This window comes from Herbaspirillum aquaticum (assembly GCF_002213425.1).
GTDB classification, from domain to species: Bacteria; Pseudomonadota; Gammaproteobacteria; order Burkholderiales; family Burkholderiaceae_D; genus Herbaspirillum; species Herbaspirillum aquaticum.
In genome coordinates this window covers 1-113,779 of the sequence record NZ_NJGV01000006.1, presented here as the reverse complement: position 1 = coordinate 113,779, position 113,779 = coordinate 1, and the positions used below count along the sequence as shown (strand labels likewise).

General features: G+C 63.6%; 106 protein-coding genes. 61 read left to right on the top strand and 45 right to left on the bottom strand.

What is annotated here, in order from left to right; all coding sequences use genetic code 11:
• Positions 1-86: 86 nt before the first annotated feature.
• The 13 genes from CEJ45_RS08020 to CEJ45_RS07965 all read left to right on the top strand — a co-directional run bounded on the left by CEJ45_RS08020 (position 87) and on the right by CEJ45_RS07965 (position 14,554).
• A complete protein-coding gene (locus tag CEJ45_RS08020) occupies positions 87-950 on the top strand; it encodes a LysR family transcriptional regulator (RefSeq protein ID WP_088754638.1) in 864 nt (287 codons plus the stop codon).
• 193 nt (positions 951-1,143) lie between these two features.
• Positions 1,144-2,484, top strand: a complete 1,341-nt coding sequence (miaB, locus tag CEJ45_RS08015; protein ID WP_088754637.1) for a tRNA (N6-isopentenyl adenosine(37)-C2)-methylthiotransferase MiaB — start codon at positions 1,144-1,146, stop codon at positions 2,482-2,484.
• 30 nt (positions 2,485-2,514) lie between these two features.
• The gene (locus CEJ45_RS08010; protein ID WP_088754636.1) at positions 2,515-3,645 is read left to right on the top strand and encodes a PhoH family protein; all 1,131 of its coding nucleotides are present in this window, start codon (positions 2,515-2,517) and stop codon (positions 3,643-3,645) included.
• Positions 3,632-4,087, top strand: coding sequence for an rRNA maturation RNase YbeY (ybeY, locus tag CEJ45_RS08005; RefSeq protein ID WP_008325707.1), 456 nt, complete (start codon positions 3,632-3,634; stop codon positions 4,085-4,087). The genes CEJ45_RS08010 and ybeY overlap by 14 nt, the downstream gene beginning before the upstream one ends.
• Positions 4,088-4,406: 319 nt before the next feature.
• Positions 4,407-4,703 (top strand): hypothetical protein, encoded by a 297-nt coding sequence (locus tag CEJ45_RS25340; protein WP_241517301.1) that lies wholly within the window; start codon positions 4,407-4,409, stop codon positions 4,701-4,703.
• Positions 4,691-6,043, top strand: coding sequence for a methyl-accepting chemotaxis protein (locus CEJ45_RS25280; protein WP_338152856.1), 1,353 nt, complete (start codon positions 4,691-4,693; stop codon positions 6,041-6,043). The genes CEJ45_RS25340 and CEJ45_RS25280 overlap by 13 nt, the downstream gene beginning before the upstream one ends.
• 210 nt (positions 6,044-6,253) lie before the next feature.
• Positions 6,254-7,132, top strand: a complete 879-nt coding sequence (locus CEJ45_RS07995) for an HlyC/CorC family transporter (RefSeq protein ID WP_034332131.1) — start codon at positions 6,254-6,256, stop codon at positions 7,130-7,132.
• A gap of 28 nt (positions 7,133-7,160) precedes the next feature.
• Positions 7,161-8,786, top strand: a complete 1,626-nt coding sequence (gene lnt, locus CEJ45_RS07990; RefSeq protein ID WP_088754635.1) for an apolipoprotein N-acyltransferase — start codon at positions 7,161-7,163, stop codon at positions 8,784-8,786.
• Positions 8,787-8,906: 120 nt separating this feature from the next.
• Positions 8,907-9,824 carry a glycine--tRNA ligase subunit alpha gene (gene glyQ / locus CEJ45_RS07985; protein ID WP_039790129.1) on the top strand — a complete coding sequence of 306 codons (918 nt, stop codon included), beginning with the start codon at positions 8,907-8,909 and terminating at the stop codon, positions 9,822-9,824.
• 74 nt (positions 9,825-9,898) lie between these two features.
• On the top strand, positions 9,899-12,019 hold the full coding sequence (gene glyS, locus CEJ45_RS07980; RefSeq protein WP_088754634.1) for a glycine--tRNA ligase subunit beta: 2,121 nt from the start codon (positions 9,899-9,901) through the stop codon (positions 12,017-12,019).
• A 91-nt stretch (positions 12,020-12,110) separates the two neighbouring features.
• Positions 12,111-12,668 (top strand): D-glycero-beta-D-manno-heptose 1,7-bisphosphate 7-phosphatase, encoded by a 558-nt coding sequence (gene gmhB, locus CEJ45_RS07975; protein ID WP_088754633.1) that lies wholly within the window; start codon positions 12,111-12,113, stop codon positions 12,666-12,668.
• A gap of 55 nt (positions 12,669-12,723) precedes the next feature.
• A complete protein-coding gene (locus CEJ45_RS07970; protein WP_008325691.1) occupies positions 12,724-13,509 on the top strand; it encodes a lysophospholipid acyltransferase family protein in 786 nt (261 codons plus the stop codon).
• Positions 13,510-13,561: 52 nt separating this feature from the next.
• The gene (locus tag CEJ45_RS07965) at positions 13,562-14,554 is read left to right on the top strand and encodes a M48 family metallopeptidase (protein ID WP_088754632.1); all 993 of its coding nucleotides are present in this window, start codon (positions 13,562-13,564) and stop codon (positions 14,552-14,554) included.
• 25 nt (positions 14,555-14,579) lie between these two features.
• Here the strand turns inward: CEJ45_RS07965 and CEJ45_RS07960 are convergent, their stop codons facing one another.
• From CEJ45_RS07960 to CEJ45_RS07920, 9 genes are all read right to left on the bottom strand, one after another.
• On the bottom strand, positions 14,580-16,703 hold the full coding sequence (locus tag CEJ45_RS07960) for a TonB-dependent receptor (RefSeq protein ID WP_088754631.1): 2,124 nt from the start codon (positions 16,701-16,703) through the stop codon (positions 14,580-14,582).
• Between the two features lie 203 nt (positions 16,704-16,906).
• Positions 16,907-18,190 carry a chloride channel protein gene (locus CEJ45_RS07955; RefSeq protein WP_088754630.1) on the bottom strand — a complete coding sequence of 428 codons (1,284 nt, stop codon included), beginning with the start codon at positions 18,188-18,190 and terminating at the stop codon, positions 16,907-16,909.
• 185 nt (positions 18,191-18,375) lie between these two features.
• A complete protein-coding gene (gloA, locus tag CEJ45_RS07950; protein ID WP_220406219.1) occupies positions 18,376-18,780 on the bottom strand; it encodes a lactoylglutathione lyase in 405 nt (134 codons plus the stop codon).
• Between the two features lie 108 nt (positions 18,781-18,888).
• Positions 18,889-20,484, bottom strand: a complete 1,596-nt coding sequence (locus CEJ45_RS07945; protein ID WP_088754628.1) for a sensor domain-containing phosphodiesterase — start codon at positions 20,482-20,484, stop codon at positions 18,889-18,891.
• Between the two features lie 308 nt (positions 20,485-20,792).
• Positions 20,793-21,161, bottom strand: a complete 369-nt coding sequence (locus CEJ45_RS07940) for a hypothetical protein (protein WP_088754627.1) — start codon at positions 21,159-21,161, stop codon at positions 20,793-20,795.
• Positions 21,162-21,324: 163 nt separating this feature from the next.
• On the bottom strand, positions 21,325-22,107 hold the full coding sequence (gene rsmA / locus CEJ45_RS07935) for a 16S rRNA (adenine(1518)-N(6)/adenine(1519)-N(6))-dimethyltransferase RsmA (protein WP_088754626.1): 783 nt from the start codon (positions 22,105-22,107) through the stop codon (positions 21,325-21,327).
• 26 nt (positions 22,108-22,133) lie between these two features.
• Positions 22,134-23,156 carry a 4-hydroxythreonine-4-phosphate dehydrogenase PdxA gene (gene pdxA, locus CEJ45_RS07930; RefSeq protein ID WP_088754625.1) on the bottom strand — a complete coding sequence of 341 codons (1,023 nt, stop codon included), beginning with the start codon at positions 23,154-23,156 and terminating at the stop codon, positions 22,134-22,136.
• A 123-nt stretch (positions 23,157-23,279) separates the two neighbouring features.
• Entirely contained in the window at positions 23,280-24,782 is a 1,503-nt protein-coding gene (locus CEJ45_RS07925; protein WP_088754624.1) for a peptidylprolyl isomerase, read from the bottom strand.
• Positions 24,783-24,807: 25 nt separating this feature from the next.
• A complete protein-coding gene (locus tag CEJ45_RS07920; RefSeq protein ID WP_088754623.1) occupies positions 24,808-27,090 on the bottom strand; it encodes an LPS-assembly protein LptD in 2,283 nt (760 codons plus the stop codon).
• Positions 27,091-27,187: 97 nt separating this feature from the next.
• On the opposite strand from CEJ45_RS07920, the gene CEJ45_RS07915 reads away from it, so the two are divergent.
• The 5 genes from CEJ45_RS07915 (at position 27,188) to upp (ending at position 32,303) form a co-directional block, all read left to right on the top strand.
• The gene (locus CEJ45_RS07915) at positions 27,188-28,219 is read left to right on the top strand and encodes an aminoglycoside phosphotransferase family protein (protein ID WP_088754622.1); all 1,032 of its coding nucleotides are present in this window, start codon (positions 27,188-27,190) and stop codon (positions 28,217-28,219) included.
• Positions 28,220-28,229: 10 nt separating this feature from the next.
• A complete protein-coding gene (gene murU, locus CEJ45_RS07910; RefSeq protein WP_088754621.1) occupies positions 28,230-28,946 on the top strand; it encodes an N-acetylmuramate alpha-1-phosphate uridylyltransferase MurU in 717 nt (238 codons plus the stop codon).
• Complete coding sequence (gene pepP, locus CEJ45_RS07905) at positions 28,943-30,289, top strand: Xaa-Pro aminopeptidase (RefSeq protein ID WP_088754620.1); 1,347 nt, start codon at positions 28,943-28,945, stop codon at positions 30,287-30,289. Before murU ends, pepP begins: the two co-directional genes overlap by 4 nt.
• 106 nt (positions 30,290-30,395) lie before the next feature.
• Entirely contained in the window at positions 30,396-31,544 is a 1,149-nt protein-coding gene (locus CEJ45_RS07900; protein ID WP_088754619.1) for an FAD-dependent monooxygenase, read from the top strand.
• Positions 31,545-31,655: 111 nt separating this feature from the next.
• Entirely contained in the window at positions 31,656-32,303 is a 648-nt protein-coding gene (upp, locus tag CEJ45_RS07895) for a uracil phosphoribosyltransferase (protein ID WP_088754618.1), read from the top strand.
• An 89-nt stretch (positions 32,304-32,392) separates the two neighbouring features.
• Here the strand turns inward: upp and CEJ45_RS07890 are convergent, their stop codons facing one another.
• The 4 genes from CEJ45_RS07890 to CEJ45_RS07875 form a co-directional block, all read right to left on the bottom strand.
• Positions 32,393-33,832: an NAD(P)(+) transhydrogenase (Re/Si-specific) subunit beta gene (locus tag CEJ45_RS07890; RefSeq protein ID WP_088754617.1), complete on the bottom strand. Its 1,440-nt coding sequence runs from the start codon at positions 33,830-33,832 to the stop codon at positions 32,393-32,395.
• Positions 33,829-34,143: an NAD(P) transhydrogenase subunit alpha part 2 gene (locus tag CEJ45_RS07885; protein WP_034335569.1), complete on the bottom strand. Its 315-nt coding sequence runs from the start codon at positions 34,141-34,143 to the stop codon at positions 33,829-33,831. The genes CEJ45_RS07890 and CEJ45_RS07885 overlap by 4 nt, the downstream gene beginning before the upstream one ends.
• Before the next feature lie 60 nt (positions 34,144-34,203).
• Positions 34,204-34,566 carry an aspartate 1-decarboxylase gene (gene panD, locus CEJ45_RS07880; RefSeq protein WP_008325650.1) on the bottom strand — a complete coding sequence of 121 codons (363 nt, stop codon included), beginning with the start codon at positions 34,564-34,566 and terminating at the stop codon, positions 34,204-34,206.
• Between the two features lie 85 nt (positions 34,567-34,651).
• Positions 34,652-35,767, bottom strand: a complete 1,116-nt coding sequence (locus tag CEJ45_RS07875) for a Re/Si-specific NAD(P)(+) transhydrogenase subunit alpha (RefSeq protein ID WP_088754616.1) — start codon at positions 35,765-35,767, stop codon at positions 34,652-34,654.
• Positions 35,768-35,934: 167 nt separating this feature from the next.
• Here CEJ45_RS07875 and CEJ45_RS07870 point away from each other — a divergent pair, with 167 nt between their 5' ends.
• The 9 genes from CEJ45_RS07870 to bfr all read left to right on the top strand — a co-directional run bounded on the left by CEJ45_RS07870 (position 35,935) and on the right by bfr (position 41,400).
• A complete protein-coding gene (locus CEJ45_RS07870) occupies positions 35,935-36,423 on the top strand; it encodes an NUDIX hydrolase (protein ID WP_088754615.1) in 489 nt (162 codons plus the stop codon).
• A gap of 57 nt (positions 36,424-36,480) precedes the next feature.
• Complete coding sequence (gene mnmA / locus CEJ45_RS07865) at positions 36,481-37,587, top strand: tRNA 2-thiouridine(34) synthase MnmA (RefSeq protein ID WP_088754614.1); 1,107 nt, start codon at positions 36,481-36,483, stop codon at positions 37,585-37,587.
• 219 nt (positions 37,588-37,806) lie between these two features.
• Complete coding sequence (gene hemP / locus CEJ45_RS07860) at positions 37,807-37,995, top strand: hemin uptake protein HemP (protein WP_008325641.1); 189 nt, start codon at positions 37,807-37,809, stop codon at positions 37,993-37,995.
• A 97-nt stretch (positions 37,996-38,092) separates the two neighbouring features.
• Positions 38,093-38,413, top strand: a complete 321-nt coding sequence (locus tag CEJ45_RS07855) for a hypothetical protein (protein ID WP_088754613.1) — start codon at positions 38,093-38,095, stop codon at positions 38,411-38,413.
• 46 nt (positions 38,414-38,459) lie between these two features.
• Positions 38,460-38,687, top strand: a complete 228-nt coding sequence (locus CEJ45_RS07850) for a (2Fe-2S)-binding protein (protein ID WP_088754612.1) — start codon at positions 38,460-38,462, stop codon at positions 38,685-38,687.
• Between the two features lie 9 nt (positions 38,688-38,696).
• Positions 38,697-39,395 (top strand): energy transducer TonB, encoded by a 699-nt coding sequence (locus CEJ45_RS07845; RefSeq protein WP_088754611.1) that lies wholly within the window; start codon positions 38,697-38,699, stop codon positions 39,393-39,395.
• Positions 39,396-39,490: 95 nt separating this feature from the next.
• Entirely contained in the window at positions 39,491-40,222 is a 732-nt protein-coding gene (locus tag CEJ45_RS07840; RefSeq protein WP_039786252.1) for a MotA/TolQ/ExbB proton channel family protein, read from the top strand.
• Positions 40,222-40,638, top strand: coding sequence for an ExbD/TolR family protein (locus tag CEJ45_RS07835; protein ID WP_034332017.1), 417 nt, complete (start codon positions 40,222-40,224; stop codon positions 40,636-40,638). Before CEJ45_RS07840 ends, CEJ45_RS07835 begins: the two co-directional genes overlap by 1 nt.
• Positions 40,639-40,920: 282 nt before the next feature.
• Complete coding sequence (gene bfr / locus CEJ45_RS07830; RefSeq protein WP_008325625.1) at positions 40,921-41,400, top strand: bacterioferritin; 480 nt, start codon at positions 40,921-40,923, stop codon at positions 41,398-41,400.
• A 113-nt stretch (positions 41,401-41,513) separates the two neighbouring features.
• Here the strand turns inward: bfr and CEJ45_RS07825 are convergent, their stop codons facing one another.
• Positions 41,514-42,128, bottom strand: a complete 615-nt coding sequence (locus CEJ45_RS07825; RefSeq protein WP_088754610.1) for a glutathione S-transferase family protein — start codon at positions 42,126-42,128, stop codon at positions 41,514-41,516.
• A 241-nt stretch (positions 42,129-42,369) separates the two neighbouring features.
• On the opposite strand from CEJ45_RS07825, the gene purB reads away from it, so the two are divergent.
• The 6 genes from purB (at position 42,370) to CEJ45_RS07795 (ending at position 48,009) form a co-directional block, all read left to right on the top strand.
• Positions 42,370-43,737, top strand: a complete 1,368-nt coding sequence (gene purB, locus CEJ45_RS07820) for an adenylosuccinate lyase (RefSeq protein ID WP_088754609.1) — start codon at positions 42,370-42,372, stop codon at positions 43,735-43,737.
• A gap of 305 nt (positions 43,738-44,042) precedes the next feature.
• On the top strand, positions 44,043-44,567 hold the full coding sequence (locus CEJ45_RS07815; RefSeq protein WP_088754608.1) for a cytochrome b: 525 nt from the start codon (positions 44,043-44,045) through the stop codon (positions 44,565-44,567).
• A gap of 62 nt (positions 44,568-44,629) precedes the next feature.
• Entirely contained in the window at positions 44,630-45,202 is a 573-nt protein-coding gene (locus CEJ45_RS07810) for a YceI family protein (RefSeq protein WP_088754607.1), read from the top strand.
• Between the two features lie 111 nt (positions 45,203-45,313).
• Entirely contained in the window at positions 45,314-45,886 is a 573-nt protein-coding gene (locus CEJ45_RS07805; protein ID WP_088754606.1) for a YceI family protein, read from the top strand.
• 220 nt (positions 45,887-46,106) lie between these two features.
• Positions 46,107-46,742, top strand: a complete 636-nt coding sequence (gene pdxH, locus CEJ45_RS07800; protein WP_088754605.1) for a pyridoxamine 5'-phosphate oxidase — start codon at positions 46,107-46,109, stop codon at positions 46,740-46,742.
• Between the two features lie 58 nt (positions 46,743-46,800).
• Complete coding sequence (locus CEJ45_RS07795; protein WP_088754789.1) at positions 46,801-48,009, top strand: SAM-dependent methyltransferase; 1,209 nt, start codon at positions 46,801-46,803, stop codon at positions 48,007-48,009.
• An 88-nt stretch (positions 48,010-48,097) separates the two neighbouring features.
• Here CEJ45_RS07795 and msrA read toward each other — a convergent pair whose 3' ends face one another.
• Complete coding sequence (gene msrA / locus CEJ45_RS07790; protein ID WP_088754604.1) at positions 48,098-48,631, bottom strand: peptide-methionine (S)-S-oxide reductase MsrA; 534 nt, start codon at positions 48,629-48,631, stop codon at positions 48,098-48,100.
• A gap of 205 nt (positions 48,632-48,836) precedes the next feature.
• Between msrA and CEJ45_RS07785 the strand changes: the two genes are divergently transcribed.
• Positions 48,837-49,346 (top strand): flavin reductase family protein, encoded by a 510-nt coding sequence (locus CEJ45_RS07785; RefSeq protein WP_088754603.1) that lies wholly within the window; start codon positions 48,837-48,839, stop codon positions 49,344-49,346.
• A 92-nt stretch (positions 49,347-49,438) separates the two neighbouring features.
• Here the strand turns inward: CEJ45_RS07785 and CEJ45_RS07780 are convergent, their stop codons facing one another.
• From CEJ45_RS07780 to CEJ45_RS07735, 10 genes are all read right to left on the bottom strand, one after another.
• Entirely contained in the window at positions 49,439-50,188 is a 750-nt protein-coding gene (locus CEJ45_RS07780) for an OmpW/AlkL family protein (protein WP_088754602.1), read from the bottom strand.
• A gap of 355 nt (positions 50,189-50,543) precedes the next feature.
• Entirely contained in the window at positions 50,544-51,599 is a 1,056-nt protein-coding gene (locus tag CEJ45_RS07775; protein ID WP_088754601.1) for an L-threonylcarbamoyladenylate synthase, read from the bottom strand.
• Between the two features lie 12 nt (positions 51,600-51,611).
• Positions 51,612-52,817: a 5-(carboxyamino)imidazole ribonucleotide synthase gene (locus tag CEJ45_RS07770; protein ID WP_088754600.1), complete on the bottom strand. Its 1,206-nt coding sequence runs from the start codon at positions 52,815-52,817 to the stop codon at positions 51,612-51,614.
• Positions 52,814-53,311 (bottom strand): 5-(carboxyamino)imidazole ribonucleotide mutase, encoded by a 498-nt coding sequence (gene purE, locus CEJ45_RS07765; protein ID WP_088754599.1) that lies wholly within the window; start codon positions 53,309-53,311, stop codon positions 52,814-52,816. The genes CEJ45_RS07770 and purE overlap by 4 nt, the downstream gene beginning before the upstream one ends.
• 12 nt (positions 53,312-53,323) lie before the next feature.
• Positions 53,324-54,220 (bottom strand): phosphoribosylaminoimidazolesuccinocarboxamide synthase, encoded by an 897-nt coding sequence (locus tag CEJ45_RS07760; RefSeq protein WP_034331811.1) that lies wholly within the window; start codon positions 54,218-54,220, stop codon positions 53,324-53,326.
• Positions 54,221-54,321: 101 nt separating this feature from the next.
• Complete coding sequence (gene fba, locus CEJ45_RS07755; protein ID WP_006461735.1) at positions 54,322-55,386, bottom strand: class II fructose-bisphosphate aldolase; 1,065 nt, start codon at positions 55,384-55,386, stop codon at positions 54,322-54,324.
• Positions 55,387-55,412: 26 nt separating this feature from the next.
• A complete protein-coding gene (gene pyk, locus CEJ45_RS07750; protein WP_088754598.1) occupies positions 55,413-56,846 on the bottom strand; it encodes a pyruvate kinase in 1,434 nt (477 codons plus the stop codon).
• A gap of 189 nt (positions 56,847-57,035) precedes the next feature.
• Positions 57,036-58,226 (bottom strand): phosphoglycerate kinase, encoded by a 1,191-nt coding sequence (locus CEJ45_RS07745; protein ID WP_088754597.1) that lies wholly within the window; start codon positions 58,224-58,226, stop codon positions 57,036-57,038.
• A 122-nt stretch (positions 58,227-58,348) separates the two neighbouring features.
• Entirely contained in the window at positions 58,349-58,672 is a 324-nt protein-coding gene (locus CEJ45_RS07740) for an AzlD domain-containing protein (RefSeq protein WP_034331816.1), read from the bottom strand.
• A complete protein-coding gene (locus tag CEJ45_RS07735; RefSeq protein WP_088754596.1) occupies positions 58,669-59,469 on the bottom strand; it encodes an AzlC family ABC transporter permease in 801 nt (266 codons plus the stop codon). The genes CEJ45_RS07740 and CEJ45_RS07735 overlap by 4 nt, the downstream gene beginning before the upstream one ends.
• Before the next feature lie 211 nt (positions 59,470-59,680).
• Here CEJ45_RS07735 and CEJ45_RS07730 point away from each other — a divergent pair, with 211 nt between their 5' ends.
• The 5 genes from CEJ45_RS07730 to CEJ45_RS07710 all read left to right on the top strand — a co-directional run bounded on the left by CEJ45_RS07730 (position 59,681) and on the right by CEJ45_RS07710 (position 63,021).
• Positions 59,681-60,601 (top strand): branched-chain amino acid transaminase, encoded by a 921-nt coding sequence (locus CEJ45_RS07730; protein WP_088754595.1) that lies wholly within the window; start codon positions 59,681-59,683, stop codon positions 60,599-60,601.
• 67 nt (positions 60,602-60,668) lie between these two features.
• Entirely contained in the window at positions 60,669-60,869 is a 201-nt protein-coding gene (locus CEJ45_RS07725; protein WP_008325571.1) for a zinc-finger domain-containing protein, read from the top strand.
• 68 nt (positions 60,870-60,937) lie between these two features.
• Positions 60,938-61,372, top strand: coding sequence for a YybH family protein (locus CEJ45_RS07720; RefSeq protein ID WP_088754594.1), 435 nt, complete (start codon positions 60,938-60,940; stop codon positions 61,370-61,372).
• 58 nt (positions 61,373-61,430) lie between these two features.
• Entirely contained in the window at positions 61,431-62,423 is a 993-nt protein-coding gene (locus CEJ45_RS07715) for a YheT family hydrolase (RefSeq protein ID WP_088754593.1), read from the top strand.
• Entirely contained in the window at positions 62,416-63,021 is a 606-nt protein-coding gene (locus tag CEJ45_RS07710) for a DUF2946 family protein (protein WP_088754592.1), read from the top strand. The genes CEJ45_RS07715 and CEJ45_RS07710 overlap by 8 nt, the downstream gene beginning before the upstream one ends.
• An 18-nt stretch (positions 63,022-63,039) precedes the next feature.
• Here the strand turns inward: CEJ45_RS07710 and CEJ45_RS07705 are convergent, their stop codons facing one another.
• The gene (locus CEJ45_RS07705; RefSeq protein ID WP_088754591.1) at positions 63,040-64,584 is read right to left on the bottom strand and encodes a M48 family metalloprotease; all 1,545 of its coding nucleotides are present in this window, start codon (positions 64,582-64,584) and stop codon (positions 63,040-63,042) included.
• A 147-nt stretch (positions 64,585-64,731) separates the two neighbouring features.
• Between CEJ45_RS07705 and moaC the strand changes: the two genes are divergently transcribed.
• On the top strand, positions 64,732-65,238 hold the full coding sequence (moaC, locus tag CEJ45_RS07700) for a cyclic pyranopterin monophosphate synthase MoaC (protein ID WP_088754590.1): 507 nt from the start codon (positions 64,732-64,734) through the stop codon (positions 65,236-65,238).
• Between the two features lie 129 nt (positions 65,239-65,367).
• Here moaC and CEJ45_RS07695 read toward each other — a convergent pair whose 3' ends face one another.
• From CEJ45_RS07695 to recA, 6 genes are all read right to left on the bottom strand, one after another.
• A complete protein-coding gene (locus CEJ45_RS07695; RefSeq protein WP_088754589.1) occupies positions 65,368-65,874 on the bottom strand; it encodes a pilin in 507 nt (168 codons plus the stop codon).
• 206 nt (positions 65,875-66,080) lie between these two features.
• Positions 66,081-66,815, bottom strand: coding sequence for a TerC family protein (locus tag CEJ45_RS07690; protein ID WP_088754588.1), 735 nt, complete (start codon positions 66,813-66,815; stop codon positions 66,081-66,083).
• A 196-nt stretch (positions 66,816-67,011) separates the two neighbouring features.
• A complete protein-coding gene (gene sucD, locus CEJ45_RS07685) occupies positions 67,012-67,893 on the bottom strand; it encodes a succinate--CoA ligase subunit alpha (protein ID WP_013232695.1) in 882 nt (293 codons plus the stop codon).
• Between the two features lie 100 nt (positions 67,894-67,993).
• Positions 67,994-69,154 carry an ADP-forming succinate--CoA ligase subunit beta gene (sucC, locus tag CEJ45_RS07680; protein WP_088754587.1) on the bottom strand — a complete coding sequence of 387 codons (1,161 nt, stop codon included), beginning with the start codon at positions 69,152-69,154 and terminating at the stop codon, positions 67,994-67,996.
• Between the two features lie 522 nt (positions 69,155-69,676).
• The gene (gene recX / locus CEJ45_RS07675) at positions 69,677-70,141 is read right to left on the bottom strand and encodes a recombination regulator RecX (RefSeq protein WP_088754586.1); all 465 of its coding nucleotides are present in this window, start codon (positions 70,139-70,141) and stop codon (positions 69,677-69,679) included.
• A gap of 148 nt (positions 70,142-70,289) precedes the next feature.
• Positions 70,290-71,339 carry a recombinase RecA gene (gene recA / locus CEJ45_RS07670; RefSeq protein WP_008325554.1) on the bottom strand — a complete coding sequence of 350 codons (1,050 nt, stop codon included), beginning with the start codon at positions 71,337-71,339 and terminating at the stop codon, positions 70,290-70,292.
• Between the two features lie 458 nt (positions 71,340-71,797).
• Here recA and CEJ45_RS07665 point away from each other — a divergent pair, with 458 nt between their 5' ends.
• From CEJ45_RS07665 to CEJ45_RS24910, 6 genes are all read left to right on the top strand, one after another.
• Positions 71,798-73,426 carry a response regulator gene (locus tag CEJ45_RS07665; RefSeq protein WP_088754585.1) on the top strand — a complete coding sequence of 543 codons (1,629 nt, stop codon included), beginning with the start codon at positions 71,798-71,800 and terminating at the stop codon, positions 73,424-73,426.
• Positions 73,427-73,428: 2 nt separating this feature from the next.
• A complete protein-coding gene (locus CEJ45_RS07660) occupies positions 73,429-74,034 on the top strand; it encodes a sensor histidine kinase (RefSeq protein WP_088754584.1) in 606 nt (201 codons plus the stop codon).
• 358 nt (positions 74,035-74,392) lie between these two features.
• Positions 74,393-75,379: an aliphatic sulfonate ABC transporter substrate-binding protein gene (locus CEJ45_RS07655; RefSeq protein ID WP_088754583.1), complete on the top strand. Its 987-nt coding sequence runs from the start codon at positions 74,393-74,395 to the stop codon at positions 75,377-75,379.
• 4 nt (positions 75,380-75,383) lie between these two features.
• Positions 75,384-76,313 (top strand): ABC transporter permease, encoded by a 930-nt coding sequence (locus tag CEJ45_RS07650; protein WP_206601737.1) that lies wholly within the window; start codon positions 75,384-75,386, stop codon positions 76,311-76,313.
• A 25-nt stretch (positions 76,314-76,338) separates the two neighbouring features.
• Complete coding sequence (locus CEJ45_RS07645; protein ID WP_088754582.1) at positions 76,339-77,322, top strand: aliphatic sulfonate ABC transporter substrate-binding protein; 984 nt, start codon at positions 76,339-76,341, stop codon at positions 77,320-77,322.
• 2 nt (positions 77,323-77,324) lie between these two features.
• Positions 77,325-77,486, top strand: a complete 162-nt coding sequence (locus CEJ45_RS24910; protein ID WP_167386287.1) for a hypothetical protein — start codon at positions 77,325-77,327, stop codon at positions 77,484-77,486.
• A gap of 258 nt (positions 77,487-77,744) precedes the next feature.
• Here CEJ45_RS24910 and CEJ45_RS07640 read toward each other — a convergent pair whose 3' ends face one another.
• Together CEJ45_RS07640 and CEJ45_RS07635 are read right to left on the bottom strand one after the other, a co-directional pair.
• A complete protein-coding gene (locus CEJ45_RS07640) occupies positions 77,745-78,707 on the bottom strand; it encodes a Tim44 domain-containing protein (RefSeq protein ID WP_088754581.1) in 963 nt (320 codons plus the stop codon).
• Positions 78,708-78,922: 215 nt separating this feature from the next.
• Complete coding sequence (locus CEJ45_RS07635) at positions 78,923-79,345, bottom strand: hypothetical protein (RefSeq protein ID WP_088754580.1); 423 nt, start codon at positions 79,343-79,345, stop codon at positions 78,923-78,925.
• Between the two features lie 299 nt (positions 79,346-79,644).
• On the opposite strand from CEJ45_RS07635, the gene CEJ45_RS07630 reads away from it, so the two are divergent.
• From CEJ45_RS07630 to CEJ45_RS07610, 5 genes are all read left to right on the top strand, one after another.
• A complete protein-coding gene (locus CEJ45_RS07630) occupies positions 79,645-80,355 on the top strand; it encodes a response regulator (RefSeq protein ID WP_088754579.1) in 711 nt (236 codons plus the stop codon).
• A 49-nt stretch (positions 80,356-80,404) separates the two neighbouring features.
• Positions 80,405-82,003: a sensor histidine kinase gene (locus CEJ45_RS07625; protein ID WP_088754578.1), complete on the top strand. Its 1,599-nt coding sequence runs from the start codon at positions 80,405-80,407 to the stop codon at positions 82,001-82,003.
• Position 82,004: 1 nt separating this feature from the next.
• Positions 82,005-82,289 carry a DUF4212 domain-containing protein gene (locus CEJ45_RS07620; RefSeq protein ID WP_088754577.1) on the top strand — a complete coding sequence of 95 codons (285 nt, stop codon included), beginning with the start codon at positions 82,005-82,007 and terminating at the stop codon, positions 82,287-82,289.
• Positions 82,279-84,330, top strand: a complete 2,052-nt coding sequence (locus CEJ45_RS07615) for a sodium:solute symporter family protein (protein WP_088754576.1) — start codon at positions 82,279-82,281, stop codon at positions 84,328-84,330. The genes CEJ45_RS07620 and CEJ45_RS07615 overlap by 11 nt, the downstream gene beginning before the upstream one ends.
• Positions 84,331-84,583: 253 nt before the next feature.
• On the top strand, positions 84,584-85,963 hold the full coding sequence (locus tag CEJ45_RS07610; RefSeq protein ID WP_088754575.1) for an MFS transporter: 1,380 nt from the start codon (positions 84,584-84,586) through the stop codon (positions 85,961-85,963).
• A 105-nt stretch (positions 85,964-86,068) separates the two neighbouring features.
• Here the strand turns inward: CEJ45_RS07610 and CEJ45_RS07605 are convergent, their stop codons facing one another.
• The 4 genes from CEJ45_RS07605 to CEJ45_RS07590 all read right to left on the bottom strand — a co-directional run bounded on the left by CEJ45_RS07605 (position 86,069) and on the right by CEJ45_RS07590 (position 94,482).
• A complete protein-coding gene (locus CEJ45_RS07605) occupies positions 86,069-87,004 on the bottom strand; it encodes a transglutaminase family protein (protein WP_088754574.1) in 936 nt (311 codons plus the stop codon).
• Between the two features lies 1 nt (position 87,005).
• Positions 87,006-89,507, bottom strand: coding sequence for a circularly permuted type 2 ATP-grasp protein (locus CEJ45_RS07600; protein WP_088754573.1), 2,502 nt, complete (start codon positions 89,505-89,507; stop codon positions 87,006-87,008).
• 93 nt (positions 89,508-89,600) lie between these two features.
• Positions 89,601-93,005, bottom strand: a complete 3,405-nt coding sequence (locus CEJ45_RS07595) for a transglutaminase family protein (RefSeq protein ID WP_088754572.1) — start codon at positions 93,003-93,005, stop codon at positions 89,601-89,603.
• Between the two features lie 250 nt (positions 93,006-93,255).
• A complete protein-coding gene (locus tag CEJ45_RS07590) occupies positions 93,256-94,482 on the bottom strand; it encodes a polyhydroxyalkanoate depolymerase (protein WP_088754571.1) in 1,227 nt (408 codons plus the stop codon).
• Between the two features lie 332 nt (positions 94,483-94,814).
• On the opposite strand from CEJ45_RS07590, the gene CEJ45_RS07585 reads away from it, so the two are divergent.
• The 5 genes from CEJ45_RS07585 to CEJ45_RS07565 all read left to right on the top strand — a co-directional run bounded on the left by CEJ45_RS07585 (position 94,815) and on the right by CEJ45_RS07565 (position 99,743).
• The gene (locus tag CEJ45_RS07585; RefSeq protein ID WP_088754570.1) at positions 94,815-95,471 is read left to right on the top strand and encodes a glutathione S-transferase family protein; all 657 of its coding nucleotides are present in this window, start codon (positions 94,815-94,817) and stop codon (positions 95,469-95,471) included.
• A 92-nt stretch (positions 95,472-95,563) separates the two neighbouring features.
• Positions 95,564-96,007: a cupin domain-containing protein gene (locus CEJ45_RS07580; RefSeq protein ID WP_088754569.1), complete on the top strand. Its 444-nt coding sequence runs from the start codon at positions 95,564-95,566 to the stop codon at positions 96,005-96,007.
• Positions 96,008-96,265: 258 nt separating this feature from the next.
• A complete protein-coding gene (locus tag CEJ45_RS07575) occupies positions 96,266-97,693 on the top strand; it encodes a circularly permuted type 2 ATP-grasp protein (RefSeq protein ID WP_034338355.1) in 1,428 nt (475 codons plus the stop codon).
• A 1-nt stretch (position 97,694) separates the two neighbouring features.
• Positions 97,695-98,693 (top strand): alpha-E domain-containing protein, encoded by a 999-nt coding sequence (locus CEJ45_RS07570; RefSeq protein WP_088754568.1) that lies wholly within the window; start codon positions 97,695-97,697, stop codon positions 98,691-98,693.
• Between the two features lie 171 nt (positions 98,694-98,864).
• Positions 98,865-99,743 (top strand): proteasome-type protease, encoded by an 879-nt coding sequence (locus CEJ45_RS07565; RefSeq protein WP_088754567.1) that lies wholly within the window; start codon positions 98,865-98,867, stop codon positions 99,741-99,743.
• 159 nt (positions 99,744-99,902) lie between these two features.
• Here CEJ45_RS07565 and purM read toward each other — a convergent pair whose 3' ends face one another.
• The gene (gene purM / locus CEJ45_RS07560; protein WP_088754566.1) at positions 99,903-100,946 is read right to left on the bottom strand and encodes a phosphoribosylformylglycinamidine cyclo-ligase; all 1,044 of its coding nucleotides are present in this window, start codon (positions 100,944-100,946) and stop codon (positions 99,903-99,905) included.
• A 104-nt stretch (positions 100,947-101,050) separates the two neighbouring features.
• Between purM and CEJ45_RS07555 the strand changes: the two genes are divergently transcribed.
• The 5 genes from CEJ45_RS07555 (at position 101,051) to folK (ending at position 105,760) form a co-directional block, all read left to right on the top strand.
• The gene (locus CEJ45_RS07555) at positions 101,051-102,133 is read left to right on the top strand and encodes an AI-2E family transporter (protein WP_088754565.1); all 1,083 of its coding nucleotides are present in this window, start codon (positions 101,051-101,053) and stop codon (positions 102,131-102,133) included.
• Positions 102,134-102,256: 123 nt separating this feature from the next.
• Entirely contained in the window at positions 102,257-102,973 is a 717-nt protein-coding gene (gene hda, locus CEJ45_RS07550) for a DnaA regulatory inactivator Hda (protein ID WP_034338369.1), read from the top strand.
• Entirely contained in the window at positions 102,970-103,653 is a 684-nt protein-coding gene (locus CEJ45_RS07545) for a histidinol-phosphatase (RefSeq protein WP_088754564.1), read from the top strand. Before hda ends, CEJ45_RS07545 begins: the two co-directional genes overlap by 4 nt.
• Positions 103,650-105,269, top strand: coding sequence for a polynucleotide adenylyltransferase PcnB (pcnB, locus tag CEJ45_RS07540; RefSeq protein ID WP_088754563.1), 1,620 nt, complete (start codon positions 103,650-103,652; stop codon positions 105,267-105,269). The genes CEJ45_RS07545 and pcnB overlap by 4 nt, the downstream gene beginning before the upstream one ends.
• Before the next feature lie 5 nt (positions 105,270-105,274).
• The gene (gene folK, locus CEJ45_RS07535; protein WP_088754562.1) at positions 105,275-105,760 is read left to right on the top strand and encodes a 2-amino-4-hydroxy-6-hydroxymethyldihydropteridine diphosphokinase; all 486 of its coding nucleotides are present in this window, start codon (positions 105,275-105,277) and stop codon (positions 105,758-105,760) included.
• A gap of 15 nt (positions 105,761-105,775) precedes the next feature.
• On the opposite strand, the gene CEJ45_RS07530 is transcribed toward folK, so the two are convergent.
• The 6 genes from CEJ45_RS07530 to CEJ45_RS07505 all read right to left on the bottom strand — a co-directional run bounded on the left by CEJ45_RS07530 (position 105,776) and on the right by CEJ45_RS07505 (position 113,680).
• The gene (locus tag CEJ45_RS07530; RefSeq protein ID WP_088754561.1) at positions 105,776-107,038 is read right to left on the bottom strand and encodes an EAL domain-containing response regulator; all 1,263 of its coding nucleotides are present in this window, start codon (positions 107,036-107,038) and stop codon (positions 105,776-105,778) included.
• Positions 107,016-108,209 carry a protein-glutamate methylesterase/protein-glutamine glutaminase gene (locus CEJ45_RS07525; RefSeq protein WP_088754560.1) on the bottom strand — a complete coding sequence of 398 codons (1,194 nt, stop codon included), beginning with the start codon at positions 108,207-108,209 and terminating at the stop codon, positions 107,016-107,018. Before CEJ45_RS07525 ends, CEJ45_RS07530 begins: the two co-directional genes overlap by 23 nt.
• Entirely contained in the window at positions 108,206-108,988 is a 783-nt protein-coding gene (locus tag CEJ45_RS07520) for a CheR family methyltransferase (protein WP_420913289.1), read from the bottom strand. The genes CEJ45_RS07525 and CEJ45_RS07520 overlap by 4 nt, the downstream gene beginning before the upstream one ends.
• Before the next feature lie 124 nt (positions 108,989-109,112).
• Positions 109,113-109,688, bottom strand: a complete 576-nt coding sequence (locus tag CEJ45_RS07515) for a chemotaxis protein CheW (protein ID WP_088754558.1) — start codon at positions 109,686-109,688, stop codon at positions 109,113-109,115.
• 105 nt (positions 109,689-109,793) lie between these two features.
• A complete protein-coding gene (locus tag CEJ45_RS07510) occupies positions 109,794-111,614 on the bottom strand; it encodes a methyl-accepting chemotaxis protein (protein ID WP_088754557.1) in 1,821 nt (606 codons plus the stop codon).
• A 41-nt stretch (positions 111,615-111,655) separates the two neighbouring features.
• The gene (locus CEJ45_RS07505; RefSeq protein WP_241517300.1) at positions 111,656-113,680 is read right to left on the bottom strand and encodes a chemotaxis protein CheA; all 2,025 of its coding nucleotides are present in this window, start codon (positions 113,678-113,680) and stop codon (positions 111,656-111,658) included.
• Between the last annotated feature and the right edge of the window lie 99 nt (positions 113,681-113,779).

The window sequence follows — 113,779 nt, the reverse complement described above, 5'->3', positions numbered from 1 at the left end:
GCACTGCCATTCACCGAAATCGCCAGCCACCTGTGAAAAAATTAACAGCCCGGAACAAGGCCCCACACCTGCCTTCCCATCAAGCCATGCATGCCGCCCTGGATGCCGACTGGGAAAGCCTGCGCAGCTTCGCCGCCTTCGTCGAAGCCGGCAGCCTCTCCGGCGCGGCGCGCGCGCTGGGCGTGACCCACGCCACCATCGGCCGCCGCCTGCAATTGCTGGAAGAGGCCCTGCAGGCCCCGCTCTACCTGCGCCGCGCCGAGGATGTGGAACTGACCCGCCTGGGCGAGAGCGTGCTGGCGGCTGCCCGCGCCATGCAGGAACAGACCCGGCAACTGGCACGCACCCTCGCGGGCGGGGACCTGCGGCTGGAAGGCAAGCTGCGTCTGGCCTGCACCGATGCCATCGGCACCCTGTTCCTGGCCCCGCGCCTGCCCGCGCTGCTGGCGCAATGGCCGGCGCTGGATGTGGAATTCGCCATGGGCCACCAGACCCTGAGCCTGGCGCGGCGCGAAGCCGACCTGGCCCTGCGCTTCGGCAAGCCCCAGGATGGCGAACTGATCGCCAGGCCGCTGGGCGCGGTACGTTTTTACCTGTGCGGCACTGCCGATAACGTCGCCCTGTGGCAGCAGGCGCCCAAGACGGCGCCCTTCGTGGCCTATGACGACGGCGTGCCGGACATTCCCGAGACACGCTGGATCGCCGACCATGCCGCCGGCAACCCGGTGCGTTTTCGCAGCACCAGCCTGGTGGCGCAGTGCATGGCCGCGCGCGCCGGGGTCGGGCTGGCCTTGCTGCCAAGCTATCTGCTGGCGCCGGAACTGCAGACTGTGGAGCCTGCGCCACAGCTGCAGCGCGAGCTGTGGGCGGTATTCCATCGCGACCTCAAGACCCTGCCCCGGCTGCGCGCCGTGCTGGCATGGCTGCAGGACTGCTGCGCGCAACTCTGAGAATTGCCTCATGGACAGGCCCGCCCGGCGCTGGCGGCGGCTGCACGGGGCCTGCGGTGCTATAATCGCGAACCTCCGGGGATGGGCTCCACCACCGCTGCAGCAGTAGATTCCAGCGGCCCGCCGCCCTCCTCCTCGCCGGCGCGCGCATGTTCCATGCGTCCTTCCTGCGCTCTTCGCCTGATAAAGATTTATGCAGAAAAAAGTATTCATCAAAACCTTCGGCTGCCAGATGAACGAGTACGACTCGGACAAGATGGCCGACGTGCTCCATGTCGCCGAAGGCCTCGTCAAGACCGACCGTCCGGAAGAGGCCGACGTGATCCTGCTGAACACCTGCTCGATTCGCGAGAAGGCGCAGGAGAAAGTCTTTTCCGACCTCGGCCGCCTGCGCGCGCTCAAGAAGGAAAAACCCGACCTGCTCATCGGCGTGGGCGGCTGCGTGGCCTCGCAGGAAGGCGACGCCATCATCAAGCGCGCGCCCTTCGTGGACATGGTGTTCGGTCCGCAAACCCTGCACCGCCTGCCGCAGATGATTTCCGAGCGGCGCTACAGCGGGCGCCCGCAGGTGGACATCAGCTTCCCGGAGATCGAGAAGTTCGACCACCTGCCGCCGGCGCGCGTGGAGGGAGCGACCGCCTACGTCTCCATCATGGAAGGCTGCAGCAAGTATTGCAGCTACTGCGTGGTGCCCTATACGCGCGGCGAGGAAGTCTCGCGCCGCTTCGAGGATGTGCTCACCGAAGTGGCCGGGCTGGCCGACCAGGGCGTCAAGGAGATCATGCTGCTGGGCCAGAACGTCAATGCCTATCGCGGCGTGATGGAAGATGGCGAGATCGCCGACTTCGCCCTGCTGATCGAATACATTGCCGAGCTGCCGGGCATCGAGCGCATCCGCTTCGTGACCAGCCATCCCAAGGAATTCTCGCAGCGCCTTATCGACACCTATGCCAAGGTGCCCAAGCTCTGCAATCACCTCTACCTGCCGGCCCAGCATGGCTCGGACCGCACGCTGGCGGCGATGAAGCGCGGCTACACCGCGCTGGAATACAAGTCGGTGATCCGCCGCATGCGCAAGGTGCGCCCGGACATCACGGTGCAGTCGGACTTCATCGTGGGCTTCCCCGGCGAAACCGAGGAAGATTTCGAAGCGCTCATGAAGCTGGTGGCCGATGTGGGCTTCGACAACAGTTTCTCCTTCATCTTCAGTCCGCGCCCCGGCACGCCGGCCGCCAACCTGGCCGACGACACCCCGCAGGAAGTCAAGCTGGCCCGCCTGCAGCGCCTGCAGGCTGCGCTCAACGACAACGCGGCAAAGATCAGTGCCGCGCAGGTCGGCACGGTGCAAAAGGTGCTGGTGGAAGGCGTTTCCAAGCGCCGCGAGCATGAGCTGCAAGGCCGTACCGAGAGCAACCGCGTGGTCAACTTCGACGGTGGCCCGAACGGCCAGCGCCTGATCGGCGAGATCATCGAGGTCCGCGTGACCGAAGCCTTCCCCTTCTCGCTGCGTGGCGAGATCGTGACCCGTCATTGATGATTCAATCCCCTCAACCGGAATCGTGCATTGAAAAAAATCCCCAACCAGCCTCATCACTTCACGCCCCAGCCGCTGGACAACCGGCGCCTGGCCAACCTGTGCGGTGCCCTCGATGAAAACCTGCGCCAGATTTCCGCTGCGCTGGATGTGACCATCTTCCGCCGGGGCGACCGCTTCGTGGTCACCGGCACCAACGCCGAACGCGCCGTGGAGGTGCTGGAGCGTTTCTACGAGAAGGCCGACCGTCCGGTGGCCGTGGACGATATCCAGCTGGCCCTGGTCGAGCAGCGCGCCAACGCCGCCGCCGATGAAGAAGCCGGCCTGCCGCCGCTGCCGGCGCGCCGTGGCAAGGCCGCTGCGACCGCCCCCGCTGCGGCTGCCGCCGACGACAAGGACAGCCAGGACCCGCTGCCCGAGAGCCCCATCCTGAAGACCCGCAAGCACGACCTGCGCGGACGCACGCCGCACCAGAGCCAGTACCTCAACGCCATCCTGGAACACGACATCACCTTCGGTGTGGGCCCGGCCGGTACCGGCAAGACCTACCTGGCGGTGGCCTGTGCGGTCGATGCGCTGGAGCGCGATGCCGTGCAGCGCATCGTGCTCACGCGCCCGGCCGTGGAAGCGGGCGAGCGCCTGGGCTTCCTGCCGGGCGACCTGGCGCAGAAGGTCGACCCGTACCTGCGTCCGCTCTATGACGCGCTGTATGACCTGCTGGGTTTCGACCGCACGCAGAAGCTCTTCGAGAAGCAGGCCATCGAGATCGCCCCGCTGGCCTACATGCGTGGCCGCACGCTCAATCACGCCTTCATCATTCTGGACGAGGCGCAGAACACCACGCCGGAACAGATGAAGATGTTCCTGACCCGCATCGGTTTCGGCAGCAAGGCCGTCATCACCGGCGACGTCACCCAGGTCGACCTGCATCACGGCCAGAAGAGCGGCCTGGTCGATGCGCTGTCGGTACTGCATGACGTGCGCGGCATCGCCTTCTCGCGCTTCACCAGTGCCGACGTGGTCCGCCATCCGCTGGTGGCGCGCATCGTCGATGCCTATGATGCCGCCGGCAACCCGCGCCCGGATACCGCGCGCGCCACTGCCCGCACTGCCACCAATCTCCTGACCAAATCCGCCAAGCCGCGCCATGCCAAAACATAAACTCACGCTGTCGGTGCAATATGCCGACGACCGCCTCAAGGACAGCATCACCCGCCCTCTCTTGCGCCGCTGGGTGCAGGCCGCCCTGTTTGCGCCGGCCGAACTGACGCTGCGTTTCGTCGGTTCCGAGGAAGGCCGTGACCTGAACCGCGACTATCGCGGCAAGGACTACGCCACCAACGTGCTGACCTTCGCCTACACCGAAGATGAAGACAGCGAAGTCACCGAGGCCGACATCATCTTCTGCACCGATGTGCTGGAGAAGGAAGCCGCCGAGCAGAAGAAGACCGTGGAAGAGCACACCGCCCATCTGGTCGTGCATGGCGTGCTGCACGCGCAAGGCTACGACCACGAGGACGACGAGGAAGCCAACGAGATGGAAGCGCTGGAAACCGAGATCCTCGCCACCCTCGGCTACGACAATCCCTACAAGTCACGCTGAACCGGGACACTGTCTTGCCGCTTCGGCAAGACAGCCTGGTGTTGCAAACAAGACGGTCTGCTGCGGCAGGCCGTTTTTGTTTTCGGCTCCGGTTTCACTTCTGTTGCTTTGCCTGAAGCCGTTGCCGGTTTATCACGCCAAAAAGTAATCAGTTTTTCCGATGCGATCATCGATTTTTTCGCTTTCATGATGGAGTGACAATTTACTCGTGAATTTTCCCTGAGTTTTAACTAGGCAATTCAGGAAAAGCCCGATGGGACGCGGACTCCGGCTGAACGAGAATGCTTACACACAAATTAAACCCATCGGGGAGGATGTCATGAAGAACCTGAAGATCGGCCATCGTCTTGGCCTTGGCTTTGCCGCCGTACTGGTCCTGCTGGTGGCGGTGGCCACCTTCGGCCTGCAGCAAGTCTCGCGCCTGAATGATCGTATCGTCTTCCTGACCTCCATCGATGAGGGCAAGCTCGAAGCGCTTTCCAAAGTGCAATTCGCCGTCGGCCTGCGCGCCATTGCAGCACGCAACCGTTGGTCAGTGGGACCGCCGAACAGAAAGGCGATGTCGACCTGGTCGGCAGCGCCCAGAAAGAGATCGAATCCGGCATGGCCGAACTGACCCGCCTGATGCAGGACCCGGCGACCACGCCGCAAGAGCGCGAGATGCTGGAGCAACTGCGCAAGCTGGAAGCGCAATACCTGCCGGTGGCCGTCAATATCGTCAAGCTGGCGACCTCGCAACAGACTGATGCGGCCCGCGCCTCGCTGGTCAAGGATTGCATGCCCATTCTCAAGCAGGTGATTTCCCACGTGGAGCAATTCAACAAGCTGCTGCGCAAGAATTCCGCGGCCAATGTGGACGCTGCCGAAGCCGCCTACGCCATGGCCAAGTGGACCATGATGGGGGCCAGCCTCGCAGCCCTGGCCTTGGGCGGCCTGATCGCCTGGCTGCTGACCCGCTCGATCTCCCGTCCCCTGGCCCAGGCCGTGAGCGTGGCGCAGAGCGTGCAATCGGGCGACCTGGGCAGCCGCATCGAAGTCACCAGCAAGGATGAGCTGGGCCAGCTGATGGCCGCACTCAAGGGCATGAATGACAGCCTGGTGGCCATCGTCGGTGAAGTCCGCCAAGGGACCGATACCATCGCCGTGGCTTCCGATGAAATCAAGCGCGGCAACATGGATCTGTCCCACCGCACCGAGCAGCAAGCCGGTTCGCTCCAGGAAACCGCCTCGGCGATGGAGCAGCTCACTGCCACCGTCAAGCAGACCTCCGACAATGCCCGCGAAGCCAAGCGCCTGGCCGACAACGCATCGGACGTCGCCAGCAAGGGCGGCGCGGCCGTCGGCCGCGTGGTGGAAACCATGCACGCCATCAGCACCTCTTCGCACAAGATCGTGGACATCATCAGCGTGATCGACGGCATCGCTTTCCAGACCAACATCCTGGCCCTGAACGCTGCAGTGGAGGCGGCCCGTGCCGGTGAGCAGGGACGCGGCTTTGCGGTGGTCGCTTCGGAAGTGCGCTCGCTGGCCCAGCGCTCGGCTGTTGCCGCCAAGGAAATCGAGGCGCTCATCAATGAATCGGTCGCCAAGGTCGCCACCGGCGAGAAGCAGGTCAGCGAAGCCGGCTCGACCATGGATGAGGTGGTCAAGAGCATCCAGAGCGTGACCCACATCGTGCAGGACATCAGCGCCGCCAGCGCCGAGCAGACCGCCGGCCTGGAACAGATCAACAATGCCGTGGCCCGGATCGATGAGACCACCCAGCAGAACGCCGCCCTGGTGGAAAAGGCTGCCGCGGCCGCCGCGTCCATGCAGCAACAGAGCGTGGCGCTGACCGATGTGGTGAGCATCTTCAAGCTCACGGCCGAGCAGGCTGGCCCGACCGCAGTGCGCGCCCAGCAGGCTGCCGTGCACTATTCCCAGGATGCGGAGATGCCGGCGCTGAGCTACGCCTGAGCAGCAGACAGCAGATTTTTCCCTGAGGGTGTATTTGCCGGCATCGTGAATGCCGGCTTTTTTTTGCATGCAGCAGCGGCAACGCGACATAGTGACTTCCAGCAGGCAAGCGGGGCGGCAGGCCGCTGTGGCGGGCCCTTTAGTGGACTTGTCACATAATTGTTGTATCCTATGGCTCTTCGAAACTACGTCGGGCTCGCGCCTAACGCCATGCAAGATCACCCTAGTAGCGTCAAGTCTGACGCTAAACCCCATCGTTCCCTGTTTGAACGACTCACCGCACTGATTTCCCCCGAGCCCGAGAACCGGGCAGAACTGCTCGAAGTGTTGCACGACGCGCACGAGCGCAATCTCATCGACGCCGATGCGCTGTCGATGATCGAAGGCGTGTTCCAGGTCTCCGACCTGGCGGTGCGCGACATCATGGTGCCGCGCTCGCAGATGGACACCATCGACATTTCCAAGCCGATCGAAACCTGGATGCCGGAAGTACTGGCCACCTCCCACTCGCGCTTCCCCGCCGTGGATGGCGAGCGCGACAAGGTCATCGGCATCCTGCTGGCCAAGGACCTGCTGCGTTACTACGCCGAGGAATCCTTCGACGTGCGCGACATGCTGCGTCCGGCCATCTTCATTCCCGAATCCAAGCGCTTGAACGTGCTGCTGCGCGACTTCCGCGCCAACCGCAACCACATGGCCGTGGTGGTGGACGAATACGGCGGCGTGGCCGGCTTGATCACCATCGAGGATGTGCTGGAACAGATCGTCGGCGACATCGAGGACGAATACGATTTCGATGAAGCCGAAGACAATGTGCTGGCCCTGAAGGATGGCCCGCACGGTGCGCGCTGGCGCGTGAAAGCCCTGACCGAGATCGAGCAGTTCAACGCCGAAGTGGGCAGCCGCTTCTCCGACGAAGACGCCGACACCATCGGCGGACTGGTCGCCAATCACGTGGGCCGCGTGCCGCGCAAGGGCGATGAATTCGACATCGACGGCCTGCACTTCGAAGTGCTGCGCGCCGATGCGCGCCAGGTGCATGTGCTGCTGGTGTCCAAGCTGCCGCCGGCACCGCTGGACGACGAGTGAATCGCCTGACCTGCCTGTCGTTGCAACCGTGACTTCCCCCTCCCCCCAAGACTTGCCGCTGCCGCGCGGCGCCACCGCTGCGCGCGGTCGCCTCGGCACGGCGCTGGCCTTGCTGCTGCCGGTGGCCGCAGGTGCGATCAACGTCTTCGCCTTCGCCCCGTTCAAGCTGTGGCCCTTGCAGGTCCTGGCCCTGGCCTGGCTGTTCCATGGCGTGCTGGCGCAACCGCAAGCTTCTACCGGCCGCCACTTCGTGCGCGGCTGGCTGTACGGTTTCGGCTGGGCGGCAGCGGGGGTGCACTGGCTCTACATCAGCATGCACGACTACGGTGGCATGCCGGGCTGGATGGCCGCACTGGCGGTGGGCTTGCTGGCGCTCTACCTGGGTCTGTATGCCGGGGCTGCCACGGCGTTCGCAGGCTGGCTGCGCCATCGCTGGTCGTCCTCGCCGCTGGTGCTGGCGCTGTTCATGCTGCCGGCGCTGTGGGCGCTGTCGGAATGGGCGCGCGGCTGGGTCTTCACGGGATTCCCCTGGCTGATCTCTGGCTATGCGCATACGGTTGGCCCGCTGGCAGGATTCGCACCGGTGGGCGGCGTCTATTTCGTCGGCTGGATCGCGGCGCTCATCGCAGGCAGCCTGGCGCTGCTGTGGATGGGCCTCGTACGCAAGGGGGTGGCCGGTACCGGCCAGCGCATCGTGCTGCCGCTGTGTGCCGCGGCCCTGCTGTGCGCGGGTGGTGTGGCCTTGCGGCTGGTGCACTGGACCACGCCCCAAGGCCAGCCGATCACGGTGCGCCTGCTGCAGGGGAACATCCCGCAGGAAATGAAATTCTCCAACGATGCGCTGGTCTCCACGCTGGGCATGTATGAACAGATGATCAGCGCCGCCCCGGCCGACCTGATCGCCACCCCGGAAACCGCCATCCCGCTGCTGCCGCAGCAATTGCCGCCGGATTACCTGGAGCGCATCGCCCGCTTCGCGCAAAACAGCGGCAGCCATCTGGCGCTGGGCATTCCGCTCTCCGATGGTCCGCAACTGTATGCCAATTCGGTGCTGGGCTTCGGCCCCGGAGTGGGCTCGGCCTTGATGCCCTACCGCTACGACAAGCACCACCTGGTGCCCTTTGGTGAATTCATTCCGCCGGGCTTCCGCTGGTTCGTCGACCTGATGCACATCCCGCTGGGCGACATGACGCGCGGCGCGCCGGTGCAGTCGCCCTTCGGGGTGAAGGACCAGTGGGTGCTGCCCAACATCTGCTACGAAGATCTGTTTGGCGAAGAAATCGCCGGCCAGTTGCGTGATGCCTACCGCGCCGGCCAGCCGCAGGCCAGCCTGTTGCTGAACCTGTCCAACATCGCCTGGTTCGGCAATTCGATCGCCCTGCCCCAGCACCTGCAGATCTCGCAGATGCGTACGCTGGAAACCGGCCGCCCGATGCTGCGCGCGACCAACACCGGGGCCACTGCCGTGATCCTGCCGGGCGGCGCGGTCAGCGAGCTGCCGCCCTACACGCGCGGCGTGCTCTCCGGCCAGGTGCAGGGCTATGGCGGCCAGACCCCCTACATTCTGCTGGGCAACAAGCTCATCGTCGGGCTGGCGCTGCTGATGCTGCTGTTGGCCTGGGGCCGCAACAAGGCCGCGCGCATCCGCCACTGATCTCCCATGCCAGGGGCCGGCAGTGCCGCGCCCTGGCAAAACCGGGTCAAACGCCCCAAAAGGCGCTAAAATCCAAGGTTTTCGCAATTCCTCCGCCGGTTCGCCAGGCCACCACACACGATGCTGACATTTCAACAAATCATCCTCAAGTTGCAAGAATATTGGGACGCCCAAGGCTGCGCACTGCTGCAGCCCTACGACATGGAAGTCGGCGCCGGCACTTCGCACACGGCAACCTTCCTGCGCGCGATCGGCCCGGAACCGTGGCGCGCCGCCTACGTCCAGCCCTCGCGCCGCCCCAAGGATGGCCGCTACGGCGAAAACCCCAACCGCATGCAGCACTACTACCAGTACCAGGTGGTCCTCAAGCCGGCGCCGGAAAACATCCTGGACCTGTACCTGGGCTCGCTGGAAGCGCTGGGACTGGACCTGAAGCAAAACGACGTGCGCTTCGTCGAGGATGACTGGGAAAACCCCACCCTGGGCGCCTGGGGCCTGGGTTGGGAAGTCTGGCTCAATGGCATGGAAGTGACGCAATTCACCTACTTCCAGCAGGTCGGCGGCCTCGACTGCAAGCCGGTGCTGGGAGAAATCACCTACGGCATCGAGCGCCTGGCGATGTACCTGCAGGGCGTGGAAAACGTCTACGACCTGGTCTGGACCGAATGGACCGAGAACGGTGTCAAGAAGCACCTGACCTATGGCGACGTGTTCCACCAGAATGAAGTGGAACAATCCACCTTCAACTTCGAGTACTCGAACACCGACTTCCTGTTCTCGCTGTTCACCAACTACGAAGCCGAAGCCAAGCGCCTGATGGAAGTGCCGCTGGCCCTGCCGGCCTACGAGCAGGTGCTCAAGGCCGCCCACACCTTCAACATGCTCGACGCCCGTGGCGCCATCTCGGTCACCGAGCGCGCCGCCTACATCGGCCGCATCCGCAATCTTTCGCGGGCGGTGGCGCAGGCCTACTTCGAATCGCGCGAGCGCCTGGGCTTCCCGATGCTGGGCCAGGCACCGGCACAAGCTGCCGCCTGAGCCGCAGCGACATGACATGATGCGGCGCCGGTTGACTTGACCGGCGTCCCGAGCAAGACAGCAAGACAGACAACATGAACCAGACACTCCTCGTAGAACTCGTCACCGAAGAACTCCCGCCGAAGGCGCTGGCCAAACTGGGCGATGCGTTCGCCAACGGCATCTTCAATGGCCTGCAAAGCCGCGGCTATCTCGATACCGGCGCTGCCGCCACTGCCTATGCGACCCCGCGTCGCCTGGCCGTCTCCATCACCCAAGTGCGCGCCGCCTCGCCGGACAAATCGATCCGCGAAAAGGTGCTGCCGGTGGCCGTCGCACTGGACGCCGAAGGCCGCCCGTCGGCACCACTGGTGAAGAAGCTGGCGGCACTGGCCGCCTCCACCGGTGCCACCGTCATTACCCCGGACCAGCTGGAACGCGCCCAGGATGGCAAGGCCGAGAGCTTCTTCTACACCTACACCGCCAAGGGTTCGGCCCTGGCCGTGGGCCTGCAGGCTGCGCTCGACGAGAGCCTGTCCAAGCTGCCCATCCCCAAGGTCATGAGCTACCAGCGCCAGTTCGGCCGCGCCGCCGGTGAGACCGTGCACTTCGTGCGTCCGGCCCACTACCTGGTGGCGCTGCTGGGCAACGACGTGGTGCCGATCAATACGCTGGGCCTGGATGCCGGCCGTACCACCCTGGGCCATCGCTTCCTGTCCTCGGGCGCGCAGCAGATCGCCTCGCCCGATGCCTATGTCGAGGCACTGGCCACGCAGGGCAAGGTCATCGCCAGCTTCACCGAGCGCCGCGAAAAGATCCGCACTGCGCTGCTGGCCAAGGCCGGTGGCGATCAAGTGCTGATGCCGGAATCGCTGCTGGACGAAGTCACTGCACTGGTGGAATGGCCGGTGGTCTATGAATGCAAGTTCGAGGATGAATTCCTGGCTGTGCCGCAGGAATGCCTGATCCTGACCATGCAGACCAACCAGAAATATTTCGCGCTGACCGACGCCGATGGCCGCCTGCGTTCGCGCTTCCTGATCGTCTCCAACCTGGAGACCGATCGCCCCGAACACATCATCGGCGGCAACGAGCGCGTGGTGCGTCCGCGCCTGTCGGATGCCAAGTTCTTCTTCGAGCAGGACAAGAAAAAATCCCTGGCCGATCGCGTGCCGCAACTGGCCAACGTGGTCTACCACAACAAGCTGGGCAACCAGCTGCAGCGCACCGAGCGCGTGCAGGCACTGGCCGGCAAGATCGCCAGCCTGCTGGGCGGCGACGTCAAGCTGGCCGAACGCGGCGCACTGCTGGCCAAGGCCGACCTGCTGACCGACATGGTCGGTGAATTCCCCGAGCTGCAAGGCATCATGGGCACGTACTACGCGCGTCATGATGGCGAGCCGGACGAAGTGGCACTGGCCGCCTCCGAACATTACCAGCCGCGCTTTGCCGGCGATGCCCTGCCGTCCACAGCCACCGGCACCGCCGTGGCCCTGGCCGACAAGCTGGAAACCCTGGTCGGCATCTGGGGCATCGGCCTGCAGCCCACCGGCGACAAGGACCCGTTCGCCCTGCGCCGCCATGCCTTGGGCGTGCTGCGCATGCTGGTCGAAAAGCGCCTGCCGCTGTCGCTGGCCGCCTTGCTGGACGCCGCCGCGGAACTGTTCGCCGGCAACGCCAATTTCAAGGACCCGCGCGCTGATGTGCAGGCCTTCATCTACGACCGCCTGCGCGGCCTGCTGCGCGAGCGCGGCTTTGCGCAGAACGAAGTCGAAGCCGTGGTGGCCCAGCAGCCCGACGTGCTGGACAACGTGGTGGAACGCCTGCAAGCCGTGCAAGCCTTCGCCGCCTTGCCGGAAGCCGAGGCCCTGGCCGCCGCCAACAAGCGCATCACCAACATCCTGAAGAAGATCGAAGGCGTGGCCATCGATGCCCACGGTGCCGTGCAGGAAAGCCTGTTGCAGGAAGCCGCCGAGCAGGGCCTGTTCGCGGCCATGCAGACCACGCGCCCGCAGGTGCAGGCGGCCTATGCAGCGGGTGACTTCGCCGGCGCGCTCAAGGCCCTGGCGCAGCTGCGCCAAAACGTCGATGCCTTCTTCAACGACGTGATGGTCAATGCCGAGGATGAGCAGCTGCGCAAGAACCGCCAGGCCCTGCTGGCATCGCTGCATGGCATGCTCAACCAGGTGGCCGACATTTCCAAGCTGGCGGCGTAATCCATCCCGCTACCGGCTGTCGCACACGCAACACCGATCCGCCGCGCACGGGCTTGTCCTGGCGCGGCGGTATTCATGAAGGAAAGCAGGAATGAAACTGATCATTCTCGACCGCGATGGCGTCATCAACCACGATTCCGATGCCTTCATCAAGTCGCCCGACGAGTGGATCCCCATCAAGGGTTCGCTGGAAGCCATCGCGCGCCTGAACCAGGCCGGCTATCGCGTGGTGGTGGCCACCAACCAGTCCGGCGTGGCGCGCGGCTTGTTCGACATCAAGACCCTCAACGCCATCCACCAGAAGATGCACAATGCGGCCCAGCAAGCCGGTGCCGATATCGATGCGGTGTTCTTCTGCCCGCACTCGGCCGATGACAATTGCGATTGCCGCAAGCCCAAGCCGGGCATGTTCCACGAGATCGCCAAGCGCTTCAACATCAGCCTGCGCGGTGGCGTGGCGACCGTGGGCGATTCGCTGCGCGACCTGCAGGCCGGCTATGTGGCCGGCTGTGCGCCCTACCTGGTGCTGACCGGCAAGGGCGAGAAGACCCAGGCCAAGGGCGGCTTGCCGCCGGGTACGCTGGTTTTCCCGGATTTGTCGGCGGTGGTTGATTTCATTCTGAAGTCGCCCGTCGGTGTCTCGGTATAGTGCCGTCACTGCGACCGCGCAGCCAACCCCATTCATTACAACAACATGCTTCGGCATGGGAGAAACGATTTTGCGCCTTGTCCTGATTCTGCGTTCGGTGGTCTTCATGGTCCTGATGGCCGTGGCCACCATCATCTGGTCCTTCGCCTGCCTGCTGTCGGCCCCCTTCCCTTACGCCCAGCGCTACTGGTGGACGTCACGCTGGAACGTCTTCGTGATCTGGACCGCGCGCGTCATCTGCGGCATCCGCTACGAAATGCGCGGCACCGAGAACCTGCCTGATGCGCCGGTGATCCTGCTCTCCAAGCACCAGTCGGCCTGGGAAACCATCTTCTACGTCATCAACATGCCGCGGCCGCTGGTGTTCGTGTTCAAGAAGGAGCTGACCTACATCCCCTTCTTCGGCTGGGGCATCGGGCTCTTGCGCATGATTCCGATCGATCGCAAGAAAGGCCGCGACGCCTTTGCGCAGGTGCTGGAACATGGCCGCCGCCGTCTGCGCGATGGCCAGTGGATCGTGATGTTCCCGGAAGGCACGCGCACCCCCGTGGGCTCGCAGGGCAAGTACAAGGCCGGTGGTTCGCGCCTGGCCGTGGAAACCAATACGCTGGTGGTGCCGGTGGCGGTGAACTCGGGCGAGTGCTGGCCCAAGGGCAGCTTCGTCAAGAAGCCGGGTGTCATCACGGTCTCGATCGGCAAGCCGATTTCGCCGGAAGGATTGAATCCCCAGGAGTTGAACGAGCGCGTCGAAAATTGGATAGAATCCGAGATGCGCGTGATTTCGCCGGACGTCTACAAAAACAGCGCGCCCCGGCCGGCCGCCTCGACTGCATCGCAGTAATGCCGCGCGGCCAACTCCTTAGCCAACAGCAACACAGGACGCCGCGACTGCCTTGATACTGCTCCGCAAACCCAAACCCAATCCCGACCAGCTCTCGCTGCAACTGGATTTGTTTGGCGCGCCCGCCGCTGCCCCGGCAGCGGCGCCCGTCGATCCGGGCCCGGCGCTTCCCTCGCCGACGGTGCAACCACCGCTCATCGTGACACCGCATCCGGTCGTCCATGCGGCACCGCTGCCGCCGCCCCTGATTGCCGAACCGCCCGCACCACCCTCACCTCCCAGCCCGCTGCTGGCCCCGCCGACCACGGCCCGTCCGGCCGACGGCAAGCGCCGCATCCAGCTGGGCGAGCACACCATCGATTTCGCGCTGCTGCGTTCCAAGCGCCGCACCATCGGTTTCCTGGTCAGTGATGAAGGCCTGCGTGTGACCGCGCCCAAGTGGGTCACCTTGGCCGAGCTCGACAACGCCATCCGCGAGAAGCAGCGCTGGATCCTGACCAAACTCAACGAGCGCCGCGAGCGTTCGGCGCGCCGCCTGCAACCGCAGATGCAATGGCGCGATGGCGCCACCCTGCCCTATCTGGGCGCGGACATCACGCTGCGCATCCGCACCGGCCAGCGCCAGGCGGTGTTGCTCGACGAAGTCACGCGCGAACTCAACATCAGCCTGCCGGCCGACGCCGGCGAGCAGCAATTGAAGGACCGCGTGCAGGGATGGATACAGGCGCGCGCCGAAGAACTGTTCGGCAAGCGGCTCATGATCTATGCCGAGAAGCTGGGCGTGCAATATCGTTCCTACGCACTGTCCTCGGCCACCACGCAATGGGGCTCCTGCACGTCGGATGCGCGCATCCGCCTGAACTGGCGGCTGATGCATTTCGCCCTGCCGCTGATCGATTACGTGATCGCGCACGAGCTGGCGCACCTGCGCGAGATGAACCACAGCCCACGCTTCTGGGCCACGGTGCAATCGATCTTCCCCGAATTCGAGTCGGCCAAGAAGGCCTTGCGCGATAGCGCTCCCGAGACCCTGCCGATCTTCTGAACGGCCGGGCCCTGCCCTCGCTCACTCAGAAGCGCACATTCACGCCCACGTCCAGCGAGCGCCCGTAGCCCGGCAAGGCTTGCAGGCTGCCGCTCTTGGCCTTGGCCAATCCCGACAGGTAGACCCCGCCCAGCGCATCGGCGTAGTTGCGATTGAACAGGTTGCTGATGCCTGCACTGACACTGATGGCCTGGTTGAACTGATAGCTGCTGCGCAGGTTGAAGACGGTATAGCTGGCGGTGACCGGCTCCAGGCGACTGCTGTCCACCAGCGTCTTGCGTGCGACGTAATTGACTTCCGCACGATGGGTCCACGCGCCCTGCTGCTGCTCCAGCGCGGCCAGCACATTGAAGGGCATCATGTGATACAGGTTGCCGCCATCGACACGCTTGCCGCGCGTGAGGCCGGCCTTGCCGGTGAAGGCGATGTCCCCCAGCCCGGCGGTCCGCAACAGCGGCCACTTCCACGAGGCGTTGATGCCATACAGGCGGGCATCGTGATTGGCGAATTGCAGCAGCGCACCCGAGGCGGTGCTGACGCTGTAGGGATTGAAGCGGCCGATGACATCGGCATCGATGTAGTTCTCGACGTAGCTGAAATACGGCGTCAGCTTGAAGAACCAGCGTGGCTCGTTGCCCTCCTTGTCTGCCGCATGCCAGTCAGCGGTGGCCGAGAGCGTATGCGCCACTTCCGGCTTGAGATCGAGGTTGCCGACATAGCCGTTGCCATCGCCGAACCAGTTGGTCATGGTCATGGCCATGGTGCCGCGGCCCCAGGTGTAGCGCTCGTAAAGATTGGGCGAACGCGTCTTGCGGGCATAGCCGACTTCCCAGGTCTGGCCGGCGTCGGGGGTGAAGCGTGCCAGTGCAGTGAGGTCGATGTTGTTGTCGGTCTTGGCATGGCCGCGTGCATTGAAGGCGTTGGCCGCCGTCAGGTCAGCCATGTTCATCATGTTGGTGCCATAGGATTGCACGTTGCCGGCATCGGTCTTGACCAGCTCGTCGCGCACCCCCACGATCGTGCTCCAGCGTTCATTCAATTTGCCCTCCCACTCCGCGAAGAGGGCGTAGCGATCGCGCTTGCCGTCATTGATGTTCACATAGGTCCGGGGGCCCATCATCATCGAGCCCGGTACGGCCGGCCAGTCGTCATCCAGATGGAAGCTGTGGTACTCGTTGCCCACGCGCAGTACACTGCTGCCCTCGGGGGCGAGATCGATATCGGCCCGCAGCGTGTAGCCGATGTCACGGCCCCGCGTCTGCATGGGCATGGTACCGGTGCGCTCGGCACTGAAGAATCCCATCTCATGCCCGGTGCGCTGCCAGTACACGCGGCCCAGCAGCTTGCCCCAGTCGAAGCGGCGCTCATAGCCCAGGTTGGCGAAGGTGGAGCGGTTGCCGGTCATGTCCATGTACTGGTTCGGGAAACCCTGGTAAGGGATGAATTGCTGCCCGGCCTTGAACACCAGTTGCTGTCCGTCGCCGCGCGCGGCCACCGTCACCGCGTGGTTGTTGCTCTCGAACTGGCTGCCCAGGACCTTGTCGCCACGGCCGTTGACGTAGCTCTCGGCCCGCGACTGGCTGGCCACGTAATGGACCGAGAGACTGTCGCTGGCTACCGTCCCCTCCACCGACGCCGACACTTCCGAATTGACGCTGCGTGCAGCCACCGAGAAGCCGCCCTTGGTCAGCAGCGCGCCGGGCTGCGCCGCGAATTGCGGTGCCGGCGACGCCAGTTCGATGGTGCCACCGATGCTGTCGCCACCGACGCTGACCGGCGTAATGCCGGCCATCACGCGCGTCATCCCCACCTGCGCTGGCGGCATGTAGGACATGGGTGCGTTCATCTGGTTGCCGCAGGCGGCGGTGACCTCCATGCCATCGAGGCGAATCTTGAGGCGATCGGCAGCGAAGCCATTGAGGACCGGCAGCGCCGACACACCGCCCGCTGCGGCGCTGGCGTAACCGGGTTGATCGGCCAGCAGCGCAGCGCTGTCGGCGCTGAGCGGAGCGCTTGCAGCGGGCTTGTCGCCGCGTACGGTGACGGTCGGCAAGGGTGCATTGGACGCATCAGGAGTGGTCTGGGCCAGAGCGTGGCCGCAAGCGCTGAAGGCCAGCGCAATGGCGCAGGCACAAGGAGTGAGTTGCATGGAAATCCCCGGGGTTGTCGTTATCGGTCTGCCGGTCTGCGCAGGCAGGTGCAGCGGGCGATTATGGCCAAGCAAAACGACGAGGGAGTGCGACATATTGTCGCGCGCGGCACGACAGAATGACGAAAGCGGCGCGCAAGCGCCCGGGGAGCGGGTGTCGGCGGCTGCGTCAAATTGACGCAGCCTTTCGACGATGTGTAGCGTCAGTGCTTGAGATAGCGTTCGGCCAGCGTCTCGTACAGCGGCGGGGCGAACACCTTGGAGACTGCAGAGGCAATCAGGGCGGTGGCCATCAGCGAGATCACCAGCGCATGGCCGTCGACCATTTCCATCACGATCACGAAGGCGGTGATCGGTGATTGCGTCACGGCCGCAAGGTAGCCCACCATGGCCAGCGCCACCAGCATCGGCAGCGAGGTGCCACCGAAGAGCAGGTGCAACAGGTTGCCGAAGCCGGCGCCGATGGACAGCGAAGGCGCGAAGATGCCGCCCGGCAGGCCCGGCAGGTAGGAGCCGATCATGGAGGCGAACTTGAGGAAGGGATAGAACACCGACAGCCCCTGCCCGTCATTGAGCAGGCCATGCGCCTGTTCGTAGCCGCTGCCGAAGGTGGCTCCGCCGGCGGCCACGCCGATGACCGCGACGATGAAACCGCACAGTGCCGCGAACACCACCGGACGTTCGGCGCGCAACGTCACGACGGGGGCCGGAATCCAGCGCGCAGGATTGAGGATGAGCCAGCAGAAGAGTCCACCGGCCACGCCCATCAGCACCGCGGTCACGATCACGGCGAGGATCAGGCGGCCACTGGTTTCGCCAGGGAAGGCAATCGAGCCGAAGTAGGTGTAGTTGCCATTGATCGACAGCGCCACCAGGCCGGCGAAGATGATGGTGGTGATGACCACGCCGCTGGCGCGCTGTTCAAAGCTGCGCGAGAGTTCCTCGATGGCGAAGACGATGCCGGCCAGCGGTGTATTGAAGGCGGCCGCCAGGCCGGCAGCGGCACCGGCCAGGATCAGGCGGCGTTCCATGTGCTCGTATCCGGCCGGATACAGGCGGCGCAGGTTGACCATGATGGCCGCACCGATCTGCACCGTCGGTCCTTCGCGGCCGATGGTCATGCCGCCGGCGATGGCCACCACCGACAGCACGATCTTGCCGACCAGTACGCGGATCGACAGGAGAACGCTGCTACGTTCAGTGGTATCCCCATGCAGGGTGGCGATGGCCTGCGGGATGCCGCTGCCTTCCGAGCCGGGGAAGTAGCGGCGGGTGAGCCACACGCAGGCGGCACAGACGGCAGGCGTCAGCAGCAGCGGCAGCCAGGGCGACCTGTGCTCGATGCTGCGAAAGACGCCGAATCCGATCTCGATGGCCTGTGCGTAAAGCACCGCGACCAGGCCGACGATGATGGCGCCGCTCCAGAGGATGCCGTATTCGACCCACAGCCGGCGCAGGTGACTTTTGGAGAGTTGATAGAGGCTCAATTGGCGTTCCTGTTGTTGTTCTGTTGATGCGTTGATGCGTTGATGCGTGGATGCGTGGATGCGTGATTATGCGGATGCAGCCATGCATCCTCATGGACACGTCCCGCGTGGCAGAAATCCCGTCGCCCGAACGCACCATGAAAAAAGCCCGCGTGAGCGGGCTGACAGGCTGACAGCGGCTTGCCTCAATCGGCGGCGCTGTAGTGTTCCTTCTTCTGGATGAACTCGATCTTGTAGCCATCCGGGTCGGTGACGAAGGCAATCACGGTCTTGCCGTGCTTCATCGGACCAGCCTCGCGGGTGACCGCGCCACCCTTGGCCTTGACCGCCTCACAGGCAGCATAGGCATCGTCGACCTCGATGGCGATGTGGCCGTAGCCGGTGCCCAGGTCATAGGATTCGGTATCCCAGTTGTGGGTCAGTTCGAGCACGGTGTGATCGCGTTCTTCGCCGTAACCGACGAAGGCCAGCGTGAACTTGCCGTCCGGATAGTCATTCCTGCGCAGCAGTTTCATGCCCAGCACCTGGGTATAAAAATCGATGGAACGGTCCAGATTTCCCACGCGCAGCATCGTATGCAACATTCTCACTTGGCGACTCCTTTTCATGGCTAACGTGAAGCAAGCCGACATTATCCCTGATTTGCCGAGCGCTCGCCCAGCGCCGGCCAGGCTCGCGCTGGCACACGCTGCGCGCTGTCAGTTCTGGTCGGTGCCGCGCAAGCGGTGGATCTGCTCTTCCAGGGTGTTGATGCGGTACTGCAGCCGGCGCTCGGTGCTGATATCGACGATGACGCCATACCAGCGCACGATGCGTCCCTCGCCATCGGCGTGCGGCGAGGCGCGGCTGCGCATCCAGCGCCATTGGCCATCGGGCCAGAGGACCCGGAACTCGGTGCGGAACGGGCGCCCGGTCGGGATGTTGGCCAGCCATTCCTGGCGCACCCGCAAGCGGTCTTCCTCGGGCATGCGCGCCAGCCACTGCTGGTGCCGCTCTGCGGTGGTCAGCTCGGGCAGCCATTCGAAGGTCGGCCCGATGTAGTCGATCACGCCTTGCGCGTCCGCAGCCCACGGAATGTTGGGGCTCAGGTCGATGGCCCGATGGAAATGCTCTTCACTGTCGCGCACGGTGCGCTCGGCGCAGACCCGCGCCGTGATGTCCACGGCCGAGCCCGAGATGCCCAGCATTTCACCCAGGTCGCTGCGCACCAGCTGGAAGGCCAGCAGCGAGGTGCGCCCGGTGCGTGAGTTGAAGAACTCCATGGGCGCGGGCGCTGCACCGTCGACCACCTCGGCCACCATCTGCAGCAGCGGCCGGTGTTCACTGCGGTCCAGCAGGTCGGTCACGGGGCAGCCCTCCAGGTCGCTGCCGGCATTGCCACCGAGCAGGTCGATCATCATGGCATTGGCGCTGACCACGCGCAGCAGCGGGTCGAGGAAGCACAATCCCACCGGCGCGCTACGGTAGAGCGAATCGAGCTGGTGCCAGCGCTGGAAGGGGGAGGTATCGATACCGGCACTGTGACGCTGCCACACGCCGCACTCACCGATCAGGCGAGCGGCCTCGGCCAGCGAGGCCGGCCGGCCGAGATGGAAGCCCTGCCCGAATTCGCAGCCCATGCGCTTCAACAGGTGGGCGTGATGTTCGGTTTCGATGCCTTCGGCCACTACGTGCATCTTCAGGCTCTGCCCCAGTCCGGCCACCGCCAGCACGATACGGAAGTTGTCCGGATCCTGGTCCATGGTGCGCACGAAACTGGCGTCGATCTTGATCTCGTCGAAGGGATAGGACTGCAAGCGCGTCAGGCTCGAATAGCCGGTACCGAAATCATCGAGCGACAGGCTGGCACCCGCCTGGCGCGCGGCCAGGATGGTCTGCAGCGTGCGCTCGTGGTCCTGCACCAGCACCGTCTCGGTGATCTCCAGCTGCAGGCGCGACATGGGCAGGCCATGCGTGTGCATGACGGCGGCCAGCCGGTCCAGCAGGCTGGTGTCGAGGAACTGCCCTGGCGAGAGGTTGACCGCCAGCCGCAGTTCGGGGGGCCAGTGGCACAGGCTGGCGGCCACCGTATCGAGCAGCTTGAGCAACAGGGTGTCCAGCAGGCCGCCGCGTTCGGCCACGTCGATGAACTCGAGGGGAGAGACCACGCCGCGCTGCGGGCAGGTCCAGCGGGCCAGCATCTCGAACCCGGCAATGCGGCCGGTCCGCAGATGCACCAGGGGCTGCAGCGCGGGCCAAAGATGGCCGGCGTCGAGGGCGGTCCTGATGTCGTCGGCAGCGATGGGGGCCATCATCTGGAGTGCGTCTCCTTGCTGTTGGGCAATGCGCGCCATTTCGTCATTCTGACGAAACGACCAGGCTTATTATGCTGACAAAATGCCAATCGATTCGTCATTATGTAGCGTTTTACTGACGCTTAGCTTATTCGCTGTCTCCTTGCCTCCTCCTCGCTGTCTCCTCGCTGTCTTCTCGCTGTCTTCTTATACGCGCCGACGAAAAAAAAACGGGCAAGCCGCAAAGCTTGCCCGTTTCCCTCAAGATGGCTTGCGCCGGGATGTCCTGCCTGCTCCGGAGAGCTGATCCTCCGCTAAGCTCAGCGGCCTTAGTAGGAGTAGTAATCCGGACGGTCGTCATAGCGATAAGTGCGCACTTCGGTGCGCTCCACATAGCGCACCGGACGCGGCGGCGGCGGTGCGTAGTAACGCGGCTGCTCATAGACCACTTGCTGCGGCGGCTGGTAGTACACCGGCTGCGGGGCCTGGTAGTAGACCTGTTGCGGCGGGGCCTGGTAGACCGGCGCCGGTTGCGAGTTGGCGATCAGTGATCCGATGGCGACGGCACCGATGATACCGGCAGCAATCGCCACGCCGTTGCCGCCCCGGTCATGCGCCATCGCAGGCGTGCTGACGACGGCGGCCGAAGCCAGAAGAGTGGTGGCGATCAATACCGATGCGATTTTTTTGCTGGCCATGATTGGCTCCTGTCAAAGAAGTCCGCGATCTGTCGCGGCACGATTCCAATATAAGACAGGTTCAGCTTGAAACCACGGAATATGAAACTTCGTTACAGTTCTTACGGGTGGCGGCGCGGCTGTAATAAAGTGCAACAGCCGCGCTGCGCGCGCCGCACCGGCCTCAGGCCTGGCGTGCGGCCAGCAGGTTGGCCAGGGTCACGAACTGTTCCACCGGCACTGCTTCCGGGCGCGCCTGGGGATCGACGCCGGCCTGGCGCAATTCGTCTTCCGTGAAGAGGCCGGCCACGCAATTGCGGATCACCTTGCGGCGCTGGGAGAAGGCCTTGGTGACGACCTGCTCCAGCAGGGCCTGCTCGCAGGCCATGGGTTGCGCCAGCGGGATCATGCGCACGATGGCTGAGTCCACTTGCGGCGGCGGGTCGAAGGCGGTCGGCGGTACCACGAACAGCAGCTCCATGTGATAGCGCCACTGCAGCATCACCGACAGGCGGCCATAGGCCTTGCCGCCCGGCTCGGCAACCATGCGCTCGACCACCTCCTTCTGCAGCATGAAATGCTGGTCCTGCACCTGCGGGGCAATCTCGGCCAGGTGGAACAGCAAGGGGCTGGAAATGTTGTAGGGCAGGTTGCCGACCACACGCAGCTTGCGGCCTTCCGGCACCGGGATGCTGGCGAAATCGAACTTGAGCGCGTCAGCCGAATGCACGGTCAGGCGCTCGGCGCTGAACCGCTTCTTGAGGCGCTCGACCAGGTCGCGGTCCAGTTCCACCACGTGCAGGTGGCGCAATTGTTCGAGCAGCAGCGCGGTCATGGCTGCCAGGCCCGGGCCGATCTCGACCATGGCATCGTCGGCGGCGGGCGCGATGGAGCTGATGATGTCGTGCAGCACCACGTCATCGGTGAGGAAGTTCTGGCCGAAGCGTTTGCGCGGAATGTGTTTCATGGGAGTTCCAGTGGGTTCTTGCAATCTCAGGCGGCGGCCCGGCGGCGCGCCATGTCGGCGGCCGCGCGGATGGCCACGCACAGGCTGCCATGGTCGGCGTGGCCAAGGCCGGCAGCGGCCAGGTCCAGGGCCGTGCCATGGTCGACCGACGTGCGGATCAGGGGCAGCCCGAGGGTAATGTTGATGCCATGGCCGAAGCTGGCGAATTTCAGGACCGGCAGGCCCTGGTCGTGATACATGGCCAGGACGCAGTCGGCCTCTTCCAGGTATTTGGGCTGGAACAGGGTGTCGGCCGGATAGGGACCGCGCGCATCGATGCCGCGCGCACGGGCCGCCTCCAGGGCGGGCGTGATGACCTCGATTTCTTCGCGGCCCAGGTAGCCGTTCTCGCCGGCGTGCGGGTTCAGCCCCGTGACCAGGATGCGCGGCCGGGCGATGCCGAACTTCCCGCGCAGGTCTTCTTGCAGGATATCGAGCGTGCGCGCCAGGCTTTCGGCGGTGATCGCAGCGGGGACGTCCTTCAAGGCCAGGTGCGTCGTCGCCAGGGCCACGCGCAGGTGCGGCGCATCGCCGCCGGCCAGCATCATCACCACTTGCGGCGTGCCGGTCACTTCCGCCAGGTATTCGGTGTGGCCGGTGAAGGCGAAGCCGGCATCATTGATGGTGCTCTTCTGCAGGGGCGCGGTGACGATGGCGGCGAACGCGCCGGAGAGCGCGCCCTGCACCGCCAGGTCCAGCGTCTGCAGCACGGCGCGGCCATTGCGTGCATCCAGCACGCCGGCGCGCACCGGCTCGGCCACCGGGCAGTCGATCACGGTCAGGCAATCCACCGGGAAAGCGGGCAGGCCGCTATTGCGCCAGGCCTGGACGGAGAGGGCCGCGACCCGCATCTGCGGATCGATCTCATAGGCCGTCTGCGCCAGCAGGGCGGCATCGCCCAGCAGGACGCAGCGCGCTTCATGGCGCAGCTCCCAGGCGGCGCGCAGGGAAATTTCCGGACCGATGCCTGCCGGTTCGCCGCAGGTCAGCGCGAGGATGGGTCGGTTCATGGCGGTATCACTCATGGCCTGTGAAGGCAAAAACGGGCTTCAAAAAGGCAAGGGCCGGCAACAAGGCCGGCCTCTCTTGCACGCATGGGGATAGCCCGCAGGCCTCCCCTGCCGGTGCGGCGATCAGTCGTCGTTGCGATACTCGACGTAGGCGCGGTCGCGGATCTGGCGCATCCAGTCCTCGGTGGCTTCCTCGATCTTGCGGTCGCGGATGGCCTGGCGCGCGGCCTGGCGGGTGCGCTCCTTGGAGGCATCGTCGGTCTTGCGCTCGACCACCTGGATCAGGTGATAGCCGAACGGGGTTTCGATGGGCTGGCTGACTTCACCCGGCTTCAACTGGTCCATGGCGCGCTCGAACTCCGGGACGGTGTCGCCCGGGTAGATCCAGCCGAGGTCGCCGCCCTTGGAGGCGGACAGGTCATTGGAGTACAGCTTGGCCAGTTCTTCGAAGGTGGCCGAACCGTGGTCCAGGCGCTCCTTCAGCTCGGTCAGCTTACGCTTGGCTTCGGCTGCCGTGACGACCTGGTTGACCTTGATGAGGATGTGGCGCACATGGGTCTGCTGCACGGCCGGAGCAGCCGCCTGGGTGTTTCCGGCAGCGCGACGGCCGACCAGCTTGAGGATGTGGAAACCGTTGCCGCTCTTCAAGAGGCCGCTGACCTGGCCATCCTGCAATTTGGCCACGCCATCCAGGAACAGCTGCGGCAGGCGATCGGCCGGACGCCAGCCGAGGTCGCCGCCGGAGAGCGCGTCGGACGAATCGGAGTAGGCGGCAGCGGTCTTGGCGAAGTCGGCACCGGTCTTCAGCTGGCGCAGCACGTCTTCGGCGCGTTCACGACGCGCGGCCAGTTGTTCAGGGCTGGCGTTCTCGGGTACGCGGATCAGGATCTGGGCGATGTCCAGTTCCTGGCGCTCGCCACCGGCATTGGCTTCGGCAGCAAGGTAGTTGTCGATCTCGGACTCGGTGACCACCACCTTGTTGTCCACTTCACGCTCGCGCAGGCGCTGGCTCAGGATTTCGCGGCGGATCTCTTCGCGGAAGCTGGCGTAGTTCATGCCCTCGGCTTCGAGGCGGGTGCGGAATTCGGGGATGGACAGCTTGTTCTGCTCGGCGATGCGCTGCATCGCGCGGTCCAGCATGGCGTCGTCGACCACGATGCCGTTTTCCTTGGCCATCTGCGCCTGGGCGCGTTCGACGATCATGCGCTCGACCAGCTGGCGCACCAGCTGCTGGCGCGGCGGCAGCTGCACGTTCTGCGCGGCCATGCGCTTTTCCACGCTGGCCAGGCGCTCGGCGACTTCCTGGCGGGTGATGACTTCATTGTTGACCACCACCAGGATCGAATCCACCGGACGCGGCTCAACGCGTGCGCTGGCCGAAGCCGGCGCGGGGGCGGCAGGCGCCGCCGGCACGGCAGGCTTGCTGGCGGCCGCAGCCGGCTTGGCGGCAGCCTTGGGCGCGCCCTTGGCAGGTGCAGCCGGCGCGCTGCCGGTGGTCTCCGGCGGAGTCACCGGGATGATGGTGGTGGCGAACTGCGCATGCGCATTGCTGATCACGCCCAGCATGCACAGCAGCGCGGTCACTGTTTTGGTTGTTGCGAGGAGTGGTGTACGCATATTACGCATGGACTAATCGTTGGTTCGAAAAAAGTTAGAAGTTGTTGCCGGTCATGGTGTCCGGCAGGTTCACGTTCTGGTAACCGGGCACGCTGCTCTTGATGGCATCCATGGGGTTGGAGCCGATCTTGGAAAGGCCGTTGAGTTCGAGCTGGATGAAGAAGCCCGTCGACGCCTTGGTGGACGAGGTCGGGATGCGTTGCGCCACCACCCGGAAGACCCAGCAATCGGCCTTGTATTCGAAGCCGGCCAGGCCTTCGGCCACGGTGCGGTCGGGAATGGAGTAGTTCATGCGGCCGACGGCGTAGATGCGCTGGGTAAGCGGCCACTGTCCGGACACATCGACCTGCTTGAGCGGATCGAGCACGCCGGTGTAGGGATTGACGTAAGTACGGTCCAGGCGGTACTGCAGGTTCAGCACGCGCTTGGGAGCCGGCTGCCAGCGGATGCCGAACGTCGAACGCACCATCTGGCGCAGGGTCTCGCTGTACTGCACCGTGTTGTCGGTGGAGAACTCGCGGGTGATCTGGCCGCCCAAGGCCAGCAGCAGGTCGGACTTGCTGCCCAGCGTGGTGGTGGTAGTGCCGCTGATGGCCACCTTGGGATCGGTAAAGTAGTAGCGCTGGCCGATCGCCGCGCGCAGGCGCTCCAGGCCGTTTTCCTCGATCAGGCGCGTGGTGACGGCCGCAGTCAGTTGGTTGGCATCGCTGATGCGGTCGTGGCCGACGAAACGGTTTTCGTTGAAGATCTGTGCGAAGTTGAAGTCGGCCAGGGCGGAATCAAAAACAGGAAACTGCGACTGGTCACGATAAGGCGTGCGCACGTAGAACAGGCGCGGCTCCAGCGTCTGGGTCATGCCGCGGCCCAGCAGGTTGGATTCGCGTTCGAAGATCAGGCCCGAATCAAGGGAGAGGGTTGGCAAAGTACGGCTGAAGCTGGTGGGCTGGCCGGCAGTCACATTGTTCAGGCTGTAGCTGGTGGCATCCAACATCACCTTGGGCCTGATGAAATAACCCGGACGAATGATGGGATAGGACACCGCCTGCGTTACGTAAGCACGGTCGCCACCGATCAAGCTGCCGCTGGAGAAGCGCGTGAAGTCGGCAGTGGTATTGAAGTCAAACCCACCGATGTCGTAGCGATTGCCCACGAAGGTGATTTCCGGTACCCGGTCATAGGGCTTGCCAATGGGCGCATTGACGTCTTGCAGCAACTGGTATTTGGAAACCAGCGCGGTCACGCTCCAGTACGTGCTGCCATACACCAGGCTCACGTTACGCGGCAGCAGCCGCTGCGTACTACCGGTAATGGATCGCGCGAAATCGGACGGGTAGTCGTTGTCGGACGCCTTGTTCAGGTTCCACGCCAGTTGCAAGCCCGGGGCCAGGGTCTGGTTGTGGATGGAGGACAGCGAATAACGGCCGGTGCCGGTCACCCTATCCTGGATGCCTTCGACATTGGTGACGCCGCTGTAGCCGTCACCGATGTAACGGGTCTCGGCACCCAGTTGCAGCCCGCGGCGCGCAATATAGCGGGGCACCAGCGTCATGTCGTAATTGGGCGCCAGGTTGAAGTAGTAGGGGACCGATATCTCGGCGCCACCGTTGGTGGTCATGCCGATGGTCGGCGGCAGCACCCCCGACCTGCGTTCACCCGACAGCGGGAAGGACATCCAGGGCGAGCCCAGGATCGGCACATCCTTGAAATACACCAGCCCGCCATGCATGACGCCTTCATCCCGGCCGCTGTCGAGATCCATGGTGTTGGCGCGCAGGTACCAGTCGGGATCGGGCGCTTCGCAGGTGCTGTAAGTCCCCTGGGTCACCTTGGCCTGGTCGTCGGACAGGAAGTCGATGCGCTGGGCCTTGCCGCGGCCACCGCTCTTGCCGATCAGGTAAGTCGGATTGGTCACGTAGCCGGCGCCGGTGCCCATGTTCATTTCGGCGTAGTCGCCGGTGTACTGGTCCTGCAGGCGCTGCATCCAGACGTGGCCGGTGGCCTCGACTTCATCCTGGATGATGCGGTATTCGGCCTTGTCGGACTTGATGGTGGTCGCTGCCTTGACCAGTTCCACGTCGCGGTCCAGGTTGACCTGGCGATCGGGGCGACCGGTCATCTGCTCGGCGCTGACATTGACCGGGGCGTCCTGGTCCTGTGCGGGCGGAGTGGCGGGCGCAGGCGCGGGCATGCTCATCTGGGCGTGCACCGACAGCGGCAGGAGGGCCGAGGCCGAAGCCACCACCATTGCCGAAGAGAACAGACGCGCCAGCCGCCAGTTGACAGTACGTTCAGTGAAAGACTTGGAAAACCGGATCATGAAAAGAGAGGCTAGATACCGTGCAGGCGGATTTTTTGGGTTTAATCCCTTATTATATGGGAACTCAACCACGTCAAACGATTTCCTCAGATAGTTCATGTCTTCACCTGGTTCCACCCCCGATCTCCGCCTGTCCGAACTGCAAGCCTGGCTGGCCACCCTGGCCGATACCCCGGTGCTGTCCTCCACCCTGCGCCCGGCCTCGGCCGACGCCAGCTTCCGCCGCTATTTCCGGGTGGATACACCCGACGGCGGCAGCGCCATCGTGATGGATGCCCCGCCGCCGCAGGAGGATGTGCGCCCCTTCGTGAAAGTCGCCGGTCTCTTCGGCGAGACCGGGGTGACCGTGCCGAAGGTACTGGCACAGGATACCGAACGCGGCTTCCTGCTGCTCTCGGACCTGGGTTCCACGACCTACCTCTCGCAGCTCTCGGCCGACAGCGCGCACGCACTATACATGGATGCGATCGAGGCCCTGGTACTTTTACAAGCGCAAAGCAAGCCCGAGGCGCTGCCCGAATACGACCGCCCGCTGCTGCTGCGCGAGCTCGAACTGTTCCGCGAGTGGTATATCGGCAAACACCTGGGCGTCACCCTCACCGACGAGCAGAACGCCGTATTGGACAAGACCTTCGACGCCATCCTGGCCAACAACCTGGCCCAGCCACAGGTCTACGTCCACCGCGACTACCATTCGCGCAACCTGATGGTGCTGCCCAAGGGCAACCCCGGCATCCTGGACTTCCAGGATGCGGTCTACGGCCCCATCACCTACGACCTGGTCTCGCTGCTGCGCGACGCCTACATCCAGTGGGATGAAGAAATGGTGCTGGACTGGGCCATCCGCTACTGGGAAAAGGCGCGCCGCGCCGGCCTGCCAGTCACCCCGGACATCGATACCTTCTACCGCGACTTCGAATGGATGGGCCTGCAGCGCCACCTGAAAGTACTGGGCATCTTCGCGCGCCTGTGGCATCGCGATGGCAAGGATGGTTACCTGAAGGATATCCCGCTGGTCATGGAATACACCCTCAAGACCGCGCGCCGCTATGTGGCCTTCACGCCCCTGGTGCGCCTGATCGAGAAGCTCGAACAGGAACACGCGCCCAAGTTCGGCTACACCTTCTGAGGCGCCCGGCATGAAAGCCATGATCTTTGCAGCCGGCCGCGGCGAGCGCATGCGACCGCTGACCGATACCTGCCCCAAGCCGCTGCTGAAAGTGCGTGGCCGCCCGCTGATCGTCTGGCAGATCCTCTCGCTGGTACGCGCCGGCATCACCGAGATCGTCATCAACCACGCCCACCTGGGCCAGATGATCGAAGACACCCTCGGTGACGGCAGCCGCTTCGGCGCCAAGCTCTTTTATTCACCTGAAACGACCGCGCTGGAAACCGCGGGCGGTATCGCCCAGGCCCGCCACCTGCTGGGTGAAGAACCCTTCATAGCGGTCTCCGGCGACATCTGGTGCCCGCACTTCGACTACAGCGAATTGCTGACGGTGCTGGAAGACGAAGACCCCTGGGGCAACCCGCTGCCGCAAGACAAGCGCGACCTGGCCTGGCTTTACCTGGTCAAGAATCCGTCCTTCCACCCGGAGGGTGATTTCGCCTTGAACAACTTCGCCATCGCCAACGAGGGCCAGCCCAAGCTGACCTTTGCCAACATCGGCGTGTATCGCCCTGAAATGTTCGACGGCATCGCGCCCGGCAGCCACGCCAAACTGGGGCCGCTGCTGCGCCAGTACGCCGACCAGGGCCGCATCGGCGGTGACGTGTATCGGGGCGACTGGCACAACGTCGGTACCATCGAACAACTGGAAGCACTGAACCTGCCACCGCAAGGAACCCGCCCATGAGCTTCGACGCCACTCCCTTCGCCGCCCGCCGCGCACGCCTGCTGGCCAGCCTGCAACAAGCCGGGGGTGGCGTGGCCATCATCCCGACCGCCCCCGAGGTGATGCGCAATCGCGATGCCGATTATCCCTATCGCCACGACAGCTACTTCTACTACCTGACCGGCTTCACCGAACCCGAAGCGGTACTGGTCCTGGTGGCCGGCAAGGAAAACCACAGCATCCTGTTCTGCCGCGACAAGAACCTGGAACGCGAGATCTGGGACGGCTACCGCCACGGCCCGCAGGCCGCGCAGCAACTCTTCGCGCTCGATGCGGCCCACCCCATCGAGGAACTGGACAAGAACATGCCCGCCCTGCTCTCCGACGCCCGTGCGGTCTACTACGCACTGGGCCAGGACGACAAGCGCGACGCGCAATTGCAGCGCTGGCTGCAGGGCGTACGCGCCCTGGCGCGCAGCGGCGTGTCCGCGCCCGGCGCAGTGGTCGATGTGAGCGTGCTGCTGGATGACATGCGCCTCTTCAAGGACGCCTTTGAAATCGACGTGATGAAACGCGCCGGCGTCATCTCCGCCGAAGCGCATTGCCGCGCCATGCGCATCTGCCGTCCCGGCCTGCGCGAATATCACCTGGAAGCCGAACTGCTGCACGAATTCCGCCGCAACGGTTCGCAGTATCCGGCCTATGGCTCCATCGTCGCCACCGGTGCCAACAGCTGCGTGCTGCACTATCGCGCGGGCGACGCCGAGATCAAGGACGGCGACCTGGTCTTGATCGATGCCGGCTGCGAACTGGACAGCTACGCTTCGGACATCACCCGCACCTTCCCGGCCAATGGCAAGTTCAGCGGGCCGCAAAAGGCGCTCTACGAAATCGTCCTGGCCGCGCAAGCTGCCGCCATCGCCGAGACCGCACCGGGCAAGCGTTTCATGGATGGCCATGACGCCGCCGTACGCGTGCTGGCGCAGGGTATGCTGGACACGGGCCTCCTGGATAAATCCAAGGTCGGCTCGCTGGAAGACGTGATCGACAAAGGCGACTACCGCCAGTTCTACATGCACCGCACCGGCCACTGGCTGGGCATGGATGTGCATGACGTGGGCGACTACCGCGACCCCGCCAGCGCCGACGGCAGCAAGCCCTGGCGCACGCTGCAGCCGGGCATGGTGCTGACCATCGAGCCGGGCATCTATGTACGTCCGGGCGAAGGGGTGCCGGAGCAGTTCTGGAACATCGGCATCCGCATCGAGGATGATGCGCACGTGACGCCCTCCGGCTGCGAATTGCTGACCACGGGCGTGCCTACCAAGGTCGATGACATCGAAGCGCTGATGCGCCAGGGTTAAGCGCCCGTCCCCCGGGGCCGCGCATGCGCCGGATCAAGCCCGCGCGGCGCGGCTCCGCTACAATGAGGCCTTCCTGAATCTTCTGCAGAAGGCATCTCCCGGCATCATGGAATCCGTCGATTTCGACCTCATCATCTGTGGCGGCGGCCCGGTCGGCCAGAGCGTGGCGGGCCTGCTGGCACGCCGCCAGTTGGCCGCCGCGCGCATCGCCCTGGTAGACATGAAGTCTCCCGAACAAGCTGCTGCCGATCCGCGCACCATTGCCCTCTCCTACGGCAGCCGCCAGATCCTCGACGAACTGGGTGCCTGGGACGCCATCGGCCGCAGCGCCACCGCCATCGAGCAGATCCATGTCTCGCGCCGTGGCCACTTCGGCCGCACCCTGCTGGATCGTAAGGATTACCAGTTGCCCGCACTGGGCTATGTGGCGCGCTATGGCGAAGTCAACCGTGCGCTGGCCTCGGCCATCGCACCGCTGGGACTGGCCCTGATGCGGCCCGCCGAGGCGCAAGAGATCACGGAAGACAACGACCACGTCGCCGTCACCCTCAAGGACGGCCGCGTGCTGCGCGCACAACTGGTGATCCAGGCCGAGGGCGGCGTCTTCGGTGAGCAGCAGCAAAAGAGCCTGCAGCGCGATTACCAGCAACTGGGCATCATCGCCCACGTGCAGGCCGATGGCGTGATCGCCCATCGCGCCTTCGAACGCTTCACCGATGAAGGACCGTTGGCTCTGCTGCCTCAAGACGACGGCTATGCCCTGGTGTGGTGTGTGCGGCCAGCAACCGGCGAAGCATTGCTGGCGCTGGACGATGCGGCGTTCCTGGCCGCCCTGCAGCGCACCTTCGGCGAACGGGTCGGCCGCTTCACCCGCATCAGCCCGCGCCACGCCTTCCCGCTGGGCTTGAACGCCCGCCCCGGCCAGAGCCGGCGTGTGGTGGCCATCGGCAATGCAGCGCAAACCCTGCACCCGGTGGCCGGCCAGGGCCTGAACCTGGGCCTGCGCGATGCCCGCGTGCTGGCCGATGTGCTGGCGCGCGAGGTGTCACCCGACGCCTTGCAGGCCTTCGAACGCCAGCGCGGGCAGGATCGCGGCCTGACCATCCGGCTCACGGACCTGATGGCGCGCATCTTTGCCGGCTCGCCCCAGGGTTCGCCCCTGCAGGCGGCGCTGGGCCTGTCGCTGGGGGCGATCGACCTGCTGCCCGCAGCGCGCGGCTTGCTGGCCGAACAGATGATGTTCGGTCGCCGATGAGGTGAACAATGCTGCATATGCGCGACGTCCCGGCGTCGCGCAGGCGGTCAGGAAATGCGACAATGCTGACTTGCGGCGCCCGCCGCTCCACCCCGCAGATATGCATTTGCCATGAAACAAGACCCGCGCTTCAAGAATCTCTTCATCCTCGACCATCCGCTGATCCAGCACAAGCTGTCGCACATGCGCGACAAGCGCACCTCCACGCGTACCTTCCGCGATCTGCTGCGCGAGATCACGCTGCTGATGGGTTACGAAATCACGCGCGACCTGCCGCTGACCACCGAGACCATCGAAACCCCGCTGGTGACCTATGAAGCCCCGGTGATCGCCGGCAAGAAGCTGGCCGTGGTGCCGGTGCTGCGCGCGGGCGTGGGCATGAGCGATGGCCTGCTGGAACTGATCCCTTCGGCACGCGTGGGCCATATCGGCGTCTATCGCGACGAAAACCACCAGCCGGTGGAATACCTGGTGCGCCTGCCGGACCTGCAGGACCGCATCATGATCCTGTGCGACCCCATGGTCGCCACCGGCAACTCGGCCGTCTACGCCGTGGATGCCCTGAAGAAGCGCGGCGTACCGGCTTCGCACATCGTCTTCGTGGCCTTGGTAGCCGCCCCGGAAGGCGTGCAGGTGTTCGCTGATGCGCATCCGGATGTGAAGCTTTACGTCGCTTCGCTGGATTCCCACCTCGATGAGGATGCCTACATCGTGCCTGGGCTGGGCGATGCGGGGGATCGTATTTTCGGGACCAAGTAAGCGGTCCTCAACGCTTCTGCAGAAGCAAGTAAAAACGGGCTACGCATCACTGCGCAGCCCGTTTTCATTTCTGCCGGAGCAGACCAAACTCAATCCACCGCCTTGACCATATCCTCGATGACCTTCTTGGCATCACCAAAGACCATCATGGTCTTGTCCATATAGAACAGCTCATTGTCCAGGCCGGCATAACCCGCCGCCATGGAGCGCTTGTTCACGATCACGGTCTTGGCCTTGTAGGCTTCCAGGATCGGCATGCCCGCAATGGGCGACTTGGGATCCTTGGCCGCCGGGTTGACCACGTCATTGGCCCCCAGCACCAGCACCACATCGGCCTGGGCGAACTCGCTGTTGATGTCTTCCATCTCGAAGACCTGGTCATAGGGCACTTCGGCCTCGGCCAGCAGCACGTTCATGTGGCCCGGCATGCGGCCGGCCACCGGGTGGATCGCGTATTTCACGGTCACGCCGTTGTGGGTCAGCTTCTCGGTCAATTCCTTCAGTGCATGCTGCGCGCGCGCGACGGCAAGCCCGTAACCCGGCACGATGATGACGGTTTCTGCATTTCCCATCAGGAACGCGGCATCGTCGGCCGATCCCGACTTGACGTTGCGCTGCTGCTGCGCCCCGCCACCGGCGGCCGCCGCTTCACCGCCAAAGCCGCCCAGGATCACGTTGAAGAAGGACCGGTTCATCGCCTTGCACATGATGTAGGACAGGATCGCGCCGGACGAACCGACCAGCGAACCGGCGATGATCAGCATGGAGTTGTTCAGCGAGAAGCCGATACCCGCCGCTGCCCAGCCGGAATAACTGTTCAACATCGAGACCACCACCGGCATGTCCGCCCCGCCAATCGGGATGATGATGAGCACGCCCAGCGCAAAGGCGATGGCGGCCATGATGATGAAGGGCAGCCAGTTTTGCGTCAGCACGAAGATGATGCCGAAGCCGATCATGGCCACCGCCAGCAGCAGGTTCAGGAAATGCTGGCCGGCGAAGTTGACCGGCGCGCCCTGGAACAGGCGGAACTTGTACTTGCCCGAGAGCTTGCCGAAAGCGATCACGGAGCCCGAGAAAGTGATGGCGCCCACGAAGGTACCGATGAACAGTTCCACCCGGTTGCCCACCGGGATCAGCTGCCCGTGCGCGGAAATGCCCAGCGCCCACGGCTCGGCCACTGCCGCCACGGCGATACAGACCGCCGCCAGACCGATGAGCGAGTGCATCGCCGCCACCAGTTCGGGCATCTTGGTCATCTCGACGCTGCGCGCCAGATAAGCGCCGATGGCGCCACCGACGATCACGCCGCCAGCCACCAGCAGGTAGCCGATGTCACCGGAAGGATTAGCTCCTTCCCCCTTGATCTTGACGATCAGCGCCAGCGTGGTCAGCACGGCGATGACCATGCCGGCGATGCCGAAGCTGTTGCCACGGCGCGCCGTGGCAGGGTGCGAGAGGCCCTTCAAGGCCTGGATGAAGCAGATCGATGCGATCAGGTACAGCAGGGTCACCAGGTTCATGCTCATGCTCGTTCTCCCGACTTGGCCTTGGGCTCTTTCTTCTTGAACATTTCCAGCATGCGCTGGGTCACCATGAAGCCGCCGAACACGTTCACCGCCGCCAGCGCCACGGCCAGCGTGCCGGCGATGCGGCCGACCGTGCCTTCAGTGAGGCCCGCCGCCAGCATGGCGCCGATGATGATGATGGCCGAGATGGCATTGGTCACCGCCATCAGGGGCGTGTGCAAGGCCGGGGTCACCGTCCAGACCACGTGGTAGCCAACGTAGATGGCCAGCACGAAGATGATCAGGTTGATGATGGTGTGGCTGACTTCCATGGTGTTCCTCCTTCTGAGGCAGCCCGCCGGGGAAACGGGCCGCATGGTTCTTGTCGAGGGTCAGATTGCCTTGAGGCTGGTGATGCGGTTCTTGTCGTCCACGAAGACCACCTTGGGCTTGTAGCTGGCGACTTCTTCATCACTCATCGGGGCGTAGGTACAGATGATGAGCAGGTCGCCCAGGTGCGCCAGGCGGGCCGCGGCGCCGTTGAGTGAAATCTCGCCGCTGCCGCGCTTGCCGCGAATGGCATAGGTGGAGAAACGTTCACCGTTGTTGACGTTGTAAAGTTCGATCTTCTCGAACTCGCGGATATCGGCGGCTTCCAGCAGGTCTTCGTCGATCCCGCAGGAACCTTCATAGTTCAGGTCGCACTGGGTGACCGAGGCGCGATGGATCTTCGCGCGCAGCATGATGCGTTGCATGTACTTCTTCCTTCTTGTTTCAAAAGTGATGGGTGTGAGGGGGACTGAAAACACCCGGTTTTCCTGCCGACCCGGGCCGGCAGATTCATTTGCGCAGGATCTCGCCACCCTGGCAGAGCAGCGTGGCCGCGACGATATCGTCTTCCTTGTTGATGACCAGCTTGCCTTCGGCATCGATGATCAGTTTGAGGAAGTCCAGCACGTTGCGCGCATACAGGGCCGAGGCATCGGCCGCCACCAGGGCCGCCAGGTTGCCTTCGCCGATGATGTGCACGCCATGCTTGATGACGGTCTTGCCGGGTTCGGACAGGGGACAGTTGCCGCCCTGGTCGACCGCCATGTCCAGGATCACCGAACCGGGTTTCATGGCCTTGACGGTTTCTTCGCTGATCAGCACCGGCGCCTTGCGGCCGGGGATCAGGGCGGTGGTGATGATGATGTCGGCCTGCTTGGCGCGTTCGTGGACCAGTTCGGCCTGGCGCTTCATCCAGTCCGGCGGCATGGGACGGGCATAGCCGCCCACGCCCTGGGCGATTTCCTTTTCTTCCTCGGTCAGGAAGGGCACGTCCAGGAATTTGGCCCCCAGCGATTCGATCTGCTCCTTGACCGCCGGACGCACGTCGGACGCCTCGATCACCGCACCCAGACGCTTGGCCGTGGCAATGGCCTGCAGGCCGGCCACGCCAGCCCCCATGATGAGCATGCGCGCGGCCTTGACGGTACCGGCGGCGGTCATCAGCATGGGCATGAAGCGTTGATAGGTGTTGGCGGCCATCAGCACGGCCTTGTAGCCGGCAATGTTGGCCTGCGAGGACAGCACGTCCAGCGACTGCGCGCGGGTGGTGCGGGGCGCGGCTTCCAGGCCAAAGGCGGTGAGGCCGGCTGCGGCCATGGCGGCGATGTTGTCGGCATCGAAGGGATTCAACATGCCGATGACCACGGTACCCGGCTGGATGCGGGCGCGTTCGGCTTCATTGGGGGCGCGCACCTTGAGCAGGATCTCGGCGGTATAGACCGCTTCGGCGCTGCCGATGCTGGCACCGACGGCCACATAGGCCTCATCAGGAATGCTGGATTTGACCCCGGCGCCGGACTCCACCATCACTTCGTGCCGGGCCGCAACCAGTTTCTTGACGGTTTCGGGGGTGGCGGCGACACGGGTTTCTCCGTCCCGGCTTTCGGCGGGGATCGCTATCCTCATTCCTGACTCCTTTTTTTGTGGATTCTTGGCCCAATCTTACACGACTGGCCTTGCCGGGCGAGAAATTGTCCAGCCTGCAAGAAAACTGCGCGATCCCGCGCCACGGCGGCCCTGGCGCTGAAGAATGGGCTTCGACAAGGTAAAATGGCGGATTCACGAGGTCATCAATGTCTGAAGTCTGGAAACCCTCTGTCACCGTAGCGGCCATCATCGAGCGCGACGGCCGCTTCCTCATGGTGGAAGAACACGGCGCCGGCGGGCTGCGCATCAACCAGCCGGCCGGCCACCTGGAACCGGGCGAATCCCTGATCGAGGCGGCGGTCCGCGAGGCGCTGGAAGAATCGGCACATGTCTTCACTCCGACGGCGCTGGTGGGGACTTATCTTTCACGCAACGTGTCGTCCTCGCGCGGCGGCCTGTCGGTCACCTACCTGCGCTTCGCCTTTGCGGGAACGGTCGGCGAGGCGCTGGACCGGCCGCTGGACGAGGGCATCGTGCGCGCCATCTGGATGACACGCGACGAACTGGTTGCCTGCGCCGAACGGCATCGCAGCCCCTTGGTGTTGCGTTGCGTGGATGACTACCTGGCCGGCCAGCGCGCACCGCTGGAACTGGTCCATACCGATCCCAGCGCCATTGGCGCCCTGCCCGGCTGACGCGGGCGCATCACCTGGCGGACCTCTTGACGGAGGACCGCATTGAACGGAAACAACATGAGCAAGAAAAGAGTAGTCATCGGCATGTCGGGCGGCGTGGATTCGTCGGTTTCGGCATGGCTGCTGAAGGAGCAAGGCTATGAGGTCATCGGCCTGTTCATGAAGAATTGGGAAGATGACGACGATTCGGAATACTGCTCCACCCGTGAAGACTGGATCGACGCGGTCAGCGTGGCCGATGTGGTCGGGGTGGATATCGAGGCAGTGAATTTTGCTTCCGAGTACAAGGATCGCGTCTTCGCCGAGTTCCTGCGCGAATACCAGGCCGGCCGCACGCCCAACCCGGACGTGCTGTGCAATGCCGAGATCAAGTTCAAGGCCTTCCTCGACCACGCCATGAAGCTGGGTGCCGACCTCATCGCCACCGGCCACTACGCGCGGGTGCGCCAGGGGCCGCAGGGTGACTTCCAGTTGCTCAAGGCGCTCGACGCCAGCAAGGACCAGAGCTATTTCCTGCATCGGCTGAATCAGGAGCAGCTCTCGCGCACGGTGTTCCCCCTGGGTGAAATCCACAAGACCGAAGTGCGCAAGATCGCCGAGCAGCTGCAACTGCCGAACGCCAAGAAGAAGGACTCGACCGGCATCTGCTTCATCGGCGAGCGCCCTTTCCGTGAATTTTTGAACCGTTACCTGTCCTACAAACCCGGTCCCATCAAGACCGCCGACGGCCAGACCGTGGGCGAGCACGTGGGCCTGTCCTTCTACACGCTGGGCCAGCGCAAAGGGATCGGCATCGGCGGCCTGAAGGCGCACCAGAATGCCGATGGCCATGGCGACGCTTGGTACGTGGCGCGCAAGGATGTGGAGAACAATACCCTCTACATCGTCCAGGGACATGACCACCCCTGGCTGCTCTCGCCCACGCTTTCGGCAGGCCAGATCAGCTGGGTCGCAGGCCAGGCGCCCCAACTGCCGGCCTTGTCGGCCAAGACGCGCTATCGCCAGGCGGATGTTCCCTGCGGCTTTGCCGATGCCGGCGGCACCTTCTCGCTGGCCTTCGACACCCCGCAATGGGCGGTCACGCCGGGGCAGTCCGCGGTGCTGTATGACGGCGACGTCTGCCTGGGTGGCGGCATCATCGAAAGCGGCGCACTGCCGGATTAAGCTTTCACAAAGGCAACTATTGAATGCCCCGCGCGCGATCTTCGCGCCGGGGCATTTTCTTTTGGGCAAGCTTGACAGCCTTGATAGGCTGGAAGTGTTTCCTGCACGACCCTAGATGATAAAAATTATCAATCACACCGATAAAAGGGCTTGCAATCCCGCCGCAAATCGCAAATAATCTAAATAAGAATTGTTCGCATTTAATAGGAGGTGATTGTAATGAGCCAACTGAACGACAACAGCATGGACCGTCGCAACAAGCCGGGCACGACCGCCAACGGAACGCCGATCACCCGCATCAAGAGTACGGACCTGTTCCGTCAGATGCGCGAGCTTGAGATTGATCACGGCGGTCGCATCTACAAATTGCGCCTGACCCAGCTGAACAAGCTGATCCTGACGGCGTAAGCCGGCAGCATCAAACAAGGTGGATCCATAAACAGGCCAGCCAGCGTCGTTCGTCATGACGCACCGCCAGCCAAGCTAGCCCAGCGAGGAGAGTTTGATGGTCAACGAGAACATGACGTCCACGTTCGTGGAACCGAGCAACGCACCGGCCCAGCCTGAACTTCTGGTGTCCGCCGTGCTGCATCTGATGTCGCACTACACCGCCAACAACAGCCAGGAAACGCAGAGCTGCGTGAAGCTGGCCTCGGTGATCGAAAGACACCTGAAGGCCCTGGCGGACCTGCCCAACCTGGCACCGGTGCTGCGGGCCACCTGCCAGCAGCTGTCGGAACAATGGGCGCATGTAGTGGAACGCACGATGCCGCCGCAGGAAAAATTCAACTTCTTCTCGCGCATGGTTGCAGGAGCGAGAACTTAGCCATCGTCAAGTCAAGAGCCTGATGAAGCAGGCAGCAAGGCGTAAAATGATCGTATGTGTTTGTAATAACATCTCTGAAGGCAAGATCCATCAGGCGGTTGATGCAGGCGTGTCGTCCATGGCCGAGCTGCGCAAGCAGCTTGGCGTGGGCACCTGCTGCGGCAAGTGCCACTCCTGCGCCAAGAACGTCCTGCGCGAATGCCTCAGCAGTTCCCGTCAAGCACAGCAAGGTACGCGTCCGGTGGTATTCCATCCCTCACTGGCCGCTGCCTGAACCAGATCAATGAACGCCATTTCACCGTCTCTCATGAGTATCAGCCCACCCAGCGCACTGATGCGCCAGGCACGCAAGATCGGCCCGCTGGGGCTGATCATCCTGTTGCACGTCGCCTTTTTCTGGGCGCTGCAAAGCGGCCTGGTCCACCAGGTCGCCAGCGCCGTTCCCAAGGAAGTGATCGCCACCTTCATCGTTCCCGAGAAGGCCCCTGAGCCCGCGCCGCCCAAGGCCGAGCCGGCCCCGCCCAAGCAGGTGAAGATCGTCAAGAAAGTGGTGGCACCGCCCAAGCCGGTCCCCGTGACCGAAACCCCGGCACCGACCGCCATCACGGCGCCGCCCCAGCCGCCGCAACCAGCTGCCCCGGCAGCGCAGGCCGCTCCCGAACCGACGCCGGCACCGGCCGCCCCGCCTGGCCCGGTCCTGCCCAAGCAGATCACTTCGGGTATCGAATACATCGAAAAGCCGAACCCGACCTATCCCAGCGTGTCGCGCCGCATGGGTGAAGAAGGCGTGGTGGAATTCCGCGTGACCGTCAACACCAGCGGCCGCGCCGAAAAGGTCGAGATCACCAAGTCCTCCGGCTATTCGCGCCTGGACGATGCCGCCCGCAGCGCCGTGATGCGCGCCGTCTTCAAGCCCTATATCGAAAACGGCAAGGCCATCACCGTCAGCACGGTCGGCAGCCTGGCCTTCCGCCTGAACTGAATAAAGCATCTCGCCTGGCCGGGTCTTGCCCGGCCAGGCAATCATTTCGTTTCATCATTCCCCTCATCTGATAGTCAAAAATAGAAGGAAACATCATGGAAGTTAGTCCGTACGGATTGGAAAGCCTCTGGGCCCAAGGCGATTTCGTTACCAAGGGCGTCGCCGTCCTGTTGCTGGCCATGTCGATCGCGTCCTGGTACGTGATCTTCACCAAGGCCTTCCAGCTGCTGCGTTTCCGCAAGGCCTCGGCCGCCGCCGGCCACCAGTTCTGGGATACCACCAGCCTGCCCGAAGGCGTGGCCACCCTGGGCCATGACAACCCCTTCGCCGAAGTGGCCAAGGCCGGTGTCACCGCCATGAGCCACCACACCGCCCACAAGGGCCACCTGCATGACCAGCTGTCGGTGAGCGACTGGGTCACCCTGTCGCTGCGCCAGGCCATCGACGAAGCCTCCGGCAAGCTGCAAACCGGCATGGCCGTGCTGGCTTCGGTCGGCTCGACCGCACCGTTCGTGGGCCTGTTCGGCACTGTCTGGGGCATCTACCACGCGCTGGTGTCCATCGGCACCACCGGCCAGGCCAGCATCGACAAGGTCGCCGGCCCCGTCGGTGAAGCCCTGATCATGACCGCGCTGGGCCTGGCCGTGGCCATCCCCGCCACCTTCGGCTACAACGCCCTGGTGCGCGGCAACAAGACCACCATCGCCAAGCTCAACAAGTTCGGCTTCGACCTGCACGCCCTGTTCGTCACCGGTGCCCGCGCCGCCGGTGAAGATGGCCAGCCCAATGGCGGCAAGGCCAAGCTGACCGCAGTCGGGAGGGCATGATGGGCATGGGTTCCCTGTCCGATTCGGACGACGATTTCAATCCCGAGATCAACACCACCCCGCTGGTGGACGTGATGCTGGTCTTGCTGATCATCTTCATCATCACCATCCCGGTGATGAACCATGCGGTCAAGATCGACCTGCCCAAGGCCAGCAGCCAGCCGGACCAGGTGAAGCCGGAAAGCATCAACCTGTCCATCGATGCAGCCGGCAACGTGTTCTGGAATGAAGAAAAGATCGACAGCAGCGAACTGAGCGCCCGCATCGCCGTGGCCGCCCAGAAGCAGCCGCAGCCGGAAATGCACCTGCGCGCCGAGCGCACCACCCAGTATGAAAAGGTGGCGCAGGTAATGTCGGCGGCGCAGTCTGGCGGACTGACCAAGATCGGCTTCGTGACCGATCCTGACAAGAAATAAACTTCAGCAGTCGCCGCGCCCAAGGGAAGTGCCACCCCGGCACTTCCGGCAACTCCCGGCACGCTCCCCACAGGGCCTGCACCCGAAAACCTCCCTCGCCTGGCGACGGAGGTTTTTGTTTTTTCCTTCATACGCCAACCAAAGTAAGAATGATTACCGCTAATTCTTGCTGAACAAAGCACGCATCTGGACTATGATCCGTCCGTCCGCGGTCAGGCAGCTATAACGTCACCCATAATTAACGCGGTTTTCCTCTTACATCAATTTTTAAAGGTAATCCCCATGAAAGGCGATCCCGCAGTCATCAAGTTGCTCAATGCTCAACTGACCAATGAGCTCACCGCCATCAACCAGTATTTCCTGCATGCCCGCATGTACAAGCACTGGGGCCTGGACAAGATCGGCGCCAAGGAATACGCCGAATCCATCGGCGAGATGAAGCACGCTGACAAGCTGATCGACCGCATCCTGATGCTCGACGGCCTGCCCAACCTGCAGGCGCTGCACAAGCTGATGATCGGCGAGAATACCCAGGAAATGCTGCAATGCGACCTGAAGCTGGAACAGGCGGCCCACAAGACCGTCAAGGAAGGCATCGCCACCTGCGAACAGCACGGCGATTACGTCTCGCGCGAACTGTTCCAGATGATCCTGGATGACACCGAAGAACACATCGACTGGCTGGAAACCCAGCTGGACCTGATCGACAAGGTCGGCATCCAGAATTACCTGCAAAGCCAGATGTCGCCGGCCAGCGAATAATCGCAACAGCCGATGGCAAACAAAAAGCGCGCTCCTTGGAGCGCGCTTTTTTTATGTCATCGCCCATCTGGCCACAAGACCGATGGCAATGGCCAAGGGCGCGGGCCCCTGCCTCACAGATGCGGCACGGTGTCCTTGAAACTGGCCCGTTCCGACACCTTGTCGAACAGTCGCGCCAGTTGCGGATAATCCTCGCGCCAGGCCAGGTCCGGGAAGCGGAAAGCCAGCCAGCCCAGCGCACAGCCTACCGCCACGTCGGCCAGGGTGTAGTGGTTGCCCACACAGAAGGGCTTTTCGCCCAGGCCCTCGGCCATCGCCTTCAAGGATGCCTCCACCTTGCTCCACTGGCGCTTGATCCATTCCGGGCTCTGCTGCTTGGTCGGACGCAGGGTCTTTTCCAGACGCACCAGCACGGCCGCATCCAGGGCACCATCGGCCAGCGCTTCCCAGCACTTGATCTCGGCGCGCTCGCGGCCGTTGGGGGGCAGCAGCTTGCCGACCGGCGTCAAGGTGTCCAGGTATTCGACGATCACCCGCGAATCGAACATGGCGCCCCCATCATCCATCAACAGACAGGGCACCTTGCCCAGCGGGTTGCTCTCTTGGATGGTGGTCGATGCACTCCAGACATCTTCCAGGATGAATTCGTAATCGATCTTTTTTTCGGCCATCACGACGCGCACTTTGCGCACGAACGGACTGGCATTGGAACCGATGAGTTTTAACATAGCGTGTGGAGTAATGATCTGTGGCGATTATATCATTCGCATTTCCTGACAATTTTATGAAGAATCGCGTCAGGAACGGAATGCAACGGTCCAAAAGGACTGCGCCGGACGGGAAAATTGGGCCGGCCGGCGTGCCGATGGTAAAATGCCGGGCTCAGGCGATTCGGGTTTTGGCATAAAAGCCTGCCAAAACTCGCCAATCTTCAGTCAACGCATCTCTTCCGTTTCCATCGTTTCCATCATGTCCCTCTCCGCTCTCTCGGCCCTGTCCCCGCTGGACGGCCGCTATGCCTCCAAGACCGATCAACTGCGTCCGCTGCTGTCTGAAGCGGGCTTCATGCACCATCGTGTGAAGGTCGAGATTGCCTGGCTGCAAGCGCTGTCCGAAGCCGGTTTTGCCGAGATCAAGCCGTTCTCCGAGCAGGCGCGTGCGCTGCTGGACAAGCTGGCCGCCGACTTCACCGAAGCCGACGCCGCCCGCATCAAGGAAATCGAAGCCGTCACCAACCACGACGTCAAGGCCGTGGAATACTGGCTCAAGGAAAAAGTGAAGGATGTGCCTGAACTGGTGGCCGCCTCCGAATTCATCCACTTCGCCTGCACTTCCGAAGACATCAACAACACCTCGCACGGCATGATGTTGAAGGCCGCGCGCGACACCGTGCTGCTGCCCTCGCTGCAAGCCGTGATCGCCAAGCTGACCGCCCTGGCCCACGAGCACGCCGCCGTGCCGATGCTCTCGCGCACCCACGGCCAGCCGGCCAGCCCGACTACCCTGGGCAAGGAAGTGGCCAACGTGGTGGCGCGCCTGCAACGCGCGGCCAAGCGCATCGCCAGCGTCGAGATCCTGGGCAAGATGAACGGTGCCGTGGGCAACTACAACGCCCACCTGTCGGCCTACCCGCAGACCGACTGGGCGGCCTTCTCCAAGGAAGTCGTGGAAAAGCGCCTGGGCCTGACCTTCAACCCCTACACCATCCAGATCGAGCCGCACGATTACATGGCCGAACTGTTCGATGCCGTGGCCCGCACCAACACCATCCTGCTGGACCTGAACCGCGATATCTGGGGCTACATCTCCCTGGGCTACTTCAAGCAGCGCACCAAGGCCGGCGAAATCGGTTCCTCGACCATGCCGCACAAGGTCAACCCGATCGACTTCGAGAACTCCGAAGGCAACCTGGGCATGGCCAACGCCGTCCTGAAGCACCTGGCCGAGAAGCTGCCGGTCTCGCGCTGGCAGCGTGACCTGACCGACTCCACCGTGCTGCGCAACATCGGCGTGGGCTTCGGCTACACCCTGCTGGCCTATGACAGCTGCCTGCGCGGCCTGAACAAGCTGGAAGTGAACCCGCAACGCCTGGCCGACGACCTCGACGCCACCTGGGAAGTGCTGGCCGAGCCGGTGCAGACCGTCATGCGCCGCTATGGCATCGAGAATCCGTATGAGCAACTGAAGGAACTGACCCGCGGCAAGGGCATTTCCAAGGACGCCCTGCGCGACTTCATCAATGGCCTGGCCATCCCGCAAGAAGCCAAGGACCACCTGCTGGCCATGACCCCGGCCAACTACATCGGCACCGCCGTGGAACTGGCCAAGCAGATCTGATAGCGCATAGCATCGATCCGCAACATGAAGAAATGGCGCACAGCAATGTGCGCCATTTTTCATTTGGCCCACCCAAAACGTGAAGCATTGTCAGGATTACTCGCAAAACCGGACGGCTGAAGTGCGATTTCGGCGAGTAATGCGAGCAGCCAAAGCTCTTTATACTCAGCAGGGTCAAAAAGAGTGGCATCATCGCTTGCCGCCCGGAATCTTCGCGGATTTCGCGACGCCAGCCCGGCCTGCCCGCGCTGCAGAACCATTGCAGAGCCAGCCGCTCCAAACGCCACCTACGCTCGCCACATCCTATGGAACGCTATACCAAACCCGCCGTGCTGCTGCACTGGCTCATTGCCCTGTTGATCATCTCCGCTTTCGGCCTGGGGCTGACCATGGTCGACATTCCCGGCCTGACCCCGACCAAGCTGAAGTATTTTTCCTGGCACAAGTGGCTGGGCGTGACCGTGCTGGCGCTGGTCTGCGTGCGCCTGCTGTGGCGCCTCACGCACAAGGCCCCGGCCTATCCGGCCCACATGCCGGCCTGGCAACAGTCGGCCGCGCACGGCCTGCACCTGGGCCTGTACGTGCTGATGTTCGCCATTCCCGTCTCCGGCTATTTCTACAGCCTGGCCGCCGGCGTGCCGGTGGTCTACCTGGGCGTGGTGCCGCTGCCGGTGCTGATGGCTCCCAATCCCGAGTGGAAGCCACTGCTCAAGGCCACCCACTACTGGCTCAACATGACCCTGCTGGCGGCCTTTGCCCTGCACGTGCTGGCCGCGCTCAAGCACCAGTTCATCGATCGTGACAATATCTTCAAGCGCATGCTGCCCTGATCCGCTCCAAGCCGCATCGCACGCAAGATCATTCATATAGCTCGTTTTTTACGGAACCCGACATGACCTCCACTTCCTCCCTCCGCTTCCTCAAGCCCAGCCTGCTGGCCCTGGCCGCTGCTGCCTTCACCCTCTCCGCGCAAGCCGCCCCGCTGAAGGTCGATGCCGCCAAGAGCAGCGTCACCGCCACCTTCAAGCAGTTGAACGTCCCGGTCGATGCCAAGTTCAAGAAGTTCAACGCCACCATCGACTTCGACGCCGCCAAGCCGGAACAAGGCAAGGCCACGGTCGAGATCGACGTGTCCAGCTTCGACCTGGGTGAAGCCGAGTACAACAAGGAAGTGCAGAAGAAGGAATGGTTCAACGCCGCCCAATTCCCCAAGGCCAGCTTCGTGGCCAGCAGCATCAAGGCCGCTGGCGCCGGCAAGTATGACGTGGCCGGCAAGCTGACCATCAAGGGCAAGAGCACCGATGTCAGCTTCCCGCTGGCCGTCAAGAAGGATGGCGCCACCCAGGTCTTCGACGGCGCCCTGCCCATCAAGCGCCTGACCTACAACGTCGGTGAAGGCGAGTGGAAGGATACCGGCATGGTGGCCGATGAAGTGACGATCAAGTTCCACATCGTGGCCCAGTAATCCGTAGCAACAGCACCAACAACATCAACAAAAGTCGTTCCGCGCCATGACGCACCGCCCTGCAAGGGGCGGGCTCCCCAGCGGTTTTTCTCACTCAAGGAATCAACACACATGAAACTGAATCACCTCTTCTTCGCCCTGGTCGCCGCCGGCGCCGCTGTCTCCGCCAACGCTGCTGATACCTACAGCATCGATCCCAGCCACACCTACCCCAGCTTCGAAGCTGACCACATGGGCGTGTCCATCTGGCGCGGCAAGTTCGACAAGACCAGCGGCACCGTGACCCTGGATCGTGCTGCCAAGACCGGCACCGTCGACATCACCATCGATACCGCCTCCATCGACTTCGGCATGGCCAAGATGAACGACCACGCCAAGAGCGCCGACATGTTCGATGTCGCCAAGTACCCGACTGCCCAATACAAGGGCAACATCAAGTTCAACGGCGACAAGCCGGCCACCGTCGAAGGCGAACTGACCCTGCACGGCGTGACCAAGCCGGTCACCCTGACCCTGAACAAGTTCACCTGCATCCAGCATCCGATGCTCAAGCGTGAAGTGTGCGGCGGCGATGCGTCGGCTTCGTTCAACCGCGCCGACTTCGGTATCGACTACGGTGCCAAGTATGGTTTCTCGATGGACACCAAGCTGGCCATTCAGGTCGAAGCCGTCAAGACCAACTGATCTTGCCCGAGCTTGCCTGAAGCGGCCGGACCTGGTCCGGCCCCGGCAAACCGCGAAAGCCGATGCGATAATGCATCGGCTTTTTTATTGGCGCGCCTTGCTTGCGATCATGGAGCAACCGGCCGCCAGGCCGCACAATGGCTCGCATTCGCCGTTTTGCTGCTCTGCAAAACATTTTGAAACGCGCTAATCTAGCGCCACTCCCCAAGGAGCAAGAAGCATGTCGTTAGCTGACCTACGTAAAGACTACAGCCGCGCCAGCCTGTCCGAAGTCGACACGGCCGCCGACCCGATTGACCAGTTTGCCGTCTGGTTCGAGGAAGCGACCAAGGCCCAGGTCCCCGAGCCCAACGCCATGAGCGTGGCCACCGTCGGGGCCGATGGGCGGCCTTCTTCGCGCATCGTGCTGATCAAGCAGTTCGATCAGCTGGGCTTTACCTGGTTTACCAATTACGACAGCCGCAAGGGGGCCGATGTAGCGGAGAATCCCTACGTGGCCCTGCTGTTCCACTGGGTAGAACTTGAACGCCAGGTCCGCATCGAAGGAAAGATCGAACGCGTGACCAAGGAAGAGAGCGACGCGTACTTCTACAGTCGCCCCCTGGCCAGCCAGCTCGGCGCGATCGCCTCGCAGCAGAGCCGGACTGTCGCCAGCCGCGAGACGCTGGAACAGCAATACGAAGCAACCAAGCAGCAATTCGGGGACCATCCGACCCGCCCGGAACACTGGGGTGGCTACCGCGTGATTCCCGATCGCATCGAATTCTGGCAAGGCCGACCCTCCCGCCTGCACGACCGCGTGCTCTACACGCGCTCCGATGACGGCCAGTGGCAACGGCAGCGCCTGCAGCCCTGACGACATCCCCCATGCCAGGCAGGGCCGGACAGCATTCATCACTGACGCGGAGGACATCGTGTTTTGGGAAAAGAAGCTAGACGCCTGGGTAGAAAACATTCGCAATGTGTCGGCCCTGCCACTGCGGCTGGAGCTGTGGAACGGACAGCATTACGACTTCAGCAGCGGTACGCCTGAAGTCACGCTCAAGGTTCCGCACGCCTCAGCCATCACTTCACTGCTCACGCCCTCGCTGGCCAACCTGGGCGAGGCCTACGTCGAAGGCAAGATCGAGGTCGAGGGCAAGGTCAAGAGCATCATCCAGGTCGCCAACGGCCTGGCCTCCAACACCCTCAAGGCCGAGGGCCGGCTGGGCCGCATGGTGCGCAGCGTGACGCACACCAAAAAGCGGGACGCCGAAGCCATCCAGTATCACTACGACGTCTCCAACGACTTCTACAAGCTGTTCCTGGACGAGAACATGGTGTATTCCTGCGCCTACTTCGAGAACGGCGACGAGGACCTGGGTGCGGCCCAGCTCAAGAAGATCGACCACATCCTGCAGAAGATCCAGTTGAAGCCCGGCCAGACCCTGCTCGACATCGGCTGCGGTTGGGGCGCGCTGGTATTGCGGGCGGCGCAGAAATTCGGTGCGCGCTGCGTGGGCGTGACGCTCTCCAAGAACCAGTACGCCCTGGCACGTGAGCGGGTGGAAGCGGCCGGTCTCAGTGATCGCATCGAGATCCGCCTGCAGGACTACCGTGACGTCACCGGCACCTTTGACCGCATCACCTCGGTGGGCATGTTCGAGCATGTGGGCATCAAGAATCTGCCGACGTATTTTGCCCAGATCAGGAAGCTGCTGGCCGATGGCGGCATGGCCATGAACCACGGCATCACCAGCACCGACATCGAGAATGGCGAGTCGCCCTATGGCGCCGGTGAGTTCATCGACAAGTACGTGTTCCCCGCCGGTGAACTGCCGCACATCAGCACGGTGCTGCGGACCATGCAGGAAGGCGGCCTGGAAGCCTTCGACGTGGAGAACCTGCGGCGCCACTATGCCCGCACCTGCGGCATCTGGGCCGACAATTTCGAAGCCAATGCCGAGGCCATCCACCGCGTGACCGACGAGAAGCGCTACCGCATCTGGCGCGTCTACCTCGCCGGCAGCGCCTATGGATTCGAACGCGACTGGATCTCGCTTTACCAGGTCATCTGCACCAAGGCCGGCCGCAGCGCGCAACAGCTGCCATGGTCGCGCAAGTACATCTACGCACAACAATAAGCATTCGCCAGCCCCATGAAGCAACGGGCCTGCCCTCTTCCGGGGGCAGGCCCGTTGTACGTTCTACGTCGTCACGTGCAGCGAAAATTTATTCCGGCTTGCTCTTCTCGGCAAACACCTCACGCAGCTTGGCCACCTTGGGCGCCACCACGAAGGCGCAGTAGCCCTGGAAAGGATGCTGCACGAAGTAGTTCTGGTGGTAATCCTCGGCGCGATAGTAAGTCTGCGGCGGCGACAGTTCAGTCACGATGGGGGCATCCCACACCAGCGCCATCTCGGCGATGATGTGCTTGGCCGTATCGTGCTGGGTGGCATCCTGGTAGTAGATGACTGAACGATATTGCGTACCGACGTCATTGCCCTGGCGGTTCAGGGTAGTCGGGTCATGGATGGTGAAGAAAATTTCCAGGATCTCGCGGTAGCTGATCTGCTGCGGGTCGAAAGCCAGCTTGACCACCTCCGCGTGCCCGGTCTGGCCGCCGCACACCTGCTCATAGCTGGGATTGACCACACTGCCGCCGGTATAGCCGGACTCCACCGACTGCACGCCCTTGACCTGCTGGTACACCGCTTCCAGGCACCAGAAGCAGCCGCCGCCGAGTACTGCAATTTCCGTGGCCATGATGTTCTCCCGTTAAGTTGCTTGTTGTAAAACTTTACTCCAATTCAGCACTTCAAGTGCGGTCGATGTGAAGCATTCTCAAGTCGGCAACATCCGGCCCGCACGGCAAGACTGCGCGCGATCCGTTATCATGTGCATCTCCGCGCAATGACCGGCTGGCCGCAAGGCGCCCGCCGGAGCGCTTCGACCTCCAAGCAGACTCCCGATGCACACACGCTTTCCCCGCGCCGAAGCGCGTCAGTTCGACGCGGCGCATTTCCGCCAGGCCCTGTCGCAATTCGCCACAGGTGTCACCGTCATCACGACCCGCCTGGCCGATGGCACCCTCCTGGGCCTGACCGCCAGCTCCTTCAATTCGGTGTCGCTGGATCCGCCGCTGGTGCTGTGGAGCCTGGGCACGCGGGCCAACAGCCTGCAGGCGTTCTCGGGCAACTCGCATTACGTCATCAACATCCTCAGTGCCGAACAAGCCCATCTGGCGCAGCAATTCGCCAGCAAGATGGAGAACCGCTTCGAGGGTGTGGCCTACACCCTCTCGCGCACCGGACAGCCGGTGCTGGAAGGCGCCTCGGCCTGGTTCGAATGCCACAACCGCAGCCAGTATCCGGAGGGTGATCACGTCATCTTCGTGGGCGAAGTAGAACACTGCGAAGTCGACCCGCAGGCTGCGCTGGTCTTCCACAATGGCCGGTTCACGAAGACTGAGGCTTTCTGAACTTGGCGTCTGCTGTGCCTTGAGGCAGTCGCCCAAAAGAAAATGGCGCCCGGAACAACCGGGCGCCATTTTTTTGCAGCAGCTTTCCGTTCTTAGAAGCGGTAGCCCACCGACAGGAAGGTCACGATCGGGTTGATCGTCAGGCTGGTGCTCGAGTGGGTGGTACCGCCTGCCACTGCCGGCAGCTCGGTGGTGATGGTGGCATCGGTCTTCAACGGAATGTAGGACACCGACAGGCCCACCGACCAGTTCTTGTCGAAGTTGTAGTTGGCACCCACGGTCAGCACCGGTGCCCACGAGGAGCTCAGGCTGGCGCTGGACTTGGCGCTGCTGATGGCGCCATTGGTGTACTTGCTGGAAATGGTGCGCTGGAAGTTGCTGGTCAGCTCGACGTTGTCGTACCAGACGTAGGTCACGCCGGCACCGACGAAGGGACGGAAGGCGCTGTTGCCGTCACCGAAGTGGTACTTCGCCACGATGGCCGGGCTCCACTGCTTGGCCTTGCCGATCTCGCCCACGCCAGCCAGGGTGCCGGTGCCATCGAGCTTGAAGGTCGGCGGAATACCCAGGTCAGCGGTCAGCGAGAAGTTGTCGGTCAGGTAGCGGGTGAAGGCCAGGCCCAGGGTATCGGCGCTCTTCACGGTGGAACCGGAGCCGGGGATGGGGCCCGCGCCGGGACCATCATTCTTGCGCAGGATTTCGCTGGAATCCTGCGGTGCCAGGTGGAACCAGCCCACGCTGACGACATTGCTGCCCGCAGTCTGGGCCATGGCCGGTGCAGCGCAAGCTGCCATCACGGACAGGGCGGCGATTTTCGGCAGAAGGGAAAATTGTTTTTGCATTGCTGTCTCCAAGAGTTGCGGGCAGTGCCCGGATTTTTTATTCCCGGCCTCAGGCATCGGACGGGATAGATCTCACGGCTGGTTACCGTTTTTCATTATTCAACGTAATCCTGCGTAACTGGAAAGTACGTGGTTTTTACGCTGACGAAACAAAAAGAACGCGCGTGCTATTCCTTGGAGATACTATGCCAGCTTTGTCACAATTTGTATAGAACATGTGAAGAGCACGAACGTGCTTGTCGGCTTTTGACAACCGCGTACTGACCCAAAGGTCAGTACCGGCGCGGCAGAGCGGCGGAGCAGGGAAATCGGCAGCGAGCCGCAGCGTTCCGGTTCGCCGCCGCAGAACGACTGCTCAGCTTGGGAGCAGTCGCGCCAGCAAACCCTGCGAATCGAAGGCAGCGCGTCGCAGGCGGTCGTTGACGCCCTGCCATTCTGCGCCGAGGGGCAGGGATTCCACCACGATGAGGTCCGCGCCCGCATGGTCCATATCGCGCAGGGCGGCATAGAGATCATGGGCATAGGCATCGGCAGCGGGCGGCATCGGCCGGATCACGTGCACGCCGGGCCTACCCTCGCCCCGGAATTCGCGCTGGATCAGCGCGACCTTCTGGCCGATGCCGGCCAGCTTGCCCAGCAGTGCCGGCAGCTCGGCAGGCGCAACCTGCACCACCGGCGTATGCGGTGCGTAATGCGCATCGAGCGTACCCGATGCGCGCGGTGCAGTGGCGTCGGGCGTGGCCAGCGGCACCCCCAGCACGGCGGCAATACGATCCGCACTGATCTGGCCGGGACGCAGCAATACCGGGCCATGCGTCTCGATGCGGGACAGGTCGACGATGGTGGATTCGATGCCCACTTCGCTCTGTCCACCGTCAAGCACGTAATCCACGGGGCTGTCGGCATCGCTGCCGAATTCCTCGCGCACGTGCTCGGCGGTGGTCGGGCTGACGTGTCCGAACTTGTTGGCCGAGGGACCGGCGATACCGCCCTTGCCGCCCCGGAATTCGCGCAGCAGCGCTTGCGCCACCGGATGCGAAGGACAGCGCACGCCCACCGAATCCTGGCCACCGGCCACGGCATCGGGAATGTGCGCGGCGCGCTTCAAGATCAGCGTGAGCGGACCAGGCCAGAACGAGGCAATCAGGCGCCGCGCTTCCACCGGCACCGACGCGGCCCAGTAGCCGATATCGGCTTCCGGCGAAACGTGCACGATCACCGGATGATTGGCAGGACGTCCCTTGGCTGCATAGATGGCAGCAATGGCGGCCGGATTCTCGGCGTCGCCGCCGAGGCCGTAGACGGTCTCGGTCGGGAAGGCCACCAGGCCGCCCTGCTCCAGCTTGCGCGCGGCATGCATGATGGCGGCCGCATCGATGGCTACGGTGGAAGAAGCGTGCTTGTCGTTCATTGCCCGCCTCGCTTACAGCGTGATGCCGAGGATGGCGCAGGCTGCTGCCAGCTGGCGCTGTGCATCGGCCAGCGTGGCAGCGGTGAAGGTGACATGGCCCATCTTGCGGCCACGGCGTGCTTCAGCCTTGCCATACAGGTGCAGGTGCGCACCGGGCAGCGCCAGCACCTGATCCCAGGCCGGTTCGCGCTGGGTGTCGGTATCACCCTCGTACCAGACATCGCCGAGGATATTCAACATCACCGAGGGCGAATGCTGGCGCGTATCGCCCAGCGGCAGGCGCGCCATGGCGCGGGCCTGCTGTTCGAACTGGCTGGTGACGCAGGCATCGATGGTGTAGTGGCCGCTGTTGTGCGGACGCGGGGCCATCTCGTTGACCACCAGCGCGCCATCGTCCAGCACGAAGAACTCGATGCACAGCACGCCGACGTACTGCATCGCGCCGATGATCTGCAAGGCCGCCTGCTGCGCACGCGCAGCGGCATCGGCCTTGATGTTGGGACCAGGCACGGTGGTGGTGAAGAGGATGCCGTCACGATGCACGTTCTCGGCAATCGGATAGACCACGGCCTGGCCATCATGGCCGCGCGCCACCAGCACCGAGACTTCGTAAGCCAGCGGCAGCATCTTTTCCAGCACGCAGGTCACGCCCTTCATGGCGGCGAAAGCGGCGCGCACTTCGTCGATGCTGCGCACGCGCACCTGGCCCTTGCCGTCATAACCCATGCGCGCAGTCTTGAGGATGCCTGGCAGCAGGTTGGCATCGAGGCCATCGATATCAGCCTCGCTGTTGATCACCAGGTGCGGTGCCGGCAGCACGCCGGACTGCGATCCGCATTCGGTGAAGAAGGCCTTCTCTGCAGTACGGTCCTGCGCAATCGAGACCCCGGAAGCTGCCGGTGCCACGAAGGTCTGCGCTGCCAGCGTCGCCAGGCTCTTGGCCGAGACGTTCTCGAACTCGGTCGTGATGGCCGCACACAGCGCTCCCAGCTCGGCCAGCGCCACACCATCGTCGTAGGCGGCATTGATGAGGCGGTCCGCCACCTGCCCGGCCGGGCAGTCGGCATCGGCTTCCAGCACGGCGACCTTGAAGCCCATGCCCTGTGCCGCGTGGGCGAACATGCGGCCGAGCTGGCCACCGCCCATCACGCCCAGCCAGGTGGCCGGGGTGGTCGAGGGAACGGCGGGACGGAGGGTGGAGGCGGACTGCTGGGTCATACAGGCAACTTCATGTCGAGGGCGACTTGCGTCTGGGTCTTGCGGAAGGCTTCCAGCTTTTCAGCCAGGGCCGCGTCGGTGGTAGCCAGCATGGCGATGGCGGAGAGCGCCGCATTGGCGGCACCGGCTTCACCGATGGCATAGGTGGCCACCGGAATGCCCTTGGGCATCTGCACGATGGACAGCAGCGAATCCTCGCCACGCAGGTACTTGGAAGGCACCGGCACACCCAGCACCGGCACGATGGTCTTGGCGGCGATCATGCCCGGCAGGTGCGCAGCGCCGCCGGCACCGGCGATGATGGCGCGCAGGCCGCGCGTACGGGCGCTCTCGGCGTAGGCGAACATCTGGTCCGGCATGCGGTGGGCAGAGATCACCTGGGCTTCGAAGGGCACGCCAAAGTCCTTCAGGATGGTGACCGCATTCTGCATCACCTCCCAGTCGGAGGACGACCCCATGACCACGCCGATCAGCGGTTTGACAGTATCGTTCATGTCCGGTCCTCGTCAGTCCTTGAGCTTCTCGCCGGTCAGGCGTTCCAGCGCCTCGCGGTACTTGGCGCCGGTCTTTTCGATCACATCGGCCGGAAGCGCCGGTGCAGGCGGAGTCTTCTGCCAGCCGTCGACGGTTTCCAGGTAATCGCGCACGAATTGCTTGTCGAAGGACGGCGGCGAGATGCCGACCTGGTAGCTGTCTGCCGGCCAGAAACGCGAAGAGTCCGCAGTCAGCACTTCATCCATCAGGTGCAGCACGCCGTTGTCGTCCAGGCCGAATTCGAACTTGGTGTCGGCGATGATGATGCCACGCGTGGCCGCGTAGTCGGCGGCTTCCTTGTAGAGCTGGATGGCCACATCACGGATCTTGTGGGCCAGTTCGGTGCCGATGCGCTTTTCGGTTTCTTCGAAGCTGATGTTTTCGTCGTGTTCGCCCAGGTCGGCCTTGGCGGCCGGGGTGAAGATCGGCTGTTCCAGCTTGGAGGCCTGCTGCAGGCCCGCCGGCAGCTTGATGCCGCAGATCGCACCGGTGGCCTGGTAATCCTTCCAGCCGGAACCGATGATGTAGCCGCGCACCACGGCTTCCACCAGGATCGGCTTCAAGCGCTTGGCCACCACGGCGCGTCCGCGCACCTGCTCCACTTCGGCCGGGCTCACCACGGACTCGGGATCAACGCCGGTCAGGTGATTGGGCACGATGTGGCCCAGCTTCTCGAACCAGAAATCGCTCATCTGGTTCAGGACCTTGCCCTTGCCGGGGATCGGTTCGTTCATGATGACGTCGAAGGCCGAGAGGCGATCGGTGGTCACGATCAACAGCTTGTCGTCGCCGACGGCATAGTTTTCACGGACCTTGCCTGTGCCCAGCAGCGGCAGGGAAGTGATCGAGGATTTGTAGAGACTGCTCATGGTGGTCTTCTCGTAAAGTCAAAAACCGGAACCGCCATTTTCAGGGCGATTCCGGTCGGTGGGGCCTTGCGTGCGGCGTAGGCCGTATCAGGCTTGAGCGCTTACTGGACGATCTGTGCCAGTTCGCCGCTCTTGTACTTCTCGGCGATCTTTTCCAGCGAGACCGGCTTGATCTTGCCAGCCTGGCCTTCGCAGCCGAAGGACAGGAAACGTGCCTTGCAGACCAGCTTGGCCGCTTCGCGGGCGGGCTTGAGGTAGTCGCGCGGGTCGAACTTGGACGGGTTCTCGAACAGGTAGCGGCGGATCGCACCGGTCATGGCCAGGCGGATGTCGGTGTCGATGTTGATCTTGCGCACGCCGTGCTTGATGCCTTCCTGGATCTCTTCGACCGGCACGCCGTAAGTTTCCTTCATGTCACCGCCGAATTCGCGGATCTCGGCCAGCAGTTCCTGCGGCACCGACGAAGAACCGTGCATCACCAGGTGGGTGTTGGGGATGCGGGCGTGGATTTCCTTGATGCGATCGATCGCCAGGATGTCGCCGGTGGGCTTGCGCGAGAACTTGTAGGCGCCGTGCGAAGTGCCGATGGCAATGGCCAGCGCGTCGCACTGGGTGGCCTTGACGAAGTCGGCCGCCTGGTTCACGTCGGTGAGCAGCTGTTCGCGGGTCATGGTGCCGTCGGCGCCGTGGCCGTCTTCCTTGTCGCCCTTCATGGTTTCCAGCGAACCCAGCACGCCCAGTTCGGCTTCCACGGTCACGCCGATGGCGTGCGAGAACTCGACCACCTTGCGCGAGACTTCGACGTTGTACTCGTAGCTGGCCACGGTCTTGCCGTCGGCTTCCAACGAGCCATCCATCATGACGGAGGAGAAACCGGACTTGATCGCGGCCATGCAGACCGCCGGCGACTGGCCGTGATCCTGGTGCATCACCACGGGGATGTGCGGATAGGCTTCCACGGCCGCCGAAATCAGGTGGCGCAGGAAGGCTTCGCCCGCGTACTTGCGGGCACCGGCGGAGGCTTGCATGATCACGGGCGCGCCGACTTCATTGGCGGCTTCCATGATGGCAGTGACCTGCTCCAGGTTGTTGACGTTGAATGCCGGCAGGCCGTAGCCGTTTTCGGCGGCATGGTCCAGCAGTTGACGCATGGATACGAGAGGCATGATGAAAACTCCAGAACGATGAAAAATCAGTACTCGCCAACGCGCAGGATCTTCAGCGCATTGGTGCCGCCGACCTGGCCGATGGGCTCGCCCCAGGTCACGACGATCAGGTCACCCTTCTGCACCACGCCTTGCGCCAGCAGGAGGTCCTGGGCGCCCTTCAACATGGCTTCGGTGTCGGGCGCCTGGGCCAGTTCCAGCGTATGCACGTTGCGGAACAGCGAAGCCTTGCGGCGCGTGGCGACATTGGGGGTGATCGCAAAGATCGGGATATCGATGTTGTGACGGCTCATCCACAGCGCCGTCGAACCGGATTCGGTGAGCGCGGCGATGGCCTTCACGCGCAGGTGGTGCGCGGTAAACAGGGCGCCATAGGCGATGGACTGGTCCACGCGGGTAAAGCGCAGGTTCAGGAAATCGGCATCCAGCTGCACGCTCTCGGAACGCTCGGCTTCCAGGCAGATGGCCGACATGGCTTCCACGGTTTCCACCGGATACTTGCCGGAGGCCGTCTCGGCCGAAGTCATGACGGCATCGGTACCATCCAGCACGGCGTTGGCCACGTCGGAGACTTCGGCGCGGGTCGGCACGGCATTGACGATCATGGACTCCATCATCTGGGTCGCAGTGATGGTCAGCTTGTTGGAGGCGCGGGCCATCTTGATCATGCGCTTCTGCAAGCCCGGCACGGCGGCGTTGCCCACTTCCACGGCCAGGTCGCCCCGGGCCACCATGATGCCGTCGGAGGCATCCAGGATTTCCTGCAGCAGGGGGATGGCTTCGGCGCGCTCGATCTTGGCGATCATCATCGGCTTGTGGCCGAAGGGCTCACCGGCCACGTTGGAGAGCTGGCGCGCCATTTCCATGTCGGTGGCGTTCTTGGGGAAGGACACGGCCACGTAATCGGCCTGGAAGCTCATCGCGGTCTTGATGTCGTCCATGTCCTTGGCCGTCAGCGCCGGTGCGGACAGGCCGCCACCCTGGCGGTTGATGCCCTTGTTGTTGGACAGTTCGCCGCCGATCTTGACGACCGTATGGATCTCGTTGCCGATCACGCGCTCGACCTTGAGCACGATCAGGCCATCGTTCAACAGCAGGATGTCGTTGCCCTTCAGGTCACGCGGCAGTGCCTTGTAGTCCAGGCCCACGCGTTCCTGGTTGCCCATCTGGCAATCGGAATCGAGGATGAACTTGTCGCCGTTGGCCAGCATGATCTTGCCATTCTCGAACTTGCCCACGCGGATCTTGGGACCTTGCAGGTCGGCCATGATGGCGACCTTCTTGCCGCATTCGTCGGCCACTTCGCGCACCAGGGTAGCGCGGTCGATGTGGTCCTGCGGCTTGCCGTGCGAGAAATTGAGGCGCACGACGTCAACGCCGGCGCGGATCATGCGGGTCAGGGTTTCACGGTCGCTGGATGCGGGACCGATGGTGGCGACGATTTTTGTTGCTCTGGACATGAATACCTTCTGGTTGCGACTTGGTGATAGAAGCCCGCTGCCCGGCCCGATGCAGGGCCGATCAGGCGGAGAGCTTCCGCCCCGAACGCGCGTCTCGGACGCGTTCATCATTGGTGGTGCTACAGACTCAGAATCCGGATGGAACAGCCGGGCGCCGCGCCCGGCAACAGGGCGCAGCGCCGGTCATGCTTACTGCGCGCGTTGCAGCAGGATCTCGACAGCCGGCAGGGTCTTGCCTTCCAGGAATTCCAGGAAAGCGCCACCACCGGTGGAGATGTAGCCGACCTTGTCGGCAATGTTGTACTTGGCAATGGCGGCCAGGGTGTCGCCGCCACCAGCGATCGAGAAGCCCGGGGATGCTGCGATGGCGCGGGCCAGGGTCTCGGTGCCACGGCCGAACTGGTCAAACTCGAACACGCCCACCGGGCCGTTCCAGACGATGGTGCCGGCACGGCCCAACTGTTCAGCCAAGGTAGCAGCGGTCTCGGGACCGATGTCAAAGATCATGTCGTCGTCGGCCACATCAGCAGCCGCCTTCACGGTGGCTGCAGCGGTCGGCGAGAATTCCTTGCCCACCACGACGTCCGTGGGGATGGGCACCGAAGCGCCGCGCTTGGCCATCAGTTCGATGATGGCCTTGGCGTCATCGACCAGGTCCGGCTCGGCCAGCGACTTGCCGATCTTCAGGCCGGCCGCCAGCATGAAGGTATTGGCGATGCCGCCACCGACGATGAGGTTGTCGACCTTCTCGGCCAGGGTCTTCAGGATGGTCAGCTTGGTGGACACCTTGGAACCGGCCACGATGGCCACCAGCGGGCGGGCCGGCTGGTTCAGGGCCTTGCCCAATGCATCCAGCTCGGCGGCCAGCAGCGGGCCGGCACAGGCGACGGGAGCAAACTTGGCCACGCCATAGGTGGTGGCTTCGGCGCGGTGCGCGGTACCGAAGGCGTCGTTGACGTAGATGTCGCAGAGCTTGGCGATCTTTTGCGCCAGCTCGTCGCTGTTCTTCTTTTCGCCCTTGTTCAGACGGCAATTTTCCAGCAGCACGACCTGGCCGGGCTGCACGTCCACACCATCGACCCAGTCGGCGACCAGCTTGACTTCGCTTCCCAGCAGTTCCGAGAGGCGCTTGGCCACCGGGGCCAGCGAATCTTCGGGCTTGAACTCGCCTTCGGTCGGACGGCCCAGGTGGGAGGTCACCATCACTGCAGCGCCTGCCTGCTGGGCATCGCGAATGGCCGGGACCGAAGCGCGGATGCGGGTATCTTCGGTGATGTTGCCGGCATCATCCTGCGGGACGTTGAGATCGGCACGGATGAAGACGCGTTTGCCTTGCAATTGCTTGGCAGAAATCAAATCGCTCAGTCGGTTGAATTTCATAGGTAGGAATTCGAAGAAGGGGGCGAAAAACGCCGTATTTTACTCCAGCCTGACCCGCTCCTGACGGCTTTTTGGCAGCCTGTACAACATCCGGAGCGCATCCTGGCGCTCTGCGCGAAACTTCACAGCAACCAGCGCAGCAGTGTAAAGAGTGACATTCCTGCCACAATAGTTCCCAGAAGATGACGCGTTGCCGCAAAGAAAACGCCGGCACCGATGCCGGCCAGCAACTTCGGATTGGCCAGGCTCATCTCGATGGCCCCGCCTGAGGTCACCAGATCGGGGAAGATGATGGCCGCCATGGCCGCTGCCGGCGCATAGCTCAAGGCATGCTTGACGCGCGGCGGCAACTTGACGGCATGGCCGAACAGGAAGAAGCCGCTGCGGGTGATGACCGTGGAGATGGTCAGCAGCACGATGGCGCCCCAGACATACCAGTCACTCATGCCGCCGCCCCTGCATCGTCTTCATTGCCGCTGCCCGGCAGCAGCTTGTCGGCCAGCATGGCCGCCGCCATGCCCAGCACCATGGCCAGCAGCAAGCCCAGCCGGTACGGCAGCTCCAGTGCCAGCACCGCCACCGTACCCGAGACGACCACCCCGGCCAGTGCCGGCAGGCTGCTGGTCATGGGGATCATCACGGCAATCAGGGCCAGGGTCCCGGCAAAGCCGATATTCCAGCTTTCCGGGATCTGACTGCCGAGCAGGATACCGATGGTCGCACCGAGCTGCCAAGCAACCCAACCCGGATAGCAGATGGCCGCAAAATAGCCGATCTTGCCGGCAGGTTGATTGAAAGTAGAGGGAGGATAGCGCTGAGGAAAGAAGGCCATCGAGATATCGCCATTGAAAAAACCGTACCAGACCCGGCGATACCAGGGCAGGTGTTCGAAATGCGGTGCCACCGCCGCCGAGAAAATCACGAAGCGCAGGTTGACGATCATGGCGGTGAAGAACACCACCAGCAGCGGCACCCCGGCCGCCAGCAAGGGCAGCGCCGCGAATTGGGCCGACCCGGCATAGACCAGGAGGCTCATGCCCAGCGACTGGTAGATCGTCAGCCCCGACTTGACCATGGCCATGCCCGAGACCATGCCCCAGGCCAGCACGGCGGGAATGGTCGAGGCACTGGCACGCCAGCCTTCCTGGAAGGCTTCCTTCTCGATGCGGCGGGCGGCGCCAGGGTCCTGCACGAGGGTGTTGCCCCCCTCCCCTGATCGGTCCTCGCCTGTCTCCTTCTGCATTGTTCTTCCGTCGGCGATTGAAGAAGCGGCCGGCCGCAGAGGGCCGGCGCGCGTGATGGTGGGTGCATTTTCACTCAGGCCTTTCATTCTACAGATGAAAGTTTTTACTCGCGTGAATCCGCTAAAATGGTGTTCTTTGTTCAGTTCGATTTGTCAGGACGGAACAATCCATTTCGGGAAGTTTGCAATCACCGCACACAGGGAGACCACCATGTCCATGGCTGACCGCGACGGCAAGATCTGGAAGGACGGCGCGCTGATCGATTGGCGAGACGCCACCATTCACGTACTGACCCACACCCTGCACTACGGCATGGGTGTCTTTGAAGGCGTGCGCGCCTACAAGACGCCGGAAGGCACGGCCATCTTCCGCCTGAAGGAACATACCCAGCGCCTGTTCAACTCGGCCAAGATCTTCCAGATGGAAGTGCCGTTCGACCAGGCCACCCTGGCCGAGGCGCAGTGCCAGGTGGTGCGCGAGAACAAGCTGGAATCCTGCTACATCCGCCCGCTGATCTGGATCGGCTCGGAAAAGCTGGGCGTGTCCGCCAAGGGCAACCAGATCCATGTGGCCATCGCGGCCTGGCCGTGGGGCGCCTACCTGGGCGAAGACGGCATCAACAAGGGCATTCGTGTGAAGACTTCTTCCTTCACCCGTCATCACGTCAACGTTTCGCTGGTGCGCGCCAAGGCCAGCGGCTACTACATCAATTCCATCCTGGCCAACCAGGAAGCGCTGGCCGATGGCTACGATGAGGCCCTGCTGCTGGACACCGAGGGTTATGTGTCGGAAGGTTCCGGTGAAAATGTCTTCATCGTCAAGAACGGCAAGATCTATACTCCCGACCTGGCCTCCTGCCTGGACGGCATTACCCGCGACGCCGTGCTGACCATGGCGCGCGACCTGGGCATCGAGGTCATCGAAAAACGTATCACCCGCGACGAGATGTATTGCGCCGATGAAGCTTTCTTCACCGGCACCGCCGCCGAGGTCACGCCGATCCGCGAACTGGATCGCCGCGTCATCGGCAACGGCGGCCGTGGCCCCATCACCGAGAAGCTGCAGACCCTGTTCTTCGACGTGGTCTCGGGCCGGGCACCGCAGTACAAGCACTGGCTCACGCTGGTGTGAGGCGCGGCCGGATCAGCACAGATTTTTACGTATCAACTTCAGTCAATTGCAAGCAACGGAGAACAAGATGAGCCAAGCTCAAGCATCGCAGGGCGTGATCCTGCTCGAAGGCAAGGACCTCCCGGCCCACTGCCCCAACCCCAGCATGTCGGCCTGGAACTCGCACCCGCGCGTGTTCCTGGAACTGGACGCGCACGGCGCGGCCAAATGTCCGTACTGTGGTACCCAGTACCAGCTCAAACCCGGTACCGTGGTCAAAGGCCACTAACCTCGAGCTTTCGCACCAGACACGAGAGGGCCCACAAGGCCCTCTTTTCATCTGATCCGGAGATTCTCATGCCCCGCAACAAACTGATCCATGGTTCGCCCGATGAAATCGAAGCAGCCTACTATGACGCCCTGGCCCGTGCCGACCTGGACGCGCTGATGGACCTGTGGGCCGATGACGAGGAAATCGTCTGCATCCACCCCGGCGCACAACGCCTGGTCGGCCATGCTGACATCCGCGCCGTGTGGGAAGACATCCTCTCCAACGGCGGCCTGCATATCCGCCCGCGCCAGTTGCATGCCACCCAGAACATGATGACCGCCGTGCACAGCGTGGTGGAAGATATCGACCACGGCGGCGAACCGCAGCCGGATGTCCATGTCATCGCCACCAACGTCTACCTCAAGACCGCCCTGGGCTGGCGCATGGTGATGCACCACGCCTCGGTCGCACCCGGTGCGGCACCGGTGGAACCGGTGATCAGCGGGGCCATGCTGCATTGAGGGCGGCCTGATTTATCCACAGGCGCTTGCGCCATCCGATTCCGAGCAAGGCTGCATCATGCTTTACGTCCCGCCCCGCTGGCTTCCCGGCGGCCATCTCCAGACCATCTATCCCTCCACCTTCCTGCCCAAGCCGAAGGTGGCTTTCCGGCGCGAGCGCTGGGAAGCGCCCGACGGCGACTTCATCGACATCGATTTCGTCGACGGCCAGCCTGGACGGCCGCTGCTGGTGCTGTTCCACGGGCTGGAAGGCTCGTCCGGCAGCCACTACAGCCGCGCGCTCATGGCGGAAGTAGAGCGGCGTGGCTGGCATGGGGCGATTCCGCATTTTCGCGGCTGCTCGGGGGAAATCAACCTGGCACCGCGCTTCTATCACTCGGGCGATAGCGCCGAGCTGGACTGGATCATCCGCCGCCTGAAGCTGCGCCAGCAAGACCTGGCGGCCACGCACCTGTACGCCTGCGGCGTTTCGCTGGGTGCCAATGCGCTGCTGCGCTGGCTGGGCGAATCCCAGCACGAGGCCGAAATCGTCGACGCCGCCTGCGCAGTGTCGGCACCGCTGGACCTGGCCGGGGGCGGCGCGGCGCTGGCCAGCGGCTTCAACCGGCTCTATACCTGGGTGTTCCTGCGCACCATGCGGCCCAAGTGCCTGGCCAAGCTGGACCAGTTCCCGGGCCTGTTCGACCGCGAGGCCCTGCTGTCGGCGCGCGACCTGTATGCCTTCGACAACGTGGTCACCGCGCCCCTGCATGGCTATCGCAATACCGACGATTACTGGGACCGCGCCAGCGCCAAGCACATCCTCAACGACATCAGCGTGCCCACGCTGGTATTGAATGCGCAGAATGATCCTTTCCTGCCGGCGCGCCACCTGCCGCGCGCGGCCGCACCGGAAGTGGTCTTGGAGTATCCCGAACAAGGCGGCCATGTCGGCTTCGCCGCAGGCGGCCCGCCGGGCAGCCTGGCGTGGCTGCCGCAGCGGCTGCTGCATTTCCTGGAAGGCAAGGCGGAGAGCGCCTTCGTGGCCCGCACGGAGCTGGCCCATGGATGAGATCGTCCGCCAGGCCATGGCCCGCTGGCCCAATGTGCCGCACTGCTTCGGCTGGCTGCGGCTGGATGCACGCGGACAATGGCGCATGCGCGACGAACAGGCGCAGCAGCTGGCGTTACCGGGAGATCCCATCCGCCACCCGGCCCTGCTGGCCTTCATCGACCGCAACTATGCCTGCGACGACATGGGCCGCTGGTATTTCCAGAACGGGCCGCAGCGGGTGTATGTGGATCTGGAATGGGTGCCGCATATCCTGCGGACCCAGCCGGGTGCGAATGCCCTGGTACCGTCGCTCATCCTGCATACCCAGGTCGCGGTGGAGCACCTCGATGCCGCCTGGATGGATGAGAACGGACGTCTCTACCTGCGCAGCGGCAACATCATTGCCGGCGTCGATGACCGCGACCTGGCCACCCTGCTGCCCTGCCTGCATCATGCCGGGCAGGCGGATGAAGAGGCCCTGCTGCGCTGGCTGGAGGGCGCTGAGGATTTGACGCTTTCCTTCACCTGGAACGGACAGGGCCTGCCGCTGCAGCGCATCGCCAGCGATCAACTGGAACAAACTTTCAGCTTCGTCTGTAGCCCCCGTCCCGCCTGACTTTGCGGCTGGAGGGGGTCAGCGGTCTTTGAGCTCCTTCTGCTCATCCTTCCAGCGCGCCTTCCATTCGCGCTCGCGCGCATCGATCTGCGACTGGTCGTAGAAGGTCGCATCGGGCGCCTTGCGGGCAATGCCCAACTGATCGATGGCAGCCAGCAGGCTGCCGTTGAGTGCATACGATTCGGCCAGCGCCAGATGCTGCAGGGCCTGCTTGCCCTGAGCCGCGTAGACCTTGGCCAGCAGCTGCTGCACCTGGGCATCCGAACGATACAGCTGCGCCTGGTCGCGCAGGTAGGCCACGGCCTGGTCATTGCGGTTGGCGGCGATCAGCGCATCGGCATACTGGCGCGCGACGCTGCGCGAGATAGGGAACTGCTGGCGCATGCTCTGCGCCACCTGCAGCGCCTGCTGGGCCTGCTTGCGGGCGATCTTGATGTCGATGTCGAGGCTGCCGAAGAAGATGCCGGTCTTCATCGGGATGGCCGCTTCCTGGGCCTCCTTCAATGCAGCCTCGGCCTGCTCGAAGCGGTTCTGGCGGTAGTAGGCGTAAGCCAGGCCATACTTGGCGGCCGCCGTCATCAGCTTGGTATTGTTTTTGGCCTGGTCGGTGAACTTGGCGACGTTATCGCGCAGGCCCTGCACGCTGTCATTCTGCAGGACCTGGGTACGGGCGCGCGCCAGCTGGAATTCCGGGTTGTCCACACGCTGCTTGTAGCGCTGGTCGCGGATGCGGGCCTGGATGTCGGCGATACGCTCGGTGGTCAGCGGGTGCGTCATCAGGTAAGGCGGCACCGCATCGCTGTAATTGCGCGAGGCCGTCTGCAAGCGGCCGAAGAAGGTCACCATGCCCGACGGATCGAAGCCGCCATCGCGCATGATCTGCAGGCCGATGCGGTCGGCTTCGCGTTCGGCATCGCGGCTGAAGTTGAGCTGCCGCTGTACCGCCAGCCCGGTGCCGCCCATCATGGTCGCCATGGCGGCGTCGCCCCCGGCCTTGGAAACGCCGGCCAGCGCACCCAGCACGATGGCCGCCAGCTGGATCATGGAGTTCTGCTTCTGCTGGCCCAGCATGCGGGCGATGTGACGCTGGGCCACGTGGCCGATTTCGTGCGACATCACGCCGGCCAGTTCGGATTCGGACTGCGCCGCCAGCACCAGGCCGCTGTTGACCCCGATGAAGCCGCCCGGTAGCGCGAAGGCGTTGAGCATGGGATCGCGCACCATGAAGAACTGGAAATCGAAGCCGGCTTCGCCACGCACCTCGGGGTGGATGGAGACCAGGTTCTGGCCGAAATTGTTGAGGTATTCGGAGATCGGACCATCGTCGACGTAGTCGCGGTCGGTGCGGATGTCGCGCATGATTTCTTCGCCCAGCTTGCGCTCCATCAGCGGCGACAGGCCTTCGCGCTCGGTATCGCCCAGGGTCGGCAGGCCTTGCGCCACACCGGGATGCGGCAACAGCGTCAAGGGGGCGGCCGGCAGCAACAGGAAGGTGGCGCTGAGCGCACGCATGAGCAGGCGGCGCAGGGGGCGGCGGGAAAGTTCAGGAACGGTTCGTGGCATGGACCCAGTCATCAATGGCAGATACATGGTGAAAGCAAGACAGCGACTGCGGTGCGGGCGGTGCACAGCACGGCGCTGGCGGCAAGCCGCAGGCTGCCTGCTATGATACCCGCTCCTATCCCTTCATTTCATCATCAGCGAACCAGCATGAGCACATCCGGCGACTCCGCGCCCAACGGCGGCCTCACTCATTTCGACCAGGGCGGACAAGCGCACATGGTCGATGTCGGCGGCAAGAACGAGACCCATCGCGTGGCGCTGGCCACCGGCGTGATCCGCATGCAGCCAGCCACGCTGGCCATCATCGAATCGGGCACGGCCAAGAAGGGCGACGTGCTGGGCATCGCCCGCATCGCCGCCATCATGGCAGCCAAGCGCACCGGCGACCTGATCCCGCTGTGCCATCCGCTGGCCTTGACGCATGTGTCGGTGGAGTTCGAGACCGATGCAGCCGGTTCTTCCGTACGCTGTACCGCACGGGTGGAAACCTTCGGCAAGACCGGGGTGGAGATGGAAGCGCTCACCGCCGTGCAGGTCGGGCTGCTGACCGTCTACGACATGAGCAAGGCGGTCGACAAGACCATGGTCATGACCGATATCTGCGTGACCGAAAAGCGCGGCGGCAAGAGCGACATCACCATGGCGCGGCCGTGAGGCGGGAAGCCGCAGCAAATTCGCTGTGGACAAGACAAATGAGCACTTGAACAAATGAACATTTGAACAAATGACAAACGCGCCCGAGGGCGCGTTTTTTCATGCTGCATCCGCTGCTGCTACCGCAGATCAGCCGCGGCAGTTGGCCGGCGCAAACTTGGCCGGCAGCGTACCGGCGACGAAGCCGGTATTGGCCGTAGCGCCTTCAGGCGTGGCTGCCTGCTTCACCTCCTTGGCGGCGCATTGCCACTGGATGGTGCCGGAGGTGATGGTCGGAGTCAGGGTGAGCGTACCACCGTCCCCGACACGCGGGCTGTAGGTGATCGTGATGACGCCGCCCACGCCGCGCTTTTCCATCGGCGAGACCTCGATCTTGCTGACGTTGTCGGTCGGGGTGAAGGCCGGCAGGCCCAGCTGCGCCACGGTGAAGACGCCGTTGTTGGAGCTGATCTGCTCGGTCACGGCCAGCTTGTAGGGTTCGGCCAGGTTGAAGCCTTCCGAGACGCGCGCGCGGGCGATGTAGTCCTGGTATTGCGAGGCCCCCAGCATCGCAAGAATGCCGACGATGGCCAGCGTAACCATCAGTTCGAGCAGGGTGAAGCCTTGTTGGGGACGACGGGTGACGACGGGTTTCATGGGATCCTCGTAAAAATGAAAAGGGCGTTGCCAGTATCGGCAGCGCCGGTCATGCGTACCAGCGAAAAAATTGCAAAGCTATCAGGTTTGTCGTGCTGCGGCGCTGACATGGCTCAAGCATGCCCTGCAGCCGGGCGCGTTGGCACAGGGTCTGCCCTGGCCTGCAGCGTGTCGGCCATCCCCATGGCCTGCACACGCGTTGCCGTTCAGGCGGCCGTTTTCTGGCGCTCCTGCTTCCTGCGCTTGAGCGTCAGGCCGGTCAGCACCACGCCAAGCGCACCGACCAGGCCGGGCAGGCTCAGGTGCACGGCAGCGCCCGGCAAGACGAATTCGGTATCGCCAATGAAGCCCGCGATCCAGCCCTGTACGGCGACATCGCTGAAGATCATGCCTCCGGCAATGTAGCCGAGCAAGGCTGCGCCCAGCGTGACGATGACCGGGAATTTCTCCATCAGCTTCAGTACCAGGGTACTGCCCCAGACGATGATGGGGATGCTGACCACGATGCCGAACACCACCAGCAGCAGCTGGTGCTCACCGGCCGCCTGCTCGGCGGCACTGGCAATGGCAATCACGTTGTCCAGGCTCATCACCAGGTCCGCCACGATCACGGTCTTGACAGCGCCCCAGAGTCGGTCGCTGCCATTGATGTCGGTGTGCTCGTCGTCTTCATTGAGCAGCTTGATGCCGATCCACAGCAACAGGATGCCGCCGATCAGCTTGAGGAACGGCAACTGCAGCATCGTCACGGCAAAGGCGATCAAGGCGATGCGGATGCCGATGGCACCCACGGTACCCCAGACGATGCCCCTCATGCGCAGCTTGTCGGGCAGGTTGCGGCAGGCCAGCGCAATGACGATGGCGTTGTCGCCGCCGAGCAGGATGTCGATCAGGATGATCTGCGCCACGGCGACCCAGTTCAGGTTGGCCAGGAATTCCATGCATGTCCTCTTGGAAAAACAGCGCCTCGGAGCGGGCGCATGGCTGGAAGACCGCGTCGTGCGCGGTTAGTGCCTCCCGTCGGGACGGCTTGCCATAAATGACATGGGGAGCCGGAGCTCCCCATGCTGGTCTTGCTGGTACTAGTGGTCTTGCGGGTACTGCTTTACTGCCGTGGCTGAGTCAGCCTGTGGCCAATTACAGCACCGACTTCAGCAGGCGGCCCATTTCGGACGGGTTGCGGGTGACCTTGATGCCGCACTCTTCCATGATGGCCAGCTTGGCTTCGGCGGTGTCAGCACCACCGGAGATCAGGGCACCTGCGTGGCCCATGCGCTTGCCCGGGGGCGCGGTCACGCCGGCGATGAAGCCAACCACCGGCTTCTTCATGTTGTCCTTGATCCAACGAGCAGCGTTGGCTTCGTCAGGACCACCGATTTCACCGATCATGATGACGGCGTCGGTGTCCGGATCGTCGTTGAAGGCCTTCATGACGTCAATGTGCTTCAGGCCGTTGATCGGGTCGCCACCGATACCAACAGCGGAGGACTGGCCCAGGCCCAGGGCGGTCAGCTGGCCCACGGCTTCATAGGTCAGGGTGCCCGAGCGGGACACCACGCCGATGCGGCCCTTCTTGTGGATGTGGCCGGGCATGATGCCGATCTTGATTTCGTCCGGGGTGATCAGGCCGGGGCAGTTCGGGCCCAGCAGCAGGGTCTTGGAACCGGCCTTGGCCATGCGGTCCTTCAGGGCCAGCATGTCACGCACGGGGATGCCTTCGGTGATGCAGATGGCCAGGTCCAGCTCGGCTTCAACGGCTTCCCAGATGGCAGCAGCAGCGCCGGCGGGCGGCACGTAGATCACGGAAACGGTGGCGCCGGTGGCGTTCTTGGCTTCGGTGACGTTGGCATAGATGGGGATGCCTTCGAAGTCTTCACCGGCCTTCTTCGGGTTCACGCCTGCGACGAAGGCATTCTTGCCGTTCGCGTAGTCGCGGCACATGCGGGTGTGGAACTGACCGGTCTTGCCGGTGATACCTTGGGTGATGACCTTGGTGTCTTTGTTGATGAGGATCGACATTTCTCTTCCTTGACTGTGATGCCTGCGCCGCGGGCGGCGCCTGGACTGCAATGGCTTGCAGCCGGCGGCTCGCGCCGCGCAGGCTTGCGTATTGGGTTACTTACTTGGCAGCTGCCACGACCTTTTGGGCGGCTTCTTCCATGGAATCGGCCGAGATGATCGGCAGACCGGAATCGGCCAACAGCTTCTTGCCCAGGTCTTCGTTGGTGCCCTTCATGCGCACCACCAGGGGCACCTTCAGCGAGACGGCCTTGGAAGCCGCGATCACGCCTTCGGCGATCACGTCACAGCGCATGATGCCGCCGAAGATGTTGACCAGGATGGCCTTCAGTTCGGGGTTCTTCAGCATGATCTTGAAGGCTTCGGTGACCTTCTCGGTGGTGGCACCGCCGCCCACGTCCAGGAAGTTGGCCGGCTCGCCGCCGAACAGCTTGATGGTGTCCATGGTGGCCATGGCCAGGCCGGCGCCGTTGACCAGGCAGCCGATGTTGCCGTCCAGGGAGATGTAGGCCAGGTCGAACTTGGAAGCTTCGACTTCAGCCGGATCTTCTTCGTCCAGGTCGCGGTAGGCGACGATTTCCGGGTGACGGAACAGGGCGTTGGAGTCGAAGTTGAACTTGGCGTCCAGGGCGATGACCTTGCCGTCGCCGGTCAGGATCAGGGGGTTGATTTCAGCCAGGGAAGCGTCGGTTTCCCAGTAAGCCTTGTACAGGCCTTGCAGGTTCTGGCGAGCAGCCGGGATCGATTCGGCAGGCACGCCGATCTTGGCGGCCACGTCGTCGGCTTGGGCGTCGGTCAGGCCATCGATCGGGTCGATGATGACGTTGTGGATCTTTTCCGGGTTGCTGTGGGCAACTTCTTCGATGTCCATGCCGCCTTCGCTGGAGGCCATCAGGACGACCTTCTGCGAGACACGGTCGGTCACCAGGGAAACGTACAGTTCCTTCTTGATGTCAGCGCCTTCTTCGATCAGCAGGCGGCGAACCTTCTGGCCTTCGGGACCGGTCTGGTGCGTGACCAGCTGCATGCCCATGATCTGGTTGGCGTATTCCTTGACCTGCTCGATGGACTTGGCCACCTTCACGCCACCGCCCTTGCCACGGCCGCCTGCATGGATCTGGGCCTTGACGACCCACACCGGGCCGCCGAGCTTCTGGGCAGCCGCTTCGACTTCGTCGACCGACATGCAAGGAATGCCGCGCGGCACGGTTACGCCGAACTGGCGCAGGATTTCTTTACCCTGATACTCATGGATTTTCATGGGAGCTTCCCTTTAGACACTGAATGAATGAAACTTGCCGGATTGAAATTCGGTAGCCGGCATCGAGCCGGCCGACCAGAAAGCAGACTGCAACCCGCAGGCGGGGGTCGCATCCGTTGCCGGATGGAGTCGGGCGCAGGCGTGAGCTGCGCGGGTTGCGAGTGAATTCGTCGAATTGGGCATATGCATGCCGTCTGCTTTAGTTGGTCTGATAGTCGAAACACGCCAGCTTGCGCCGAAGCGTTCGCATTATCCATTCCTGCTCCTGACGTGGGCCTTGCACCGATGCGCCGTTTTAACAAACCGGCAACACGCGATATCTCCTCAGGCTTGCGCGCCGCAGCAAAAACTTCCGAATTTTAGCACACGACAAACGGCCTGTTGGCCGGTAGCGCTAACACGGGACGCAATGCGCCGGAATTACCATCGGACAGGACAAGTCCACACGCCGGCGGGATATTTTCAGTGAAAAGCGGGAAAAATGTGCTCGACCGGGCTGGCCGCAGGGCTTGCAACCAGGTCTCAGGCGGACTCTTCGTCGTCGGCCCAAGCTTTCTGGAAGGCTTCACGGATGCTGCGATGGGAAAACCCCCGCTGCTGGAGGAAGCGCATCTGCTTGGCCCGGGTCTCCGCATCGGGTGGTGGCGCGCTGTACTTGCGCCGCAGCACCTGCGCGGCGCGGTCGCCCTCCCCGGCGGCCAGATCGGCCTTCAGTTCGGCGATGGCTTCACCTTCGATACCATGGCCGTGAAGTTCGGAGATGATGCGCTGATTGCCGTAGCGCGCCGAGCGGCGATGCACGAGCGATTCGGAAAAACGTTCTTGGGAAAGGAAACGGGACTGCTCCAGCCATTGCAGGAGCGCATCGATGTCATCGCCCTCTTGCGCGTAAGGGGCAAGCTTACGCGCAAGTTCCTGGCGACTATGCTCACGTGAAGAGAGATATTTGAGCGCCCTTGCTTTCAGGCTGATCGGCGGTCTTGGCATGTTGCGAACTTGCTGTACTGCGGTATTGCCTCCCCCTGAGACCGCCAACACAGCACGGCACCAGCGGGATAAACAAGCACCATCACGACCTCCAGGGCTCAGGCAAACCCTGTCGCCGCGATGGCGCTTGAATCCTTTAAGCGCGGATTCAGGAAGCCTTGGCTTCCGCTTCGCCGCCGGCCAGCTCCGGCACGCCCAGGGCGACGCGGACTTTGTTCTCGATCTCGCGGGCCAGTTCCGGATGTTCCTTCAGGTAGTTGCGGGCATTGTCCTTGCCCTGGCCAATACGCTCGCCGTTGTAGCTGTACCAGGCGCCGGACTTCTCGACCACCTTGTGTTCCGAACCGAGGTCCAGGATCTCGCCTTCGCGGGAAGTGCCTTCGCCATACAGGATGTCGAAGTGGGCTTCGCGGAACGGGGGCGCGACCTTGTTCTTGACGACCTTGACCTTGGTCTCGCTGCCGATGACTTCATCACCCGACTTGATCGAGCCGGTACGGCGGATGTCCAGGCGCACGGAAGCGTAGAACTTCAGCGCGTTACCGCCCGTGGTGGTTTCCGGGTTGCCGAACATGACACCGATCTTCATGCGGATCTGGTTGATGAAGATCACGGTGGTGTTGGTGCGGTTGATGCTGCCGGTCAGCTTGCGCAGGGCCTGCGACATCAGGCGGGCTTGCAGGCCGGGCAGGGAATCGCCCATGTCGCCTTCGATTTCAGCCTTGGGGGTCAGCGCGGCCACGGAGTCGACCACGATCAGGTCCACCGCACCGGAACGCACCAGGGCGTCGCAGATTTCCAGGGCCTGTTCGCCGGTATCGGGCTGCGAGATCAGCAGGTCGTTCAGGTTCACGCCCAGCTTCTGGGCATAGGTGACGTCCAGCGCGTGCTCGGCGTCGATGAAGGCGCAGGTGCCGCCCAGCTTCTGCATCTCCGCGATCGATTGCAGGGTCAGGGTGGTTTTGCCCGAGGATTCCGGACCATAGATTTCGATGACGCGGCCACGCGGCAGGCCGCCGATGCCCAGGGCGATGTCCAGGCCCAGGGAGCCAGTGGAAACCGCCTGGATTTCCTCAGCGATGACGCCATCTTCCATGCGCATCACCGAGCCCTTGCCAAACTGCTTTTCAATCTGTGCCAACGCGGCGGCCAGCGCCTTGCTCTTTTCAGAGTTGTTCGCAGCTTTTTTGTCGTCCATAAATCTCTCTCGGCAAAATGTCGTGAAGACGGGTGTCAGGGGGAGTCTTGCTGATGTTGCTTGAATATTGCTTGGATCTTGCTCGCGGTGGCTGGCCATCGCCGGCCCGCCGCTGAGTTTGCCCGGCAGCAGTGGATGACCGCGCCGATAGAGCGATACTGTATAAAAAAACAGTGCCCGGCGCAAGCCTTTTGTCGGCCCAGATTTCATCCGTGGGCGAAAACCACAATTATACGAGAGCCCGCCCTGCCAAAAACTTCATAAATCGCAGAGGAATGATGCATGGAAGGAAAAAAAACGGCACACTCGTGAGTTGGTGGGAATAATTCGTCAGCAATGGCTTAATTGATATCAATAGTCGTCATCTTGCACGATATTGCATCGCGGCAATTATCCGGCCCACGGCATTCCGCAATCCCGAACAGATCGCCTTACAGATCGCTTTACAGACCGTTCTCATGAGTTTAGTGCCCTTCAGCCACATCAGCGCCCTGCGCTGCCTGGTCATCGACGACATGCCGACGATGCGCCAGAACATCCGCATGCACCTCGGGCAGCTCGGCGTGACCAAAGTCGACCAGGCCGCCACGCCCGATGAAGCCATCCGCTTCGTGCAATCCGGCACCTATGACCTGATCATCTGCGACTACAACCTCAACAAGGAAAGCAACGGCCAGCAGCTGCTGGAGTTCTTCCGCACCCAGAACATGCTGTCGCCGACCTGCATGTTCATCATGGTGACGGCCGAGAGCGGCTACAACCTGGTGGCCAGCGCCGCCGAGTTCCAGCCCGACGCCTACATGTTGAAGCCGCTGACGGCCAGCCGCATCGCCGAGCGCGTGGATCGCCTGCTGGAGAAGCAGCACGCCATGCTGCCGGTGACCGAGAAGATGAAGCGCAAGGACATCGCCGGCGCCATCATCGAATGCGACAACGTGCTCAAGTCGGCCCCCAAGTGGATCGTCGAAATCATGAAGACCAAGGGCACGCTGCTGATCGAACAACGCCGCATCGACGAGGCGCGCGAGGTCTACAAGCAGGCCCTGGCCATGCGTGACGACCTGGTGTGGGCCAAGATCGGCCTGGCCCGCTGCAACATCGTGGCCGGCCAGATGGATGATGCGCGCGTGATCGTGCAGGACGTGCTGGCGCAGAACAAACAGTTCATCGCCGCCTACGACCTGATGGCGCAGATCGACGAAGCCCAGGGCAACCAGGAAGGCGCGCTGGAGGCGCTGACCAGGTCCTCCGAGATCATTCCCTCTGCGCGCCGCAGCCGCCTGGTGGGTGACGTGGCCTACCGCAGCGGCCATCTCGACCAGGCGCGCGAGGCCTATGACAAGGTCTTGAAGCACACCAAGGGTTCGCTCACCGCGCAACCGACCGACCTGCTCTCGCTGGCCCAGGTGCACATCGACAGCGGCGACCCGGATGCCGCGCTGCGTTTGCTGGAAAGCGCGCCGCGCCGCTACGAGGAATCCAACCTCTTCGTCTCCGCGCAGGCCGCCGTGCAGGCCCAGGCCTACGTCCAGTTGGGCGACACCATCTCGGCCCAGCAAGCCTTCGAGACCGCCCGCCAGGCGGCCGGCAAGGAAGCCTCGGACACCGCCACCCTGGCCCTGGCCAAAGCCGCCTTCTCGATGGGCAAGGATGAGGAAGGTGCCAAGCTCATTGCCGAGGCCGTCAAGTCCGACCACGAGAACAAGACCCTGCAGATGCTGGCGCGCAAGGTGCTGGCCGATACCGGCCGCGCCAACCTGGCCGAGGAACTCATCGACGGTGCCGTCAAGCACTGCATGAGCATCATCGCCGAAGCCAATGCCCTCATGCGCAGCGCCAAACCCGACGAATCGCTGGCGCGCCTGGAAGAGGCGCTGGCCAGCATGCCGGAGAACACCGGCGTGCTGCTGGCGGCAGCCCAGCTGCACCTGCTGTGGATGAGCCAGCGCGGCTGGAACGAAGAATACGTCAAGCGCGTGCGCCGCTACCTGGCCACCCTGGACCGCCTGATTCCCGGCAACGATAGAGTCGCGAAGATGCACAAGTTCCTGCGCGACACCCTGACCAAAGTAGCCCCGAAGAGCTGACCATGGATCCCAAGCTTGCCGCGATCATCATTCACGACATCAAAAACTCCCTGGGCGTGCTGGAGGGGGAATTGCGCCGCCTGTCCGACGACGTGCCGCGCGTACAGCAGGCCCATGTCACCTGCCTGGCCCTGCAGGAAAAGCTGATCGCCTTCCTGACCCTCTACAAGGCCGATTCCCAGGGCCTGCGCGCGCAGGTCGAGGCCGTCTCGCCGCTGGACTTCCTCGATGCGCTGGTGCGCGAGCACGGCATGTCCCGCAGCAGCGACATCGCCCTGCGGGTGGACGAGACCGACATGCCGGTCATCGGCTTCTTCGATGAACACCTGGTGGCGCTGGCGCTGGAAGCGGCGCTGCAGAATGCCAGCCGCTTCGCGCGTTCGCAGATCGCGCTGGGCTGCCGCAAACATCCGGAAGGCGGCGTGATCTTCACGGTGCGCGACGATGGCCCCGGCATCGGCACCCAGGAAAAGAAGCCGTCCACCGGCTTGGGCATGGACCTGTGCAATGCCATTGCCACCGCCCACAACAAGGAGACCCGGCATGGCGAAGCGCGCCTGTCCAATCATCCTGATGGCGGTGCGCTGTTCGAGCTGTGCCTGCCCTGAACCGGTGGGGGAGCGCCCGGCGCTGCCTCCTCCGTTTCGCCCCTGTCCGGCCAGGGTCTCCTGTAAAGCACTGCATGAGTGCAGAAGTGCATGAGTGCATGAGTGCATGAGTGCATGAGTACATGAATAGATGAGTACAGGAGTACAGGACTGCACCAGTAAACTTCTGCTCCACCCTATCCCTGCCCCTTTGCAGACGCCCCGGCCACATGCGCCGCCCGCATATGCAAGCGCGAAAATAGTCGTTCTTCCGCCAGGGCTTCCTCCTTAGAGTGTCGGTTGGTCCCGCCTGTGCGGCCGGCAATGGCCGCGCTGCGCCACCTCGCGCGGGACGATCCAACCAAGGGAGAACCCATTCATGCAACGCAGAGACTTCCTGCGCCTGGCCCCGGCCGCGCTCGGCGCTACCGTACTGGGCAGCGCGCCCCTGCTGGCGCGCGCCGCACAGCCGCCCAAGACCATCCGCCTGGACTATGCCTACTACTCGCCGCCCAGCCTGGTGCTGCGCAAGTTCGGCTGGCTGGAGGAAGACCTCAAGGCGCAAGGGACGGAAGTCAAATGGGTCCTCAGCGCCGGCAGCAACCGCGCGCTCGAATATCTCAACAGCGACAGCGTGGACTTCGGCAGCACCGCCGGCCTGGCCGCCCTGCTGGCGCGCGCCAACGGCAATCCGGTCAAGGCGGTCTACATCTATTCGCGTCCGGAATGGACGGCGCTGGCGGTGGGCAAGGATTCGACGGTGAAGTCCATCACCGAACTCAAGGGCAAGAAGATCGCCGCCACCAAGGGCACCGACCCCTACCTGTTCCTGCTGCGCGCGCTGCACGAGAACGGCCTCAAGAAGAGCGATGTCGAGATCGTCCACCTGCAGCACGCCGATGGCCGCGCTGCACTGGAACAGGGCCGCGTGGCCGCCTGGGCCGGGCTCGATCCGCATCTGGCAGCCAGCGAACTGGAAGCCGGATCACGCCTGATCTACCGCAACGTCAACTTCAACACCTACGGTTTCCTTAACGTCAGCGACAGCTTCGCCGTGCGTCATCCGGACCAGGTCAAGCGCGTGATCGCCGCCTATGAACGTGCGCGCAACTGGATCATCGCCCATCCCGATGAAACCGTGGCCCTGCTGTCGGAAGAGTCCAAGCTGTCGACCCCGGTGGCGCGCCTGCAACTGAAGCGCAACGATTTCTCGCAGCCGCAGATCGGCCGCGAGCATATCGAAGCGCTGCGCGCTGCCTCGCCCATCCTGCTGGAAGAAGACCTGGTCAAGAGCGGCACCGACCTGCCGCGCACCATCAATGCCTTGATTGACCCCAGCTATGCGCAGGGCGTGGTGAAGGCCTGAGGCCATGGCTGATCCCATCCCGCTGCCGGCCACACTGCAGGCCAAGTCCAAGCTGGGTAAGCCGCAGGCCCAAGCCCACGGCCAGACCGAGGCCGCCCGGCCGCGCGGGGCGCGCGCCGCCACTGCGCGTCGCCGTGGCTGGCCGCATGACGATGGCTATCGTCCGGGGCGATTCACCGGCTGGATCGTTCCTTTGCTGTTCCTGCTGGCGGTAGAAGCCGGTGCGCGGCTAGATTGGATTCCCGCGCGCCTTCTGCCACCGCCCAGCGAGCTGGCACACACCCTGTGGTCACTGGCGCAGCGCGGTGAATTGCTGCCGCATATCGCCGCCAGCCTCGCCCGTGTCGCCGCCGGCTTCGTCATCGGCAGCGTGCTGGCGGTTGCCCTGGGACTGCTGGTCGGCATCAGCCGCCGCGCCGAAGCCCTGCTGGAACCCAGTTTCCAGGCGCTACGCGCCATTCCGAGCCTGGCGTGGATCCCGCTCTTGCTGCTGTGGCTGGGCATCGATGAAACGCCCAAGGTGGTGTTGATTGCCATCGGTGCGTTTTTCCCGGTGTACCTGAATCTGGTGGCCGGCATTCGCGACATCGACCACAAGCTGATCGAAGTCGGTACCAGCTCCGGCCTCAGCACCGGCGAACTGATCCGCCACATCCTGCTGCCAGCCTCCCTGCCCTACCTGTTTGCCGGCCTGCGCGGGGGACTGAGCCTGGCCTGGATGTTCCTGGTGGCCGCCGAGCTGATCGCTGCCACCAAGGGCGTGGGCTACCTGCTCTCCGACGGGCGTGAGAGCAGCCGTCCGGACCTGGTGCTGGCGGCCATCCTCATCCTCGCCCTGCTGGGCAAGATCAGCGACAGCCTGCTGCGCGCCGTCGAGCAGAAAAGCCTGGACTGGCGCGATGCAAGACGACAATCCAGCCAGCAGAAATCCTGACTTTTCCTTTTACCTGAGCACATCCATGTCCAAGCACCGCACCGACTTCACCCGCCGCCGCCTGCTGCAGGCTGGCGCCGCCCTCGGCCTGGGTGCCGTAGCACCCGCATCCGTGCTGGCGCAAAGCGGCAAGGCCATCCGCATCGGCTACCAGAAATCCTCCACCCTGCTGACCATCCTCAAAGCCAACGGCACGCTGGAAAAGCTGCTGGGACCCGGCGGTGCCAAGATCAGCTGGCATGAATTCGCCAGTGGCTTGCCGCTGCTCGAAGCACTCAACGTCGGCGGTGTCGACCTCAGCGCCGACGTAGCCGATACGGTGCCGGTGTTTGCCCAGGCGGCCGGCGCCAAGCTGGCCTATGTAGCGCAGGAATCGCCCTCGCCGGCCGCACAGGCCATCGTGGTGCGGGCCGATGCGCCGCTGCGCACGACCAGCGACCTCAAGGGCAAGAAGATTGCCGTCACCAAGGCCGCTGGCGTGCACTACCTGTTGATCGCCACGCTGGAGAAGGCCGGACTGAAGTTCAGCGACGTCGATGCCGCCTACCTGTCGCCCGCCGATGGCCGCGCCGCCTTCGAACGTGGCAGCGTCGATGCCTGGGTGACTTGGGATCCCTTCCTGGCGGGCGTACAGCGGCAATCGCAGGTGCGTATCCTTTCCGATGGACGCGGGGTGGCCGATTACCAGCGCTACTACCTGGCCTCGGCCAGCTTTGCGCAGGCCAATCCCGAGGTGTTGCGCGTGGTCTTCGATGAATTGAAGAAGACTGGGCTGTGGGTCAAGCAGCAGCCACGCGAGGCAGCAAACTTCCTGGCACCGCTCTGGGGCCTGGACGCCGACACCATCGAGCTGGCCAACAGCCGCCGCAGCTATGAGGTGCGCGCGGTCAGGCGCGAGGCCCTGGGCGAGCAGCAACGCATCGCCGACACCTTCCTGGCGGCAGGACTCCTGCCCAAGAAAGTCGATACCGGCGACGTGGTGATCTGGTCGCCCGGAAAGGCTGGCTGAACATGGACGGGCTGGATCAGGTCACGCTGGGTCTGCTGCTCATCCTGGTGGTGGTAGCATTGCTGTTTCCCTTGTCGGACGGACGTCTTCCCCGACGCGACCGGGATCGGCATGGGGAGCGCCCCGGAACTGCGCCGGACGAGCAATCTCACAAGCGCCGCTGATGCGGTGCTTTTTTTTTGAGCGCTGCGCCATGAAGGAAAAAGCCGGAAGAGGAATCGTGAAGCCCGCTACATAGGCGGTGGCGGACCGAAATGAAGAAAACTGCAGGCGTGGAAGATAAAACAAAGCGAACAAAAAAAACCGCCGGCAAAAGCCGGCGGTAAAACGGACTGGCGACGCTCATCCACTAACCGCCGCCTTCCGCGCCAAACTGAAACTTGTTACATGAACGTTCTTGCCAATTTGTCCGGGCCGATGACTCAGCCGTGGACCGGATCGAGCTGCTGGATACCCGCCAGCACCCAGCCGCCCTGGCCGGCAGCCGGCTTGGACAGGTTCCAGATCTCGGCGAACTGGGCCGGCGAGGCGGTCGGATCTTCCTTGATGAAGCCGAAGAACTTCACGCTGGCCAGGTAATCATTGCCCACGGTTTCCACGCCCAGCACTTCCGCATCCAGCGACACCACATCGGTCTGGTTGGCGGCAGCACCGCGTTCCTGGATCTGCAGGCGCAGCTCGGCAAACATCTCGGGCGTCGTGAATTCGCGGATGTCGTTGATGTCAGCCTTGTCCCATGCCGCTTGCAGGCGGATGAAGTAGGTCTTGGCATTGCGTACGAAGCCCACGGTGTCGAAACCGGCCGGGATGCCATAGGCAGGTGCTGCCTCGGCATTGCCGAAACCACCACCGAAACCGTTCTGGGTGGTCGAGGCTGCGGACTGGTCGGTCTTCAACATGGAGCCGATCTGCGGCGTGGCCGATTGGGTGTCAGCCGCTTGCGGTGCGGCGCTGGCCCAGGCCGGTGCCGGTTGCGCGGACTGTGCCGATTCCGACTTGCGGCGGAACAGGCGGATCACGAACATGATCGCCAGGGCGATCAAGGCCACGGTCAGGATGGTGCTGATCATGCTGGCCAGTGCGCCACCCAGGCCGAAGTGCGACAGCAGCGCGCCCAGGCCCAGGCCCAGCAATGCGCCACCCAGCAGGCCCTTCCACATGCTCGGCTTGGCCGCTGCGGCAGCCGGAGCTGCGGCAGGTGCGGCCGGCTTGGCAGCGGCAGCCTGGTTCTGCTGCATCGGGGCAGGGCTTTGCGCCTGACGGCTGGCGCTGGAAGACTGTTTGCCGATCGAACCGCCACCGCCAAGACGCTTGGCTTCCACGGCCGACATGCCAACAGAGAGCGTCATCACCGCCACTATCAGCGCGACAAATGCTTTTTTCATGCTATCTCCTAGAGGATTCTGATGATGTGATGCGGTCACATCGGCCGTAATTCGGGAATAACTGGATCGGGTGTGCCCTGGCAGATCAGCGCCGGCACGAGCGGGCTGGCGCTGGCCGCGCACGCGCAGGGTCCTGCTGTCGCACGGCGCGAAGCCTCAGATCATCAGGGGCAGTTCAGCGGGCGCAGCAAAACCGGTCGCGCGTGGCGACGGGATCAGGCCCGGGGAGGACGTCCTGCGCGGGGCAGGAACGGGGGTTGCAGGGCGGCATCGCTACGCAGAGCGGGCGCCAGGCGGGAAGTTTGCGGCACCATGGCCAGGGATTGCATCAGCACGGGCTCGTCACCGATACCGGCGTGCGTGGAGAAATCTTCACCGCTGTCGGCGTAACCAGCGCTGTCTTCGTCGCTGCCGGCGGCATCGGCCACCAGGGCGTGCGACTGGTCTTCAGCGGGCGACACGGCCTGGTCGGACAGGGAAACGGTCTTGGACACCAGGTGCTGGGTCGCCACGGCGGCTTGGACCGGGGCCGGCACTGCGAAGTCGGTCGCGGCCATCGAGCTGGCGTACGTCAGCACCGCTGCAAATACTTGCACCGGGAGCAGACAGATCAGCAGGAGGACCCACAAACGTTTCATCAGATTTTCCAGCGGTTTTCCAGAAATGGATGCGAGAAATTATATCAACAAAAATTGCGCTGCCAGCAAGTAAATATTGCTGACGCTTCCTACTATAAGGCCTAAGCTTCAGACTTCAATGCCCCAATCTGAATTGTTACACTTCAAACCCGCGACGTGACCTGTCTCAAAGACAGCTCTCGTCAGGCAATCCCTGATTTGCATTGGGGGTTGAATTAGTGGAATATGAATGAAAAGGAAGCACAATAATTCAACCATCCGAGACAATTCAGCCGGCCCTGCCTCGCTGACCGATCCCTATGCGCATCCTCCTTGCTGAAGACGACAGCGTACTGGCCGACGGACTGACCCGTTCCCTGCGCCATTCCGGCTATGCCGCCGATTGCGTCAAGAACGGCGTGGAAGCCGATTCCGCCTTGTCCACCCAGGATTTCGACCTGCTGATCCTGGACCTGGGCCTGCCCAAGATGTCCGGCCTGGAGGTGCTGCGGCGCCTGCGCGCGCGCAATTCGCGCCTGCCGGTACTGATCCTGACGGCGGCCGATTCGGTGGAACAGCGCGTGCAAGGCCTGGACCTCGGTGCCGACGACTACATGGCCAAGCCTTTTGCCCTCTCCGAACTGGAAGCACGGGTGCGGGCGCTGACCCGGCGCGGTGCCGGCGGCGGGCCGACCGTCATCAAGCATGGTCCGCTGTCCTTCGACCAGGTCGGCCGCATTGCCTACATCGGCGAGCAGATGCTGGAACTGTCGGCGCGGGAACTGGGGCTGCTCGAAGTATTATTGCAACGCACGGGCCGCCTGGTCTCCAAGGAACAGCTGGTGGACCACCTGTGCGAATGGGGAGAGGAAGTCAGCAACAATGCCATCGAGGTCTATGTCCATCGCCTGCGCAAGAAAATCGAGGTCGGCGGCGTGCGCATCGCCACCGTGCGCGGGCTCGGCTATTGCCTGGAGAAGCTGCCCGAGAACGGCGCTGCCCCGCTGGCGGCCTCCAACAACGCGGCCTGAGGCCGCGTCCGCCTTCGCTTCTGGCCTGCAAGCCGCGCGCTGATCCCCCATGACCGCGCGCGATCCCTCCCCCGCTGCCTCCCCGCCCCCGCCGCCCGAGGCCGCCGCGCACAACACTGGCGCGCCCGCCGCCGCACCCCGCAAGAAACGCCGCGCCGCCCTCGCCACGCAACCGGTGGAACGCATCCAGCGTTCGCTCTTCGGCGAGATCCTCGACTGGATGCTGGCCCCGCTGCTGCTGCTGTGGCCGATGAGCATTGCCATCACTTACCTGATTGCGCAGTCCATCGCCAACCAGCCCTTCGACCGCGCACTGGAAGACAGCGTCACCGTGCTCGCGCAGCAGGTCTCGGAAGTCAACGGCAAGGTGGTGGCGCGCCTGCCGGTATCGGCACGCGACCTGCTGCGCGCCGACGACATCGACAACATCTACTACAAGGTCACCGGCCCCGCTGGCGAATATGTCGAAGGCGACGTCGACATGCCGCAACCGCCCGCCGAGGAAGACCGCATCACCCTGGGCACAGTGCAGTTCCGCAATGACATCCTGCACGGCAGCGACGTGCGCATCGCCACCCTGCAGGTGGACCTGCGCCGCAGTGCCGCCCAGCGCGCGGCCCAGCGCGAGCCGCGCATTGCCACCGTGCAGGTGGGTGAGACCCTGGAAAAACGCGCGCAACTGGCCAATGAAATCATCAAGGGCGTGATCCTGCCGCAGTTCGTGATCCTGCCGGTGGCGCTGGCGCTGGTGTGGTTCGCCCTCTCGCGGGGCCTGTCGCCGCTGTCGGAATTGCAGCAGCGCATCCGCGCGCGCCGCCCCGACGATCTCTCGCCCATCGATTCCGGCCAGGTGCCCGAAGAAATTTCCCCGCTGGTGCGCTCGCTCAACGACATGCTGGCACGCCTGTCGCAGACCATCGCCATCCAGAAGCGCTTCATCGCCGATGCCGCCCACCAGATGAAGACCCCGCTGGCCGGCATGCGCATGCAATCCGAACTGGCGCTGCGCCAGGATGACCAGGACGACGTGCGCCGCTCGCTGGAGCAACTGGCCAAGAGTTCGGAAACCGCCACGCGCCTGGTCAATCAATTGCTCTCCCTGGCGCGCGCCGAGAACCAGCAGTCGCAATCCGGCGGCATGGCCCCGCTGGAACTGAACGAACTGGCACGCGGCGTGGTGCAGGACTGGGTGCCGATGTCCTTCACCCAGCGCATCGACCTCGGCTTCGAGCAACCGGATCACCCCATCCTCATCACCGGCAACCCGGTGATGCTGCGCGAACTGTTATCCAACCTGCTGGACAATGCCCTGCATTACACACCGCACGATGGCAATGGCCGCGTCACCGTACGGGCGCACACCGATGAAGGCGGAGGTCTGGCCATCCTCGAAGTGGAAGACAACGGCCCCGGCATTCCGGTGGCCGAACGCGCCAACGTGTTCGAGCGTTTCTATCGCATCCTCGGCACGCCCAGTACCGGCAGCGGCCTGGGCCTGGCCATCGTGCGCGAGATCGCGCAGCAGCACGAGGCCATCGTCGAGATCACCCACAATCCGCGCAGCAACGATCCCAAATATCCGGGCAGCCTCTTTCGCGTGAGCTTTCGCATGATGCCGCGCACGCCCTTCTTCGACGACATCACCTGACATGGACCACGGCACGCCTCCCCCGGACCCCGGCAACCAATGGCACCGCACCCGCCGCATGACGGCCTGGCTGATGGCGCTGTGGTTCGCAGCGACGTTCTTCTTCATCTACTTCGCGCGCGAACTGGACCGCGTCCACCTGTTCGGCTGGCCGGTGTCCTTCTACATGGCCGCGCAGGGCATGATGCTGATCTACCTGGCCATCGTGGTCATCTACGTGCGCCGCATGCGCCGCATCGAACAACTGGTCCGACGTGAACAAGGCGAGCACTGGCATGGAGAGTAACAAGGACTTCTTCCGGCGCCTGTGCCGTTACTATGGTTTCTACACGCTGGGCTTCATCGTCTTCCTGTGCGTGCTGGCCATCCTGGAGCGCGAAGGCATGCCGCGCTCGTGGATAGGCTACCTGTTCCTGTTCGTCACCATCGGCCTGTATGCCGGCATCGGCGTGGTCTGCCGCACCTCCGACGTGCCCGAATACTACGTCGCCGGACGGCGCGTACCACCACTCTTCAACGGCATGGCCACGGCCGCCGACTGGATTTCGGCGGCGACCTTCATCAGCCTGGCCGGCGGCCTCTACCTGCAAGGTTTCGACGGCCTGGCCTACATCCTCGGCTGGACCGGCGGCTACTGCCTGGTGGCGTTGCTGATCGCGCCCTACCTGCGCAAGTTCGGTCAATACACGATTGCCGATTTCCTGGCCGCCCGCTATCCGGGCAAACCCGGCAGCCACGGTGCCAACGTGATCCGCATCCTGGCCGTGGCGGCCACGATCCTGATTTCCTTCACCTATGTGGTGGCGCAGATCTATGGCGTGGGACTGATCACCTCGCGCTTCACCGGCATCGATTTTTCCATCGGCATCTTCCTCGGGCTGGCCAGCATCCTGGTGTGTTCCTTCCTGGGCGGCATGCGCGCGATCACCTGGACCCAGGTGGCGCAATACATCATCATCCTGTTGGCTTACCTGATCCCGGTGATCTGGCTCTCCGCCAAGCACGCCGACCTGCCCGTGCCGCCGGTGGCCTATGGCGCGGTGCTGCCCAAGCTTTCGGCGCTGGAACACAAGCTGGAAGACGATCCCAAGGAAAAGGAAGTGCGCCAGATCTTCCAGGCGCGCGCCGAAGACTACGACCGCCGGCTCAAGGGCCTGCCGCAATCCTGGCTCGATGGCCGTGTCGAGGCGCAGAACCAGGCCGACGAGGTCCGGCGTGATTCGCGCGCCTCGCTGGCCGACATCAAGGCCGCCAGCCGCGCGCTGTCGTCCTATCCCAAGTCCCCCGAAGAGGCCGAACGCAAATGGACCGAAGCACGCGCGGCCAACCTCGCGCGCGCGCAGCCACCGGTCTCGCAGACCGAGCCCTTCCCGGGGCGCGACCAGCAAAGCTCGGACATCAAGCGCAACAACTTCCTGGCGCTGGTGTTCTGCCTGATGCTGGGCACCGCCGCCTTGCCGCACATCCTCATGCGCTACTACACCACGCCCACCGTGGCAGGCGCACGCAGCTCGGTGTTCTGGACGCTGTTCTTCATCATGCTGATCTACCTCACCGTGCCGGCACTCACCGTCCTGGTGAAATACGACATCTACACCTCGCTGGTGGGCAGCAGCTACAGCCACTTGCCGGACTGGGTGTATTACTGGGCCAACATGGACAAGCTCAATCCGCTGGTCTCCATCAACGATCTCAACCGCGATGGCCTGGTGCAGCTGGGCGAGATTTCCATGGACGGCGACATCATCGTGCTGGCCATGCCGGAGATCGCCGGCCTGCCGTATTTCGTCTCCGGACTGGTGGCCGCAGGCGGACTGGCGGCGGCGCTCTCCACGGCGGACGGACTGCTGCTGACCATCTCCAATGCGCTCTCGCATGACGTGTATTACAAGGTGGTCGACCCCAGCGCCTCCACCCAGAAACGCGTGACCATTTCCAAGCTGCTGTTGCTGGTGGTGGCGCTGCTGGCCGCCTACGCCGCTTCATTGAAACCGGGCGACATCCTCTCCATGGTCGGAGCGGCTTTTTCGCTGGCGGCCTCCACCCTCTTCCCGGCGCTGGTGCTGGGCGTATTCTGGAAGCGCGCCAACCAGCCCGGGGCGATTGCGGGCATCATCTGCGGCTTCCTGATGTGCGTGTATTACATGCTGCACACCAATCCGTCCTTCGGCGGCAGCGTGGCCGGCCAGTGGTTCCACATCGCACCGATCTCGGCCGGCATCTTCGGCGTCCCGGTGGGCATGGCCGCCATGGTCATCGTCAGCCTGCTCACACCGCCCCCGGATGAGTCCACCATCGCGCTGATCGATCACATCCGCACGCCCTGAGCCGTCCCGAGCCGCGCCAGCGCCAGCGTCAAGACTGACGCCGGCTTCACGGCGGTTTCCTTCATTGCTCCTGCACATCCCTGCCCGCTCTCGCCCAGCGGGCGGCGGCCCTTGTGCATTCCTTCACAAATCAACATTTCGTTCGCTTACCGCACAGATGCGCACTGATCGCACACCCAAAGAGCGCATTGTTTTATACTTTTCGCACAAAAAATAAAACAGCCGTACCCCCCAATATCCAGAAGAGAGAGACATGAGACCAGAAACCCCTGCCCTGGACGTCCAGGCGTTCATCAACCGCGAGCCCTTCTCGCGCTATCAATGGCTGATCTTTGCGCTGTGCTTCTTCGTCGTCCTGCTGGACGGCTTCGACACCGCTGCCATCGGCTTCATCGCCCCCTCGCTGCTCAAGGACTGGGGCATCGCCAAGCCCGACCTGGCGCCCGTATTGAGTGCCGCCCTGTTCGGCCTGGCCGCCGGCGCGCTGACCTCGGGCCCCTTGGCCGACCGCTACGGCCGCCGCAAGATCCTGCTGCTGTCGGTGCTGGTCATGGGCGCGGCGTGCATGGGTTCGGCTTTCGCCGGCAACCTGCAGGAGCTGACCATCCTGCGTTTCCTGACCGGCCTGGGGCTGGGCGCGGCCATGCCCAATGCGGTCACGCTCACCAGTGAATACAGCCCGGCCGCGCGCCGCGCCATGCTGACCAACGCCATGTTCTGCGGCTTCCCGCTGGGGGCGGCACTGGGTGGCTTCCTGGCGGCGTGGATGATCCCGCTGTGGGGCTGGCGCAGCGTGCTCATGCTGGGCGGTGCCGCCCCGCTGCTGCTGTTGCTGGTGATGCTGCCGAGCCTGCCCGAGTCGGTACGCCACATGGTGGCCAAGGGCTATGCGGCCGAGCGCATCGGTGCGGTCCTGCGCCGCATCTCTTCTTCAGCCGCCGCGTTCAATCGATTCACCCTGACCGAAACCGGCCCGCAAGGCGAAGCCGCCACCGGCAAGAGCGGCATCACCTTGCTGTTCGAGCCGCGCTACCTGGTCGGTACCTGCATGCTGTGGTTGGCCTACTTCATGGGTCTGGTGATCTTCTATGCGCTGGTGAACTGGATGCCGGTGCTGTTCAAGGATGCCGGCCTGGCGCCCAAGACCGCCACGCTCATTGCCGCGCTGTTCCCGCTGGGCGGCGTGGGGGCCATCCTGTTCGGCTGGCTGATGGACCGCTACAACGCCAACCGCGTCATCGCCATCGGCTTTGCCGCCACGGCGGTAGCCGTGTTTGCCATCGGGCAGGCGGCGGGCAATGTGGGTGTGCTCACCGTCGTGGTGTTCGTGGCCGGTACCCTGATGAATACCGCGCAATCGTCCCTGCCGGCACTGGCCGCGGCCTACTATCCGACGCGCGGCCATGCCACGGGCGTAGCCTGGATGCTGGGCGTGGGGCGCTTCGGGGGCATCGCCGGGTCCTTCCTGGTAGCCGAACTCACACGCCGCCAGCTGGGCTTTGCCGATGTGTTCGCGGTGGTGGCCGTGGCTGCGCTGGTCTCCACGGTGGCCTTGCTGGTCAAGCAGGCCTCGGACCGCAATCGTCCGGATGGCGGCAAGCCGCTGATGGTGGCGGACGCAGGCGCACATTGAGCTCAACGTTGAGCCTGGCGTAAAAACAAACATGGCCACTATTCATTTGAATAGTGGCCATTGTCTTTTGTGACGTCGTGGTAGCGGCAATGCAGGAAATTGCGCTCAGATCGACAGCTGCAAACCCCGCGCCTCCTCGCCAGGCAACACCGTCACCGCCACCTGCATGGTCTGCTGCCCGCCGCCGATGAGCACGCCGCGCAAGGGCGAGATGTCGAGGAAATCGCGCCCCCAGCCCAGCGTGATGTGACTGGTATCGGGGAAGATGCCATTGGTCGGATCGGCATCGATCCACGTCCCTTCGCTACCGTCCGCGCCGGGGCAATACACCGAGACCCAGGCATGCGAGGCATCGGCCCCGATCAGGCGCGCCTGTCCCGGCGGCGGCTCGGTCAGCAGATAGCCGCTCACATAGCGCGCCGCCAGCCCGATGGAGCGCAGGCAGGACAACATCAGGTGCGCGAAATCCTGGCACACGCCGCGCCGGTTGACGAAGACTTCCGTCACCGGTGTGGAGACGGTGGTGGCGGCCGGATCAAAGGCGAATTCCTCATGGATGCGCATCATCAAGGCGCGCACGCCCTCCACCACCGACAGGCCGGGACTGAAGCACTCGGCCGCATAACGGATGAACTCGCGCTTGATGCGCACATGCGAGGATTCGAACAGGAAATTGGACGCCTCCAGCATGCCCGGCGCCATGATGCGGCCGCCGTGATAGGCCATCACCGTGGCCGCTTCCTCCCACTGCATGCCGGGCTGCGGCTGCGGGCGGGGCGTGAGCGCAACCCAGGAATCGGCCTGCACATCCAGGCTGGTGTGGTCGGTATCGAGCGAGAAGGCCTTGATGACGTTGCCGAAATTGTCCTCATAACTGCGCACCAGCTGCGGCGCCGGCAAGACGTTGACGGTGTGCGAGAGGCATTGCTGCCAGGGCAGTTCGCGCGGCGTCAGGTGCAGCACCTGGTGCGACAGACGCACCGGCAGCGAATACTGGTAAGTGGTCTGGTGATGGATACGGTAGACGAAGCGCTCGCTCATGTCATACCCCCTGGCTGACCGGTGCGGTCAGCGGCGTGAAGTAATGGCGCGAGAGATCATCCGAAAGCATGTAGCCACCGCTGACGGCATCGCGCATCAGTTGCGTCAGGCGCGCGTTGGCCTCGGCGACGTTGGGATGATCGTGCGCGAACTCGGCCAGGTTCATCGCCTCCAGCTGGCTGGTCAGGTGCGCCGGAATGGTCATGCTCAGCAAGCCCATCTGCTGGGCGATCTCGCTCATGTATTGCTGCAGCATGCGGAACTGGTAGGCCATGCCATGCGGATTGCTGACATCGAACACCAACAGGTGCAGCACCGGCAGCCACTCCGGCGTGCGGCGATAGCGCACGCGATAGGTGACGATGCTGCTGGCCGCCTCCAGCAGCCATGACAGTGCCGCCGTCTGGCGCTGCGGCGGCAGGCGCAGGAAGTTGTCGAAGAGCGCGGCCATGTTGGCCATGCGCTCGATGTGGCGGCCCACCATCACGAACTGCCAGCCGGCATCGCGCGTCATGTCGTCCAGCGCATGGCCGGCCAGGCCCGAACAGGCATCGATCACGTTGCCCAGCACATGCTGGGCAGCGGCCGGTGTGTTGATGCGTTCCTGCACCATGGCCGGCATCTTGGTCAGGGCATGCCAGTTGTCCAGCGACAGGTGTTCACGCACCTGGTAGGCGGCATTGGCGAGCTGGCGCAACTGCGTGGCCACGCTCACCGGTGCCGAAGGATCGACCACGGCCGCCTGCAGGCTCTGCTGCAGGCCGGTGATGGTAGGACGCGGTTCGGATTTGGGCATCTGCACGCCGAGCTGGCTGCAGATCCACGAGACACTGCCCAGCATGCCACGGCTCTCGGTCTGGCCATCCATGGTGTATTGCAGCGTGGTCCGCAACAGGCGCGAGAGATTCTTCACGCGTTCGGAATAACGCCCCATCCAGAACAGGTTCTCGCCCGAGTGCGAGGACACATCCACCGTGCCCCTGATGATCGTGACGTTTTCTGCACCATGGCGCTCATCGCCCATGGTCGGGTCGGGACGTTCCTCTTCCCGCAGCACCCACACATCCTTGCTGGTGCCGCCCTGCTGCATGGAGACCACGTCGCGCCGCTGGCGTGGGGCCACGCGCGTCAATCCGCCCGGCATGACCTGGTAGCCGCCGGTGCCATCGGCCACCGCAAAGACGCGCAGGCTGATGGTGCGGTTCATCAGGCGATAGTCGCCGCTGCGCGACATCACCGGCGCTTGCGACAGGCGCACCCATTCCTGGGCGGCATAAGCGTGCGGCTGCAACTGCAGGCTTTCGATCAGGCGGCGGCGCGCGGTGCCCGTAACGGTATGGCCAAACACCGGCTGCATGCGCATTGAAGAGAACGCCGGCACGATCACCAGTTCATCCAGATGCGCCAGCGTGTAATCGAGCGCCGGTTTTTCTCCGCACCACCACGAGGCCACTGAAGGCAGCAGCAGCGATTCGCCATACAGGCGCTCGTTGATGGCCGGCAGGAAACCGTGCAGTGCGGTCGATTCCAGCACGCCACTGCCCAGCGAATTGGCGATGACCACATTGCCCAAGCGCGCGGCCTGTGTGAGGCCCGGCACACCGAGGGCAGAGTCGGCACGCAGTTCCAGCGGATCGCAATAGTCGTCGTCCATGCGACGCAGGATGGCGTGCACGCGGCGCAGGCCGTTCAGGGTCTTCAGGAATACCTGGTCGCTGCGCACCGTCAGGTCCACCCCTTCCACCAGCGGGAAGCCCAGCGTGTGCGCCAGGAAAGCGTGCTCGGAATAGGTTTCGTTGTAGGGGCCGGGGGTGAGCAGCACGATCAGCGGGACTTCACCCTGGGCCGGGGCCAGGCGCGTCAACATCGCGCGCAGGGTATGGAAGTAGCGATGCGGCGACTCCACGTGCATGTCGCGCAAGGCTTCAGGCATGGCGCGCGACATGATCTGGCGGTTCTGCAGGGCATAGCCGGTCCCGGACGGACCTTGCGTGCGGTCCGATACGACCCACCAGGTGCCGTCGGCCGAGCGCGCCAGGTCGATCGCATAGGCATGCAGATGCACGCCACCGGGCGGCTGCCAGCCATGGCAGGGCATCAGGTAGCCGTGCTGGCCGAATACCAGCGCGGGCGGCAGCAGGCCTTCGGCGATCAGGTGCTGGGGGCCGTAGATGTCGGCGAGCAAGCCGTTCATCAGGCGCGCACGCTGGCTCACGGCGCGTTCCAGGAAATCCCATTCGTCCGAAGACACCAGGTGCGGCAGCAGGTCCAGCTCCCAGGGGCGGTTGGCGCCCTTGGGGTCGGCGTAGACGTTGTAGGTCACGCCATCCGATGCGATGGCGTCGCGCACCTCGTTGGCGCGCCGGCGCAGCATCTCCGGCGAGAGGTTTTCAAGCTGGTCGATCAGCGTTCGCCAGTGCGGGCGCAGGCGGCCGTCAGCCGCCAGCATCTCGTCGTAACGATCGCTGGCCACTGGATAGCTTTCCAGGAGACGCTGGGGCATAAGTCATTGGCGGCCGGGTGGCGCACGCGCAGGGAGCGGATCCCGTGCGGCGTGTCGCCTTGGAAGCGGCGCGGCGCCGCGCCCGGCTCAGTTTTAGAAGTAGCGTAAGTCTAACGTAAAAGGAAACTCGATAGACGCCCGCGCCGGCGTGACCTGCCATTTTCCCGGGGTATGGTTCATGCGGAAATAGCGCGCCAGGCGGCGGCTTTCCGCCTCGAAGGCATTGACCGGGAAGGTCTCGTAGTTGCGGCCGCCCGGATGCACCACGTGATACTGGCAACCGCCCAGGCTGCGGCCGTTCCAGGTATCTACCAGGTCGAAGGTCAGCGGCGAATCCACGGGAATGGTCGGGTGCAGCGCCGAGGGCGGCTGCCAGGCACGATAGCGGATGCCGGCGACGAACTGGCCGACGATGCCGGTGGGCTGCAGCGGTACCGAGACGCCGTTGCAGGTCAGCACATAGCGATCGGAGGCCATGCCGCTGATCTTGACCTGCAGCCGTTCCAGCGAGGAATCCACATAGCGCGCCGTACCGCCGCCGCTGTTCTCCTCGCCCAGCACGTGCCAGGGTTCGAGCGCAGTCCGCAATTCGACCTGCATGCCCTTGACCGCATAGTCGCCGATCTTGGGGCAACGGAATTCCATGTGCGGCGCGAACCATTCGGCACGCATGGGATAGCCGGCCTCGTTCATGTCGGCCATCACATCGGCGAAATCCTGCTCGATGAAATGCGGCAGCAGGAAGCGGTCATGCAGCTCCGTGCCCCAGCGCACCAGGCGCGCCGGCTTGTAGGGCTCCTTCCAGAAGCGCGCCACCAGGCCGCGCAGCAGCAGTTGCTGGGTCAGGCTCATGCGTGCGTGCGGCGGCATTTCGAAAGCGCGCAATTCCAGCAGGCCAAGACGGCCGGTGGCGCTGTCGGGCGAATACATCTTGTCGATGCAGAACTCGGCGCGGTGCGTATTGCCGGTGACGTCGATGAGCAGGTTGCGCAGCAGCCGGTCCACCAGCCAGGGCGGGCAATCGCCCTTGGCCACCTGCTTGTCCATCTCGCTGAAGGCCAGTTCGATTTCCACCGTCGAATCATTGCGCGCCTCATCGATGCGCGGTGCCTGCGAGGTCGGGCCGATGAACATGCCCGAGAACAGGTAGGACAGCGAAGGATGGTTGTGCCAGTACGAGATGAGGCTGCGCAGCAGATCGGGCCTGCGCAGGAAAGGTGAATCACTGGTCGTGATGCCGCCCAGCACCATGTGATTGCCGCCACCGGTGCCGGAGTGATGGCCATCGAGCATGAACTTTTCGGTCGTCAGACGCGAGGCGCGTGCGGCGTCATACAGGTGCGTGGTCTGCTCGACCAGTTCGCTCCAGTTGTTGGCCGGCTGGATGTTGACCTCGATCACGCCGGGGTCGGGCGTGACGCTGAACTTGCGCAGGCGGGGATCGTGCGGCGGCTCGTAGCCTTCCAGCAGCACCGGCTGCTTCAGTTCCTCGGCCACCGCTTCGATGGCGGCCACCAGTTCGAGGTAATGCTCCAGTTGCGACAAGGGCGGCATGAACAGGTAGAACACGCCATTGCGCACCTCGGCGCACAGGGCGGTACGGGTCAGCCAGTTGGCCGATTCAAACGGGGCCGGTATCGCCTGGGTTGCGCTGCTCGTGGTTGCGGCATTGGCAGCATTGGCAGCATTGGCCGTATTGCCCGCTGCCGCCTTGCCTTCACCGCCAATGGCAGCCGCGCTGCTGGCCGCCTTCTTCAGGAGCGCAGCAGGCTCCTGCGGACTGCCCAGCTGACGGCGGATTTCGGCGCTGCTGGGCAGCGGGCGGAAGGCCTGGGTCGGATCGGCCGGATAGACGGCCGGATACTCGCCCTCCTTGACCCAGGGCAGCGAATCCAGCGGCAGGCGATAGCCCAGCGGCGAATCGCCCGGATACAGGTAGCAGCGCTCGCTGCGCAGGAACCACGCCCCGCTCTGCCAGCCACGGCCATCGTCGCGGCGCGCCAGCGGCAGCACGTGGCCGACCGCGCTTTGCAGGCCCTGGGTGAAGACCTTCATGAGGCGCTCGCGCTCCTGCTTGTCGTCCACGCGCGAATCAAAGGGATCGACATTGCCCGGCAGGCGGCGCTCGCGCCACATGTAGTAGAACACGTCTTCATAGGCCGGGAAGACATTCTTGCCATCCACCTGCAGGCGCTGTGCCACACGGTGCAGGAAATGGCTGGTGACGATCTTGTCGCTGACGTTGGGCTTGGTCTCGTCACCGATCAGTTCAGGATTCAACCAGATCGGTTCGCCATCGCGGCGCCAGTAGCAATTGAGCGCCCAGCGCGGCAGCTGCTCGCCGGGATACCACTTGCCCTGGCCGAAATGCGGCAGGCCCTGCGCGGCATACTTGTTGCGCATGCGGTGGTACAGCTCGGCGGCCAGCGGCTTCTTGGTCGCACCCAGGGCGGCGGTATTCCACTCCGGTTCGTCCGGATGGTCCAGCGAGACAAAGGTCGGTTCGCCGCCCATGGTCAGGCGCACGTCATTGGCCTGCAGGTCGGCATCGATGGCATGGCCCAGCTTCTCGATGGCGGCCCACTGCTCTTCGGTATAGGGCTTGGTCACGCGCGGCGCTTCCCAGATGCGCTTGGCCGACATCAGGTGCTCGAACTCGACCTCGCAAGGATCGACCAGGCCGCTGACCGGCGCAGCCGAGGCCGGCTCCGGTGTGCAAGACAAGGGGATATGGCCTTCCCCGGCAAACAGGCCCGAGGTCGGATCCAGCCCGACCCAGCCGGCACCGGGCAGATAGACTTCGCACCAGGCGTGCAGGTCGGTGAAATCGGCCTCGGGACCGGAAGGGCCATCGAGCGACTTCTGGTCGGCGGTCAGCTGGATCAGGTAGCCCGACACGAAGCGCGCTGCCAGCCCCAGGTGGCGCAGCAACTGCACCAGCAACCAGGAAGAATCGCGGCAGGAGCCGGACTTCAGTTCCAGCGTTTCTTCCGGCGTCTGCACGCCGGGTTCCATGCGGATGGTGTAGCCGATGTGATTGGCCAGCTTCTGGTTCAGCGCCACCAGGAAATTGGCGCTGCCGACCTTCTCGCGCGGAATGCTCTTGAGGAACTCTTCGAACAGCGGCGACAGCGGCAGCTTCTGCCGGTAGGGCATCAGTTCATTCTGCAGGTCCTTGGCATACTCGAAGGGAAACTCCTCGGCATAGGGTTCGAGGAAGAAATCGAAGGGATTGATGACCGACATCTCGGCCACCAGGTCGACCTCGATCTTGAATTCGGTGGTCTTCTCCGGGAACACCAGGCGCGCCAGGTAGTTCGATTCCGGGTCCTGCTGCCAGTTGATGAAGTGCGGCTCGGGCAGCACGCGCAGCGAATAGCTCAGGATGCGGGTACGGCTGTGCGGTGCGGGACGCAAGCGGATGACTTGCGGACCCAGGTTGATGGCACGGTCGTACTTGTAAGAGGTGACATGGTTCAGGGCCACGTGGATCGACATGGAATTCCTTTACGACAAGCAAATGGTCAAGCGCGGGGCTTGGTTGTTGGCGACATGCGGAGCAGTTCTCCTGCATACCTTGTTTTTCTTACCGCCTGATTACTTTCCTGGTGACTTTCCGGTTGGGGCTGCCTCGTTGTGAGTGTATGTGAGAGTGTTAGTGCCGGGGGAAGAAAAACTTAATCTTTCGATCCTGAAAACTAAGTTTTTACCCAAGTTTTTCACTCGCCTTGGTGAGCGCGCCGCAAGCTCACCTGTGATGCATGTTAATGAAATCCCGCAGGCGCGGATAGATCTCGTTGTCCCAACGCCGTCCGTTGAAGACCCCGTAATGCCCCACGGCCGTCTGAACATGGTGCAGGCGCATGTAGGGCCGGATGTTGCTGCACATTTCCTGTGCGGCCACGGTCTGGCCGACCGCACAGATATCGTCCTTCTCCCCCTCGATGGTAAAGAGCGCCGTCCGGCGGATGGCGCGCGGATCGACCACGCGCTCGCGATAGGTCAGCTTGCCCAGCGGCAGCGCATGTTCCTGGAAGACCGTGCGCACCGTTTCCAGGTAGAACTCGGCCGGCAGGTCGGCCATGGCGAAATACTCTTCGTAGAAATCCTTGATCTGCGCGGCCTCGGCATCCTCCCCCTCCACCAGGTGGTGATACAGCTTGCGGAAGGCATCGACGTGGCGGTTCAGGTTCATGTTCATGAAGGCACTCAACTGCACGAAGCCCGGATAGACCCGGCGCCCGGCGCCGGCATGGCGGGCCGGGACGGTGCTGATCATGTTCTTCTCGAACCAGCTGATCGGCTTGCTCTTGGCCAGCGCGTTGACGGCGGTGGGATTGACGCGGGTGTCGAGCGGCCCGGCCATGAGCGTCATGGTGCGCGGCTGGGCCGGATGATTGTCCTCGGCCATCACGGAGGCGGCGGTCAGCGCGGCCACGGTCGGCTGGCACACCGCCAGCAGGTGTGCACCGGGACCCAGCACGCCGAGGAATTCGATCACATGGGAAACGTATTCATCCAGGCCAAAGCGGCCGTGCTCCAGGGCAACATCGCGTGCATTGCGCCAGTCGGTGATGTAGACGTCGTGATCGCGCAGCAGCGTCTTGACGGTGCCGCGCAGCAGCGTGGCGAAGTGGCCCGACATGGGCGCCACCACCAACACCTTGGGCTGCACGGCCGAGGTTTCCTTGCGGAAATGCAGCAGGCCACAGAAGGGCGTGGCGCTGATTTCCTCCTCATGCACCGCAATTGTGCGCCCGCCGTCGAGCACCTCGCCGATCTCGAAAGGCGGGCGTGCATGGGTCAATTGGGTCCGCGCAAAGACCTCGCAGGCCGAGGCCATCTTGCGCAAGGCCGGATTGACCGGCACACCGGGCCAGGTCGCCCCCAGCAGGGGCGCCATCATGCGGGCACAGGCCCGCAGCGGATCGGTGGCGTCGGCGTAGTTCTGGTAGAGCTGATAGGTATTGATCATGAAGCGCCGCCCTCGGTTGTCTCTTTTTGGTGTCCGCTCGCCATGGCAGCGATGCAATTGTCGTGCCATTGATGGGCCGCCAGGCCGCCTGCGCACAGCTTTTGCGAGTTTTGCAGGAGGATGGGTGGCCGTGCGGAAATGCCGGCAGTGCGCCCCCCTGCCGTTCCCGCGAGCTGGCACAAGCCTTGCAAGCAGTGATACGCGGTCTGCTCCGTGGGCCGTGTCCTCCCCGAGCGCAGACGGGGCGGGCGACGAAGATGATGAACAAGACACCGCCGCTCACGCGGCAGCGTGCCCAAAGTCAACCTGCACAAAACAGATAAAGGACTGACATGCCTAAGACGACTTTGCGCATCACCAGCAAGAACTACTCCTCGTGGTCCCTGCGCGGCTGGCTCATGGCCAGGTTCGCCGGGCTCTCTTTCGAGGAAGACATCGTGCCGCCGGACGACCCGTCGGCAAGGGCAGAGATCCTGCTGCTGTCTTCCTCCATCCTGGTACCCAGCCTCCACCATGGCGACGTACTGGTATGGGATACGCTGGCCATTGCCGAATATCTCAACGAAATCCGTCCCGGCGCCAAGCTGCTGCCGGCCGACCTCGCCGCCCGGGCGCATTGCCGCTCGGTGTGCGGGGAAATGCATTCGGGCTTCTCGGCCCTGCGCGCGGCGCTGCCGATGAATCTCAAGGGCCACTTCCCCAACTTCAAGGTGTGGTCCCGCGCCGAAGCCGACATCGTGCGCATCACCACCATCTGGAAGGAGTGCCTGGCCAAATACGGCGGGCCCTTCCTGTTCGGCGAACAACGCACCATGGCCGATGCCATGTATGCGCCGGTGGTGACGCGCTTCATGACCTATGACGTCAAGCTCGATCCCATCTGCACCGCCTATGCCAAGCGCATCATGGCCATGCCGGAGATGCAGGAATGGGTCACGGCGGCCAAAAAGGAACCGGAGGATATCGACGAACTGGACGTGGAATTCTAGGGCGCGCGCATCACCAGCAGCACCGGCAGGAAAAGTCGCGCCCGTTTTTTGTCGCAGGCCCATGGCGGGAAACCGCAGAAAGGATGGATGTGATGAATACCGTAGCGGAGGCAAGCGTACTGGCGCAGAACAGCTTTTCGCATGTCAGCGAAGGCGACACGCCCTATGAAACGGGAGGGCTGCGCGACTTCTTCCTGTATCGCGACCTGGGCATTGCAGCGGCCACCGGCGGCCAGGTGGTGGCGCAGCTGGTCAAGGCCAACATGGCGCCACAAACCGGCACCGGATGGCATCGGCACGAGGCCAATTTCCACATCGTGATCATGCTGAAGGGCTGGGCGCGCTTCATGTACGAGACCGAAGTCACGCTGGTCAAGGCCGGGGATTGCGTGCACCAGCGGCCGGGCATCGTGCACTTCCTGTTCGACTACTCGCCCGACATGGAGTACCTGGAAATCGTTAGTCCGGCCGACTTCAAGACCATCGACATGCCGGCCCCCTGCGAGGTTCCCGCACCGACGCCATGGAATAACTGAAGCCGCCGCGGGTCTGCGTTTGATGGCAGCAGACCCGCGCGGGCGAGGAGCAAAAGCATGCAATTTTCCTCTGTCAAAAATTTCAAGCCTCTGTTAGTCTTTCTTCATGCACGCTGGCGCTGGCGTGCAGCAGCAGTCCCCTAGCGCCATCGCATTATGCTGTACCCACGCTGTAGTTTTGCCGTACCCACCGCCTCTGTTTTCGTTACAACCTACTTAGAAAGATTCCCGCTCCCCACGGGAACACGAAGCAAATCTATGGCACATTTTTTTGATGAGATGTATTCAGGAGGCGCAGGCAGCGAAGCAGGTCAAGTGCGTCAGCACTATGCAGAATTCGCCAGCTGGCTTTCGGCGCAGTCGCCCGAAATCATCGCCCGCAAACGTGCCGAATCCGACCTGATCTTCCGCCGCGTCGGCATTACCTTCGCCGTCTATGGCAACGATGCCGGCACCGAGCGCCTGATCCCCTTCGACATCATCCCGCGCATCATCCACAAGGCCGAATGGGCCAAGCTGGAAGCGGGACTGGTCCAGCGCGTCAAGGCGCTCAACATGTTCATCCACGACATCTATCACGAGCAGAAGATCGTCAAGGCCGGCATCATCCCGCCCGAGCAGATCTTCCAGAACGCCCAGTACCGGCGCGAGATGCAGGATGTGAACGTGGTCAACGACATCTACGCGCACATCGCCGGTGTCGATATCGTGCGTGCAGGCGAAGGTGAATTCTACGTACTGGAAGACAACCTGCGCGTGCCCTCCGGCGTGTCCTACATGCTGGAGAACCGCAAGATGATGATGCGGCTCTTCCCGGACCTGTTCAAGCGCCACAAGATTGCACCGGTCGATCACTATCCCGACCTGCTGCTGGACAACCTGCGTTCGGTGGCGCCGGCCGGCGTGACCGATCCGACGGTGGTGGTGATGACCCCGGGCATGTACAACTCGGCCTACTTCGAGCACGCCTTCCTGGCCCAGCAGATGGGCGTGGAACTGGTCGAGGGACAGGACCTCTTCGTCAAGGACAACGTGGTCTACATGCGCACCACGCGCGGCCCCAAGCGGGTCGACGTGATCTATCGCCGCATCGATGACGACTTCCTCGATCCGCTGGCTTTCCGTCCCGATTCGGCGCTGGGCGTGCCGGGCCTGCTGCAGGCCTATCGCGCCGGCAAGGTGACGCTGACCAATGCGATCGGGACCGGTGTGGCCGACGACAAGTCGATCTATCCGTATGTACCGGACATGGTGCGCTTCTATCTGTCCGAAGATCCCATCCTCAACAACGTGCCGACTTACCAGTGCCGCAAGAAGGAAGATCTTTCCTACACCCTGGCCAACCTCGAAAAGCTGGTGGTCAAGGAAGTCCACGGTGCCGGCGGTTACGGCATGCTGGTCGGCCCGGCTTCCACCAAGCAGGAGATCGAAGACTTCCGCGCGCGCATCATCGCCAAGCCGGATGGCTACATCGCCCAGCCCACGCTGGCCCTCTCCGTGTGCCCGACCTATGTGGAGTCCGGCATCGCCCCGCGCCACCTGGACCTGCGTCCGTTCGTCTTGTCCGGCAAGCAGATCACCATGGTCAAGGGCGGCTTGACGCGCGTGGCCCTGAAGGAAGGCTCGCTGGTGGTGAACTCGTCGCAAGGCGGCGGCACCAAGGACACCTGGATTCTGGAGAAATAAGATGCTGAGCCGTACCGCCGATCACCTCTTCTGGATGGCCCGCTACACCGAGCGCGCCGAGAACACCGCCCGCATGCTCGACGTGCACGTACAGACCGCCCTGCTGCCGCAATCGGTCGACGACGCCGAGCAAGGCTGGCGCGCCGTGCTGGGCATCTCGGAACTGCTCTATGGCTACAACCAGAAATACGACAAGCTCACGCAGAAGGATGTCATCGACTTCATGGTGCGGGATCCCAACAACCCGTCCTCGATTGCATCCTGCCTGCGCCAGGCGCGCGAGAATGCGCGTGCCGTACGCGGCGCGTTGACGACAGAAGCGTGGGAGATCCAGAACGCCACCTGGATCAAGATGCAGTCCTACCTGCAGACCAATGCGCTGGAGCAGAACCCGAGCGATTTCTTCGAATGGGTCAAGCATCGCTCGCACCTCTCGCGCGGCGTGACCATCGGCACCATGCTGGAGGATGAGGCCTTCCACTTCATCCGCCTGGGGACTTTCCTGGAACGGGCGGACAACACGGCGCGCATCATCGACGTCAAGTTCCACGGCGCCAAGGAAACCCAGTCGCAGAAGCAGAACGGCCAGTCCCAATCCCAATCGCAAAGCCAGTCGGCGCGCGACGAAGCGGGACAGCTGGACTTCTACTACTGGGCCGCGATCCTGCGCTCGGTGTCGGGCTTCGAGATCTACCGCAAGGTCTACCGCGACGTCATCACGCCCGAGCGGGTGGCCGAGCTGCTGATCCTGCGGGCCGACATGCCGCGCTCGCTGCTGGCCTGCATGGGCAACGTGATCTCCAACCTGCATCACGTGCGCAATGACGTCTCGGCCGATACCGAGCGCTTTGCCGGCAAGCTGCATGCCGACCTGAAGTTCGCCCGCATCGAGGAAATCCTGGAAGCCGGGCTGCACGATACGCTCACCGAATTCCTGGAGCGCATCTTCGAACTGGGCAATCGCATCAGCCGCGATTTTCTTGTTCCTTTGGCAGCGTAAGCCGCCCCGGCTGTGCTTCAGGCGCGAGAAAGAAGCACAGCCGCTGTCATCTTTTCGGGAAACAGGCCGTTACTGTAGGTACGTCACGACAGATGCCCCCGGTGCGCACGCTTTGGCGCCGGGCCTTACGGTAAAATCCGGCTTTCCGTTTCCACGTATCACGATTCCATCATGACCTACTGCGTAGCCATGCGCCTCAACAGCGGCCTGGTGTTCCTGTCCGATTCGCGCACCAACGCGGGAGTGGACCATATCGGCACCTTCCGCAAGATGAGTGTTTACGAGAATCCGGGCGACCGCGTGATGGTCATGATGACCGCCGGCAACCTGTCGATTTCGCAATCCATCCGCCAGATGCTGACCGACCGCACCAATGCGGAAGGCCGCAGCATCTGGACTGCCACCTCCATGTACGAAGCCGCGCAGATCCTGGGTGATGCCATCCGCGCCGTGCACGACCGCGAGGCCGCCGAGCTGAGCAAGTTCGGTATCGATTTCAACGTCAGCATCATCTTCGGCGGCCAGATCCGGGGCGAGCGCTGCAGATTGTTCCAGATGTATTCGGCCGGCAACTTCATCGAGTCGCACGACGAAAACACCTACTTCCAGATCGGCGAATCCAAGTACGGCAAGCCCATCATCGACCGCGTGGTGACGCCCCAGACCTCGCTGGACGAGGCGGCCAAGTGTGCGCTGATCTCCATGGATTCGACCTTGAAGTCCAACATCTCGGTGGGCCTGCCGCTGGACCTGCTGGTCTATGAGAGCGAAGACCTGGCCGTGACCCGCTTCGTCACCATCGATGAGCAGAACCAATATTTCCAGATGATCCGCCGCAGCTGGGGTTCGCAATTGAAGCGCGTCTTCGAGGCCATCGACGATCCGGTCTGGGATGCCCCGCCGGAAGATACCCTGAACGTGCTCTCCACTGCCGCCGACATCAGCGAGCCGGTGCGCGTGCCGCCGCCGAATGGCGTGGCGCGTGGCCTGCAGGCCGTGCCGCGGCAGATCCTGGCGGAGCAGGATGGGGATGTCGGGCAGGCGAGCTGAACCAGAGTTAGTTTTTTCTTTTTGGAAACTTAGTTTTGGTTTTAATAAAACTAAGTTTCCATTTGACAGGAAATTTCCTGCCAGAAATGAAAAAGGCTGCATTCCAGGGAATGCAGCCTTTTTACTTTATAAATCGTTAAAACGATTTACACGGATCGATCAGCGCACGATGGTCTGTGCTTCGCCTTCAGCGCGGGCGCGGATGGTACCGATGCGGAAGACGGTCTCGCCGGCAGCCTTCAGGTGGGCTTCAGCGGCGTCGGCGTTTTCCTTGGAGACGATCACGGTCATGCCGATGCCGCAGTTGAAGACGCGATGCATTTCCGCATCGGCCACGCCACCATGCTGCTGCAGCCAGGTGAACAGCGGGGGCATGGTCCAGGACTTGGCGTCCAGTTCAGCCGTCAGGTGATCCTGCAGCACGCGCGGGATGTTCTCGACCAGGCCGCCACCGGTGATGTGGACCATGCCCTTGACTTCCAGCTTCTCCATCAGCGACAGCAGCGGCTTGACATAGATGCGGGTCGGGGCCATCAGCACATCGGCCAGCTTGCGGCCGTGGAAGTCGGCTTCCAGGTCGGGCTTGGCCACGTCCAGGATCTTGCGCACCAGCGAGTAGCCGTTGGAGTGAGCGCCCGAGGAGGCCAGGCCCAGCACCACGTCGCCCGGGGCGATCTTGGTGCCGTCGATGATCTTGGACTTTTCCACTGCGCCCACGGCGAAGCCGGCCAGGTCGTATTCACCGTCCGGGTACATGCTGGGCATTTCCGCGGTTTCACCGCCGATCAGGGCGCAGCCGGCCTGTTCGCAACCGGCGGCGATACCCTTGATGACATCGGTGGCCGAGGGCACGTCCAGCTTGCCGCAGGCAAAGTAGTCCAGGAAGAACAGCGGCTCGGCACCCTGCACCAGGATGTCGTTGACGCTCATGGCCACCAGGTCGATACCGACCGTATCGTGACGATTCAGGTGGAAAGCCAGCTTGAGCTTGGTGCCCACGCCGTCGGTGCCGGACACCAGCACCGGTTCCTTGTACTTCTTGCTGATCTCGAACAGGGCACCGAAACCGCCAATGCCGCCCAGCACGCCTTCGCGGGTGGTGCGCTTGGCGAACGGCTTGATCGCTTCGACCAGGGCGTCACCGGCATCGATATCGACGCCAGCGTCACGGTAGGAGAGGGAGACATTGGAAGGTGAAGTCATGATGAAATATTGCCAGTGAAGACGGTAAAATAGGGGATTCAGGGCCGAAGTACCCCTGCCAGGCCGTGATTTTAACAAAACCGACACCCGCGAACTCCGAATCCATGCCTTTTTCTTTGTCCGAAGAGCAAAAACAGAACCTGGTGTGGCTGATTGTCGGCATTTTGCTGTTGGCGCTTCTGGTGGCGCTGGGCCCGATGCTCTCGCCCTTCGTCGCCGCCGGCATCATCGGTTACGCGCTCAACCCCGGCGTGGACTGGATCGCCAGCCGCCGCATCGGCCCGTTGCGCATCCCGCGTTTCGTCGGCGTGACCATCATGGTGCTGCTGCTGATCCTGGCCGGACTGGCGCTGGTATTGATCGTGGTGCCCTTGGTATTGCGCCAGATCCCGCTGCTGCAGGCCCAGGTGCCGCCGCTGCTGGACAAGTTGAACGCCTTCCTCTCGCCGCGCCTGCACCAGCTGGGCATCGACGTGCGGCTGGATCTGGCGGGCATCAAGGCTTTGCTCACGCAACAGATCAGCACCAGTGGCGACGAGCTGTGGAGTTCGGTGCTGGCCTCGGCCAAGGTCGGGGGCACGGCACTGCTGGCCTGGCTGGCCAACCTGCTGTTCGTACCCATGGTGCTGTTTTACCTGCTGCAGGACTGGCATCCCTTCCTCAAGCGCCTGCAGATCATGATCCCGCGCCGCTGGGCCGGCCGCGTCAATACCATGGCGGCCGAGGTCGACAGCCTGCTGGGACAGTACTTGCGTGGACAATTGCTGGTGATGCTGGTGCTGGCGGTCTATTATTCGGTTGCGCTCACTGCAGCCGGATTTGACAGCGCCCTGCCGGTGGGCGTCCTGACGGGCCTGCTGGTGTTCATCCCCTATGTGGGCTTCGGCCTGGGGCTGGTGCTGGCGATCCTGGCGGCCATCCTGCAATTCGATGGCGCCATCGGCTTGCTGTGGGTGGCTCTGATTTATGGCGTGGGACAGGTGCTGGAAAGCTTCATCCTCACGCCCAAGCTGGTGGGCGAGCGTATCGGCCTGCACCCGCTGGTGGTGATTTTCGCGCTGCTGGCCTTTGGCCAGCTGTTCGGTTTTGTCGGCGTGCTGCTGGCGCTGCCGGCCTCGGCCATTGTCTCGGTGATCGCCATGCACGTGCGGCGCGAGTATCTGGCCAGCAATTTTTACAACCGTTGAAGAGTTTATGATCGATCACAGCCTCCCTGCCCTTGCAGGACGCTGCGCAGGCTCGGGCGCTTGGCGCCGTCCTGCATTAACTGGCCGCAAGCAGCTTGCGGCCTTCGTAGCTGATAGCCACCGATGAAACAGATTCCGCTCGATTTGAGCGCGGACCAGCCGCAGAGCTTCGACAGCTTCGTGACCGGCCGCAACGCAGAACTGCTGGAGCGCTTGAAGCTGCTGGCCACGGCCGGCGTGGACAAATCCATCCAGACCGGCAGCGCCAGCACCGACCGCTTCATCTATCTCTGGGCCGAAGCCGGCGCCGGCAAGACCCACCTGCTGCACGCCCTGGCCACCAAGGCCGGCCAGGAAGGCAACCGCGCACGACTCATCAGTGCCGACTCCCCGGAGTCGGCCTTCGACTATAGCCCGCAGACCAGCCATTACCTGCTCGATGACGTCGATCAACTGTTCGAGGAACAGCAGATCGCCGCCTTCAACCTGTTCAACCAGATCCGTGAACAGGGCGGCTGCATGGTCTGCACCGGCACCCTGCCCCCGACCCGCCTGGAGCTGCGCGAAGACCTGCGCACCCGGCTCGGCTGGGGCCTGATCTACCAGGTGCACGACCTGTCGGACGACGAGAAGATCGCCGCCCTGCTGCAGATCACGCTGGACCGCGGCCTGGAAATTCCCCCGGCCGTGATGATGTACATGCTCACCCACTACCGGCGCGACATGCCCTCGCTGTCGCGCATGCTCGACGCGCTGGACCGCTACTCGCTGGCCACCAAGCGCGCCATCACCCTGCCCTTGCTACGCGAACTGTTACAACAGGAATCCGGAGAACAATGAACCTCGCCCTTTTCGATCTCGACCATACCCTGCTGCCGCTCGACTCCGACCACGAGTGGGGCGAATTCATGGCGCGCATCGGCGCCGTGGATGCCGACAGCTTCCGCAAGGCCAATGACGAATGGTTCGCCCATTACCAGAACGGCACGCTCGATCCGGTGGCCTACCTGGAGTTCGCGCTGGGCAACCTGTCGCGCTTCCCGCGCACGCAGCTCGACGAGATGCACCTGCAATTCATGGACGAAGTGGTCAAGCCGGCCATCCTGCCGCAAGCCGTAGCGCTGGTGAAGAAGCACCTGGACGCCGGCGACCTGGTGGCCATCGTCACCGCCACCAACCACTTCGTGACCAAGCCGATCGCTTCGCACTTCGGCGTGGAGCACCTGATCGCCGCCCTGCCCGTGCTCGATGACGCCGGCAACCTCACCGGCAAGCTCGACGGCACGCCGACTTTCGGCCCGGGCAAGATCGTCCACACCGAAGCCTGGCTGCAACGCCTGGGCTTCAAGCTGGACCAATTCGAGCGCAGCTATTTCTACAGCGATTCGCAGAACGACATTCCGCTCCTGGAACGGGTGACCGATCCGATCGCCACCAACCCCAACGACAAGCTGCTGGCGCATGCCCAGGCGCGCGGCTGGCCGGTGCTGAACCTCTTCGCCGACGGCCACGCGCAATGATCAAGAAACTGATTCGCTCCATTCTCGGGCGCGGCAAGGCTGCCGCAGCCGCGGGTGCCGAGCCCGTGAAGAAAACGCGCGCCAAGGCCGCTGCCGCAGGCGGCAAGATCGACCCCGATGTGCTCGGCCCCAAAGAGCATGGCATCGATCCGGCACTGGTCTCGCCCAATGCCGTGCGCGTGACGCAGACCCTGCAGGGTGCGGGCTACAAGGCCTTCATCGTCGGCGGTGCGGTGCGCGACCTGCTGCTGGGCATCAAGCCCAAGGATTTCGACGTGGCCACCAACGCCACGCCCGAACAGGTCAAGCAATTGTTCCGCCGGGCCTTCATCATCGGCCGCCGCTTCCAGATCGTGCATGTCATGTTCGGACAGGAACTGATCGAAGTCACCACCTTCCGTGGTGCCTCGGCCGAAGCCGCGCCCAAGGATGAACATGGCCGCGTGCTGCGCGACAACACCTTCGGCGAGCAGCATGAAGATGCCACCCGCCGCGACTTCACCATCAACGCGATGTACTACGATCCGGCCAGCCAGGCCGTGCTCGATTACCACGGCGGCATCGCCGACATCCGCGACAAGAAGCTGCGCATCATCGGCGAACCCGAAGCGCGCTACCGCGAGGACCCGGTCCGCATGCTGCGCGTGGTGCGCTTCGCAGCCAAGCTCAAGTTCACCATCGATCCGGCCAGCAGCGCGCCGATCCGCGTGATGGCCCCGCTCATCGACAACGTGCCGGCCGCCCGCGTGTTCGATGAAATGTTGAAGCTGCTCATGAGCGGCCACGCGCTGGCCTGCCTGCAGCAGCTGCGCAAGGAAGGCCTGCATCACGGCCTGCTGCCGCTGCTGGACGTGGTGCTGGAACAGCCGCTGGGCGAGAAGTTCGTCAGCCTGGCGCTGGCCAATACGGACGCTCGCGTCAAGGAAGGCAAGGGCGTCTCGCCGGGCTTCCTGTTCGCCTCGCTGCTGTGGCACCAGGTGCTGGAGAAGTGGCGCGCCTACCAGGCTGCCGGTGAGTATCCGATTCCCGCCCTGCATCTGGCCGCCGATGACGTGCTCGATGCCCAGACCGAGAAGCTGGCGCTGCAACGCAAGATCGCCTCCGACATGCGCGACATCTGGGCCATGCAGCCGCGCTTCGAGCGCCGTGTCGGCAAGGCCCCGTACAAGCTGCTGGAACACCTGCGCCTGCGCGCCGGTTTCGATTTCCTGCTGCTGCGCTGCCAGTCCGGTGAACTCGATGCCGAACTCGGCGAATGGTGGGAAGCCTTCATCGCCGGCAATGGTGCCGAGCGCGAAGAACTGATCGCCCGCAAACCGGCCGATCCTGCCGGCAGCAGCGCCGCGCCCAAGAAACGCAAACGCCGTGGCGGACGCAGCCGCAGCAAGTCGGCGGGGGACACCGTTGATACCGTTGACACCAGCGACAGCGGCAGCGAGCAGGAAGCCAGCGCCCCAGCGCCGGTGCGCGCACGCGCCCCCAAGGAAGCGGCCGAGACGCCGGTTGAACCGGCTGAGGGCGGCACGGCTGAGGCGCCCAAGCGCCGTCGCCGTCGTCGCAGCAGCGGTAGCGCAGGCGGTGCCGGTGGTGAGGGCGCGCCGGCAGGCGACGACTGAACAGCGTGGCATCGTCCTCCACGCAAGCCTGGATCGGCATCGGTGGCAACCTCGGCGACGCCCGCGCCACCGTCGAAGAAGCCATCGCCCACCTGGCCCGGCTGCCGCAGTCGCAGCTGCTGGGCACGTCTTCGCTCTATCGCACCGCGCCCATCGATTCCAGTGGCGACGACTACGTCAATGCCGTCGCACTGGTCTCCACGTCGCTGACCGCGCTGGAACTGCTGCATGCGCTGCAGGCCATCGAGCTGCAGCACGGGCGCGAGCGCCCTTACCGCAATGCCCCGCGCACGCTGGATCTGGATGTATTGATGTATGGAGAGGCAGTGCTGGAGGATGAAGAACTGATCGTCCCGCATCCCCGCATGGCGCAGCGGGCCTTCGTGCTGGTGCCCATGCTGGAGATCGATGCGCAGGTACAGATTCCGGGACTGGGTGCGGCGCGCGATTACCTGGACGCGATCAGCGACCAGCCGATCAGCCGGCTGTGAGTTGAACCAGGCCGCTCAGGCCGTCCCGCCTGTAGCCGCACCCTTGCCCAGCGGCCGCAATTCATTGAGCCGGCGATGATGGCCCTTCAGCCACAGCGGCAATTCATTGGCCGGCATGGGCTTGCCGATCAGGTAGCCCTGTCCAAGGATGCAACCGAAGTCCTGCAGCAGGCGCCAGTCTTCCATCGTCTCCACCCCTTCGGCCACCGTCACCAGGTCCAGCCGCTGCGCCATGTCCAGCGCGGACTGCAGGATCACGCGCAAGTTCTTGCGGTCATGCGCACCGTGGACGAAGGAGCGGTCGATCTTCAGTTCGGTGAAAGGGATGCGCGCCAGTTGCTGCATCGACGAAAAGCCGGTGCCGTAGTCGTCAATGGAAAGTCCGAAGCCCTTCAGGCGCAACCGCGCCAGCATGCCCAGTGAATTGCCCTTGTGCGCCACCACCGAGCTTTCGGTGATTTCCAGCACCACGTTTTCGGCCGGCAGGGCGTGCTTGTCCACCAGTTCCAGGATACGCCGCAGGAAATCCGGCTGCTCCAGCGACAACGGCGACAGGTTCACCGCCACCTTGATCGGCAAACCCCGGCTGTGCCAGACAGCTGCCTGCGCCATCGACTGGTCCATCATGCTGATGGTGAGATCATGGATCAGGCCGGACTGCTCGGCCAGCGGAATGAAGCGGTCCGGCGGAATCATGCCGCGCTCCGGATGCACCCAGCGGGCCAGCGCTTCCACGCCCTTGAGGATGCCGGTCTGCACATCCACCTTGGGCTGGAAATACGGCAGCACCTGGCCACCACCGATGGCCGTGCCGAGGTCGCTTTCGCACATGGACGGCTGGGGATCATCATCGGCGTGGACACCACCGCCATGCGGACGGAAGGATTGCAAGGCAGCGCGCAGCTGACCCTGGTTGAGCGGCTTCTGCAGCACGCCGATCAGGTTCATGCCCAGGGCGTGGATCATGGTTTCCACCGACAGCAGCAGCGAAGTCTCGCGGCTGGAGGCGACGATGAGGGGAATGTCGATACCCTGCAGCTGCAATTGCTGGATCAGTTCGATGCCATCCATGCCCGGCATCTCCAGGTCGATCACCACCAGGCCCGGCGGCAGCTTGAGCAGCGCCAGCAGATCCAGCGCCTCGTTGCCGTTGCCGGCCTCGTAAATCAAATCGACGCCCAGCTCCTGCAGCAGCGACACACTGTGCTGGCGCTGCAGGGCACTGTCATCGACGACCAGCGCGGATTCGATCAGCTCATTGAGGTTCTCTAGAGGCATATTGTTCTATCACGGCGGAGATATGATCGAGCGGGAGGACGTCACCGACGCCACCCATGTGTATCGCTTCTTTCGGCATGCCGAAGACCACGCTGCTGGCCTCGTCCTGGGCATAGGTGGCGGCGCCGCAATCGGCCATTTCCCGCATCCCCCTTGCGCCATCGTCCCCCATGCCGGTCATGATGATGCCCACTGCATTGCTGCCCGCGGCCTTGGCCGCAGAGCGGAACAGCACATCCACCGAAGGCTTGTGCCGGCTCACCAGCGGGCCATCCAATGTTTCCACGTAATACTGCTGTCCGTCCCGCCGCAGCACCAGGTGCTTGCCCCCGGGAGCAATGAGCACCCGCCCCGGCAGCACCAGGTCGAGATGCTCGGCTTCCTTGACCTCGGCGCCGGAAATGCGGTGCAGCCGTTCGGCAAAACTGCGGGTGAATCGCTGCGGCATGTGCTGCACCACCACGATACCCGGACAGCGGCGGTCCAGTGGCTTGAGGACCCGCTCCAGCGCCTGCGGCCCCCCGGTCGAGGCGCCGATGGCGACGATGCGCGCGGTCGGCGGACGATAGCCATCCTCCAGCCCCGGCGCTGGCAATACCGCATCGGCGGTATGACGCTGCAGCACCGCAGCCCATCCCGCATCATGCAGCATTTCCGGTGCGGCTGCTTTGACCGGGCGCAGCTTGAGCACGGGTGACACGGGCCGTGTCGCCTGCGCAGCGCCGCTGGTGAAGCCTTCGGCCGCGCCCCGCGCGCCATGGCCGGTCAGGGCGGCAGCGCGGATGGCAGTAGCCAGTTCGGCCACCGCTTCATGAAGAAAATCGCGTACACCCAATTGCGGCCGGGCAATCACCGCCACGGCACCCGCGGCCAGCGCTTCAGCCGTCACGCCGCCAGTGCCACCGGCCCGGGCACTGCACATGATGACCGGCGTCGGTCTGGTGGCCATGATCTGGCGCAGGAAGGTGATGCCATCCATGCGCGGCATTTCGATGTCGAGCAGGATCACGTCGGGCCACTCCTGCTGCATCTTGCGCAAGGCGAAGACCGGATCAGGCGCGGTCCCGATGACGCGGATGTCGGCGGTCTGGGCCAGCAGCTGCTGCACCAGCTGGCGCACCACCGACGAATCATCGATGACCATCACGCGGATGGTGGCGGGTGCGCTCATGGCGGCCTCCGGTAGATGGAGGGCGAGTGCATCAGCAAGTCCAGCGCCATGCCGTGCAGCGATTCCGAATGGCCCACGATCAGGTAGCCGCCGGGACGCAGGCGCGCGATCACGTCGCGCAAGACCTGCAGCTTGGTATCGCAGTCGAAATAGATGATGACGTTGCGCAGGAAGATCAGGTCGTACAGCCCGTCATCATGTTCATGCAGCGCGGTCAGGTTGCGCTGGGCGAATTCGACCTTGGCGCGCAGGTCGGCCTGTACCAGGAAATGGCCCTCGTAGTCGCCGGTACCGAGCAGGCAATAGCGACGCAGGTACGCGCGGGGGATATTCTGTCCGCGCGCCATGGGATAGAGCGCGCGGCGCGCGAAGCGCAGGACCCGGGTACTGATGTCCGAACCGAATACCGACCAGCTGCCTGCGGGCCGGTGATTGTCCAGCAACATGGCCAGGGAATAGGCCTCTTCACCGGTGGCACTGGCCGCGCTCCAGACACGCAGGTGCGCCTGATCGCGCCAGAGCGGCAGCAGTTCCCGCGTCAGGAAATCGAAGTGACTCTGTTCACGGAAGAAATAGGTTTCATTGGTGGTGATGAGATCGATGGCGCGCTGGCGTTCCTCGGCACCATCCGCATCACTGATGAGGCGATGGTACTGCGCCAGTCCGCGCAGCCCGAGTTCGTTCAGTCGATGGCTCAGGCGGCTTTGCAGCAGGGCCTTTTTCGACAAGGGCAGGTGCAGTCCGATGTACTGCTTGAACAACTGCTGGAACAGCAGCATGTCCTGGTCGCTCACCTCGGCCTCCGCCACCGTACCGGCAACCCCAGAAGCAGGAGCGGCCGGGCCCGCAGCACTGTGGCCCACGCCCTTCCTGCTTTCCAGCTTGCCGGTGCTGACCATGGCGCTACTGCCTTTCCGCTTCTGCCGACAGTACCGGCACGCCGCCCAGCGCATCCTCGGCACTCATGCCCAGGAGGCTGGCCAGTTCATCCACCGACAGCACGCGCTGCACGTCCAGCACGACGATGAAGCGTTCGCTGACGTTGATCATGCCCTCGATGAAATCGGCACGGATACCGGCGCCAAAGGACGGACGCGGTTCGATGTGATCCACGCCGATGCTCAGCACCGCACTGACCGCATCGACCATCACGCCCAGCAGCAGCATCTGCTCGTCCTGCACCAGTTCCATGATGATGATGCAGGTGCGCTTGGCCTCCACCGTGGGCGCACGACCGAAGCGCACCGACAGGTCGATCACCGGCACCACCGAGCCGCGCAGGTTGATCACCCCGCGCAGGAAATCGGGCATCAACGGCACTTCCGTGAGACCGCCGAATTCGATGATCTCGCGAATGCTCCCGATCGGCATGGCAAAACTCTCGCTGCCGACCAGGAAGGTCAGGAACTGGCGGCTCTCGATGACTTCTTCCTGCTGCCGCTTGCGACTGGATTCGCCATTCAACGAAACGCTGGGCATGGCCTCTTCTCCTTGCTGCCGCGATCCCCTCGCGGCGAATTGGTGCGTGCGCAGCTCGCAGGCTGCGCGGAACAACGGGACATGCGCACTGCCATGGCGAACCGCTCAGAAACGCTTGAACGCGGATTCGTCCACGCCAGGCGCATCTTCTTCCACATCCAGCATCGACAGGCGGCGCGTACCCTCTCGCTTGCCCTGCGGGGCGCTGCGCGCGCGCTTGCCCTGCCGCTGGTTGGTTCCCGGCAGGTCGCCCGCGCCGCCACGTACATCGCGCTTCTGCATGTCTTCAACGCGGAAGAAGCGCATCAGGTCCTGCAGGTGGATAGCCTGGGCACTCATCTCTTCGGAGGTCGCCGACAATTCCTCGGAGGCCGATGCGGTCATCTGCGTAGTCTGCGCCATCTGGTGCACGGCATTGTTGATCTGTTCCAGGCCGGTCGACTGTTCTGCCGAGGCAGCGGCGATCTCCTGTACCAGGTCGGCGGTCTTGCGGATCGAGGGCACCATCTGGTTGAGCAGGCCGCCGGCCTTTTCGGCCAGGCCCACGCTGTTCTCGGCCACTGCGATGATTTCCTGCGCGGCCGTCTGCGAGCGTTCGGCCAGCTTGCGCACTTCGGCGGCGACCACGGCAAAGCCCTTGCCATGCTCACCGGCACGTGCGGCCTCAATGGCGGCGTTCAATGCCAGCAGGTTGGTCTGGTAGGCGATGTCATCGATGATGCCGATCTTGCTGGCGATCTGCTTCATCGCGGCCACCGTCTCGCGCACCGCTTCACCGCCTTCGGTGGCGGCATTGGCCGAGAGGCTGGCGATGCCATCGGTGGTGCGGGCATTGTCGGCATTCTGGGCGATGGTGGCGGTGATCTGTTCCACCGAGGCGCTGGTCTCCTCGACATTGGCCGCCTGCTGCGAAGCATTGTGCGAAAGCGCCTGCGAGGACGAGGAAATTTCTTCCGAGGCCGAAGCCAGTGCGCTGGCTGTACCGCTGACGTCACCGATGACGTCGGTCCACTTGTTGACCATCTGCTGGGTACTGTAGAGCACGCTGACCTTGTCGTTCTTGCGCAGTGGTACGGTGACCGTGAGATCGCCCTCGGCCACGCGGCGCAGCACGCTCATGGCGTCACGCGGCTCGCCACCGATCTGGGCACGGATGGTGCGGTAGGCAAACCCGAGGCAGACGAACAGCACCACCACCGAGGCGGTGAGCAGCCAGAAAATCTTCTGCTCCAGTTCGGCATAGTCGCGGCCGGCCTTGAGCACGCGCGCCTGGGTGCGCTCATCGACCTGGCGCAGGAAGTCGTTGATCGGGGCCATCACGCGGCCGAACAGGGCGCGGTAGGCCTGGTCGAATACCAGTTCCTGCGCCATGGCCTGGTTGGGCGCACCGACCACGGTGAACTTGCCCTCGCCATCATCGAACTCGCCCTTGACCGCGTGGAAGGCGGTGATCTCGATGCGCGAGAGCTGGTCGGCCAGCTTCAGCGCTTCCTGCATCTTGGCCAGTTCCTGTTCGGTGAAACCGGCGCGCTTCATCAATTCGCTCAGCGGCACCGTTTGGGCGCCCGCCTCCACCGGCAGCTTGCGGGCAGTGACCAGGTCCCAGTTGAAGCGGTCATAGTTGGAGGGGCGCGCGCGCTTGCCGTTGCGGATGTCGAGGATCATGTAGTACCGATCCTCGTCGTTGGGGTCGCCCGTGGTCACGTAGGCGCGCGCGAACTTGGTCATGTCCTCGGTGGTGCGGCGCAGTTCGTTGGCCAGCGCGGCCGAGTCATAGCGCGACTGGTGCGCATGTTCGAACGCCGTATTGGCCTGCTGCAGCGTATCGATAAGACTGATCACCACCGCCACCAGGATGGACAGGACTACCCCCAGCCAGATGAAGATCTGCTTGATGCTCATCCTGTTGGTCATCGATTCTTGCATGCTCGCTTCCCCTCGTGGTGCGGGCGCATCGCCGGCGCCCGTCATGGCGCCGCCGCCACGCTGCGTTCGGCGTAGGCCGCCGTATTGCCTTGTTCCTGCTGCTGGGTATGCTGCACCAGGTGCGGAATATCCAGGATCAGCGCGACTCGCCCATCGCCCAGGATGGTCGAGCCGGACAATCCCTTGACCTTGCCGAAGAGCCGCCCCAGGGGCTTGATCACCGCCTGGCACTCACCCAGCAGGCCATCGACCAGCAGCCCGGCGCGCAATTGTCCGTACTGGACGATCACCAGGCTCTTGCGTGCGCGCCCCTGCTCGCGCGCCGGCAAGTCGAACAGTTCGCGCAGCGGCACGAAGGGCAAGGGTTCGCCACGCACCGCGACGATATGACTGCCGCTCTGGCGGGGCGGCATGTCGATGCATTCCACCACCATGTCCAGCGGAATGACGAACACCGCATTGCCCACCACCACCTGGAAACCGGAGATGATGGCCAGCGTCAGCGGCAGGCGGATGCGGACCACCGTGCCACGGCCGGGTTCGGTATCGATGGCGACCTCGCCCTGCAGGGCATCGATGTTGCGCTTGACCACGTCCATGCCCACGCCACGCCCGGAAAGTTCGGTGACCTGCGCAGCGGTGGAGAAACCGGGCTCGAAAATGAAACGGTAGACCTCGGCATCGCTCAGTTCTGCGTCCGGTGCCGCCAGTCCCTGCGCGATGGCCTTCTCCAGGATGCGTGCGCGATCCATGCCCCGGCCATCGTCCATCACTTCCACCAGCACGCTGCCCGATTCATGCATGGCATTGAGCCGCAGCGAGGCCTTGGGCGGCTTGCCGGCGGCGATGCGCTCGGCCGCCGGCTCGATGCCGTGGTCGATGGCGTTGCGCACAATGTGCATCAGGGGATCGGCCAGGCGTTCCACCATGGATTTGTCCAGTTCGGTATCCGAACCCGTCATGGTCAGCTCGATGTCCTTGTCGAGATCGCGGGCGATGTCGCGCACGATACGCGGGAAGCGCTGGAACACTTCATTGATCTGCACCATGCGCAGCGTGAGCGCGGCATCGCGGATCTGCTCCATCAGGCCGTCGATGGCCTGTGTGGCTTCCTCGAACTGGCTATCCTTGCGGCGACGCGCGATCAAGCGGGCACTGGCGCCGGCAATGACCAGCTCGCCCACCAGGTCGATCAGCTGGTCCAGCTTGGACACTTCGATCTTGATGAATTTCTGTTCCTGCGCGCGCCGCTCGTCCAGCGGGCGCGGACGCGCACCCGCGACAGGAACGGCCACCGGCACCGCCTCGGCGGCGGCTTCCTCCAGGGTCGCCGCGCCGAGGCTGCGCCATTGGACTTCACTGAACAATGCCAGGCTGCGCCACTGGCCCACCAAGCGGGCCGCATCCTCGCGTGCCAGGCGCTGCAGCACGGTCGCATACGCCGACAGGGGACTCTGCGGTGCCAGGATGTCGATGCGGCTGTCATCGCGCACGAATTCGAAGACGTCCTCCAGCGTTTGGCGGGTGGAGTCGGAGGCCAGGCAGATCTCCATGCCCAGGTAGCAGCTTTCGGCATCCATGGCGCCGGCCTCGGGTAGACCCGCCTCCACCGGGAGGATGGCGACGATACGCCCCAGCGACCGCAGGTAGTGCAGGAACGATAGCGGATCCAGGCCATCGCGCAGGACGTTCTCGTTGAACTGCAGCGACAGGTGCCAGTAGGGGTAATCGGCCGCAGCCTGCAGGGCAGCATCGACCTCCATCCCCCCGGCGTTGGCATCGGCAAGCGCATCGCTGGCGAACCGGAGAGCGGTTCGGACCGGCTCGCTGGCGATGGCTTCGCCAGGTGCCGCGGCCGTCTGCGCCACCTCGGCCAGCTCGGCCAGCAACGCGGCACGGCGTTCGGCATTGGGCTCTTCGGCTTCCTGGTTGCATTCGATGGCGTCGACCAGTTCGCCGATGTAATCGCCACACTGCAACAGCAGCGACATCAGGTGCGCGTTCAGGGGCAGGCGTTCTTCGCGGACCAGGTCCAGCACATGCTCCACCTGGTGGGTGAACTGCACGATGCTTAAAGTGGACCCCGAATTTGAGACACTGATTTAAGCTGTCGTCCTGGAAGGGATGACGAGAATGAGTGAAGCAAAGAAGAAGCGAAATAGCTA

Excerpts from the sequence above, each read along its gene's own strand:
- miaB (WP_088754637.1), top strand. The coding sequence starts at position 1,144 with ATGCAGAAAAAAGTATTCATCAAAACCTTCGGCTGCCAGATGAACGAG.
- CEJ45_RS07760 (WP_034331811.1), bottom strand. The coding sequence starts at position 54,220 with ATGAGCAGTCTCTACAAATCCTCGATCACTTCCCTGCCGCTGCTGGGC.
- CEJ45_RS07835 (WP_034332017.1), top strand. The coding sequence starts at position 40,222 with ATGGGCATGGGTTCCCTGTCCGATTCGGACGACGATTTCAATCCCGAG.
- pepP (WP_088754620.1), top strand. The coding sequence starts at position 28,943 with ATGAGCTTCGACGCCACTCCCTTCGCCGCCCGCCGCGCACGCCTGCTG.
- CEJ45_RS07735 (WP_088754596.1), bottom strand. The coding sequence starts at position 59,469 with ATGCAGAAGGAGACAGGCGAGGACCGATCAGGGGAGGGGGGCAACACC.
- CEJ45_RS07745 (WP_088754597.1), bottom strand. The coding sequence starts at position 58,226 with ATGAAATTCAACCGACTGAGCGATTTGATTTCTGCCAAGCAATTGCAA.
- CEJ45_RS07705 (WP_088754591.1), bottom strand. The coding sequence starts at position 64,584 with ATGCCACGAACCGTTCCTGAACTTTCCCGCCGCCCCCTGCGCCGCCTG.
- recA (WP_008325554.1), bottom strand. The coding sequence starts at position 71,339 with ATGGACGACAAAAAAGCTGCGAACAACTCTGAAAAGAGCAAGGCGCTG.
- CEJ45_RS07925 (WP_088754624.1), bottom strand. The coding sequence starts at position 24,782 with ATGCGTAATATGCGTACACCACTCCTCGCAACAACCAAAACAGTGACC.
- pdxH (WP_088754605.1), top strand. The coding sequence starts at position 46,107 with ATGTCGTTAGCTGACCTACGTAAAGACTACAGCCGCGCCAGCCTGTCC.
- CEJ45_RS07970 (WP_008325691.1), top strand. The coding sequence starts at position 12,724 with ATGGGAGAAACGATTTTGCGCCTTGTCCTGATTCTGCGTTCGGTGGTC.
- CEJ45_RS07605 (WP_088754574.1), bottom strand. The coding sequence starts at position 87,004 with ATGAGCGAGCGCTTCGTCTACCGTATCCATCACCAGACCACTTACCAG.
- upp (WP_088754618.1), top strand. The coding sequence starts at position 31,656 with ATGAAACAAGACCCGCGCTTCAAGAATCTCTTCATCCTCGACCATCCG.
- CEJ45_RS07665 (WP_088754585.1), top strand. The coding sequence starts at position 71,798 with ATGAGTTTAGTGCCCTTCAGCCACATCAGCGCCCTGCGCTGCCTGGTC.
- CEJ45_RS07890 (WP_088754617.1), bottom strand. The coding sequence starts at position 33,832 with ATGAGCATGAACCTGGTGACCCTGCTGTACCTGATCGCATCGATCTGC.
- CEJ45_RS07995 (WP_034332131.1), top strand. The coding sequence starts at position 6,254 with ATGCAAGATCACCCTAGTAGCGTCAAGTCTGACGCTAAACCCCATCGT.
- CEJ45_RS07875 (WP_088754616.1), bottom strand. The coding sequence starts at position 35,767 with ATGAGGATAGCGATCCCCGCCGAAAGCCGGGACGGAGAAACCCGTGTC.
- CEJ45_RS07515 (WP_088754558.1), bottom strand. The coding sequence starts at position 109,688 with ATGCCCAGCGTTTCGTTGAATGGCGAATCCAGTCGCAAGCGGCAGCAG.
- CEJ45_RS08020 (WP_088754638.1), top strand. The coding sequence starts at position 87 with ATGCATGCCGCCCTGGATGCCGACTGGGAAAGCCTGCGCAGCTTCGCC.
- purB (WP_088754609.1), top strand. The coding sequence starts at position 42,370 with ATGTCCCTCTCCGCTCTCTCGGCCCTGTCCCCGCTGGACGGCCGCTAT.
- bfr (WP_008325625.1), top strand. The coding sequence starts at position 40,921 with ATGAAAGGCGATCCCGCAGTCATCAAGTTGCTCAATGCTCAACTGACC.
- CEJ45_RS07785 (WP_088754603.1), top strand. The coding sequence starts at position 48,837 with ATGCACACACGCTTTCCCCGCGCCGAAGCGCGTCAGTTCGACGCGGCG.
- CEJ45_RS07960 (WP_088754631.1), bottom strand. The coding sequence starts at position 16,703 with ATGCAACTCACTCCTTGTGCCTGCGCCATTGCGCTGGCCTTCAGCGCT.
- CEJ45_RS07740 (WP_034331816.1), bottom strand. The coding sequence starts at position 58,672 with ATGAGTGACTGGTATGTCTGGGGCGCCATCGTGCTGCTGACCATCTCC.
- CEJ45_RS07945 (WP_088754628.1), bottom strand. The coding sequence starts at position 20,484 with ATGATGGCCCCCATCGCTGCCGACGACATCAGGACCGCCCTCGACGCC.
- CEJ45_RS07840 (WP_039786252.1), top strand. The coding sequence starts at position 39,491 with ATGGAAGTTAGTCCGTACGGATTGGAAAGCCTCTGGGCCCAAGGCGAT.
- CEJ45_RS07845 (WP_088754611.1), top strand. The coding sequence starts at position 38,697 with ATGAACGCCATTTCACCGTCTCTCATGAGTATCAGCCCACCCAGCGCA.
- CEJ45_RS07600 (WP_088754573.1), bottom strand. The coding sequence starts at position 89,507 with ATGCCCCAGCGTCTCCTGGAAAGCTATCCAGTGGCCAGCGATCGTTAC.
- CEJ45_RS07850 (WP_088754612.1), top strand. The coding sequence starts at position 38,460 with ATGATCGTATGTGTTTGTAATAACATCTCTGAAGGCAAGATCCATCAG.
- CEJ45_RS07595 (WP_088754572.1), bottom strand. The coding sequence starts at position 93,005 with ATGTCGATCCACGTGGCCCTGAACCATGTCACCTCTTACAAGTACGAC.
- CEJ45_RS25340 (WP_241517301.1), top strand. The coding sequence starts at position 4,407 with ATGAAGAACCTGAAGATCGGCCATCGTCTTGGCCTTGGCTTTGCCGCC.
- CEJ45_RS07855 (WP_088754613.1), top strand. The coding sequence starts at position 38,093 with ATGGTCAACGAGAACATGACGTCCACGTTCGTGGAACCGAGCAACGCA.
- CEJ45_RS07770 (WP_088754600.1), bottom strand. The coding sequence starts at position 52,817 with ATGACCCAGCAGTCCGCCTCCACCCTCCGTCCCGCCGTTCCCTCGACC.
- CEJ45_RS07815 (WP_088754608.1), top strand. The coding sequence starts at position 44,043 with ATGGAACGCTATACCAAACCCGCCGTGCTGCTGCACTGGCTCATTGCC.
- CEJ45_RS07695 (WP_088754589.1), bottom strand. The coding sequence starts at position 65,874 with ATGAAACCCGTCGTCACCCGTCGTCCCCAACAAGGCTTCACCCTGCTC.
- CEJ45_RS07650 (WP_206601737.1), top strand. The coding sequence starts at position 75,384 with ATGGCTGATCCCATCCCGCTGCCGGCCACACTGCAGGCCAAGTCCAAG.
- CEJ45_RS07885 (WP_034335569.1), bottom strand. The coding sequence starts at position 34,143 with ATGGAAGTCAGCCACACCATCATCAACCTGATCATCTTCGTGCTGGCC.
- murU (WP_088754621.1), top strand. The coding sequence starts at position 28,230 with ATGAAAGCCATGATCTTTGCAGCCGGCCGCGGCGAGCGCATGCGACCG.
- moaC (WP_088754590.1), top strand. The coding sequence starts at position 64,732 with ATGAGCACATCCGGCGACTCCGCGCCCAACGGCGGCCTCACTCATTTC.
- CEJ45_RS07570 (WP_088754568.1), top strand. The coding sequence starts at position 97,695 with ATGCTGAGCCGTACCGCCGATCACCTCTTCTGGATGGCCCGCTACACC.
- pdxA (WP_088754625.1), bottom strand. The coding sequence starts at position 23,156 with ATGAACCGACCCATCCTCGCGCTGACCTGCGGCGAACCGGCAGGCATC.
- CEJ45_RS07725 (WP_008325571.1), top strand. The coding sequence starts at position 60,669 with ATGAGCCAAGCTCAAGCATCGCAGGGCGTGATCCTGCTCGAAGGCAAG.
- purM (WP_088754566.1), bottom strand. The coding sequence starts at position 100,946 with ATGACTTCACCTTCCAATGTCTCCCTCTCCTACCGTGACGCTGGCGTC.
- pcnB (WP_088754563.1), top strand. The coding sequence starts at position 103,650 with ATGATCAAGAAACTGATTCGCTCCATTCTCGGGCGCGGCAAGGCTGCC.
- CEJ45_RS07585 (WP_088754570.1), top strand. The coding sequence starts at position 94,815 with ATGCCTAAGACGACTTTGCGCATCACCAGCAAGAACTACTCCTCGTGG.
- CEJ45_RS07565 (WP_088754567.1), top strand. The coding sequence starts at position 98,865 with ATGACCTACTGCGTAGCCATGCGCCTCAACAGCGGCCTGGTGTTCCTG.
- msrA (WP_088754604.1), bottom strand. The coding sequence starts at position 48,631 with ATGGCCACGGAAATTGCAGTACTCGGCGGCGGCTGCTTCTGGTGCCTG.
- CEJ45_RS07780 (WP_088754602.1), bottom strand. The coding sequence starts at position 50,188 with ATGCAAAAACAATTTTCCCTTCTGCCGAAAATCGCCGCCCTGTCCGTG.
- CEJ45_RS07555 (WP_088754565.1), top strand. The coding sequence starts at position 101,051 with ATGCCTTTTTCTTTGTCCGAAGAGCAAAAACAGAACCTGGTGTGGCTG.
- CEJ45_RS07825 (WP_088754610.1), bottom strand. The coding sequence starts at position 42,128 with ATGTTAAAACTCATCGGTTCCAATGCCAGTCCGTTCGTGCGCAAAGTG.
- CEJ45_RS07715 (WP_088754593.1), top strand. The coding sequence starts at position 61,431 with ATGCTTTACGTCCCGCCCCGCTGGCTTCCCGGCGGCCATCTCCAGACC.
- CEJ45_RS07940 (WP_088754627.1), bottom strand. The coding sequence starts at position 21,161 with ATGGCCAGCAAAAAAATCGCATCGGTATTGATCGCCACCACTCTTCTG.
- CEJ45_RS07720 (WP_088754594.1), top strand. The coding sequence starts at position 60,938 with ATGCCCCGCAACAAACTGATCCATGGTTCGCCCGATGAAATCGAAGCA.
- CEJ45_RS07610 (WP_088754575.1), top strand. The coding sequence starts at position 84,584 with ATGAGACCAGAAACCCCTGCCCTGGACGTCCAGGCGTTCATCAACCGC.
- CEJ45_RS07655 (WP_088754583.1), top strand. The coding sequence starts at position 74,393 with ATGCAACGCAGAGACTTCCTGCGCCTGGCCCCGGCCGCGCTCGGCGCT.
- CEJ45_RS07710 (WP_088754592.1), top strand. The coding sequence starts at position 62,416 with ATGGATGAGATCGTCCGCCAGGCCATGGCCCGCTGGCCCAATGTGCCG.
- CEJ45_RS07520 (WP_420913289.1), bottom strand. The coding sequence starts at position 108,988 with ATGCTGCTGTTCCAGCAGTTGTTCAAGCAGTACATCGGACTGCACCTG.
- CEJ45_RS07580 (WP_088754569.1), top strand. The coding sequence starts at position 95,564 with ATGAATACCGTAGCGGAGGCAAGCGTACTGGCGCAGAACAGCTTTTCG.
- hda (WP_034338369.1), top strand. The coding sequence starts at position 102,257 with ATGAAACAGATTCCGCTCGATTTGAGCGCGGACCAGCCGCAGAGCTTC.
- CEJ45_RS07805 (WP_088754606.1), top strand. The coding sequence starts at position 45,314 with ATGAAACTGAATCACCTCTTCTTCGCCCTGGTCGCCGCCGGCGCCGCT.
- CEJ45_RS07630 (WP_088754579.1), top strand. The coding sequence starts at position 79,645 with ATGCGCATCCTCCTTGCTGAAGACGACAGCGTACTGGCCGACGGACTG.
- CEJ45_RS07575 (WP_034338355.1), top strand. The coding sequence starts at position 96,266 with ATGGCACATTTTTTTGATGAGATGTATTCAGGAGGCGCAGGCAGCGAA.
- recX (WP_088754586.1), bottom strand. The coding sequence starts at position 70,141 with ATGCCAAGACCGCCGATCAGCCTGAAAGCAAGGGCGCTCAAATATCTC.
- sucD (WP_013232695.1), bottom strand. The coding sequence starts at position 67,893 with ATGTCGATCCTCATCAACAAAGACACCAAGGTCATCACCCAAGGTATC.
- hemP (WP_008325641.1), top strand. The coding sequence starts at position 37,807 with ATGAGCCAACTGAACGACAACAGCATGGACCGTCGCAACAAGCCGGGC.
- panD (WP_008325650.1), bottom strand. The coding sequence starts at position 34,566 with ATGCAACGCATCATGCTGCGCGCGAAGATCCATCGCGCCTCGGTCACC.
- CEJ45_RS07530 (WP_088754561.1), bottom strand. The coding sequence starts at position 107,038 with ATGCCTCTAGAGAACCTCAATGAGCTGATCGAATCCGCGCTGGTCGTC.
- CEJ45_RS07900 (WP_088754619.1), top strand. The coding sequence starts at position 30,396 with ATGGAATCCGTCGATTTCGACCTCATCATCTGTGGCGGCGGCCCGGTC.
- fba (WP_006461735.1), bottom strand. The coding sequence starts at position 55,386 with ATGCCTCTCGTATCCATGCGTCAACTGCTGGACCATGCCGCCGAAAAC.
- CEJ45_RS07525 (WP_088754560.1), bottom strand. The coding sequence starts at position 108,209 with ATGAGCGCACCCGCCACCATCCGCGTGATGGTCATCGATGATTCGTCG.
- CEJ45_RS25280 (WP_338152856.1), top strand. The coding sequence starts at position 4,691 with ATGGCCGAACTGACCCGCCTGATGCAGGACCCGGCGACCACGCCGCAA.
- purE (WP_088754599.1), bottom strand. The coding sequence starts at position 53,311 with ATGAACGATACTGTCAAACCGCTGATCGGCGTGGTCATGGGGTCGTCC.
- CEJ45_RS07545 (WP_088754564.1), top strand. The coding sequence starts at position 102,970 with ATGAACCTCGCCCTTTTCGATCTCGACCATACCCTGCTGCCGCTCGAC.
- CEJ45_RS07615 (WP_088754576.1), top strand. The coding sequence starts at position 82,279 with ATGGAGAGTAACAAGGACTTCTTCCGGCGCCTGTGCCGTTACTATGGT.
- CEJ45_RS07635 (WP_088754580.1), bottom strand. The coding sequence starts at position 79,345 with ATGAAACGTTTGTGGGTCCTCCTGCTGATCTGTCTGCTCCCGGTGCAA.
- CEJ45_RS07625 (WP_088754578.1), top strand. The coding sequence starts at position 80,405 with ATGACCGCGCGCGATCCCTCCCCCGCTGCCTCCCCGCCCCCGCCGCCC.
- mnmA (WP_088754614.1), top strand. The coding sequence starts at position 36,481 with ATGAGCAAGAAAAGAGTAGTCATCGGCATGTCGGGCGGCGTGGATTCG.
- CEJ45_RS07915 (WP_088754622.1), top strand. The coding sequence starts at position 27,188 with ATGTCTTCACCTGGTTCCACCCCCGATCTCCGCCTGTCCGAACTGCAA.
- sucC (WP_088754587.1), bottom strand. The coding sequence starts at position 69,154 with ATGAAAATCCATGAGTATCAGGGTAAAGAAATCCTGCGCCAGTTCGGC.
- CEJ45_RS07660 (WP_088754584.1), top strand. The coding sequence starts at position 73,429 with ATGGATCCCAAGCTTGCCGCGATCATCATTCACGACATCAAAAACTCC.
- CEJ45_RS07590 (WP_088754571.1), bottom strand. The coding sequence starts at position 94,482 with ATGATCAATACCTATCAGCTCTACCAGAACTACGCCGACGCCACCGAT.
- rsmA (WP_088754626.1), bottom strand. The coding sequence starts at position 22,107 with ATGAAACACATTCCGCGCAAACGCTTCGGCCAGAACTTCCTCACCGAT.
- CEJ45_RS07620 (WP_088754577.1), top strand. The coding sequence starts at position 82,005 with ATGGACCACGGCACGCCTCCCCCGGACCCCGGCAACCAATGGCACCGC.
- CEJ45_RS07920 (WP_088754623.1), bottom strand. The coding sequence starts at position 27,090 with ATGATCCGGTTTTCCAAGTCTTTCACTGAACGTACTGTCAACTGGCGG.
- CEJ45_RS07510 (WP_088754557.1), bottom strand. The coding sequence starts at position 111,614 with ATGCAAGAATCGATGACCAACAGGATGAGCATCAAGCAGATCTTCATC.
- CEJ45_RS07690 (WP_088754588.1), bottom strand. The coding sequence starts at position 66,815 with ATGGAATTCCTGGCCAACCTGAACTGGGTCGCCGTGGCGCAGATCATC.
- pyk (WP_088754598.1), bottom strand. The coding sequence starts at position 56,846 with ATGTCCAGAGCAACAAAAATCGTCGCCACCATCGGTCCCGCATCCAGC.
- CEJ45_RS07810 (WP_088754607.1), top strand. The coding sequence starts at position 44,630 with ATGACCTCCACTTCCTCCCTCCGCTTCCTCAAGCCCAGCCTGCTGGCC.
- CEJ45_RS07870 (WP_088754615.1), top strand. The coding sequence starts at position 35,935 with ATGTCTGAAGTCTGGAAACCCTCTGTCACCGTAGCGGCCATCATCGAG.
- gmhB (WP_088754633.1), top strand. The coding sequence starts at position 12,111 with ATGAAACTGATCATTCTCGACCGCGATGGCGTCATCAACCACGATTCC.
- CEJ45_RS07640 (WP_088754581.1), bottom strand. The coding sequence starts at position 78,707 with ATGAAAAAAGCATTTGTCGCGCTGATAGTGGCGGTGATGACGCTCTCT.
- ybeY (WP_008325707.1), top strand. The coding sequence starts at position 3,632 with ATGCCAAAACATAAACTCACGCTGTCGGTGCAATATGCCGACGACCGC.
- CEJ45_RS07775 (WP_088754601.1), bottom strand. The coding sequence starts at position 51,599 with ATGAACGACAAGCACGCTTCTTCCACCGTAGCCATCGATGCGGCCGCC.
- glyS (WP_088754634.1), top strand. The coding sequence starts at position 9,899 with ATGAACCAGACACTCCTCGTAGAACTCGTCACCGAAGAACTCCCGCCG.
- glyQ (WP_039790129.1), top strand. The coding sequence starts at position 8,907 with ATGCTGACATTTCAACAAATCATCCTCAAGTTGCAAGAATATTGGGAC.
- CEJ45_RS07645 (WP_088754582.1), top strand. The coding sequence starts at position 76,339 with ATGTCCAAGCACCGCACCGACTTCACCCGCCGCCGCCTGCTGCAGGCT.
- CEJ45_RS07730 (WP_088754595.1), top strand. The coding sequence starts at position 59,681 with ATGTCCATGGCTGACCGCGACGGCAAGATCTGGAAGGACGGCGCGCTG.
- CEJ45_RS24910 (WP_167386287.1), top strand. The coding sequence starts at position 77,325 with ATGGACGGGCTGGATCAGGTCACGCTGGGTCTGCTGCTCATCCTGGTG.